Annotated in this window: 122 protein-coding genes, 7 tRNA genes, 7 pseudogenes and 2 riboswitches (2 of these 138 running past the window's edge); of the genes and pseudogenes, 105 read left to right on the top strand and 31 right to left on the bottom strand. The window is 45.3% G+C overall.

The window, feature by feature from the left end; all coding sequences use genetic code 11:
* The 3 genes from gabD to gdh all read left to right on the top strand — a co-directional run.
* Window positions 1-1228 carry the 3' portion of a succinate-semialdehyde dehydrogenase gene (gene gabD / locus MJQ52_RS09510; RefSeq protein WP_003156319.1) on the top strand. It extends 161 nt beyond the left edge of the window, so 1228 of the gene's 1389 nt are visible here — the last part of the coding sequence; the start codon falls outside the window, past its left edge; it ends in the stop codon at window positions 1226-1228.
* Between the two features lie 154 nt (window positions 1229-1382).
* A complete protein-coding gene (locus MJQ52_RS09505) occupies window positions 1383-2246 on the top strand; it encodes a RhaT/GlcU family sugar-proton symporter (protein WP_003156317.1) in 864 nt (287 codons plus the stop codon).
* A gap of 20 nt (window positions 2247-2266) precedes the next feature.
* A complete protein-coding gene (gdh, locus tag MJQ52_RS09500) occupies window positions 2267-3052 on the top strand; it encodes a glucose 1-dehydrogenase (RefSeq protein ID WP_070081367.1) in 786 nt (261 codons plus the stop codon).
* Between the two features lie 45 nt (window positions 3053-3097).
* Here gdh and MJQ52_RS09495 read toward each other — a convergent pair whose 3' ends face one another.
* From MJQ52_RS09495 to MJQ52_RS09485, 3 genes are read right to left on the bottom strand one after another with little or no spacing between them, the layout of a single operon-like run.
* On the bottom strand, window positions 3098-3709 hold the full coding sequence (locus MJQ52_RS09495) for a YcnI family copper-binding membrane protein (RefSeq protein WP_043866834.1): 612 nt from the start codon (window positions 3707-3709) through the stop codon (window positions 3098-3100).
* A 12-nt stretch (window positions 3710-3721) separates the two neighbouring features.
* On the bottom strand, window positions 3722-5350 hold the full coding sequence (locus MJQ52_RS09490) for a copper resistance CopC/CopD family protein (RefSeq protein ID WP_094247239.1): 1629 nt from the start codon (window positions 5348-5350) through the stop codon (window positions 3722-3724).
* 32 nt (window positions 5351-5382) lie between these two features.
* Window positions 5383-5955 (bottom strand): DeoR family transcriptional regulator, encoded by a 573-nt coding sequence (locus MJQ52_RS09485; protein ID WP_070081369.1) that lies wholly within the window; start codon window positions 5953-5955, stop codon window positions 5383-5385.
* Window positions 5956-6131: 176 nt separating this feature from the next.
* On the opposite strand from MJQ52_RS09485, the gene MJQ52_RS09480 reads away from it, so the two are divergent.
* The 5 genes from MJQ52_RS09480 to MJQ52_RS09460 all read left to right on the top strand — a co-directional run bounded on the left by MJQ52_RS09480 (window position 6132) and on the right by MJQ52_RS09460 (window position 10133).
* Window positions 6132-6473 (top strand): hypothetical protein, encoded by a 342-nt coding sequence (locus MJQ52_RS09480; protein ID WP_003156306.1) that lies wholly within the window; start codon window positions 6132-6134, stop codon window positions 6471-6473.
* 175 nt (window positions 6474-6648) lie between these two features.
* Complete coding sequence (locus MJQ52_RS09475) at window positions 6649-8088, top strand: PTS mannitol transporter subunit IICB (protein WP_014720723.1); 1440 nt, start codon at window positions 6649-6651, stop codon at window positions 8086-8088.
* A gap of 25 nt (window positions 8089-8113) precedes the next feature.
* On the top strand, window positions 8114-8545 hold the full coding sequence (locus tag MJQ52_RS09470; protein ID WP_012116817.1) for a PTS sugar transporter subunit IIA: 432 nt from the start codon (window positions 8114-8116) through the stop codon (window positions 8543-8545).
* Window position 8546: 1 nt separating this feature from the next.
* Window positions 8547-9668: a mannitol-1-phosphate 5-dehydrogenase gene (locus tag MJQ52_RS09465; protein ID WP_434181925.1), complete on the top strand. Its 1122-nt coding sequence runs from the start codon at window positions 8547-8549 to the stop codon at window positions 9666-9668.
* Between the two features lie 69 nt (window positions 9669-9737).
* Window positions 9738-10133, top strand: coding sequence for a 3-hydroxyacyl-ACP dehydratase FabZ family protein (locus MJQ52_RS09460; protein ID WP_094247236.1), 396 nt, complete (start codon window positions 9738-9740; stop codon window positions 10131-10133).
* A gap of 38 nt (window positions 10134-10171) precedes the next feature.
* Here the strand turns inward: MJQ52_RS09460 and MJQ52_RS09455 are convergent, their stop codons facing one another.
* A complete protein-coding gene (locus tag MJQ52_RS09455) occupies window positions 10172-10336 on the bottom strand; it encodes a hypothetical protein (RefSeq protein ID WP_003156294.1) in 165 nt (54 codons plus the stop codon).
* Window positions 10337-10463: 127 nt separating this feature from the next.
* On the opposite strand from MJQ52_RS09455, the gene MJQ52_RS09450 reads away from it, so the two are divergent.
* The 9 genes from MJQ52_RS09450 to MJQ52_RS09410 all read left to right on the top strand — a co-directional run bounded on the left by MJQ52_RS09450 (window position 10464) and on the right by MJQ52_RS09410 (window position 17874).
* Complete coding sequence (locus tag MJQ52_RS09450; protein ID WP_003156292.1) at window positions 10464-11213, top strand: Cof-type HAD-IIB family hydrolase; 750 nt, start codon at window positions 10464-10466, stop codon at window positions 11211-11213.
* Between the two features lie 205 nt (window positions 11214-11418).
* A complete protein-coding gene (locus MJQ52_RS09445; protein WP_094247235.1) occupies window positions 11419-12183 on the top strand; it encodes a 5-oxoprolinase subunit PxpA in 765 nt (254 codons plus the stop codon).
* A gap of 22 nt (window positions 12184-12205) precedes the next feature.
* Window positions 12206-13420, top strand: a complete 1215-nt coding sequence (locus MJQ52_RS09440; RefSeq protein ID WP_044053272.1) for an NRAMP family divalent metal transporter — start codon at window positions 12206-12208, stop codon at window positions 13418-13420.
* A gap of 4 nt (window positions 13421-13424) precedes the next feature.
* Window positions 13425-14219 carry a putative hydro-lyase gene (locus MJQ52_RS09435; RefSeq protein WP_094247234.1) on the top strand — a complete coding sequence of 265 codons (795 nt, stop codon included), beginning with the start codon at window positions 13425-13427 and terminating at the stop codon, window positions 14217-14219.
* Window positions 14220-14248: 29 nt separating this feature from the next.
* The gene (pxpB, locus tag MJQ52_RS09430; protein WP_094247233.1) at window positions 14249-14980 is read left to right on the top strand and encodes a 5-oxoprolinase subunit PxpB; all 732 of its coding nucleotides are present in this window, start codon (window positions 14249-14251) and stop codon (window positions 14978-14980) included.
* Between the two features lie 2 nt (window positions 14981-14982).
* Entirely contained in the window at window positions 14983-15990 is a 1008-nt protein-coding gene (locus MJQ52_RS09425; protein ID WP_094247900.1) for a biotin-dependent carboxyltransferase family protein, read from the top strand.
* 17 nt (window positions 15991-16007) lie between these two features.
* Window positions 16008-16757 (top strand): IclR family transcriptional regulator, encoded by a 750-nt coding sequence (locus MJQ52_RS09420; RefSeq protein ID WP_003156285.1) that lies wholly within the window; start codon window positions 16008-16010, stop codon window positions 16755-16757.
* Window positions 16758-16821: 64 nt separating this feature from the next.
* Window positions 16822-17463, top strand: a complete 642-nt coding sequence (locus MJQ52_RS09415; protein ID WP_063174372.1) for a GDSL-type esterase/lipase family protein — start codon at window positions 16822-16824, stop codon at window positions 17461-17463.
* A 195-nt stretch (window positions 17464-17658) separates the two neighbouring features.
* Window positions 17659-17874, top strand: coding sequence for a YczI family protein (locus tag MJQ52_RS09410; protein ID WP_369719110.1), 216 nt, complete (start codon window positions 17659-17661; stop codon window positions 17872-17874).
* Here MJQ52_RS09410 and MJQ52_RS09405 read toward each other — a convergent pair.
* Complete coding sequence (locus MJQ52_RS09405; RefSeq protein WP_017419255.1) at window positions 17845-18165, bottom strand: antibiotic biosynthesis monooxygenase family protein; 321 nt, start codon at window positions 18163-18165, stop codon at window positions 17845-17847. The genes MJQ52_RS09410 and MJQ52_RS09405 overlap by 30 nt on opposite strands.
* A gap of 156 nt (window positions 18166-18321) precedes the next feature.
* Between MJQ52_RS09405 and MJQ52_RS09400 the strand changes: the two genes are divergently transcribed.
* The 9 genes from MJQ52_RS09400 (at window position 18322) to MJQ52_RS09360 (ending at window position 29442) form a co-directional block, all read left to right on the top strand.
* Window positions 18322-20325, top strand: a complete 2004-nt coding sequence (locus MJQ52_RS09400) for a penicillin-binding transpeptidase domain-containing protein (RefSeq protein ID WP_434181924.1) — start codon at window positions 18322-18324, stop codon at window positions 20323-20325.
* Window positions 20326-20438: 113 nt separating this feature from the next.
* Entirely contained in the window at window positions 20439-21341 is a 903-nt protein-coding gene (locus MJQ52_RS09395) for an aldo/keto reductase (protein WP_017419253.1), read from the top strand.
* 299 nt (window positions 21342-21640) lie between these two features.
* Entirely contained in the window at window positions 21641-23725 is a 2085-nt protein-coding gene (locus tag MJQ52_RS09390; RefSeq protein ID WP_065180962.1) for a BglG family transcription antiterminator, read from the top strand.
* Between the two features lie 221 nt (window positions 23726-23946).
* A complete protein-coding gene (locus tag MJQ52_RS09385; RefSeq protein ID WP_025853751.1) occupies window positions 23947-25461 on the top strand; it encodes a class I adenylate-forming enzyme family protein in 1515 nt (504 codons plus the stop codon).
* A 157-nt stretch (window positions 25462-25618) separates the two neighbouring features.
* On the top strand, window positions 25619-26479 hold the full coding sequence (locus MJQ52_RS09380; RefSeq protein ID WP_094247229.1) for an SDR family oxidoreductase: 861 nt from the start codon (window positions 25619-25621) through the stop codon (window positions 26477-26479).
* Window positions 26480-26491: 12 nt separating this feature from the next.
* Window positions 26492-26995, top strand: coding sequence for a D-lyxose/D-mannose family sugar isomerase (locus MJQ52_RS09375; RefSeq protein ID WP_014304360.1), 504 nt, complete (start codon window positions 26492-26494; stop codon window positions 26993-26995).
* Window positions 26996-27081: 86 nt separating this feature from the next.
* Window positions 27082-27705 (top strand): GNAT family N-acetyltransferase, encoded by a 624-nt coding sequence (locus tag MJQ52_RS09370; RefSeq protein WP_014304361.1) that lies wholly within the window; start codon window positions 27082-27084, stop codon window positions 27703-27705.
* A 6-nt stretch (window positions 27706-27711) separates the two neighbouring features.
* Window positions 27712-28134, top strand: a complete 423-nt coding sequence (locus MJQ52_RS09365; RefSeq protein ID WP_003156270.1) for a pyridoxamine 5'-phosphate oxidase family protein — start codon at window positions 27712-27714, stop codon at window positions 28132-28134.
* A 498-nt stretch (window positions 28135-28632) separates the two neighbouring features.
* On the top strand, window positions 28633-29442 hold the full coding sequence (locus MJQ52_RS09360; protein WP_014304362.1) for a lipid II flippase Amj family protein: 810 nt from the start codon (window positions 28633-28635) through the stop codon (window positions 29440-29442).
* 37 nt (window positions 29443-29479) lie between these two features.
* On the opposite strand, the gene MJQ52_RS09355 is transcribed toward MJQ52_RS09360, so the two are convergent.
* On the bottom strand, window positions 29480-29770 hold the full coding sequence (locus MJQ52_RS09355; RefSeq protein ID WP_003156265.1) for a DUF3817 domain-containing protein: 291 nt from the start codon (window positions 29768-29770) through the stop codon (window positions 29480-29482).
* Between the two features lie 176 nt (window positions 29771-29946).
* Between MJQ52_RS09355 and MJQ52_RS09350 the strand changes: the two genes are divergently transcribed.
* The 10 genes from MJQ52_RS09350 (at window position 29947) to MJQ52_RS09305 (ending at window position 44398) form a co-directional block, all read left to right on the top strand.
* Complete coding sequence (locus MJQ52_RS09350) at window positions 29947-30381, top strand: Lrp/AsnC family transcriptional regulator (RefSeq protein ID WP_003156263.1); 435 nt, start codon at window positions 29947-29949, stop codon at window positions 30379-30381.
* A 63-nt stretch (window positions 30382-30444) separates the two neighbouring features.
* On the top strand, window positions 30445-32631 hold the full coding sequence (locus MJQ52_RS09345; RefSeq protein WP_106080143.1) for a DNA topoisomerase III: 2187 nt from the start codon (window positions 30445-30447) through the stop codon (window positions 32629-32631).
* Between the two features lie 232 nt (window positions 32632-32863).
* Entirely contained in the window at window positions 32864-33949 is a 1086-nt protein-coding gene (locus MJQ52_RS09340) for a lipoprotein YdaJ (protein ID WP_172614458.1), read from the top strand.
* Window positions 33930-34778: a diguanylate cyclase domain-containing protein gene (locus tag MJQ52_RS09335; RefSeq protein WP_191073267.1), complete on the top strand. Its 849-nt coding sequence runs from the start codon at window positions 33930-33932 to the stop codon at window positions 34776-34778. The genes MJQ52_RS09340 and MJQ52_RS09335 overlap by 20 nt, the downstream gene beginning before the upstream one ends.
* Entirely contained in the window at window positions 34768-36495 is a 1728-nt protein-coding gene (locus tag MJQ52_RS09330; RefSeq protein WP_191073268.1) for a DUF2334 domain-containing protein, read from the top strand. Before MJQ52_RS09335 ends, MJQ52_RS09330 begins: the two co-directional genes overlap by 11 nt.
* Window positions 36488-37750: a glycosyltransferase family 2 protein gene (locus MJQ52_RS09325; protein WP_061861165.1), complete on the top strand. Its 1263-nt coding sequence runs from the start codon at window positions 36488-36490 to the stop codon at window positions 37748-37750. Before MJQ52_RS09330 ends, MJQ52_RS09325 begins: the two co-directional genes overlap by 8 nt.
* A gap of 5 nt (window positions 37751-37755) precedes the next feature.
* The gene (locus MJQ52_RS09320; protein ID WP_182069760.1) at window positions 37756-39861 is read left to right on the top strand and encodes a cellulose biosynthesis cyclic di-GMP-binding regulatory protein BcsB; all 2106 of its coding nucleotides are present in this window, start codon (window positions 37756-37758) and stop codon (window positions 39859-39861) included.
* A gap of 134 nt (window positions 39862-39995) precedes the next feature.
* Window positions 39996-40142: riboswitch (cyclic di-AMP (ydaO/yuaA leader) on the top strand.
* Window positions 40143-40298: 156 nt separating this feature from the next.
* Window positions 40299-42119, top strand: a complete 1821-nt coding sequence (locus MJQ52_RS09315) for an APC family permease (RefSeq protein WP_014304368.1) — start codon at window positions 40299-40301, stop codon at window positions 42117-42119.
* A 53-nt stretch (window positions 42120-42172) separates the two neighbouring features.
* On the top strand, window positions 42173-42619 hold the full coding sequence (locus MJQ52_RS09310; RefSeq protein ID WP_077721821.1) for an NUDIX hydrolase: 447 nt from the start codon (window positions 42173-42175) through the stop codon (window positions 42617-42619).
* 57 nt (window positions 42620-42676) lie between these two features.
* Window positions 42677-44398 carry a pyruvate oxidase gene (locus tag MJQ52_RS09305; protein ID WP_039252713.1) on the top strand — a complete coding sequence of 574 codons (1722 nt, stop codon included), beginning with the start codon at window positions 42677-42679 and terminating at the stop codon, window positions 44396-44398.
* Window positions 44399-44523: 125 nt separating this feature from the next.
* Here the strand turns inward: MJQ52_RS09305 and MJQ52_RS09300 are convergent, their stop codons facing one another.
* On the bottom strand, window positions 44524-44961 hold the full coding sequence (locus MJQ52_RS09300) for a GNAT family N-acetyltransferase (protein WP_094247226.1): 438 nt from the start codon (window positions 44959-44961) through the stop codon (window positions 44524-44526).
* A 133-nt stretch (window positions 44962-45094) separates the two neighbouring features.
* Here MJQ52_RS09300 and MJQ52_RS09295 point away from each other — a divergent pair.
* From MJQ52_RS09295 to MJQ52_RS09270, 6 genes and pseudogenes are all read left to right on the top strand, one after another.
* Window positions 45095-45210: pseudogene (locus MJQ52_RS09295) on the top strand (hypothetical protein); the annotation flags it as partial.
* Between the two features lie 447 nt (window positions 45211-45657).
* Window positions 45658-45913, top strand: a pseudogene (locus MJQ52_RS09290) (peptidoglycan-binding domain-containing protein); the annotation flags it as partial.
* Window positions 45914-46337: 424 nt separating this feature from the next.
* Window positions 46338-47105 (top strand): YiiX/YebB-like N1pC/P60 family cysteine hydrolase, encoded by a 768-nt coding sequence (locus MJQ52_RS09285; protein WP_094247898.1) that lies wholly within the window; start codon window positions 46338-46340, stop codon window positions 47103-47105.
* A 62-nt stretch (window positions 47106-47167) separates the two neighbouring features.
* Window positions 47168-48301: a hypothetical protein gene (locus MJQ52_RS09280; RefSeq protein WP_094247224.1), complete on the top strand. Its 1134-nt coding sequence runs from the start codon at window positions 47168-47170 to the stop codon at window positions 48299-48301.
* Window positions 48302-48322: 21 nt separating this feature from the next.
* Window positions 48323-48515, top strand: a pseudogene (locus tag MJQ52_RS09275) (DUF2651 family protein); the annotation flags it as partial.
* Window positions 48501-48686 carry a hypothetical protein gene (locus tag MJQ52_RS09270; protein WP_063174387.1) on the top strand — a complete coding sequence of 62 codons (186 nt, stop codon included), beginning with the start codon at window positions 48501-48503 and terminating at the stop codon, window positions 48684-48686. The pseudogene MJQ52_RS09275 and the gene MJQ52_RS09270, both read left to right, overlap by 15 nt.
* 656 nt (window positions 48687-49342) lie before the next feature.
* On the opposite strand, the gene MJQ52_RS09265 is transcribed toward MJQ52_RS09270, so the two are convergent.
* The 5 genes from MJQ52_RS09265 to MJQ52_RS09245 form a co-directional block, all read right to left on the bottom strand.
* Window positions 49343-49573 carry a hypothetical protein gene (locus tag MJQ52_RS09265; RefSeq protein WP_044053284.1) on the bottom strand — a complete coding sequence of 77 codons (231 nt, stop codon included), beginning with the start codon at window positions 49571-49573 and terminating at the stop codon, window positions 49343-49345.
* A 380-nt stretch (window positions 49574-49953) separates the two neighbouring features.
* Window positions 49954-50511: a hypothetical protein gene (locus MJQ52_RS09260; protein ID WP_434181923.1), complete on the bottom strand. Its 558-nt coding sequence runs from the start codon at window positions 50509-50511 to the stop codon at window positions 49954-49956.
* 96 nt (window positions 50512-50607) lie between these two features.
* On the bottom strand, window positions 50608-51315 hold the full coding sequence (locus tag MJQ52_RS09255) for a hypothetical protein (RefSeq protein ID WP_434181922.1): 708 nt from the start codon (window positions 51313-51315) through the stop codon (window positions 50608-50610).
* A gap of 88 nt (window positions 51316-51403) precedes the next feature.
* Entirely contained in the window at window positions 51404-51670 is a 267-nt protein-coding gene (locus tag MJQ52_RS09250) for a hypothetical protein (protein ID WP_014416946.1), read from the bottom strand.
* A gap of 105 nt (window positions 51671-51775) precedes the next feature.
* On the bottom strand, window positions 51776-53053 hold the full coding sequence (locus tag MJQ52_RS09245; protein WP_088056325.1) for an Nramp family divalent metal transporter: 1278 nt from the start codon (window positions 53051-53053) through the stop codon (window positions 51776-51778).
* Window positions 53054-53709: 656 nt separating this feature from the next.
* On the opposite strand from MJQ52_RS09245, the gene MJQ52_RS09240 reads away from it, so the two are divergent.
* Entirely contained in the window at window positions 53710-54063 is a 354-nt protein-coding gene (locus tag MJQ52_RS09240) for a hypothetical protein (RefSeq protein ID WP_007410203.1), read from the top strand.
* A gap of 58 nt (window positions 54064-54121) precedes the next feature.
* On the opposite strand, the pseudogene MJQ52_RS09235 reads toward MJQ52_RS09240, so the two are convergent.
* From MJQ52_RS09235 to MJQ52_RS09225, 3 genes and pseudogenes are all read right to left on the bottom strand, one after another.
* Window positions 54122-54337: pseudogene (locus tag MJQ52_RS09235) on the bottom strand (DUF2188 domain-containing protein); the annotation flags it as partial.
* 57 nt (window positions 54338-54394) lie between these two features.
* On the bottom strand, window positions 54395-54802 hold the full coding sequence (locus MJQ52_RS09230; protein ID WP_014720748.1) for a DUF5360 family protein: 408 nt from the start codon (window positions 54800-54802) through the stop codon (window positions 54395-54397).
* The gene (locus MJQ52_RS09225; protein WP_017419236.1) at window positions 54799-55164 is read right to left on the bottom strand and encodes a DMT family transporter; all 366 of its coding nucleotides are present in this window, start codon (window positions 55162-55164) and stop codon (window positions 54799-54801) included. Before MJQ52_RS09225 ends, MJQ52_RS09230 begins: the two co-directional genes overlap by 4 nt.
* 166 nt (window positions 55165-55330) lie before the next feature.
* Between MJQ52_RS09225 and MJQ52_RS09220 the strand changes: the two genes are divergently transcribed.
* The 4 genes from MJQ52_RS09220 (at window position 55331) to MJQ52_RS09205 (ending at window position 57437) form a co-directional block, all read left to right on the top strand.
* Window positions 55331-56137 (top strand): EcsC family protein, encoded by an 807-nt coding sequence (locus tag MJQ52_RS09220; RefSeq protein ID WP_022552624.1) that lies wholly within the window; start codon window positions 55331-55333, stop codon window positions 56135-56137.
* Between the two features lie 100 nt (window positions 56138-56237).
* Complete coding sequence (gsiB, locus tag MJQ52_RS09215) at window positions 56238-56609, top strand: glucose starvation-inducible protein GsiB (protein WP_012116853.1); 372 nt, start codon at window positions 56238-56240, stop codon at window positions 56607-56609.
* A 133-nt stretch (window positions 56610-56742) separates the two neighbouring features.
* On the top strand, window positions 56743-57084 hold the full coding sequence (locus MJQ52_RS09210; protein WP_025649973.1) for a cupin domain-containing protein: 342 nt from the start codon (window positions 56743-56745) through the stop codon (window positions 57082-57084).
* Window positions 57078-57437 (top strand): DUF4937 domain-containing protein, encoded by a 360-nt coding sequence (locus MJQ52_RS09205; RefSeq protein WP_021495086.1) that lies wholly within the window; start codon window positions 57078-57080, stop codon window positions 57435-57437. The genes MJQ52_RS09210 and MJQ52_RS09205 overlap by 7 nt, the downstream gene beginning before the upstream one ends.
* Before the next feature lie 36 nt (window positions 57438-57473).
* On the opposite strand, the gene MJQ52_RS09200 is transcribed toward MJQ52_RS09205, so the two are convergent.
* Window positions 57474-58295, bottom strand: coding sequence for a manganese catalase family protein (locus tag MJQ52_RS09200; protein WP_014416954.1), 822 nt, complete (start codon window positions 58293-58295; stop codon window positions 57474-57476).
* Between the two features lie 83 nt (window positions 58296-58378).
* Window positions 58379-59431: a TRAP transporter substrate-binding protein gene (locus MJQ52_RS09195; RefSeq protein ID WP_017419232.1), complete on the bottom strand. Its 1053-nt coding sequence runs from the start codon at window positions 59429-59431 to the stop codon at window positions 58379-58381.
* Between the two features lie 80 nt (window positions 59432-59511).
* Between MJQ52_RS09195 and MJQ52_RS09190 the strand changes: the two genes are divergently transcribed.
* The 8 genes from MJQ52_RS09190 (at window position 59512) to MJQ52_RS09155 (ending at window position 67858) form a co-directional block, all read left to right on the top strand.
* On the top strand, window positions 59512-61134 hold the full coding sequence (locus MJQ52_RS09190; protein ID WP_014416956.1) for an ATP-binding protein: 1623 nt from the start codon (window positions 59512-59514) through the stop codon (window positions 61132-61134).
* Window positions 61109-61780, top strand: coding sequence for a response regulator (locus MJQ52_RS09185; protein WP_003156219.1), 672 nt, complete (start codon window positions 61109-61111; stop codon window positions 61778-61780). Before MJQ52_RS09190 ends, MJQ52_RS09185 begins: the two co-directional genes overlap by 26 nt.
* A 108-nt stretch (window positions 61781-61888) precedes the next feature.
* Window positions 61889-63145: a C4-dicarboxylate transporter DctP gene (dctP, locus tag MJQ52_RS09180; protein WP_012116859.1), complete on the top strand. Its 1257-nt coding sequence runs from the start codon at window positions 61889-61891 to the stop codon at window positions 63143-63145.
* Between the two features lie 185 nt (window positions 63146-63330).
* The gene (locus tag MJQ52_RS09175) at window positions 63331-64380 is read left to right on the top strand and encodes an AI-2E family transporter (RefSeq protein WP_058906577.1); all 1050 of its coding nucleotides are present in this window, start codon (window positions 63331-63333) and stop codon (window positions 64378-64380) included.
* Window positions 64381-64481: 101 nt separating this feature from the next.
* Window positions 64482-65408, top strand: a complete 927-nt coding sequence (locus tag MJQ52_RS09170) for an ABC transporter ATP-binding protein (protein ID WP_094247222.1) — start codon at window positions 64482-64484, stop codon at window positions 65406-65408.
* Window positions 65401-66168, top strand: a complete 768-nt coding sequence (locus MJQ52_RS09165; RefSeq protein WP_007410217.1) for an ABC transporter permease — start codon at window positions 65401-65403, stop codon at window positions 66166-66168. The genes MJQ52_RS09170 and MJQ52_RS09165 overlap by 8 nt, the downstream gene beginning before the upstream one ends.
* Before the next feature lie 94 nt (window positions 66169-66262).
* On the top strand, window positions 66263-66598 hold the full coding sequence (locus MJQ52_RS09160; RefSeq protein WP_003156210.1) for a hypothetical protein: 336 nt from the start codon (window positions 66263-66265) through the stop codon (window positions 66596-66598).
* A gap of 114 nt (window positions 66599-66712) precedes the next feature.
* The gene (locus MJQ52_RS09155) at window positions 66713-67858 is read left to right on the top strand and encodes an acyl-CoA dehydrogenase family protein (RefSeq protein ID WP_094247221.1); all 1146 of its coding nucleotides are present in this window, start codon (window positions 66713-66715) and stop codon (window positions 67856-67858) included.
* A 26-nt stretch (window positions 67859-67884) separates the two neighbouring features.
* Here MJQ52_RS09155 and fbpB read toward each other — a convergent pair whose 3' ends face one another.
* Together fbpB and MJQ52_RS09145 are read right to left on the bottom strand one after the other, a co-directional pair.
* The gene (fbpB, locus tag MJQ52_RS09150; RefSeq protein WP_003156206.1) at window positions 67885-68031 is read right to left on the bottom strand and encodes a Fur-regulated basic protein FbpB; all 147 of its coding nucleotides are present in this window, start codon (window positions 68029-68031) and stop codon (window positions 67885-67887) included.
* On the bottom strand, window positions 68018-68197 hold the full coding sequence (locus tag MJQ52_RS09145; RefSeq protein WP_003156203.1) for a Fur-regulated basic protein FbpA: 180 nt from the start codon (window positions 68195-68197) through the stop codon (window positions 68018-68020). Before MJQ52_RS09145 ends, fbpB begins: the two co-directional genes overlap by 14 nt.
* 213 nt (window positions 68198-68410) lie before the next feature.
* Here MJQ52_RS09145 and MJQ52_RS09140 point away from each other — a divergent pair, with 213 nt between their 5' ends.
* Complete coding sequence (locus tag MJQ52_RS09140; RefSeq protein ID WP_025853732.1) at window positions 68411-69304, top strand: cation diffusion facilitator family transporter; 894 nt, start codon at window positions 68411-68413, stop codon at window positions 69302-69304.
* Here the strand turns inward: MJQ52_RS09140 and MJQ52_RS09135 are convergent.
* The gene (locus MJQ52_RS09135) at window positions 69301-69618 is read right to left on the bottom strand and encodes a thioredoxin family protein (RefSeq protein ID WP_003156200.1); all 318 of its coding nucleotides are present in this window, start codon (window positions 69616-69618) and stop codon (window positions 69301-69303) included. The genes MJQ52_RS09140 and MJQ52_RS09135 overlap by 4 nt on opposite strands.
* A 153-nt stretch (window positions 69619-69771) precedes the next feature.
* Between MJQ52_RS09135 and MJQ52_RS09130 the strand changes: the two genes are divergently transcribed.
* The 5 genes from MJQ52_RS09130 to MJQ52_RS09110 all read left to right on the top strand — a co-directional run bounded on the left by MJQ52_RS09130 (window position 69772) and on the right by MJQ52_RS09110 (window position 76170).
* Window positions 69772-70857: a D-alanine--D-alanine ligase gene (locus tag MJQ52_RS09130; protein WP_025853731.1), complete on the top strand. Its 1086-nt coding sequence runs from the start codon at window positions 69772-69774 to the stop codon at window positions 70855-70857.
* A gap of 76 nt (window positions 70858-70933) precedes the next feature.
* Window positions 70934-72304, top strand: coding sequence for a UDP-N-acetylmuramoyl-tripeptide--D-alanyl-D-alanine ligase (locus tag MJQ52_RS09125; RefSeq protein WP_025853730.1), 1371 nt, complete (start codon window positions 70934-70936; stop codon window positions 72302-72304).
* A gap of 330 nt (window positions 72305-72634) precedes the next feature.
* On the top strand, window positions 72635-74119 hold the full coding sequence (gene cshA / locus MJQ52_RS09120) for a degradosome RNA helicase CshA (RefSeq protein WP_025853729.1): 1485 nt from the start codon (window positions 72635-72637) through the stop codon (window positions 74117-74119).
* A gap of 115 nt (window positions 74120-74234) precedes the next feature.
* Window positions 74235-74714, top strand: a complete 480-nt coding sequence (locus MJQ52_RS09115) for a PH domain-containing protein (RefSeq protein ID WP_003156195.1) — start codon at window positions 74235-74237, stop codon at window positions 74712-74714.
* A complete protein-coding gene (locus tag MJQ52_RS09110; protein ID WP_094247219.1) occupies window positions 74704-76170 on the top strand; it encodes a PH domain-containing protein in 1467 nt (488 codons plus the stop codon). Before MJQ52_RS09115 ends, MJQ52_RS09110 begins: the two co-directional genes overlap by 11 nt.
* Here the strand turns inward: MJQ52_RS09110 and MJQ52_RS09105 are convergent.
* Window positions 76167-76766 carry a rhomboid family intramembrane serine protease gene (locus tag MJQ52_RS09105; RefSeq protein ID WP_003156193.1) on the bottom strand — a complete coding sequence of 200 codons (600 nt, stop codon included), beginning with the start codon at window positions 76764-76766 and terminating at the stop codon, window positions 76167-76169. The two genes, MJQ52_RS09110 and MJQ52_RS09105, sit on opposite strands and share 4 nt — an antisense overlap.
* A 92-nt stretch (window positions 76767-76858) precedes the next feature.
* On the opposite strand from MJQ52_RS09105, the gene acpS reads away from it, so the two are divergent.
* From acpS to MJQ52_RS09035, 14 genes are all read left to right on the top strand, one after another.
* Window positions 76859-77224, top strand: a complete 366-nt coding sequence (gene acpS, locus MJQ52_RS09100) for a holo-ACP synthase (protein WP_070081400.1) — start codon at window positions 76859-76861, stop codon at window positions 77222-77224.
* A 164-nt stretch (window positions 77225-77388) separates the two neighbouring features.
* The gene (locus MJQ52_RS09095) at window positions 77389-78396 is read left to right on the top strand and encodes a LolA family protein (protein ID WP_003156191.1); all 1008 of its coding nucleotides are present in this window, start codon (window positions 77389-77391) and stop codon (window positions 78394-78396) included.
* Between the two features lie 116 nt (window positions 78397-78512).
* Entirely contained in the window at window positions 78513-79682 is a 1170-nt protein-coding gene (alr, locus tag MJQ52_RS09090; RefSeq protein ID WP_077721837.1) for an alanine racemase, read from the top strand.
* 119 nt (window positions 79683-79801) lie between these two features.
* Window positions 79802-80083 (top strand): type II toxin-antitoxin system antitoxin EndoAI, encoded by a 282-nt coding sequence (endB, locus tag MJQ52_RS09085; protein ID WP_003156188.1) that lies wholly within the window; start codon window positions 79802-79804, stop codon window positions 80081-80083.
* A 5-nt stretch (window positions 80084-80088) separates the two neighbouring features.
* On the top strand, window positions 80089-80439 hold the full coding sequence (gene ndoA / locus MJQ52_RS09080; protein WP_003156187.1) for a type II toxin-antitoxin system endoribonuclease NdoA: 351 nt from the start codon (window positions 80089-80091) through the stop codon (window positions 80437-80439).
* A gap of 117 nt (window positions 80440-80556) precedes the next feature.
* Entirely contained in the window at window positions 80557-81378 is an 822-nt protein-coding gene (locus MJQ52_RS09075; protein ID WP_003156182.1) for an STAS domain-containing protein, read from the top strand.
* 4 nt (window positions 81379-81382) lie between these two features.
* Window positions 81383-81748 (top strand): RsbT antagonist protein RsbS, encoded by a 366-nt coding sequence (rsbS, locus tag MJQ52_RS09070; protein WP_003156180.1) that lies wholly within the window; start codon window positions 81383-81385, stop codon window positions 81746-81748.
* Between the two features lie 2 nt (window positions 81749-81750).
* Window positions 81751-82152, top strand: coding sequence for an anti-sigma regulatory factor (locus MJQ52_RS09065; RefSeq protein ID WP_003156178.1), 402 nt, complete (start codon window positions 81751-81753; stop codon window positions 82150-82152).
* 11 nt (window positions 82153-82163) lie between these two features.
* On the top strand, window positions 82164-83171 hold the full coding sequence (locus tag MJQ52_RS09060; RefSeq protein WP_434181921.1) for a PP2C family protein-serine/threonine phosphatase: 1008 nt from the start codon (window positions 82164-82166) through the stop codon (window positions 83169-83171).
* A 63-nt stretch (window positions 83172-83234) separates the two neighbouring features.
* A complete protein-coding gene (rsbV, locus tag MJQ52_RS09055) occupies window positions 83235-83564 on the top strand; it encodes an anti-sigma factor antagonist RsbV (RefSeq protein ID WP_003156176.1) in 330 nt (109 codons plus the stop codon).
* Window positions 83561-84043, top strand: a complete 483-nt coding sequence (gene rsbW, locus MJQ52_RS09050) for an anti-sigma B factor RsbW (RefSeq protein WP_007609591.1) — start codon at window positions 83561-83563, stop codon at window positions 84041-84043. Before rsbV ends, rsbW begins: the two co-directional genes overlap by 4 nt.
* A complete protein-coding gene (gene sigB, locus MJQ52_RS09045; protein WP_003156171.1) occupies window positions 84009-84797 on the top strand; it encodes an RNA polymerase sigma factor SigB in 789 nt (262 codons plus the stop codon). Before rsbW ends, sigB begins: the two co-directional genes overlap by 35 nt.
* Entirely contained in the window at window positions 84797-85399 is a 603-nt protein-coding gene (locus MJQ52_RS09040) for a PP2C family serine/threonine-protein phosphatase (RefSeq protein ID WP_003156170.1), read from the top strand. The genes sigB and MJQ52_RS09040 overlap by 1 nt, the downstream gene beginning before the upstream one ends.
* A gap of 72 nt (window positions 85400-85471) precedes the next feature.
* Complete coding sequence (locus MJQ52_RS09035; RefSeq protein WP_094247218.1) at window positions 85472-87631, top strand: Tex family protein; 2160 nt, start codon at window positions 85472-85474, stop codon at window positions 87629-87631.
* A gap of 9 nt (window positions 87632-87640) precedes the next feature.
* Here the strand turns inward: MJQ52_RS09035 and cmpA are convergent, their stop codons facing one another.
* Window positions 87641-87754, bottom strand: coding sequence for a cortex morphogenetic protein CmpA (cmpA, locus tag MJQ52_RS09030; RefSeq protein ID WP_003156164.1), 114 nt, complete (start codon window positions 87752-87754; stop codon window positions 87641-87643).
* Window positions 87755-87853: 99 nt separating this feature from the next.
* Between cmpA and MJQ52_RS09025 the strand changes: the two genes are divergently transcribed.
* The 14 genes and pseudogenes from MJQ52_RS09025 (at window position 87854) to MJQ52_RS08960 (ending at window position 94005) form a co-directional block, all read left to right on the top strand.
* Window positions 87854-88303 (top strand): SprT family protein, encoded by a 450-nt coding sequence (locus MJQ52_RS09025; RefSeq protein WP_015416877.1) that lies wholly within the window; start codon window positions 87854-87856, stop codon window positions 88301-88303.
* Between the two features lie 135 nt (window positions 88304-88438).
* A tRNA-Asn gene (locus tag MJQ52_RS09020) sits at window positions 88439-88513 on the top strand.
* Window positions 88514-88517: 4 nt separating this feature from the next.
* A tRNA-Ser gene (locus MJQ52_RS09015) sits at window positions 88518-88608 on the top strand.
* Window positions 88609-88627: 19 nt separating this feature from the next.
* Window positions 88628-88702, top strand: a tRNA-Glu gene (locus tag MJQ52_RS09010).
* An 11-nt stretch (window positions 88703-88713) separates the two neighbouring features.
* Window positions 88714-88788 (top strand) — tRNA-Gln (locus tag MJQ52_RS09005).
* Between the two features lie 33 nt (window positions 88789-88821).
* Window positions 88822-88897: transfer RNA gene (locus tag MJQ52_RS09000), tRNA-Lys, on the top strand.
* An 8-nt stretch (window positions 88898-88905) separates the two neighbouring features.
* Window positions 88906-88987, top strand: a tRNA-Leu gene (locus MJQ52_RS08995).
* Between the two features lie 68 nt (window positions 88988-89055).
* Window positions 89056-89139: transfer RNA gene (locus MJQ52_RS08990), tRNA-Leu, on the top strand.
* Between the two features lie 172 nt (window positions 89140-89311).
* Window positions 89312-89398 (top strand): annotated as a pseudogene (locus MJQ52_RS08985) (hypothetical protein); the annotation flags it as partial.
* 213 nt (window positions 89399-89611) lie between these two features.
* On the top strand, window positions 89612-90136 hold the full coding sequence (locus MJQ52_RS08980; RefSeq protein WP_003156161.1) for an NAD(P)H-dependent oxidoreductase: 525 nt from the start codon (window positions 89612-89614) through the stop codon (window positions 90134-90136).
* Between the two features lie 376 nt (window positions 90137-90512).
* Window positions 90513-90652: pseudogene (locus MJQ52_RS08975) on the top strand (IS1595 family transposase); the annotation flags it as partial.
* Between the two features lie 115 nt (window positions 90653-90767).
* Window positions 90768-91562 (top strand): alpha/beta fold hydrolase, encoded by a 795-nt coding sequence (locus MJQ52_RS08970; protein ID WP_094247217.1) that lies wholly within the window; start codon window positions 90768-90770, stop codon window positions 91560-91562.
* Between the two features lie 634 nt (window positions 91563-92196).
* Window positions 92197-92563: pseudogene (locus tag MJQ52_RS08965) on the top strand (BCCT family transporter); the annotation flags it as partial.
* Window positions 92564-92601: 38 nt separating this feature from the next.
* Window positions 92602-94005 carry an MFS transporter gene (locus MJQ52_RS08960; protein WP_029974209.1) on the top strand — a complete coding sequence of 468 codons (1404 nt, stop codon included), beginning with the start codon at window positions 92602-92604 and terminating at the stop codon, window positions 94003-94005.
* A gap of 560 nt (window positions 94006-94565) precedes the next feature.
* Here the strand turns inward: MJQ52_RS08960 and MJQ52_RS08955 are convergent.
* Together MJQ52_RS08955 and MJQ52_RS08950 are read right to left on the bottom strand one after the other, a co-directional pair.
* Entirely contained in the window at window positions 94566-95513 is a 948-nt protein-coding gene (locus MJQ52_RS08955) for an alpha/beta hydrolase (RefSeq protein WP_094247215.1), read from the bottom strand.
* A gap of 90 nt (window positions 95514-95603) precedes the next feature.
* Window positions 95604-96023: an organic hydroperoxide resistance protein gene (locus MJQ52_RS08950; protein ID WP_070081408.1), complete on the bottom strand. Its 420-nt coding sequence runs from the start codon at window positions 96021-96023 to the stop codon at window positions 95604-95606.
* 341 nt (window positions 96024-96364) lie between these two features.
* On the opposite strand from MJQ52_RS08950, the gene MJQ52_RS08945 reads away from it, so the two are divergent.
* Complete coding sequence (locus MJQ52_RS08945; RefSeq protein ID WP_094247214.1) at window positions 96365-96802, top strand: MarR family winged helix-turn-helix transcriptional regulator; 438 nt, start codon at window positions 96365-96367, stop codon at window positions 96800-96802.
* 242 nt (window positions 96803-97044) lie between these two features.
* Complete coding sequence (locus MJQ52_RS08940) at window positions 97045-97131, top strand: cystatin-like fold lipoprotein (protein WP_229873608.1); 87 nt, start codon at window positions 97045-97047, stop codon at window positions 97129-97131.
* 161 nt (window positions 97132-97292) lie between these two features.
* Here MJQ52_RS08940 and MJQ52_RS08935 read toward each other — a convergent pair whose 3' ends face one another.
* On the bottom strand, window positions 97293-97736 hold the full coding sequence (locus MJQ52_RS08935) for an Rrf2 family transcriptional regulator (RefSeq protein WP_191073272.1): 444 nt from the start codon (window positions 97734-97736) through the stop codon (window positions 97293-97295).
* 198 nt (window positions 97737-97934) lie between these two features.
* On the opposite strand from MJQ52_RS08935, the gene MJQ52_RS08930 reads away from it, so the two are divergent.
* Together MJQ52_RS08930 and cspC are read left to right on the top strand one after the other, a co-directional pair.
* Window positions 97935-98573 carry an NAD(P)-dependent oxidoreductase gene (locus tag MJQ52_RS08930; protein ID WP_094247213.1) on the top strand — a complete coding sequence of 213 codons (639 nt, stop codon included), beginning with the start codon at window positions 97935-97937 and terminating at the stop codon, window positions 98571-98573.
* A 562-nt stretch (window positions 98574-99135) separates the two neighbouring features.
* On the top strand, window positions 99136-99339 hold the full coding sequence (gene cspC, locus MJQ52_RS08925; RefSeq protein ID WP_003156143.1) for a cold shock protein CspC: 204 nt from the start codon (window positions 99136-99138) through the stop codon (window positions 99337-99339).
* A gap of 601 nt (window positions 99340-99940) precedes the next feature.
* Here the strand turns inward: cspC and MJQ52_RS08920 are convergent.
* Window positions 99941-100402 carry a CarD family transcriptional regulator gene (locus MJQ52_RS08920; protein ID WP_060563139.1) on the bottom strand — a complete coding sequence of 154 codons (462 nt, stop codon included), beginning with the start codon at window positions 100400-100402 and terminating at the stop codon, window positions 99941-99943.
* A gap of 538 nt (window positions 100403-100940) precedes the next feature.
* Here MJQ52_RS08920 and MJQ52_RS08915 point away from each other — a divergent pair.
* A complete protein-coding gene (locus MJQ52_RS08915; protein WP_094247212.1) occupies window positions 100941-101621 on the top strand; it encodes an aspartate/glutamate racemase family protein in 681 nt (226 codons plus the stop codon).
* A gap of 106 nt (window positions 101622-101727) precedes the next feature.
* On the opposite strand, the gene MJQ52_RS08910 is transcribed toward MJQ52_RS08915, so the two are convergent.
* From MJQ52_RS08910 to cotR, 3 genes are all read right to left on the bottom strand, one after another.
* Window positions 101728-102297 (bottom strand): DUF2812 domain-containing protein, encoded by a 570-nt coding sequence (locus MJQ52_RS08910; protein ID WP_094247211.1) that lies wholly within the window; start codon window positions 102295-102297, stop codon window positions 101728-101730.
* Complete coding sequence (locus MJQ52_RS08905; RefSeq protein ID WP_014304415.1) at window positions 102284-102601, bottom strand: PadR family transcriptional regulator; 318 nt, start codon at window positions 102599-102601, stop codon at window positions 102284-102286. Before MJQ52_RS08905 ends, MJQ52_RS08910 begins: the two co-directional genes overlap by 14 nt.
* A gap of 250 nt (window positions 102602-102851) precedes the next feature.
* Window positions 102852-103820, bottom strand: a complete 969-nt coding sequence (gene cotR, locus MJQ52_RS08900; protein ID WP_094247210.1) for a sporulation hydrolase CotR — start codon at window positions 103818-103820, stop codon at window positions 102852-102854.
* Window positions 103821-104023: 203 nt separating this feature from the next.
* Here cotR and MJQ52_RS08895 point away from each other — a divergent pair, with 203 nt between their 5' ends.
* The 5 genes from MJQ52_RS08895 (at window position 104024) to MJQ52_RS08875 (ending at window position 107614) form a co-directional block, all read left to right on the top strand.
* Window positions 104024-104500, top strand: a complete 477-nt coding sequence (locus MJQ52_RS08895; protein ID WP_070082684.1) for a DinB family protein — start codon at window positions 104024-104026, stop codon at window positions 104498-104500.
* Window positions 104501-104535: 35 nt separating this feature from the next.
* On the top strand, window positions 104536-104901 hold the full coding sequence (locus MJQ52_RS08890; protein ID WP_094247209.1) for a cupin domain-containing protein: 366 nt from the start codon (window positions 104536-104538) through the stop codon (window positions 104899-104901).
* Between the two features lie 160 nt (window positions 104902-105061).
* Window positions 105062-105247, top strand: a complete 186-nt coding sequence (locus MJQ52_RS08885) for a hypothetical protein (RefSeq protein WP_094247208.1) — start codon at window positions 105062-105064, stop codon at window positions 105245-105247.
* 313 nt (window positions 105248-105560) lie between these two features.
* Window positions 105561-105887 carry a hypothetical protein gene (locus MJQ52_RS08880; RefSeq protein ID WP_014304424.1) on the top strand — a complete coding sequence of 109 codons (327 nt, stop codon included), beginning with the start codon at window positions 105561-105563 and terminating at the stop codon, window positions 105885-105887.
* Window positions 105888-106267: 380 nt separating this feature from the next.
* On the top strand, window positions 106268-107614 hold the full coding sequence (locus tag MJQ52_RS08875) for an FAD-binding oxidoreductase (protein WP_094247207.1): 1347 nt from the start codon (window positions 106268-106270) through the stop codon (window positions 107612-107614).
* Between the two features lie 77 nt (window positions 107615-107691).
* Here MJQ52_RS08875 and MJQ52_RS08870 read toward each other — a convergent pair whose 3' ends face one another.
* A complete protein-coding gene (locus tag MJQ52_RS08870; RefSeq protein WP_094247206.1) occupies window positions 107692-107991 on the bottom strand; it encodes a VOC family protein in 300 nt (99 codons plus the stop codon).
* 194 nt (window positions 107992-108185) lie between these two features.
* Between MJQ52_RS08870 and MJQ52_RS08865 the strand changes: the two genes are divergently transcribed.
* The 3 genes from MJQ52_RS08865 (at window position 108186) to MJQ52_RS08855 (ending at window position 111110) form a co-directional block, all read left to right on the top strand.
* A complete protein-coding gene (locus MJQ52_RS08865) occupies window positions 108186-109127 on the top strand; it encodes a cation diffusion facilitator family transporter (protein WP_063096246.1) in 942 nt (313 codons plus the stop codon).
* 63 nt (window positions 109128-109190) lie between these two features.
* Window positions 109191-110228: a flavin-containing monooxygenase gene (locus MJQ52_RS08860; RefSeq protein ID WP_094247205.1), complete on the top strand. Its 1038-nt coding sequence runs from the start codon at window positions 109191-109193 to the stop codon at window positions 110226-110228.
* A gap of 348 nt (window positions 110229-110576) precedes the next feature.
* Window positions 110577-111110 carry a cupin domain-containing protein gene (locus MJQ52_RS08855; RefSeq protein WP_070081417.1) on the top strand — a complete coding sequence of 178 codons (534 nt, stop codon included), beginning with the start codon at window positions 110577-110579 and terminating at the stop codon, window positions 111108-111110.
* Window positions 111111-111366: 256 nt separating this feature from the next.
* Here MJQ52_RS08855 and MJQ52_RS08850 read toward each other — a convergent pair whose 3' ends face one another.
* Window positions 111367-111894 (bottom strand): DinB family protein, encoded by a 528-nt coding sequence (locus MJQ52_RS08850; protein WP_223883524.1) that lies wholly within the window; start codon window positions 111892-111894, stop codon window positions 111367-111369.
* Between the two features lie 152 nt (window positions 111895-112046).
* On the opposite strand from MJQ52_RS08850, the gene MJQ52_RS08845 reads away from it, so the two are divergent.
* The 3 genes from MJQ52_RS08845 to MJQ52_RS08835 form a co-directional block, all read left to right on the top strand.
* On the top strand, window positions 112047-112535 hold the full coding sequence (locus tag MJQ52_RS08845) for a dihydrodipicolinate synthase family protein (RefSeq protein ID WP_330538422.1): 489 nt from the start codon (window positions 112047-112049) through the stop codon (window positions 112533-112535).
* 58 nt (window positions 112536-112593) lie between these two features.
* Complete coding sequence (locus MJQ52_RS08840) at window positions 112594-112974, top strand: hypothetical protein (protein WP_031378624.1); 381 nt, start codon at window positions 112594-112596, stop codon at window positions 112972-112974.
* Between the two features lie 87 nt (window positions 112975-113061).
* Window positions 113062-113165: riboswitch (TPP riboswitch) on the top strand.
* A gap of 77 nt (window positions 113166-113242) precedes the next feature.
* Window positions 113243-113327 carry the 5' end (the start) of a nucleoside 2-deoxyribosyltransferase gene (locus MJQ52_RS08835; protein WP_032866832.1) on the top strand. Its footprint extends 380 nt past the window's final position, so only the first 85 of its 465 coding nucleotides appear in the window; its start codon is at window positions 113243-113245; its stop codon lies off the right edge, out of view.

Raw genomic sequence — 113327 nt, 5'->3', positions numbered from 1 at the left:
AAAATGGTATGAGCTGATTGTTGAAAATAAAGAAGAACTTGCGGAATTAATTACGAAAGAAAACGGCAAACCGTATGAAGAAGCGGTCGGAGAAGTTTTATACGGCGCCGGTTATATTGAATGGTTCGCCGAAGAAGCAAAACGGATTTACGGCAGAACCGTACCTGCGCCGACAACGGGCAAACGGATTGTCGTCACCCGTCAGGCGGTCGGCCCGGTAGCCGCGATCACGCCGTGGAATTTCCCGAATGCGATGATTACAAGAAAAGCCGCGCCCGCTTTGGCGGCAGGCTGTACGTTCATCATCAAACCGGCGGAGGATACGCCGCTTTCCGCTTACGCCCTTGCGCGTCTCGCATATGAAGCGGGAATTCCGAAGGACGTGCTGCAAGTGGTGATCGGTGACGGAGCCGAAATCGGAAACGTCTTCACCAGCAGCCCGAAAATCCGTAAAATTACTTTTACCGGCTCAACGCCTGTCGGCAAAATCCTGATGAAAAACAGCGCCGACACCGTAAAACATATGTCAATGGAGCTTGGCGGACATGCGCCGCTGATCGTGGATGAAGACGCTGATCTTGATCTGGCGGTAGCCCAAACAATGGCCTCTAAATTCAGAAATGCCGGCCAAACCTGCGTCTGTGCGAACCGGCTGATCGTACACGAATCCGTGAAAGACGAGTTTGCGAAAAAACTGAGTGAAGAAGCTGCGAAACTCAAAGTCGGAAACGGTCTTGAAAAAGGCGTAAACGTCGGCCCTGTCATCAACAAAAAAGGCTTCGATAAAATCGTCGGCCAAATTAATGACGCCGTGGAAAAAGGTGCAGAAGTGCTGACGGGAGGAACGTATGACCAAAACGATGAAAAAGGATGCTATTTCGTGACGCCGACCGTGCTTTCAAATGTAGACACATCCATGAACATCATGCATGAAGAAACTTTCGGCCCGGTTGCGCCGATCGTTACGTTCTCAGATATTGATGAAGCGATCAAGCTTGCGAACGATACGCCGTTCGGGCTTGCGGCTTATTTCTTCACAGAAAACTACCGCCGCGGCATCTATATTTCTGAACAGCTTGAATACGGCATCATCGGCTGGAATGACGGCGGTCCGTCCGCGGTTCAAGCGCCGTTCGGAGGAATGAAAGAAAGCGGCATCGGCCGTGAAGGCGGTACGGAAGGCATTGAACCGTACCTGGAAACCAAATACATGTCTATCGGACTTTAATGAGCCGAAAAGAAAGCCCCGCTTCTAAGCGGGGCTGTTTTTATTGAGCGGTCTGCCGGTGAATATCGCCGGCAGGCTTTTTTGATCTTGCGGGAATAATCGGTTCGATTCCAGACAAAATAACAGCAAATACGATTGAAAGAAGGTCGCCATCATGGATATATTACTGGCTCTTCTCCCGGCTTTATTTTGGGGGAGCATCGTGTTATTTAACGTCAAATTAGGCGGCGGGCCTTACAGCCAGACGCTGGGAACGACAATCGGGGCGCTCATCGTTTCGTTTGTGCTGTATCTGTTTGTCCACCCGGTCCTGTCCGGGCGCATTTTTATTGTCGGCATCATCTCAGGGCTGTTTTGGTCGCTCGGCCAAAGCAATCAGCTTAAAAGCATACAGCTGATGGGCGTTTCAAAAACGATGCCGATATCAACGGGAATGCAGCTCGTCTCGACTTCTTTGTTCGGTGTGATCGTATTTAAAGAATGGTCAACCCCGATCGCGATTACGCTGGGTATTCTTGCCCTTATTTTTATCATCATCGGGATTGTGCTCACATCTTTAGAAGATAAAAAGGGGCGGGCGGACGGAGAACCGGGAAACTTAAAAAAAGGCATTGTTATCCTGCTGATCTCCACGCTCGGCTATTTGGTCTATGTCGTCGTCGCCCGGCTGTTCGGCGTATCCGGATGGTCAGCACTTCTGCCGCAGGCGATCGGGATGGTCATCGGCGGACTGCTCCTGACGTACAAGCATAAACCGTTTAATAAGTACGCCCTCAAGAACATTCTGCCGGGAATCATCTGGGCGCTCGGGAACATGTTTCTGTTCATCTCACAGCCGCGTGTCGGAGTTGCGACAAGTTTTTCCCTCTCTCAAATGGGGATCGTCATCAGCACGCTCGGCGGAATCTTCATTCTCCGTGAGAGCAAAACGAAGCGTCAGCTGGTCGCCATTGCCATCGGGATTATCCTGATCATTGTAGCAGCGGTATTCTTAGGCGTTGCGAAATCAAATTCATAACATATGCAGGAGGTTTGAACATGTACACGGATTTAAAAGGAAAAGTCGTTGCCATTACGGGAGCTTCATCAGGATTAGGAAAAGCGATGGCGATCCGTTTCGGACAGGAGCAGGCGAAAGTCGTCATTAACTACTATAGTAATGAAAAAGACGCCCAAACCGTTAAAGAAGAGATTCAAAAAGCGGGAGGCGAAGCGGTCATCGTTCAAGGAGACGTCACAAAAGAAGAAGATGTCAAAAACATCGTGCAGACTGCGGTGAAGGAATTCGGCACATTGGATGTCATGATCAATAACGCCGGCATGGAAAATCCGGTTCAGTCGCATGAAATGCCGCTCAAAGACTGGAACAAAGTCATCAATACCAATCTGACCGGCGCTTTCTTAGGAAGCCGCGAAGCCATTAAATATTACGTAGAGAATGATATTCAAGGAAACGTCATTAACATGTCAAGTGTACATGAAATGATTCCGTGGCCGCTGTTTGTTCACTACGCGGCGAGTAAAGGCGGTATCAAATTGATGACGGAAACGCTGGCGCTTGAGTACGCGCCGAAGCGCATCCGTGTTAACAATATCGGACCGGGAGCCATCAATACGCCGATTAACGCGGAAAAATTTGCGGATCCCGTTCAGAGAAAAGATGTGGAAAGCATGATTCCGATGGGATATATCGGTGAGCCGGAAGAAATCGCGGCTGTCGCCGTCTGGCTTGCTTCGAAGGAATCAAGCTATGTGACCGGCATTACGCTGTTTGCTGACGGGGGAATGACCAAATATCCGTCTTTCCAGGCAGGCCGCGGATAAGAAAAAAAGCGATCGCAGGCTCTTTAGAGCCGGATCGCTTTTTGCTTACGCGCGTTTTTTCTTTACAAGCGCCGCGATGGAAAGGATAATCGCCGCAGCTGACAGAACGATGGCCGCAATATCAAGCGCTGATACGCCGGATTTGCTTTCTTCGTTTGACTGTTCAGCTCCGTGCGCATCCGTCACGCTGGCCGATTTCGTGATTTTCGTAATCGAGTGAGGCGTGTCAGCTTTCTCATCCCCCGTCCATTCTACAATGCTGCCGTCTTTGTAATATTGGTAAGCGTCCCAAGCGGCATCTCCGCTCTTTTCAGGATTTTTCGCAACGAACGTGAACTGCTGGAATTGGCCGGGCTGAATGCCGCCGTCCTTTGCTTCCCAAGTGACGGAGACCGCTTTGTCATCATGTTTGGATACGGATGTTTTCCAGCCCGGAATCGGCTGATACTGCTGAAATTCAACGCCGGCGGGCATTTTCAGCACGACTTTCGTTGTCGGCTCATTCTTTTCCACAGGCACTTTCATCGTGTATGTTTCCCAAGAACCGGCCGCGGATTCCGCGGGTTTGACTGAGACGTGGGCGCTTGCTGCCGCCGTAAAACCGACGAGTGACAGGGTCACGGCGGATATGAATATTAAAGCCTTTTTTTTCAACATGAGATACACTCCTTAGTTTGTCGTTGAGAATATTTGGTTGATTTCATTAAAATCGTTTGTCAGCCCGTGGACTTTGATCTTCCAGTTTCCCTTTTCGGTGATGGACAGGTTGGCGGCTTCGAATGTGCCTTCCTTCGTTTTCTTCAAATCAAAGGTGCTTTCATGCTGTTTGCCGCTGAAGCCCGTCTGGTAAACAGTGACCGTAAATTGCTGAATGTCTTTTACTAAGCTGCCGTTATGATCGGTGACAATGACTTGAAATTCATTTTTACCCGGCTGGTTCGGCGTAATGTGCAAGGACAGGGTCTCCCCGTTTCCGATCGTTTCTGAGCCGTTAAAAGGCAATGGCGCAGGCGGCGGCGGGCTGGGCAGGCTTGTGAAGACGGCGGTTGTGAATAACACCGCAATGCCTAGTGCCCATTCGGCCTTTATCGTTGCGCTGATGCTCCTTTTTCTGCTGAACTTCGTCATCCATACGTGAACGGCGCCGAGCGCAAGCATGATGACAAACAGTCCGATTTTCAAAAGGAGCGTCTTGCCGTAAGCGGTGTGAAAGAGTGAATCGAACGAGCGGATAATGAAAAATCCGTTCAGCACTCCTGAAAATAACAGCACGCCGACAGAGGCGAACGCCCAAGGAGAAAACCGTCTGACCGTTTCCCAAGCGATGGTTTTATCGGGTTTTCTCCACTCTGATGAAAGAAGCAGCACAAGCGCAGCTATACCGCCCATCCATACAGACGCGGCCGATAAATGGAGAAAGTCCATCGCGATGCCGACCGCTTTTTCGTCGATAACGGCCGCATGCCCGGCGAATGCTTTTGCCAAAAGCGAAGCGAAGAAGAATAACAGCGGCGCCGTCCAGTACGCAAATGACCGGAATGCTTTGTTCTTCAGCATCGGGATCATGGACAGGGCGAGCAGGATAAATAAGCTGATCTGGATCATCCAGACGTACCCGCCTGCCGTTTTCAGAAGCGTTTCTTTTACATAGTCCGGCTGAAACGCGGCGCTCCAAGCGCCGCCCGCGTTTTCTTTCGTCTGGATCGGGAGCTGGCACACGAGCGCGAGCCCCGTTAAACATAAAGAAATCACGAGCAGCTTTACAGTTCGTTTTGCTTTTGATGAATCTTCATTATTTCTGTACCAAAACAGATGGAAAAAAGCCGTGCCGATAAACAGGGAGAGAGCGGTGTACAAAATACCGCGGTCGATTGCCGCTTCGGGATGAAGCGCCGCTTGCGATGATGTCTGCTCCTGAAGTTCACCACCGGCTTTTCCGATACTGAAAGGGATGACGCCGGATACCGGATGTCCGTCGGCCGATACCGCGTTCCATTCCGCTCTGTAAATATCATGCGGCAGATTTTTTTTCAATGCCGCGGTCATGATGCGGGCATCATTTTTTTGAATCACCGTTTTGCCCGCGTCAACCCGTTCGCCGGATGAATTATAGACCTTAATGGAGTGGAAGCCTTCTTCAATCTGTTCATTAAACTCAATTTCAATCTGCTTCGGCGCTTGTTTTAATTCGCTGTTCTCACCCGGATTTGAGTTTGTGATGTAGGCGTGGGCGAAGCTTGTTTTCGGAATCAAAACAAGGAACAGCAAAAAGATGAGCCAGCGTTTGTTCTGTCTCATGGATGATGACACCGCCTTCCGGTTGGTTGTTGTTATGTCTTGCTGCAGGTGCATCCCTTCTGCCTGTCGTGTAAGATGATGTCCGCCGCCTCGTCAAAGGTGCAAATGACCCCGCCGAATCCTTTTTGAAACCGTTCTGCGTAATCAAGCGTTGAGAAGGGAATCGCCTGAGGCCGGCAGCAGTGAAGGTCAATATCGGCATGGACTAAAAAGTATGCGGAAGCGGCCGTCAGTGTCGTCTGGAGAAGAAAATCCTTACAAATGACGTGGGACACTTCTTCCTTTTTATCCTCATACCGCAAAATCGCGCAATGAATGCAGCACATCTGCTCAACGGCTTGTGAAACGGTAATAAGCTGAACAGAATACGAATGCTGAATCGGCCGCAGGCAATAGCCGCATTGATTGGCGCTTTGTTCTGAAGCGGGAGGGAGCGTAATGCCGCCGGGTGTCCGGATAATCCGGTTTGCATCCGCCAGCTGATTGACGTCTCTGTACACGGTCATCTCGGAGACGCCGAATCTCTCGCTTATGTCAGAGATTTTCAGCGCGCCCTCTTCTTTCAGCCATTCAAGCAAGGTTTGCTGTCTGTGAATCGGAAGCAATTCTGCATCCTCCTTTTTATGCGAATGAGTGATGAACCTCCCTCTAAGAGTAGATGTTTTCACAAATGCACACAAGAGCCTGATGATAAAATATGTGAAAAAATGTTGAACAATCACAAATGTAAAACACGCAGTCGGACTCTGTTATAATAGAAGAGTTGAATGGAGGAATAAACATGAAAGAAACGACCTGCCCGAACTGCGGCAAGCCGATTACAGGCGACATGGTCAGATCATCGATGATCCCGTGCCAGTTTCAGTGCGGGCATTGCCATGTGAAATTGCGTGAATATAAAGTATCAGCCCCGATTATGGCTGCGGCTATTGCGATCACGGTGCTTTTGATTTATCTTGTGCAGATGGCCAGAACCGCCGTCATGCCGATGTTTCCGGCAGCGCGGTATGTGCCGGCCGCCATTTTCGCGCTCGTATGTGCGTATCCGGTGTTTATTGTCAGTGAGCGGCTCATTGCCAAGCTCGTCGTCACAAAAGGACACATTATATACAGAAAGCGGTAAGACACCTTTGATGAGGTGTCTTTTTTTTGTTAAGGATTTGTCACAGTCTCTGTGCCAAACTCCTCTTTACTTTTCATTGAATGGGGATTGTAAGCGTTTTATGATGAAGACACAGGGGAGAGAGAAACCCCGTGTCTTATTTATTTTCATCTGAAGGCAGGCAAACAGGGAGGGAATGAACATGCAGCAAGAACAGCAAGCTGGCATGAAAGTGAAGATACAGCGGTTCGGCAGTTATTTAAGCGGTATGATCATGCCGAATATCGGCGCATTTATCGCATGGGGAATTATCACCGCGCTGTTTATTCCGGCGGGATGGTTTCCCAATCCGCAGCTGAATACATTGGTAAGCCCGATGATTACGTATCTTCTGCCGCTTTTAATCGCATATACGGGCGGAAAAATGATCTATGATCACCGCGGGGGAGTCGTCGGAGCGACGGCCGCCATCGGAGTCATTGTCGGAGCGGACATTCCGATGTTCTTAGGGGCAATGATTATGGGGCCTTTGGGCGGTTATCTCATTAAACAATTAGATCGTGTGTTTAAAGATAAAGTCAGACAGGGTTTTGAAATGCTGATCAACAACTTCACGGCGGGAATTATCGGCGCGGTGCTGACGATTATCGCGTTTTATGCGATCGGCCCGGTCGTCCTGTCTCTTAACAAATTGCTGGCGGCGGGTGTGGAAGTCATTGTCCACGCGAATTTGCTGCCGATTGCAAGCGTTTTCGTAGAACCGGCGAAAGTCCTGTTCCTGAATAACGCGATCAACCACGGCATTTTAAGTCCGATCGGAATCGAGCAGGCCGCCAAAGCGGGTAAATCCATTCTGTTCTTAGTGGAAGCGAACCCCGGACCGGGACTCGGTATTTTACTGGCCTATATGTTCTTTGGGAAAGGCTCTTCAAGATCAACAGCTCCCGGAGCGGCGATCATTCATTTCTTCGGGGGGATTCATGAAATCTATTTCCCTTACATTTTAATGAAACCGATGCTGATCCTCGCGGCGATCGCCGGGGGAGCGAGCGGACTGCTTACATTCTCGATCTTTAACGCGGGTCTTGTCGCCGCATCATCTCCGGGAAGCATCATCGCCATTTTGGCGCTGACGCCGAAAGGAAGCTATCTCGGCGTGCTGGCGGGCGTCATTGTTGCCGCGGCCGTATCGTTTATCGTCTCGGCGCTTATTCTGAAATCGTCTAAAGCGGGCGAAGAAGATTTGACAGCCGCGGCGGAAAAAATGCAGGAAATGAAAGGCAGGAAAAGTGAAGCGGCGGCCGCATTGGCAGACAAAGAGGAAGAGCCGGAAAACAGCGCCGCTGATATTTCCGCTGACCAAGTCAGCCGCATTATCTTCGCATGTGACGCGGGTATGGGATCGAGCGCAATGGGCGCCTCCATTTTAAGAAACAAAGTGAAAAAAGCAGACCTGGATATTGATGTGACAAATACGTCGATCAATAATCTTCCGAATGACGCGGATATCGTCATTACGCATAAGGACCTGACTGACCGCGCGAAAGCGAAGCTGCCGCAGGCGGTGCACATTTCGGTTGATAATTTCTTAAACAGCCCGAAATACGATGAACTGATTGAAAAGCTTAAAAACTAATCAAACAGAAAGAGGGATCTTCATCATGGAAGTATTGGCTAAAGCGAACATCAAACTGAACCAGACAGTGAACTCAAAAGAGGATGCCATCCGCCTGGCGGGACAGACGTTGATTGATAACGGCTACGTGAAGAACGGCTATGTGGAAAAAATGTTCGAACGTGAAGAAACATCATCCACGTTTATGGGGAATTTCATCGCGATCCCGCACGGCACGGAAGATGCAAAGGATGAGGTGCTTCATTCAGGCATTTCCGTCATCCAGATTCCGGACGGTGTTGAATACGGTGAAGGCAATACGGCAAAGGTCGTTTTCGGTATCGCCGGAAAAAACAATGAACACTTAGACATCCTGTCAAACATCGCCATCATCTGCTCAGAGGAAGAAAACATCGAACGGCTGATCAGTGCAAAGACGGAAGAAGAACTGGCCGCTATTTTCAGCGAGGTGAACTGACATGATTGCCCTTCATTTCGGAGCGGGAAACATCGGGCGGGGCTTTATCGGCGCCCTGCTCCATCATTCCGGCTATGACGTAGTTTTCGCTGATGTGAATGAAACGATGGTCAGCCTTCTTAATGAAAAGAAGGAATATACCGTGGAGCTTGCCGACGGCGGCCGGCAGACCGAAATCATCGGCCCCGTTTCAGCCATCAACAGCGCGGTGCAAGAACAAGAGCTGTACGGGCTGATCAATGAAGCGGCGATCATTACGACGGCGGTGGGCCCGAACGTTCTCAGACTCATCGCCCCGTCCATCGCGGAAGGGCTGAAGCGCAGAACGTCCTCTGAGCCTCTCAATATCATTGCCTGTGAAAATATGATCGGCGGCAGCAGTTTTCTGAAAAAAGAAGTTTTCGGACATTTGACGGAAGCGGAGCGGGAACTCGTGAACCGGACGGTCGGCTTCCCGGATTCTGCGGTGGATCGGATTGTGCCGATTCAGCACCATGAAGATCCGCTGAAAGTATCCGTAGAACCGTTTTTTGAATGGGTCATAGACAGAACCGGCTTTGCCGGCGGCCAGCCGGTACTGGAAGGTGCGTTGTTTACGGATGATCTTACGCCTTTCATCGAGAGAAAGCTGTTTACCGTCAATACCGGCCATGCCGTTACGGCGTACGTCGGCTATCAGCGCGGATTAAAAACCGTCAAAGAGGCCATCGGCCATCCGGAAATCCGGCGTGTCGTGTACGATGCACTTTCAGAAACGGGCGAGTACTTGGTGAAAGCGTACGGCTTTAAGCAATCCGAACATGAGCAGTACATGAAAAAAATCATCGGCCGCTTTGAAAATGAATACATCACGGATGATGTGACAAGAGTCGCCAGATCACCGCTCAGAAAACTCGGAGCGAATGACAGATTAGTAGGGCCGGCCAAAAAAATAAAAGAACCGAACGCGCTGGCGGAAGGTATCGCCGCCGCCCTGCGCTTTGACTATCAGGATGATCCGGAAGCGGTTGAGCTGCAAAAGCTTATCACGGAAAAAGGCACGAGCGGCGTTCTTCAAGACATTTGCGGTATTCAGCCGCATGAACCGCTGCATGGCATCGTGCTCAGAAAGCTCAATCAATAAAAATGAACCCGCGTCGGGGGGACGCGGGTTTTTTCTTGCGTTATAATGAGAGGGAAGGGAGGCTGCGTGATGAATCAGAAGCTATTGCCCCATCGTTTTCCGTTTCTTTTGATTGACGGCACGACGAACAGTGAAGCCGGAAAATGGGCGGGTGCTTACAAAAACATCAGTGAAAATGACTGGTTTATAACTGAATCCCAAAGAGAGATGCCATTTTCGCTCGTCGTTGAAGCAATGGCCCAAACGGCGGCTTGCGCGGGAATTACCGGCGGTGACGGCCTCGGTCTCTTATCCGCGGTGAAGAAAGCGGAAAGGTTAGGTGCCGCTTTGTCGGGAGACCGTCTGGATCTTTTTTTTGAGGTCACGCGAATCAGACGCGGTTTTGTGTTCGGCCGGGCGAAAGCGTCCGTTGCCGGGAAGCCTGTGGCGGAAGCTGAGCTCAGCATATTTATCCAGCTATCGTAAAAAAAGCCGCCACTGGAGGCGGCTTTCGGACAAGCGTGTTATTTTGTATCATAATCTCTTTCACTTTGTGAATTGTCCCTCTGGTCATGTTTGTGTTTTTCGTCATTGGCGTTTTCCTTCAGCTCTTCCAGCGGAATCGGATCGGTTAAATCATGATGTTCAGGATTTTCATTCGGTTTGTTCTTTTGTTTTCTTTCTTTCATCCTCCATCACCTCAATATTTATTTTCCTCAACGCTCGCCCTGCCAAACGCAGGAAGCGGTTTTTTGTTCCTGTGGGTCATATGTATTAAAATAGAGACGACTACAATATAAAAAGTGAGGTACATATATGCCGATACAAAGAGAAGACGCAGATATTAAACTGATCGCGATTGATATGGACGGAACCCTGCTCAATGACGAGCAGCTCATCCCGGAGGAAAACCGGCGGGCGATCAAGGAAGCGGAGGCGAAAGGAATTCACGTCGTCATCAGCACAGGACGCACGCTGATGACCTGCCGCGAACTGGCTGAGTCTCTCGAGCTGTCATCCTTTTTAATCACGGCAAACGGCAGCGAAATCTGGGATTCCAACTTTGAGCTGGTTGAGCGCAAGCTTCTTCATACCGATCATATTCAAAAATTATGGGATCTGAGGAATAAGCACAACACGAATTTCTGGGCTTCTACCGTCGATAGAGTGTGGAGAGGGGAATTCCCGGAAACGATTACGGATCATCAGTGGCTCAAGTTCGGGTTCGAAATCGAGGATGACGAAGTGCGGAATGAGGTGCTGAAAGAGCTCAAAGAATACAAGGAGCTCGAAATCACAAACTCAAGTCCGATCAACATCGAAGTCAATGCCCTCGGTATCAACAAAGCGGCTGCGCTGGCGAAGGTATCGGAAAAACTCGGCTTCACGATGGAAAATGTGATGGCCATGGGTGACAGTCTGAATGACATTGCCATGATTGAAAAAGCGGGTGTCGGCGTCGCCATGGGGAACGCGCAGGACATCGTGAAAGAAACAGCTGACTGGGTGACTGATGTCAACACGGAAAACGGGGTCGCCAAAGCGATCCGCCACTGGGTGTTATAATAGAAAAAAGAGAGAGTCTCAGCATGAGGCTCTCTTTTTTTGTTTTGTCAGATTTGTGACTAGGTCTATGGTAGGTTTTCTGACAAAAGGATGTTCAAACCTGTCAGAATTAAATATAATGAAGAGAAATTCAACAATTCGGAATAATCGTTCCGAATATCGGAATGATAATAAAATAAAACGTTTACAATACAGGAGGGAGCTTATGTTTCAGATTGACATCAATTGTGATTTAGGAGAGAGTTTCGGTGCTTATAAAATCGGACTGGATGAAGAGATTTTGGATTATGTGACATCTGCAAACATCGCCTGCGGCTTTCATGCGGGTGATCCCAGCGTGATGCGCAAAACGGTTGCGCTTGCGGCGGAAAAAGGCGTGAAAATCGGCGCTCATCCGGGACTGTTTGATCTGCAGGGATTCGGGCGGAGGCAGATCGCGATTACGCCCGAGGAAGCGTATGATCTGACGCTGTATCAAATCGGCGCGCTGTCAGGGTTTTTAAAAGCGGAAGGTGTCGAGATGCAGCATGTGAAGCCGCACGGCGCTTTATATAATATGGCCGCCGTCAATCCCGGCCTGTCAGAAGCCATCGCTCAGGCGGTCTTTCATTTTGATCCCGGACTCGTTCTTTTCGGGCTTTCCGGAAGCGAGCTGATTAAAGCGGGAGATCGACTCGGACTGAGGACGGCAAGCGAAGTGTTTGCGGACCGCACCTATCAGGAAGACGGCACGCTGACGCCGCGTTCAGAGCCGGATGCGCTGATTCAGGATGACAAAAAAGCGGTCGGTCAAGTGATTCAAATGGTGAAAAACAGCACGGTGACATCACGTAAGGGACAAGCTGTAAACCTGAAAGCGGACACGGTCTGCATTCACGGAGACGGCGCCCACGCGCTGACATTCGCAAAAACAATCAAAAAAGAATTAAAAGCGGCAGACATTCAAATCAGTGCGCTTGCAAAAGACTGAGCAGCAGAGGGAGGAAGACAGCATGGAGCAAAAGAAAAAAACAGCCGGAAAGGCTTCCGGCAAATGGTCGCTTCTTTTAGGCGCGACATTTTTGATGGCGACATCATCAATCGGGCCCGGCTTTCTGACGCAAACGGCCACGTTTACCAATACATTGGCGGCAAGCTTCGGCTTTATCATTTTAATCTCTATTATTTTGGACATCTTCGCGCAAACCAATGTATGGCGGATTATCGCGGTTTCCGGAAAGCGCGGCCAAGAGATTGCCAATATGGTGCTTCCGGGCGCCGGTTATGCCATTGCTTTTCTGGTCGTGCTCGGCGGACTTGCGTTTAATATCGGAAACATCGGCGGCGCGGGTCTCGGTCTTCAAGTATTATTCGGAATCAAACCGGAGATCGGCGCTTTAATAAGCGCTGCGATTGCGGTTCTGATTTTCGTCATAAAGGAAGCCGGAAAAGTCATGGACCGTTTTATGCAGATCGCCGGAATCGTCATGATCGTATTGACGGTGTATGTTGCCGTAACGACGGCTCCGCCGGTCGGACACGCCGTTGTGAAAACTTTTATGCCTGATCATATCAGTGTGCTGGCAATCGTGACGCTTGTCGGCGGCACGGTCGGCGGATACATTACATTTGCCGGCGGCCACCGCTTGCTTGATTCAGGCATCCAAGGGAAGGAAGTCATTCCTCAGGTCACGAAAAGCTCCATCACGGGCGTCTTGATTACATCTATTATGCGGATTGCCCTGTTTCTCGCCGTGCTCGGCGTCGTTTCAAAGGGCCTGCGCATCGATCCTGATAATCCCGCGGCTTCTGTGTTCAAGCTTGCGGCGGGAAATGTCGGCTATAAAATTTTCGGCGTCATCATGTGGTCTGCCGCTATCACGTCTGTCATCGGCGCCGCCTATACATCGGTGTCATTCTTCAAATCGTTTTCGGCAAAAATCGAAAAGCACTCACATGGCGTAATTATCGGTTTTATCATTGTATCCACTCTTATTTTTGTCACGATCGGCCAGCCTGCCAAAATTCTGGTCGCGGTCGGTTCGCTTAACGGCTTAATTCTGCCGCTTGCATTAGCGATGATTCTGTTGGGCGCTTATAAGAAAAAAATCGTCGGCGATTACAAGCATCCGATCTGGCTCACGATTGCAGGGGCAATCGTAGTGGTTGTCATGGCGGTTATGGGCATCTATACATTATTCTCGCAAATGCCGCAGCTATGGAGCTGATGATATGAAAAACCATATGAGAGATACGAGTCCCGAAGAAGTCAGACAGCTTATCAGGAAAGGGCAGATGACCGGGCCGACGGCGGGGTTGGCCGCTTCTTACGCACAAGCCAATCTCGTCGTTTTGCAAAAGGATCTTGCCTTTGATTTTCTTTTATTCTGCCAGCGTAATCAAAAGCCTTGTCCGGTGCTTGATGTGACGGATGCGGGTTCACCTGTTCCGGCAATAGCGGCGCCGGGAGCTGATATCCGGACGGACTTTCCGAAATACAGGATTTATCGGCATGGCGTGCTTACTGAAGAGGTAACGGATATTACGCCGTATTGGAAGGATGATTATGTCGGGTTTTTGATCGGCTGCAGTTTTTCATTCGAGCAGGCCCTTATCAATCAGCACATTCCAATCAGGCACATTGATGAAGGCGTGAACGTTCCCATGTATAAAACAAATATTGACTGTGTTCCGGCGGGCTCGTTTTCAGGAAAGATGGTCGTCAGTATGAGACCGATTCCGGAAAGGCTTGCAGTCCGCGCGGCGCAGGTCACGTCACGTTTTCCCGCCGTGCACGGCGCCCCCGTCCGCATCGGAAATCCGCAAAGCATCGGCATCAGCGATTTGCATCAGCCGGATTTCGGAGATGCCGTAACGGTGCGGGAAGGTGAAGTTCCCGTATTCTGGGCCTGCGGCGTTACACCCCAGGCGGTGATCATGGAAGCAAAGCCTGATATCGTAATAACACATTCACCGGGGCATATGCTGATCACCGATATACGAAATGAATCGCTTGCTGTCCTGTAAGTGAGAAAGAATACAACGAGGTGATGACAATGATGCAGTATAGCGGAAATACAGCGCTTGATATACAGCCGTACGGTGATTCCGCCGTTATCATCCGCTTTGGCGGGCACATCAGCGAAGAGGTCAACAGCCGGGTGCATGCGGCGGCAGCCTGTATGGAAGAACGGCCGTTTCCGGGCTTCGTTGAATGTATTCCGGCATTCACAAGCTTAACGATCTTTTATGACGTGTATGCCGTCTCAAACATAAAAAAAGGCATCTCTCCTTTTGCCCTGGTCAAGAAAGAAGTGACAGAACGTCTCAGTCATATAATGACCGGCCGCAAAGAAGAGCGCCGGGTGATGGAAATCCCCGTTTGCTACGGCGGTGATTTCGGTCCCGATTTAGAAGAGGTGGCTGAGATGAACGATCTGACCCCGGAAGACGTCATCCGCATTCATACTGAAGGCGAATATCTCGTTTATATGCTCGGATTTGCGCCGGGATTTCCGTTTTTAGGAGGAATGTCTGAGCGGATCAGAGCGCCGAGAAAGGCGTCGCCAAGGCCGTCCATCCCGGCCGGTTCAGTAGGAATCGCGGGAATGCAGACCGGTGTGTATCCGATATCCACTCCCGGCGGCTGGCAGCTGATCGGCAGCACCCCGCTCCGGCTTTTCAGGCCGGAAGAACATCCGCCGAGTCTTTTGAGAGCGGGCGATACGGTGAAATTCGTCCGGATCACAGCAGAGGAGTACAGCCGCATCAAGGAGGGAGCCGAATGAGTATGAAAGTGGTAAAACCCGGTCTCTTGACGACGGTTCAGGACACGGGACGGACGGGATATCAGAAATACGGTGTATTGGGAAGCGGCGCAATGGATACGATCTCTCTGCGCATCGCCAATCTTCTTGCCGGAAATCAAGAAAAAGAGGCGGGGCTTGAAGTTACGCTCATGGGGCCAGGGCCTTCCTTTGAGTTCTCAGAACCCGCGGTTATTGCCGTTACGGGAGCTGATTTCGCCTTTCATATTAATGGGGAGCCCGCCCCTCTGTGGAAACCGGTTTTGATAAAGGAAAACAGCGTCGTCTCATTCGGGCCGTGCAAGATGGGGAGCCGCGCATATCTCGCCGTCGCGGGGGGATTTGACGTGCCCGCCGTCATGGAAAGCAAAAGCACGTATGTCAGAGCGGGGATCGGCGGCTTTTGCGGAAGAGCGCTGCAAAAAGATGATGAGCTGCCGCTCGGCCGTATGACGCCATGTTCGGAATCAATCGCGTACCGTCTGAGCGATTCTTTCGGACAGCATGGTTTCTCAGCGCCTGATTGGTCTGTCAGCAGCAGAGGGTTTCTGCCGCTGAAAAAAAATCCGGTCATACGAGTGCTTGAAGGCGCTCAATTTCACGCTTTTACAGAAGAAGCAAAATTACGTTTTTATCAAGAGTCATATACGGTCACGCCTCAATCCGACCGAATGGGCTACCGGCTGAAGGGCGCTCCGCTTGAATTGCGGGAGCCGCTGGAAATGGTATCTGAGGCCGTGACGTTCGGAACGGTGCAGGTGCCGCCGGACGGCAATCCGATTATTCTGCTGGCTGACAGACAGACGACGGGGGGCTATCCGCGGATGGCGCATATCATATCCGCCGATCTTCCTCTCGTCGCCCAAACGATGCCGGGGGAACATATTACGTTCCGGGCCGTTTCGCTGGAGGAAGCGGAAATGCTGCTTTTGGAGAAGGAACAGCAGCTGAAGGAGCTGAAAGCAAGGCTCAAAATGGAATGGGTGATCTGACAAAGGGGCTAAAGACCATGGAAAACAAAAACAAAACCGTCATCAAATCAATGGAACTGCTTCATTTGTTTCTGACTGAACCGAGCCTGAGCTTAAATGAGCTGGTTTCTCTATCGGAAATGCCGAAGACTTCGGTTCACCGGATGGCAAGCTCACTGGAAGAAACGGGATTTCTCACCCGGGCAGCGGACGGCCGTTATCAGCTTGGCCTGATCTTTTTACAATTCGGCCAGCTCGTCTCTGAACGTCTGGATATCAGGAAAATAGCCAAACCGATTATGGAAGAGCTGTGCAGCGAAGTGGATGAGGCCGTTCAGCTGATCATGAGGGACGGGGATGAAGCCATTTACGTCGAAAAAATTGAAGGCACCCAAACCGTCCGCCTGTATACGGCAATCGGCCGCCGGTCGCCGCTGTACGCGGGAGCGTGCGCCAGAAGCATTTTATCGTTTCTGCCGGAAGAGGAGATTGACACATACATTCAGAAGACAAAGCTTGCCGCAATCGCCTCAGGCACGATGACGGATCGGGCTGAACTGCTTCACTCCATTGAAAGATCCTTGCAATCAGGTTATACGATCAGCTATTCGGAATTAGAAGATTATACGGCGGCGATCGGGGCGCCGATTTTCAATCACGAAGGTAAGGTGGCTGCCGGAATCAGCATCGCCGGCTTCGAAGCCCGGTTTTCAGAGGACAGGCTGCCGTATTTAACCGAAAAGGTCAAAAACGCCGCACAGCATATTTCTGAGAAATTAGGTTATTGACCGAGCCAATTTTTCTTCACTCGCGTACATTACAATATCGATAGTAACGAGTGGAGGAAAGTAAATGGGACTTGTTTATACGGCGCTGGGGGATTCTTTGACGACGGGGAGGGGATCCGGACCGTTTTCCGCCGGTTTTGTCCAGCGGTTCGGGCGCATGATGGCAGAAGATTTACAGACAAAAACCGACGTATCCATCTTTGCCAAATCAGGCCTTGAGACTGGAGAAATTCTCGGGCTTATGTCCTTACCGTATATTCAGAGGCGGATTCAGGCTGCTGATATGATTACGATTACAGGCTGCGGCAACGATTTGATTGATTCGGTTCAGGCATATCAGCAAACATCGGATGCTTCGGTATTCACCAGCGTGTCCAGTCACTGCCATGAGAACTTTGAAAAGATGATAGCCAAGATTGCTGCCTTAAAAGGACCGCACCCGTCTCCTTATGAGATCCGCGTCTTCAATTTATACAATCCTTTCCCGGGCATCTCCATTGCAGAAAAATGGATATCCTCTTATAATGCGCACCTCAGCACGCTCGCATCGGCGCCGCACGTCAAAATTGCCGACGTCCACAGCGCTTTCAAAGGAAAAATGAATGAATATCTTTCTCATGACCGCGTACACCCCAACAGCAAGGGGTATGAAGTCATGGCATGCGTCCTGCGGGGGCTCGGATACGGAAGCCTCGCCCGCTCATAACCGCGCGCTCCTTTTCATGGGGAGCGCGCTTTTCGTGCTCCTTAAAACAAACTTAAAATTGTCCGACTTTCGTTCTATCCGCGCAAAAAGTACGCTAGAATAATGGGGGATAAAGACAGAAATAGAATTGTGTTCAAAAAATGATAACAGAAAGGATGGATTGCTTTGCTGCGCGCCTTAAAACTGTCACTCGCGATGCTAATTATTATACTTGCGGCCGCCGCATTTACGTATGCGGAACATACCTCTGTCATACAGCCGGTTATGCTCGTGTTTCTCGGTGCGGTCATGTTCATTCAGGGGCTGGAGGAAAAACGGAAAGAAAACGACGGTTCCGGGAAATTCAATATCTATACCGCCGTTTTTGTATGGTCGATCTCCTTAATCGGTTTTACGCTTCACGCGATCTGAGTCTGATAGATCCTCAAAATGCTCCACAACGGGAAATGGTGAATAAAAACGGTGCAGTAAGGCTTTCCATTCCTGATAATCCGGCGATCCGCGAAAGCCTTTTGTATGATCTTCCAATGTCTCCCATTCCACAAGCAGCAAATATTTATGCGTCTTTTCCATACATTTGGACAAGGAATGGGACAGATAACCTTTCATGCCCGCGATAATCGGCTCCGCCCGGCGGAATGCCTCTTCGAATTCCCCCTCAAGACCTTCTTTTACATACAGCATGGCTGCTTCTCTGATCATCTGAAATTCCCCCTTTTTTTAATAGATACATTGTATAAGAATATGGCCCGTGACGGCAGGAAAAACAAAAAAATTTTAAACACTATGAGAAAAAAATCCTTGCCAGCCTGATTTGGTTTAGGAGAAAATAACAGTTGGAAGGCAGGGGAATAGACAGTGAAAAAAGGGTTATACCTATTACTTTTACTCGCAGGAATCATAGGTTTGATCGGCTGCTCGAAAACGGAATCGGCCGAAGACAGAATGAAAGATTTCGTAAAAGACTGGAACGGCGGTCATTACGATAAGATGTACCAAAGCCTCACCCAGGATGAAAAGAAAAAACGATCCAAAAAGGATTTTGTAAAACGATATGAAACCATTTATGAACAAGCAGGGGTTAAAAATCTGAAAGTCACTGCCGAAAAACAGGACGAAGACGACAAGAAAAAAGATGACCTCCAGCACATCGATTATAAGGTCAGCATGGATACAAAAGCAGGGAAGGTCGCTTTTGAAAACACGGCCGTCCTGAAAAAAGAAAAAACAGACGATGGGGAATCATGGAACATCGACTGGAATCCTTCTTTTATTTTCAAACAGCTTTCCGATGACAAAACCGTGCAGATCGCAAATGAAGAACCGAAGCGCGGACAAATTTACGACAAAGACGGAAAAGGTCTCGCCGTGAATACTGAGGTGCCGGAAATCGGCATTATCCCTGGAAAACTCGGCAAGGATAAAGACAGCGTGATCAAAAAACTGTCTGAAAAACTGGACCTTTCTGAAGACGATATCAAAAGCAAACTGAACCAGGGCTGGGTAAAAGACGACTCCTATGTCCCGATTCAAAAAATCAGACCGGATGATGAAAGCAAGGTCAAAAGCCTGCTCGCACTAGACGGCGTGACGAAAACGAAGGTCAGCTCCCGCTACTATCCGTACGGCGAAAAAGCGGCCCATCTGACCGGCTATATTAAAACCATCACAGCGGAGCAGCTGAAAAAAGCGAAAGACGGCCAATACAGCGATACTTCCAAAATCGGCATCGCCGGCCTTGAAAATGTATATGAAGACAAGCTGCGCGGCACGACCGGCTGGAAAATTTACGTCCCGCAAACAGGTGAGGTCATTGCTGAAAAGAAAGCCGAAAGCGGGCGGGATATTCATGTAACGATTGACATGAAAACGCAGACGAAGCTGTATGATTCTATGAAAGACGACAGCGGAGCGGCAGTCGCCCTCGAACCGCAAACGGGAGAGACCCTCGCGCTCGTCAGCGCACCGTCTTATGACCCGAACGGCTTTATTTTCGGCTGGAGCGGCAAAGAATGGAAAAAGCTGAATGAAGATAAAAACAATCCGTTTTCAGCGAAATTCAACAAACTTTATGCGCCGGGATCAACGATTAAACCGATTGCCGCGGCAGTCGGCCTGACAAACGGCACATTGAAAGCGTCGGAAAAGAAAAAAATCACCGGTAAAGAGTGGCAGAAAGATTCGAGCTGGGGCGGTTACCATGTCACACGCGTATCAGAGCGCCTGAATGAAGTGGATCTCGAAAACGCGCTGATCACATCGGACAACATCTACTTTGCGCAAAATGCCATAGATGCCGGAGCGGACGCGTTTACAAAAGGATTAAAAACATTTGGCTTTGATGAAGAGATTCCGTACCAATTTCCGATTGAAAAGTCCTCAATCGCTAACGGCAAGCTTGATTCCGAGATCCTTCTCGGAGATACGGGCTACGGCCAGGGGCAGATGCTGATGTCTCCTCTGCACTTAGCGGCTGACTATACCGCATTTGTAACAGACGGAAATCTCGTCAAACCGACATTGATCAAAGACGGAGAAAAAACACCGCAAATCTGGCATAAGCAAGTGGTGTCGAAAGCCAATGCCGAAGAAATCACAAAAGGGCTGAGAGGCGTCGTTGAAGATCCGCGCGGCTCTGCATATCAGCCGGCCGTAAGCGGCATTACCGTAGCCGGAAAAACCGGCACAGCCGAGCTGAAAACGTCTAAAGAAGATAAAGACGGCAAAGAAAACGGCTGGTTTGTCGGTTACGATTATAAAAAGAAAGACCTCTTGATCGCGATGATGATTCAAGACGTCAAAAAACGCGGCGGAAGCCATTACGTCGTTGAAAAAGCGAAAAAGCAGTTTCAGAATCATTAAATGACGATTTTTGCGGGCTGAAAGGAAAATCGGCCGCCGAAGCAGAATGAAACAGCATGGGCAATTCCTGAAAACAGAGATACAAGAGGCTCTAAGAAAAAGGGGGATTTCACATGCAGCGCATTCAATTGGCTGAAGACCTGGAATTTTCAAGAGTGATACACGGGCTTTGGCGTCTGAACGAATGGAATGTTTCAGACGGAGAGCTGCTGAATCTGATTGAATGGTGTATCAGCCAAGGCATCACCACCTTCGACCATGCCGATATATACGGCGGTTATACGTGTGAAAAGCTGTTCGGCGGCGCTTTGTCCCTTTCGCCTTCAATAAGGGAGCGAATCGAAATCGTCACAAAATGCGGGATTGTCATTGAATCACCGGAGCGGCCCGGAAACAAGTCGCATCATTATAATACGTCGAAGTCTCACATCTTAGCGTCGGCGGAGCAGTCGCTTTTGAATCTGAATACGGATTATCTGGATGTGCTGCTCATTCACAGACCGGACCCGCTTATGGACCCGGAGGCTGTGGCTGAAGCGTTTCACGCGCTGAAAAGCTCGGGCAAGGTCAGATATTTCGGGGTATCGAACTTTAAAGCGCACCAGTACAGAATGCTCGAATCCTATTTGGATGATCCGCTCATCACAAACCAAATTGAAATCTCGGCGTACGAGCTGCAAAATATTCATGACGGCACGCTGGATTTCTGTCAGGAAAAACGCATTCCGCCGATGGCGTGGTCACCGCTTGCGGGCGGGAGCGTTTTTACAGGACAATCAGATAAGGACCTCCGAATCCGTGCCGCGCTTCGTTCCGTACAGGAAGAAATCGGCGCCGCTTCCATTGACGAAGTCATGTACGCATGGCTGTTCACCCACCCGGCAGACATCATGCCGATTGTCGGCAGCGGAAAAGAGAACCGCATTTCCGCCGCGGTGCGTGCATCCGCATACAAACTCAGCCATGATCAGTGGTTCCGGATTTATACCGGTGTCCAAGGCTGCGATATTCCATAAACAGAACAAACGCCCGGAAGGTATCTTCCGGGCGTTTGTTTATGTGGTGTGCAATGTCTAAAAACAAGTAAGGTCACTTTGAAGTATAGCCGTGCGGATCAAGAGTAACAAGCGTCATGGCATATTATCTGACACATTTTTCTTTTTCAATACTGTCACACGGCCCAGTGCCAAATTGCCATTTGAAAATGGTTGAATAATCATTGAAAGCGTTTTATATTATAATTTACACCACTTTCCCCGGCAGCACTCCCCATATGCCATACTTCTCACAACTAGAAAATCTGGAGGCGCGTTTCATGTATATGACAGCGAGAGAACAAAAATTAATGAAACATCTATTACTGCAGAACCGTTACGAGACAGTGCATGAACTGGCAGAAGCTTTACAAGTCAGCACAAGAACCGTTCACCGCGAGTTAAAAACAATCAAACCGATAATGGAATCATTCGGTCTGGCACTTGATAAACAGCCCGGCAAAGGACTGAAAGCGGTAGGAAACCCGGAGGACAAACAAAAACTCCTGTCAGACCTGTCCTATGAACAGCATGAATACAGCGCTGAGGAGCGGAAACTTTTAATTCTATGTTCTCTATTAGAGTCGCAAGAGCCGATCAAGCTCTACAGTCTGGCGAACGAATTGCAAGTGACAAACGCGACAATCAGTTATGATCTGGATGAGCTGGAGACTTGGATTGCGCCCTTCGGCTTGACGCTGATCCGAAAAAGGGGCTTCGGCATTCAGCTGACGGGGCCGGAAAATGCGAAACGGAAAATCGTCGGCAATCTCATCGTCAACCGGCTTGATATTCAGAGCTTTTTGGAAGCGGTTGAATTCAATATTAAAGGAAAACCTGACGATGCTGAAAAAATGTTCGGCGTCGTAAATAAAGCGGAACTTTTGAAAATGGACCGGCTCTTGATTCAGCTCAAGGAAAAAATCGCGATCGCCTTATCTGACAGCTCATACATGGCGCTTGCGGTTCATTTAACCTTTGCAATGGACCGGATCAGACTCGGAGAAACCATCACGATGGAGGCTTCGGAACTAAAAGCGCTGCAGCAGACGAAGGAGTACGGCTCTGCGCTGGAAATGGCAAAAGAGCTTGAAAAAGCGTTCGGCGTTTCAATTCCGGAAGCTGAGATCGGTTATATCACCATTCATTTGCGGAGCGCCAACCGCCAATACAAAACGGAATTCAAACCGGAAAACATTGAAGTTGAAACGGCCTTGCAAACGAAGCAGCTGATCGGCTTCATTTCTGAAAAAATCAAAATTGATCTGACGGAAAACGGTTCTTTATACGACGGTTTAATCGCCCATCTGGAGCCTGCGATCAACCGGGTGAAAGAAAATATCGACATGTACAACCCGATGACCGAGCAAATTAAACGCGACTACTTTCTGCTGTACATGGCCGTAGAAGAAGGAATGGAAAAATTCTTTCCGGGGCTTCTTTTCTCTGATGATGAGATCGCTTTCATCGTTCTTCACTTCGGCTCCGCTCTGGAAATCAAACGGGAAGAAGCGAAGATCAGGGCGCTGATCGTCTGTTCCAGCGGCATCGGGTCGTCCAAAATGCTCGCATCCAGACTGAAAAAGGAGCTTCCGGAAATCCGTTCCTTTGATATGTCTTCCCTCATCGAACTGAAGGACCGAGACATCACCGCGTATGACATGATCGTATCCACCGTTCCGATCCCGTATGGAAACATTGATTACGTCATGGTCAGTCCGCTTTTAAACGAAGAAGACGCTGATCAGGTGAAGCAGTACATCAAAAGAAAAATTCCGCTGATTCTTGACAAAAAAAGAAACGGTAAAAGAGAAGAGAAGCAGCCGGAGACGCCTGATATGCTGGAAGCGGCCGGCCGTATGGCACATTATGCGGCGGTTATCCAAAGCGTGCTGCGGAACTTTTCGGTCAAATCCATTGAGTCAAACACGGCGTACGAACTGTTTTTGAATCGTTTGTTTGCCATGCTTGAGCAAGAAGGATTTGTCCGTAATGCCAAACAAACTGCACAGCGCCTTGCAGAGCGTGAACGACAGGGCGGACTCGGCATTCCGGGAACGGCGATGGCGCTGTACCATCTCAAAAATGAAGAAATTGTCACGCCTTTTTTCAAAATTTATGATTTGACGGCTCCATGCAGTGTCAAAGGCATGGACGGAAATTCCCTGACCGTCGGCCGCGCTTTGGTGATGATGGCGCCGGCTGATATGCCCGCTGAAGGGTCGGAAATACTAAGTGCGGTCAGCTCGGCCATCATCGAGTCCGAAGACAGTATAAAAGCCTTCCAGACGGAGGATGAAGCCGATTTATACAAACGTTTAAACAAGCTGTTTTATCATTTCATTCAGGAGAAAGGACAGCGGTAAACAGAAAGCGCACACCTCATATGGGGTGTGTTTTTTTCTGCATGTATGAGGGTAAGGGGAAGGGAAGAAACTAAAAACATGGGACTATTGTATCATTCACGAATGGAATAGTTCTAAAACAAAATTGTTTTACAAGTTATATTTTTTGGTTTAAAATGGGTTGCGTGAGGAAGAAAATCTGACAGAGTTTTTTGTGATTTATGATTATGGGAGATGAAAATATGGAGACATTACAGCATATGATTCTGCATGACATTTCAAATAGCGAAGAGATCGAAGCTGTAAAAAGCGGTGCGCATACCCTGACCTACGCGGAATATCGAAAACGAATCAATCAGCTTGCACAAGCGCTTCTTGATAAAGGAATAAAAAAAGGCGACAGAGTGGCGATGCTTTGCAAAAACGGCCACGCGTCATCCATTGTCATGTTTGCGGCACTCGAAATCGGCGCGGTTGTTGTGCCGGTCAGCTGGCAATTAACACCTTACGAAATGAAAGGCATTTTAGCAGCCTGTGAACCGAAAGCTGTCTTTTTCGGCACTGAATTTAAAGAGATTATGGAAGAAGTGCTTCCTGCGCTGGTATCTTCTCTTAAACTGAAGGTCGAGACAGGAGCAGCTGCGGAGACAACGCCTGAGTTTGACGCTTTATTGACAGGCTCCGGTGATACACCGGATGTCGAAACGGTGTCTGAAAACGATACGGCATTGCTGATGTTTACCTCAGGTACAACCGGCAATCCGAAACGCTGCATGATCACTCACGGCGGCATATACAACTACGTAAACGCGACATTGGCTTACACGGGGAGAATGCAGCATGTCCGCTTCTTAGCATGCCATCCGAATTACCATACGAGCGCGATTATCTGCCAGATGGTCGGCACGATGAGCGGAACGACATTCATTATGACAGACAATCAGGACCCTGTGGAAAACTTGAAGCTCATCGAAAAAGAAAAAATTCAAACCATCATGGCGCTGCCAGTCTATTTCACATACCTGCTGAAAGCATGGGAAACGCACCAGACTGACATGTCTTCTATCGTTTATATGATGACAGGAGGCACAAAGGTGCCAAGCAGCCTGATCCAGCAGTATCTCGACATCGGCATCCCGCTCATGCACGGATACGGAAGCACGGAAGCGTGGGGCATCAGCTCTTGGAATCCGCAAATGGGAATGGATAAAGCCGCTTCCGCAGGTAAACCGATGGAAGAAGTGGACGTCCGCGTTGTAGATCCGGAAACAGGTGAAGTCCTTCCGCAAGGCTCAATTGGAGAAGTCGTTGTGACAAGTCCGTTTTTATTTAAAGGCTACGAAGGTAACGAAGAAGCGACACGAAAAGTGCTGAAAGACGGCTGGTTCCATACCGGCGATTCCGGCTATGTGGATGAAGACGGATTTATCTTTATCACCGGACGTTATAAAGATGTCATCATCTACGGCGGCGATAATATTTATCCTGACCAGATTGAAGAAGTCATTCAGCAAGTGCCGGGAATTCTCGAAACAGCGGTTGTCGGTATCCCTGATCCGCTTTACGGCGAAAAGCCGAAAGCGTTCATCGTGACAAACGGCAGAGAAGACCTGACAGAAGAAGAAGTGACCCGATTCCTGCAAGAACGTCTTGCTGCCTTTAAAATTCCGGACATTGAGTTCGTCAGCGAACTTCCGAAAAACAACCTTGGAAAAGTGAGAAAAGACGTGCTCCGCAAACAAGCGGTACGTTCATAATAGTGAACAAAAACCCGGCTGCCAGCCGGGTTTTTTTCTTGCGTTCCATGTGAAACATTTTTCTCCAAAACGTTTTGAACTGTCTCAATCATGTTTATCCGGAAGACAGCCGAGGTAGACAAGAAATATGACAACGAACCAGAAGGAGGAACTTGACATGGAAAACTATCCGAAGGAATTCCCGGCGGAATCACAAAACCGCCAGCCGGGCATTGAAAACGAAATGAATCCGGCGCCTGTTTACGAATACAAAGAATATAAAGGCGCTGACAAATTAAAAGGGAAAACCGCGCTCATTACAGGGGGCGACAGCGGTATCGGACGCGCCGTTGCGGTTGCTTACGCGAAGGAAGGCGCAAATGTCGCGATCGTCTATTTTGATGAACACGGTGATGCGGAAGATACAAAAAAACGAGTGGAAGAAGAAGGCGTAAAATGTCTGTTAATCCCCGGCGATGTCGGTGAGGAAGACTTTTGCAATGAATCCGTTGAAAAAACGGTTGAAGAATTCGGGCGTCTTGATATTCTCGTGAATAACGCCGCGGAACAGCATCCGAAAGAAAGCATTAAAGACATCACAAGCGAGCAGCTTCACAGAACCTTTAAGACAAACTTTTACTCACAATTTTATTTGACTAAAAAAGCAATTGATTACATGAAGCCGGGCAGCGCGATCATCAATACGACATCCATTAATCCTTACACAGGCAATCCGCAGCTGATTGACTACACGGCTACGAAAGGCGCGATTAACGGTTTTACGAGATCCATGGCGCAAGCGCTCGTCAGCGATGGTATCCGTGTCAACGCCGTGGCGCCGGGGCCGATCTGGACACCGCTTATTCCGGCGACATTCTCAGAAGAAACAGTCGCTTCCTTCGGTCAGGATACGCCGATGGGCCGGGCAGGCCAGCCTGTTGAGCATGTCGGATGCTATGTGCTCTTGGCCTCAGACGAATCCTCTTATATGACCGGACAGACGCTGCATGTCAACGGCGGCAGATTTGTGACCACATAAGGAGGCTGACCGATGACGATATCGAAACATGACGTGAATGCATACTATCAAAAAGCGGGAATCGTTCTGACTGATGATGAAGTCGAAGACATTCAAATCATGGATTACGGCTTAGGCAAGCTTGAGGAAACCGGGCTTCAGCTGTTTATTTACGTGAATACCGACCGCTACTGTTCGAAAGAATTGGTGCTCTTCCCGCGCCAGACGTGTCCGGAACACCGCCATCCGCCGGTCGGCGGCGAGAAGGGAAAACAAGAGACATTCCGCTGCCGCTGGGGGAAGGTGTATCTCTACGTGGAAGGCGAAAAGACAGAGAACCCAAGCGTCCTCCCGCCGGAAGAAGACAAGGAGTACTACACCGTCTGGCATGAGATTGTGCTTGAGCCGGGCGGACAATACACCATTCCGCCGGATACGAAGCATTGGTTTCAAGCGGGAGAAGAAGGGGCGGTCGTTACGGAAATGTCATCGACAAGCACGGATGATCACGATGTTTTCACCGATCCGCGCATTTAAGGATGAGGCTGCACGCCTCATCTTTTTTGTATGGAAAAAAATAAATTTACCTGTATAATGGCTAATAAAGGAAAGAAGGTGCGGTCGTGTTTTCCTGTCAAATCCGGGAACATCTGACGATCAGATTGCTTGCCAAAGAAGATACGGACGAATTGTATTCTGTTATGAAGCGAAATCAAAACCATCTCAGCGAATGGCTCAGCTGGGCGGAAGAACTGGCTGACATCGATACGTACCGCGATGTGATCATCCCCGAATGGCGCTATAAATACGCGGAAGAGAATGGGTTTGACGCCGGAATTTTTGTGAAAGGCCGGTTTTGCGGCATGATCAGCATCCATAATGTCGATACAGTCAATCAAAAAGCAGAGATCGGCTACTGGCTGGATCGAGAGCATGAAGGATTCGGCATTATCACCGCAAGCTGCCGGGCGGTCATCACCCATGCATTTCAGGACCTCGGGCTGAACCGCATCATGATCAGCGCGGCTGAAAAAAACACGAAAAGCAGGGCGGTGGCGGAACGGCTCGGATTTCAGAAAGAAGGACTGACGAGAGAAGGCATTTTCGTACAGGGCGCCTATCATGACACGGTGAACTACAGCATGCTGAAGCGGGAATGGAGCGAAGATCGGCAGAAGAGCACATTTCTTGGTTTAAATGTCTCCCCAATGTGGAAAAGTAACAGCGGAGACGTTAAAAAGGAGTGATTCTTCATGAATCAAAATGAAATCAAAGAAAAAGTGCTTGAAGTACTGGATCATCATAAAGTCGGTTCGCTTGCGACGGTAGAACAAGGCAAACCGCATTCACGCTACATGACATTTTTCCATGACGGCTTAACGATTTACACGCCGACGAGCAAAGACACTCATAAAGCGGAAGAAATTGAAAACAATCCGAATGTTCATATTCTGTTAGGGTATGACTGTGAAGGATTCGGTGACGCTTATGTGGAAGTGGCCGGAACCGCCAAACTGAACAACTCAGCAGATTTAAAAGAAAAGCTGTGGGATCCGAAACTGGAACGCTGGTTTGACGGAAAAGACGATCCGAACCTGGTGATTCTCGAAATTGAACCGAAGCAGATCAAGCTCATGAACGCGGGTGAAAAAACGCCGGCCGAGCTGGAACTTTAATAAATCATTTGATTATTCAGGGGCAATCTGTTATACTTAACTGCTAAGTGACAACATGCAAATAAAAAAGAAAGTAAACTTCTTTTTTCTGTTTTGATATAGAAGCTTCAGGCTTCAACGGACAGCTTGAAAAAAAGCTGAGCTTATTCTTTTCCTTCTGATATTCGCCCCTAACGAAGAGATGGAAAAAAGACTTTTTGTTTTACAATTCACACCGGCGCGGCTTCGGAGCCGCAGTGACGATTGAGAGGTAGGGCTTTCGTTGTCTTGTGTTCAAGAACTTCCATGGTGTTTACTTTCGAAGAATGATTCTGTCGGAACTGTTAATACGAATCACCCGCGGGCTAAGGCGGGCAACCATATATTATTTATTTGCGTAAGAAAAGAATAAGACAAAACCGCGCCGGACATCCGGGCGGTTTTTTTATGTAAACGGCCGAAACCTCGCCGCAGTCTGCAGAGTCTAATCAGTATGAAAAGATTTGGAGGAATCATACATTGCACGTTATTACTTCACAAGTACTGTTTATCTTCTGTTTTCTGCTGCTGATACATTCGATTGAAACGCTTGCCTATGCAACACGGCTTTCCGGCGCGAGAGTCGGATTTATCGCGTCCGCGCTGTCATTATTTAATGTCATGGTTATCGTGTCGCGCATGTCAAACATGGTTCAGCAGCCGTTTACCGGACATCTGATTGATGCCGCCGGATCAAACGCTCTGTCTGTTGTGGGCGCCCAGTTTCGATTTTTAATATTCGGCTCCACGGTCGGAACGATGCTCGGCATCTGTCTTTTGCCGACATTCGTCGCGTTATTCTCCAGGGCGATTATACACTTGGCGGACGGAGGAGGCTCCGTCATGCAGGTATTTAAAAAAGGATTTTCACTGAACGGGCTGAAGCATGCGCGTTCTTATATCAGACTGCCGTCAGTCTCCTATTTAAAGGGGCTTCAATTCCGAATGATCCCGAAACGCTTGTTTGTCATTAATATGGTCATTACGTCTATTTACACGATCGGTGTTCTGTCCGCTCTGTACGCCGGCCTTCTGGCGCCTGAGCACAGCACGACCGCCGTGATGGCATCAGGCTTAATCAACGGCGTTGCGACTATGCTGCTGGCCGTGTTTGTTGACCCGAAAGTCTCCGTACTGGCAGACGATGTGGCGAAGGGCAAGCGCAGCTACGTCTCCTTAAAATGGACCTCATTGACGATGGTCACATCAAGGGTCGCGGGCACGCTTCTCGCCCAGCTCGTATTCATCCCCGGCGCTTATTATATCGCCTGGGTGACGAAATGGATGTAACGCATGAAAAAAGCTCCTCTGCAGAAGAGGAGCTTTATTATTGATAATTTCTCAGGCCGCGATCATAAATAAAATTACCGAACGGAATAAAGGCCGCGATAAAACCGGCGGCTGACCATTTCACATGCCATTTGACAGTAAACGCCGCATACGCCAGCACCGCCAGATAAATGATAAACAAACCGCCGTGAATGGAACCGGCAATGGTGACGGCGAGCGGATGATGAGCCCAATACTTCAGCGGCATCGCGATAAACAGCAGCACCAAAAGCGACATTCCTTCAATAAACCCCATCGTGCGAAGTCTGCCGATCGGCGTGTGTAACATACAGCTCCCTCCTGTCGGACATCTTTTTTCCTCTATACTATAAGCAAAGGGCAGTCCTAATATGACCATTTCGCGTCTGTTCCTGAAAAAACCTTCATGATTTCAGCCTGTTGTTCTTGTCATTTTTCGGATTTCTCTTGATAATATAGCCAAAAGGGTAAGGAAGGACTACAGTCATGAAACTAGATAATGTGGATCTGAGCATCATTAAAGAGCTGCAGCGGGACAGCCGCCTGTCCATGCGGGAGCTGGGCAGAAAAATCAAATTGTCAGCCCCGTCCGTCACAGAGCGTGTCAGACAGCTTGAATCCTTCGGCGTTATTAAGCGCTATACATTGGACATTGATCAAAAAAAGATCGGGCTCCCCGTCTCCTGCATTGTCGAAGCGACGGTGAAAAACGGAAAATACGATCAATTCAAAACCTACATTCAATCCATTCCTAACATTGAATTTTGTTTTCGGGTCGCCGGGGCGGCGTGTTATATGCTGAAGATTAACGCGGACAGTCTGGAAACCATCGAACACTTCATCAACCGCACCTCTCCGTATGCCCAAACCGTGACCCACGTCATTTTCTCAGAAATTGACACAAAAAACGTCCTCGATTAGAGAGAGCGTGAGGAAGTCTGTTATAATAACAGGATGAGTGTGAAAGAAAGAGAAGTGAAAAGCATGTCAAAAACAGTTGTATTAGCTGAAAAACCTTCAGTCGGCCGGGACTTGGCCCGCGTTCTGAAATGTCATAAAAAAGGAAACGGATATCTTGAAGGCGACCGCTACATCGTCACATGGGCGCTCGGGCATCTGGTAACGCTCGCTGACCCTGAAGGATACGGCAAAGAATTTCAATCATGGCGGCTTGAGGATCTGCCGATTATTCCGGAGCCTTTAAAGCTCGTCGTCATTAAAAAAACAGGAAAACAGTTCAATGCGGTCAAAGCTCAGCTTGCCCGAAAAGACGTCAGCCAGATCGTAATCGCTACAGACGCAGGACGGGAAGGGGAACTTGTGGCCCGCTGGATTATCGAAAAGGCAAACGTCCGCAAACCGATTAAGCGGCTGTGGATTTCCTCTGTGACGGATAAGGCGATTAAAGAAGGATTTCAAAAGCTCCGCAGCGGCAAAGAGTACGAAAACCTGTATCATTCCGCCGTTGCCAGAGCGGAAGCGGATTGGATCGTCGGCATCAACGCGACCCGCGCCCTGACCACGAAATTTAACGCGCAGCTGTCATGCGGACGCGTCCAGACTCCGACACTGGCGATGATCGCCAAACGCGAAGCGGATATTCAGGCGTTCAAACCCGTTCCTTATTACGGTCTCCGCGCGGCGTCTGATCAGATGACGCTGACATGGCAGGATAAAAAAACAAAACAGACAAGAACGTTCGATCAGACGGTGACCGGCCGTTTGGCAAAAGACCTGCAAGGAAAGCCGGCAGTCATTTCAGAATTGAAAAAAACGGCGAAGAAAAGCTTCGCTCCCGGTCTTTACGACTTGACGGAATTGCAGCGGGACGCTCATAAGCGCTTCGGTTTCTCCGCAAAAGAGACGCTGTCCGTGCTTCAAAAGCTGTATGAACAGCATAAGCTTGTCACTTACCCGCGGACGGATTCCAGATTCCTTTCCGCAGACATCGTGCCGACTTTAAAAGACCGTTTAAACGGCATGGAAGTTAAGCCGTACGCCCAGTACGTCAATCAAATACTGAAGCGGGGCGTCAAAGCGCATAAAGGATTCGTCAATGATGCGAAAGTATCGGATCACCATGCCATCATTCCGACAGAGGAGCCGCTGATCCTTTCAAGCCTCAGCGACAAAGAACGAAAGCTTTACGATCTGATTGCCAAACGTTTTCTCGCCGTGTTAATGCCGGCGTTCGAATACGAAGAAACAAAGGTCACAGCCGATATCGGCGGCGAAACATTTACCGCAAAAGGGAAAACGGTTCAATCGCCTGGCTGGAAAGCCGTGTATGATATGTACGAGGATGACGACGATCATGAGGAAGACAAAGACCAGACGCTCCCGGATCTTCAGCAGGGTCAGCGCCTCACTGTCTCATCATTGAAAGAAACGAGCGGACAGACGAAACCGCCGGCGCGCTTTAATGAAGGCACGCTGTTATCCGCGATGGAGAACCCAAGCGCCTTTATGCAGGGAGAAGAGAAGAACCTTGTGAAAACATTGGGTGAAACCGGCGGACTCGGAACAGTCGCCACCCGCGCTGATATCATTGAAAAACTGTTCAACAGTTTCTTGATCGAGAAAAAAGAAAAAGATATTTTCATTACGTCAAAAGGGAAGCAGCTCTTACAGCTCGTCCCGGAAGATTTAAAATCGCCGGCCTTAACCGCTGAGTGGGAGCAAAAGCTCTCCGCCATCGCAGCGGGCAAACTGAAATCCGCCGTGTTCATTAAAGACATGAAAACATATGCGGGCAAAACGGTGAAGGAAATCAAAAACAGCAGCCAGACTTTCAGACATGACAACATTTCAGGCACCGCCTGCCCTGATTGCGGCAAAATGATGCTTAAAGTCAACGGCAAACGCGGCACGATGCTCGTATGTCAGGATCGTGAGTGCGGCAGCCGGAAAACGCTGGCAAGAAAAACAAACGCCCGCTGTCCGAACTGTCATAAGAAAATGGAGCTTCGCGGCCAGGGCGAAGGCCAAACCTTCGCATGTGTATGCGGCCACCGGGAGAAACTGTCCGTCTTTGAAAAGCGGAAGGCGAAAGATAAATCCGGACGCGCATCCAAGCGGGACATCAACTCTTATATGAAAAGCCAAAACAAAGAGGAGCCGATGAACAACGCGCTGGCAGAACAGCTGAAAAAACTCGGCCTGGATAAATAGATCAGAGAAAGGCAGCATTTGTAAAGAAATGCTGCCTTTTGTTGTGTTTTTTACTGTAATGGGAATACGATCCATGTGAAGAGGGAAAAGGTGAGAGGCGGCGCTTCCATTTAAAATTTTCCAATGTGAAAAAATGCTAGTATTCTTTTATCGTTTCCTTTATAGTAAAAATACTTTGTGAAAAAATAAGATATGGGTCTAAAAAAGGAATTGTAAAATAGGAGGATGGACTGTGAAGCAATTCGTTTTTCGTCTGATGATCCTTTTGATTTCGATCGTTCTGACGGCGGGGTGCGCGGAGGCCGGCACTGAAAAACAGGCGGCAGCCGAACCGTCCGGACCGCTTCAGCCCGCAGAGCATTTTATTTATCATAAATTGATGAACGGGCGGGGGATGATCCGGACGAACATATCCGGTGAGCCGGAATATTTATCTGAGTCTCTCGGACTATGGATGGCATTTTTGCTGAACAGGAAAGATGAACGGCAGTTTCAATCGCAATATCAGCTTCTCACCGATTCGTTTCTGACGAAAAACGGGCTCGTGTCGTGGAAGATTGACGGGAATAAAGCGAGCGGCACCAATGCCTTAATTGACGATTTCAGAATCATGAACTGTCTGAATGAGGCCGGAACCCTGTGGGGAAACAGTGAATACGGGAAAACAGCGGTGCAGATCGGGAAGGCGCTGGAAAAATACAATACGAATGACGGGTATTTTACGGATTATTATGATGCCGCTTCAAATGCCGCATCAAAGACCGTGACGTTGTCCTATGTTGACCCCGGCGCCTTACAGATGCTCAGAGAAAAGGGGATTATCGATGAGAAAACGGAAAACCGGAACCTTGATGTTCTCAATCTTGCGCCCCTGAAAAATGGTTTTCTGCCGAAATCATTCAATACCGAAACAAAGGAATACAAATATGACAGCGAAGTGAATGTCATCGACCAGCTGTACGCCGCCGTGAATCTGAAGCGGGGCGATGACAAGGCCGCCGCGCTGTCAAAATGGATCATAGAAGAATGGAAGTCGCGCGGACAGCTGTACGGACGATACAGCGCAGACACGAAGGAGCCGGCGGTTCAATACGAATCACCGTCCGTTTACGCCCTGGCCGTTCTTTTTTTAGCAGAACAAAAAGCTGATCCGGCTGTCATCAAGCCGCTTTATGAAAGAATGACTTCATTTGAAACACTGGACACGCTGAAACCTGATTACGGCGGCTATATGAGCGGGAGCGATACACATTCTTTCGATAACCTGCTGCCGCTTCTGGCTGAAAGGAAATTGTTTAATGAAAATATCATTCAATGAATCACAAAAACTGTGCAGCTACACAGCAGTTATGCTGGTGCTGCTGTCTTTTTTTATTTACTATGCGTCTCAGCAATCCGCAGGGCTTCTGATAACCTGCATCACATTGCTTGTTGCGGGAGCCGGCATATGGTTCGGGGCAATCTACGCGCTCGTCATCACCTTACTCGTCTTATTTGTTCTCGGCAGCCTGCTCCTGTGGTTTCAGACCGGGAGTTTTATGGCGTCTGCCGGTGCCGAAAGTCTGCAGGTGCTGGTCATTTGGGGGATTGCGCTGCTGCTCTTTTCTTACATAGCGGGAAGGATTCACGAGTTGGCGAAGGGGCTTGAGCGCTCAGTGAAACAGCTGCGTGAAGAGATTACGAGCTTTGTCGCCGTCGACAGGGTGACAGGCTTTGACAACCATCTGCGGATGAAGCTGGAGCTTTCTGAGGAAATCAAGCGGGCGGAACGCTACGGCAATTCCTTCGTCTTTTTGCTGCTGCACATGCATTATTTCAAGGAATTCAAATCCCTGTACGGAGAAAAAGAGACCGAGCGGCTGCTGGCGTTTATCAGCCGCCAAATCCGGTCAAGCGTTCGGGAAACAGACAAAAAATTCAGGCCGTCCGCCGAACGGTTCGGCATCGTGCTGACCCATACGCCTGAAGAAAACATGCCGGCCGTTCTGGCGAAGCTGAAAAAGGAATTGGATACGTACCGGCTGCAAAACGGTAAATACGTCTCCATCACCTTCCGTGTATGTTACTTGGCGTACCGAAAAGATTTACAAACGGCCGAGCAATTTTTAAACGAACTGGAAAACGAGATGATGATGAATGAACTCTAAATGGATACGTCTCTTACTCTCGGCGCTCTTCATGATTTCGGCGGTTTATGTTCCCCGTCCGGCGGAAGCAAAAGACAAAAAGGACGGCATTCTCATTATTTATACAAGCACGGACGGCAAAGAAACCGCTGAGGTCAAAATGCTTGATCTGACCGCGGGCCATTTCTCATCCGCCGTGACCGTGAAAAGCGACGGAGACATCACAGCCGCGGACCTCAAAAAGAATCGGCGCGTCATCTATTACGGCGTCACGAAAAAAAAGCTCAGCACATCATTTGTGTCACTGATCAGCAGCATGCCGCAGCAGCTTATCAGCATCGGCTATAACGCCGGACAGTTCCGCCAATTTGCGGGGTTGTCCCTGACAGAAAAAGAAACGGTATACCGCATTTACGGCAAAAAAGAAAAAACAGACATGCCGCTTGAAAAAGGGATGTCCGTGCTCGGCGTATCGGGAGTAAAAGGAAAGTCCCTTTATACATACCGGTCCGGTGACGGCAGCACCCGCCCTTTTATGTGGAAAACGGCGCGCTCTGACTATTATTTCGGTGTGACGAGCCTGTTAAATGATTCGTTTCTGACGGCGAAAGCGCTGCGCAGCGCATTCGGAGAATCACAGGGCGGCACCCTCCTTTACTTGCGGCTTGAAGACATCAGTCCGATGTCAGATGAAACATTGCTTTACGAAGCGGGCGCTTACCTGCATAAAAGACACATTCCGTTTATTCTGGCGGTCATTCCGGTCTATCTCAATCCGGAAAACGGAGAAAAAGTATACCTGGCGGACAAGCCGAAAATGGTAAGTGTCCTGAAAAAACTTCAGCAAATGGGCGGAAGCATCATTATTCACGGCTACACGCACGCTTACCGATACAGCGAAACGGGAGAAGGCTTTGAATTTTGGGATGCCAAAGCGGATCAGCCGATTACGTCAGAAAATGCGGATGATACTCCGGTCAAGCTTGAAAAGGAACAGGATTTTCCGAATGAAAAAGCGTACCGGGCGTATGTGAAGCCTTTTCGTGAAAAAGAAAACATCTACACGAGAACGAAGCTGGAGCAGGCGATTGACGATCTGACAGAGCTCGGCCTTTACCCGCTGTCATTCGAAGCGCCGCACTACACGATGTCTGAAGAAGGCTACAAAATCGCATCTTCTTATTTCTCCAGCATTTTCGGACAAGTGCAGCTCAGCGGCACGACGTGGAAAACCTCGGGCGCCCCTCCGTTCGTCTCAAAGCCTGCTATGCTGGACGGGATGACGCTGTACCCTGAAACAATCGGTTATGCCGATAACTCAAAGGAAAATCCGCTCGGAGATATGGAGAATCATATTTCGCAGATGATTGATTTCGGCGGCGGAACGGCGGGCGGTTTCTACCATCCGTATCTCGGCATGAAATACCTCCCCGAGCTCGTCAATCAGATGGAGCGGATTCCCGGCGGCGAGTGGCTCGATCTGAAGAAAACGAAGCAAACGGTAACGTCGGACAGCGTCAGGATCAAAACGGACGGAGACGGAACCATTCATGTGGAAAACAAGATTCATCCGGTAACGGCCTTTTTCAATCATCATCAGCAGACGCCTCTGGAAAAAGCGCTTTGGATTCTCTCCGGCGTGGTGTTATTGTTTATCATCATGTTCGCCTGCTACGTCCTTTATTTGCGCGCCACATTAAAAAAACGAATCTTTAAGGAGAGAAGAAGCCTTGAGTAACATTCTGTTTTTTATCTCATTAAGTTTAATATGGGTGATGCTTCTCTATCACATGTTTCTGATGCAGGGCGGATTCAGGCATTATATGACCTTCGAACGGAACATTCCGAAATGGCGCGCAAAGATGGGGGAGCTCCCGAAGGTCAGCGTGCTCATTCCCGCGCATAACGAGGAGGTCGTCATCAGGCAGACGCTGAAGGCGATGGTGAATCTGTATTATCCGAAAGACAGGCTTGAGATCATTGTCGTTAATGATAATTCCTCCGACCGGACGGGAGATATCGTCAATGAATTTTCCCGTCAGTATGACTTCATTAAAATGGTTATCACAAAGCCCCCTAACGCCGGAAAAGGAAAATCTTCGGCGCTGAACTCAGGGTTCGCGGAATCGAACGGAGACGTGATCTGCGTGTATGATGCGGACAATACGCCGGAAAAAATGGCGGTGTACTACCTGGTTCTCGGTCTGATGAATGATGAGAAAGCGGGAGCGGTTGTCGGGAAATTCCGTGTTATCAATGCGGCCAAAACGATCCTGACGAAGTTTATCAATATTGAAACCATCTGTTTTCAGTGGATGGCGCAGGGCGGCAGATGGAAATGGTTCAAAATCGCCACCATCCCGGGAACGAACTTCGCGATCAGGCGGAGCATTATCGAACAGCTCGGCGGCTGGGATGATAAGGCGCTGGCGGAGGATACCGAGCTGACCATCCGCGTGTATAATCTTGGCTATCATATCCGCTTTTTCCCGGCGGCTGTGACATGGGAGCAGGAGCCTGAGACATGGAAGGTCTGGTGGCGTCAGCGGACAAGATGGGCGCGCGGCAACCAGTACGTCGTTCTTAAGTTTTTATCCCAATTTTTCAAGCTGAAACGCAAGCGGATCATCTTCGATCTGTTTTATTTCTTTTTTACGTATTTTTTGTTTTTCTTCGGTGTGATCATGTCAAACACGATTTTTATCATCAATCTTTTTTACGACCTGCATCTGGCAGTCGGGTTTTTGGCGATGATTTTGTGGATACTGGCCTTTTTCCTGTTTATGACTGAGGTCATGATTACTTTGAGCATTGAAAAAACAGAAATGAACAAACAAAACTTCTTTATCGTATTTCTGATGTACTTTACATACTCCCAGGCTTGGATCGTGCTCGTCATCTGGTCATTATTCACAGAGATCAAGCACCGCTTGTTCAAGCAGGAAGTCAGGTGGTACAAAACGGAGCGATACAATCAAAATAAAAGCGGGTGACCTTTTTGAAAAAAGCGATCATATTGATAACCGGCCTTTTGCTATTGATGTATAACGGGCAGGCGGCCGCGGCCCGGGAGCTGAAAACGGACCGTTCCGCCCTCGGAACAAGCGCCGGCGCAAAAGAGCAGCAGGCGCTGACTGGCGATCTGATGACACTGTACGGGGCGAAAGACAGCTCAGAGCTGACCTATCAGATTCCTGCGGGAGCTTCGAATGCCGATCAGTCGCTTCTGATTGATTACGAGGCGTCAAACTTATTAATTGCCCCGTCTTCTTTAACCATCGCCATTGATGATGAACCCGTCAAATCCATAAAGCTTGACGGCAGCTCCAAGCGGAAAACGGTGAAGCTCAATCTCAGCAAAAGCCAATCCGCCCAAGGCTATCACAATATATCATTACGGTTTTACGGCGTATTAAAAGAGGGCGTCTGCGTCAGGCAGGATACGTCAGGCAACTGGATAAAAATTTATCCGGACAGCCGCCTTGTGCTTTCAGAAGCAAGCAAGTCAAAGGGAGCGGATCTCGGCCATTTCCCATATCCGTTTGCCCAATCAGGCAATACGGGTGAAGAAACCGATATTATCCTTCCTGACAAACCGACCTCTGCTGAAGCTGAAGCCGCAGTCAAAACAGAAGGATTTCTGAAAACGGCTGACAGCAGGCTGAAGGTATCCTATGTAAAAGAATCCGACGCCGGCAAAATCAGCAATCCGTCAATTGTCATCGGCGCTGATCAGCATTGGAACGGGAAAATAAAAGAGCTTTTAGATCGCGGGAACCTCAAAGCGGAAGACAACAAACTCCTTCTCGCTGAACGGGTTCTGACATCAGGGGACAAACGGCAGCCCGTCCTGTTTGTCACGGCGCACTCAGACAAAGCGCTGGCGGATAAAATCCGCGTCATCACAGACAGCGCTTATTCAAGCCAGCTGGGCGGAGATACTTTGACAATCGGCCGCCTTCAGCCCGCTGCGGAAAAAACAGGCAATAAACTGACATTAGAGGACTTCGGCGCGGGAAATGTAACGGTCGGATCAAACAAAACGGCGTCAGAGCACTTCTTTTACCCTGCGGCGGCCGCTGTTGATAAAGACGGTAAGGTTAAGCTTTCACTTACATTAAAAACGTCGGAATCGATCCGGACGAAGGCGGATTCAGCTAATGACGCCGAGAGAGCGGAGCTGAACGTCATGGTCAACGGACAGCCGAATGCGGTGCGTCTTGATGATCTCGGCAATCAAGATAAAGACGGCTTTTACCACGTCTCAATCCCGATTGATCCGAAGCTTTTGCGAAGCAGCAGGTACATTGATCTGCAATTTGTCACGTCAGGTTTGAAACATAACAACCCGTGTATCGACCGTGACGAAAATAAATGGGTCTATATTGATAAAAGCAGCATGCTGACGTATCCGGTAAGTGATGCGGCGCAGAAAGCGGATTTCGGGCAATGGCCGCTCCCGTTTGCGGGCGGCGTGAAAGAGAAAACAGTGATCGTCATCCCGGATGACGTAAACATACAGACACTGAAAGAACTTTCTCTGGTGGCGGATTCATTCGGAAACGGCTTTACCGTAAAGACGGCATCAGACATGAAGGAAGCGGATGCCAAAGGCCGGAATGTTGTATTTATCGGAAGTCTGCCGCAAATTCCGCTTTTGAAGTCAGACGCATCTAAGCTTCTCGTGCCGTCAGACCGCAGCGGCGCGTACGATGTTTCTTCGTTTCAGATGCTGAATGAGACAACGAAACAAGTCGCGTTTACCCAGGAATCACCTTGGGACTCCGGCCGAAGCATCGCTGTTTTTGCTCCGTTATCAGGCAGCGGCGCGTCTGTCACAAAAGAGCTGATCAGCTTTTTAGACAGCACAAGCGATGCCGCAACCGTCGTCAACGAAACGGCCGGCAAGCAGCTGTTTTCAAACCATCAGCAAATCAAATCCGACGACAGCAGTCCATCGCCTGATACGAAAAGCCGTTCCGCAGCACTGAACGTCACGTATATCGCTGTTTTCGCGGCGCTTATAATTATTGCGGCCGGTCTGATCTGGCTGACGGCAAGAAGGAAAAAAAGAAAAGCGGACAATGAAAAAAGTGAAGAGTAATGAAGGAAAAAGAGGCCGTTAACAGGCCTCTTTTTTTGTATTTTTATTTCCATTTTTGGCGGTGATTTTTTTATTTTTGAAACAGCATAAAAGCCCCTTTACAACTGAACGGGACGGGAGTATGATCTCTTTTATAATCTATATCGCTTAATCTGTAATCAGAGCGGGGGAACCAATTTGCGGCGCGTCATGCCGCTTGGGGTGAATCCTTTTTCAGGTAGGGCCAACTCTCATCAGCCCGAATCCGACAGCTAACCTCGTAAGCGTTCATGAGAGGAGATGAATGAAACCTGTGCTCGATTATGGCGCAGGGGCATCCGTTTGCCTCTGTGTCTTTTTGCTGTGCCGAAATATGGCATGCAATCGTTATTCAGAGACATCATAGCAGTAAGGGTTTGTAAATCAAACGGAAAATGAAAAAAAGGGGAAGACAAAAAATGTACCATTCAATCAAAAGATTTTTGATTGGGAAACCGCTGAAATCACAGGCGGCCGGAGAGCAGAAACTCACGAAACTCAAGGCGCTCGCCATGCTTTCTTCAGACGCGCTGTCATCAGTTGCTTACGGAACGGAACAGATTCTGATCATTTTGGCTGCGGTAAGCGCGGCCGCGTTTTGGTATTCCATTCCGATCGCAGCAGGTGTTCTCATTTTGCTGCTTGCTTTGATTCTGTCCTACAGACAGATTATTTACGCTTATCCGCAAGGCGGGGGCGCTTATATGGTGTCAAAAGAAAACCTTGGTGAGAAGCCGGGCCTGATTGCGGGCGGCTCATTGCTTGTTGATTATATTCTGACGGTGGCGGTAAGCATTTCTGCCGGAACTGATGCGATTACATCGGCATTTCCGGCTTTGCACCCGTATCATTTGCTCATTGCTGTTTTGCTTGTGATTCTGATTATGATTTTAAATTTGAGAGGACTGTCAGAGTCGGCATCCATTTTGGCGTATCCCGTCTATCTGTTTGTGGCGGCGCTTGTCCTTTTGATCGTCGTCGGACTGTTTAAGCTCATGACGGGGCAGGTTCATCCGGCCGAGCATACACCGATCGGCACACCCGTGGCGGGCATCACGCTGTTTTTGCTGCTGAAGGCCTTTTCATCCGGCTGCTCGGCACTGACCGGTGTGGAAGCCATTTCAAACGCGATCCCGGCCTTTAAAAATCCTCCGGCGAAAAACGCGGCCCGCACTTTGGCCATGATGGGGATTCTGCTGGCGATCTTATTTACGGGGATTACGGTGCTGGCGTACGGCTACGGCACGGGTCCGAAGCCTAACGAGACCGTTATTTCACAAATCGCAGCGGAAACTTTCGGACGGCATACGGTGTACTATTTCATTCAAGGCGTTACATCCCTGATTCTCGTGCTTGCGGCAAATACGGGCTTTTCCGCTTTTCCGCAGCTGGCGTTTAATTTAGCGCGCGATCAGTATATGCCGAGAATGTTTACGGTACGAGGCGACCGATTAGGATTTTCAAACGGAATCATCTTTCTCGGTATCGCGTCCATCTTGCTCATTCTTTTATTCGGCGGCCGCACGGAACATTTAATTCCGCTTTATGCCGTCGGCGTGTTCATTCCGTTTACGCTGTCGCAGACGGGAATGTGCATCAAGTGGATCAGGCAGAAGCCGAAGGGCTGGGCGGTAAAAATGCTGATCAACTCATGCGGCGCCGCCATTTCATTTATGGTGCTGTGTATTTTATTCGCGACGAAGTTCAATCTTGTCTGGCCGGTGCTGTTATTCATGCCTGCTGTCGTCATGCTGTTTTTCGTCATTAAAAATCACTACACCGCGGTCGGCGAACAGCTGCGGGTCGTTGATCAGCAGCCTGAGGAAATCAAGGGAACCGTCGTCATCGTGCCTGTCGCCGGTGTCACCACCGTCGTCCAAAAATCGATTCAGTATGCGAAATCATTATCGGATCAGGTCATTGCGGTTCATGTTTCCTTTGACAGAGAACACGAAAAAAAGATGGAAAAGCGCTGGGAAGAGCTTCATAACGGCGTCCGCCTCGTCACCCTGCATTCCTCATACCGCAGTCTGGTTCACCCGTTTGATAAGTTTTTGGAAACGGTCGAACAAAAAGCGAAAAAAGAACAGTTCTCCGTGATGGTGCTGTTTCCGCAATTTATTACGAAAAAACGCTGGCAGACCATCCTTCACAACCAATCAGCCTTCTTGCTCCGCGTCCGGCTGTTTTGGAAGAAGGACATCATTGTCGCCACCCTGCCGTATCATTTTAAAAAGTAACGGTAAAGACCGCAGGCTAAAATGCCGCGGTCTTTTTTGTAAAGGAGGACGACATGGCACAAGGCGCGTTTGTCATCATACAAAATGAGGAGCGGGACATATTGCTCGTAAAACGAAAAGACATTCCCTTATGGGATTTGCCCGGGGGCAGGATCGCAGAAGGTGAAATACCTGAAGCCGCAGCCGTCAGAGAGGCCTTCGAAGAAACCGGTTATAACGTGACCATCCTGCATAAAGCCGGTGAGTATGAAAGGCCGGCATTTGAAGATACACAGCACGTATTCATCGGAGCCATTACCGGAGGAACACCGCTGATGAACGGGCCGGAAACCGCCGCATTACGCTGGTTTTCCCCAAACCGGCTGCCGCTGTTCATGGTGCCGAACAGAAAACGGCAGATAAAAGACGGACTCAATGGGGCGGCAAATCGTAAGGCAGTCCTTAAAGACCTAAATTTGTTATCCATCCTTGATCTTCTGAGAAAAAAGCTGAGAGTATAGCCCGTGTTTCAACCCGTATGAAAACGGGGATGAATACAGGTAAAAGGAGGATGCAGTATGCCAAGTAAAACAGCAGGACACGTAATGACGGAGCTGCTTGAACAATGGGGAGTCGGTCATATATACGGCATTCCCGGAGACAGCATTAATGAATTTATCGAAGAACTGAGACATGAACGAAATAACCTGACATTCATCCAAACCCGGCACGAGGAAGTCGCAGCCCTGGCTGCCGCGGCTGAGGCAAAACTGACCGGACAGATCGGTGTCTGCCTTTCAATCGCAGGACCGGGGGCCGTTCATCTGCTGAACGGTTTATACGACGCCAAAGCGGACGGCGTTCCGGTGCTGGCGATTGCGGGACAGGTGGCTTCCGATGAAATCGGCCGTGACAGCTTTCAGGAAATCAAATTAGAGCAAATGTTTGAGGACGTGGCGGTATTCAACCAGCAAGTACATACGGCGGAAGCGCTGCCCGATCTTCTGAATCAGGCGATCCGCACGGCTTACAGCAAAAAAGGCGTTGCCGTTTTAACCGTTTCTGATGATTTATTCGCGCAAAAAATCAAACGGGAGCCGGTTTACACATCGCCGATATACCTCAAAGCCGATATAGAGCCGAAAAAAGAACATCTCGTCACATGCGCGCAATATATTAACAACGCAAAAAAACCGGTCATTCTCGCCGGCCAAGGGTTAAAATCGGCAAAAGAGGAGCTGCTCGCATTCGCCGATAAAGCGGCCGCCCCGATTGTCATTACCCTTCCGGCAAAAGGCGTCGTGCCTGACAGCCATCCACACTTTCTCGGGAATCTCGGGCAAATCGGCACAAAGCCCGCCTACGAAGCCATGGAGGAATGCGATCTGCTGATCATGCTCGGCACATCGTTCCCATACAGGGATTATCTCCCGGACGATACGCCTGCCATTCAGCTTGATTCGGATCCGGCGAAAATCGGCAAGCGCTATCCCGTCAATGCGGGAATCGTCAGTGATGCGGCTCTGGGGCTGAAAGAGCTGACGGAATACATTGAATATAAAGAAGACAGAAGATTTTTAGACGCCTGCACCGAGCACATGAAGCATTGGTGGAAGGAAATCGAGAAGGATGAAACCGAAGCGACTCATCCGCTCAAGCCGCAGCAGGTCATTGCCCGGCTTCAGGATGCCGCCGCAGAGGACGCCGTCCTGTCAGTGGATGTCGGAACGGTTACGGTGTGGATGGCCCGCCATTTTAAAATGAAGAAGCAGGACTTTATCGTCTCAAGCTGGCTCGCCACAATGGGATGCGGGCTTCCGGGAGCGATTGCCGCAAGCCTTGCCGAACCTGAGCGGCAGTCCATAGCCATTTGCGGAGACGGCGGATTTTCAATGGTGATGCAGGATCTGCCGACGGCTGTTAAATATAAACTGCCGATTACGGTTGTCATATTAAACAACGAAAATTTAGGCATGATTGAATATGAACAGCGGGTCAAAGGCAACATTGACTACGTCACCCAGCTGCAAAATATGGATTACGCCGCTTTTGCAAAAAGCTGCGGAGCAAAAGGCATCAAAGTGACGAAACACGAGGAATTGGCTCCCGCTTTTCATGAAGCGCTCAACTCAAATGAGCCGGTCGTCATCGACGCCGTCATCGGCGACGAGCCGCCGCTTCCGGGAAAAATCACTTACGGCCAAGCGAAGGGCTTCAGCAAATACATGCTGAAAAACTTCTTTGAAAACCAAAAAATCGAAATGCCGTCACTCAAGAAAAGCTTAAAACGGCTGTTTTAAAAAGCCGGCGCTTATAAAAAATAAACAGGCAGCATGCCTGTTTATTTTTATTTATTTACCCAGATAAGCCATAGTAAAAGCCCGGCTTTTTATTTTAGTTTTTTCTTCAATAAGGTCTTCCCGGGTTATATGGAATAGGTCAGCCAATTCCCAAGGGAGCCACCCATCTTTTTATAGAACTTTTGTGTACGGTAATTATCAGATGCAGTTATCCATGACATATGCGCATACCCGTTTTCTTTTGTAAAAGTTTCGCATCTTTTAAACAGTTCTTGGGCTGCTCCTGTGCCTCTTGCTTTTTCTGCCACGAATAAATCATTCATTATTGTTATTTTATCTGCTTTCGTCGTACTAAAACTAAAATATAATGTTGCAAAGCCAATAAGTTCCCCATCTTGTTCAGCAACGAATTGAATACCCCTGTTCTTCTCAAATAACATTTCAATCAAATGATGTATCTTTTCAATCGGTGGCTTAGGTCTTTTATAAAAATCCACGATATATAAATACATTAAATCGGTCAATTGTTTTACATCATAGTGTTCTGCGCTTCTGATTATCAAATGTTTCCCTCCTCACTCTTTTTTTAATTTTTGTTATACAAAACTTACACAAACATTCTAAATTATTCAATACTTTAAATTGGTTTTGAACCGGTTTGTTGCCTAAGAAAAAATAAGAAGGCGGAATCATGCTCATGAAGCGCTTAACTCAAATGAGCCGGCCATCATCGACGCGGTCATCGGCGACGAGCCGCCGCTTCCGGGAAAAATCACTACGGCTAAGCAAAAGGCTTCAGCCAGTATTCGCTGTCTGCCTTGATTTATTGAGAAGATTAGTTCTTATCAGTTTTACTGACCTCTTCCATGGTAAGGAAGAGGTCAGCAGTTCGAGCCCGCTTGGACACAGGAAGTCTATCATATTCAAATTTGCTGAAACGGTAACAGAGATCATAAAATCTGCAGCTAGCGAGCGATGGCTGATAAAAAAAGCTTTTGAAGGGCCAGGACAGTTCCTGCCAAACGTGGTTCGCACATTAGCGCCGTCAGCCCCCCTGATCAGCAAAAACAGGAAAAAGGACCGGTGACGACGTCCACTGTCAAAAAAGGTGGAATATTATCGTCATTGCATAGGAGTCAGGCGTAAGCATGGCAACCCTGCAAAGCTTGAATGGCATCAAGGATCCGAACCTGATCAAAGTTGGCCAAGTATTAAAGCTGACTGGCTCGTCCAGCTCTCCATTCGGTAAAAAGACATCATCTTACACGCTGCCGCCAGACATTTTTAAAGTGACAAAGCCCCTTAACTAAGGGAACGTCCGTAAAGCAAATTCAATCGGCGTTAGCGGCTCTCTATTATTATCCGGACAAAGGGGCAAAGAACAACAGAATAGACGGCTATTACGGACCGAAGAAAGCAAATGCAGTCAAACGGTTCCAGTCCATGTATGGCCTATCTGATAACGGCATTTACAGGCCAAAAACGAAAGAAAAAATGTTGCCTCTTCTGAAATAAATGAAACAACCCTTTAATAAGGCTGTACCACAATTCTATATATTTCATAAAAATAAAGAAGTATATAGAATTGCGGTTCGCATTAATGGTAGAATATGTTTGTTAAGAAAGATATTTTGAATGCTTGTGAATTTATGTAAAATTTGAAGGTTAACCTTACGAAGAAATAGTGAAACAACACATTTCCTGGTAAACATTGTTTAAAGCCCAAATCCTATAGTTCAGTTGGCACTACATGTCCCGATTTTGTATGACATTATACACTCAATAGAAATGATTAAAATATCCCAAATAATTCAAAAAAGGTGTTTACAACCTTATTTACATCCTATATCTTAGAATAGAAGGAAAAATTATTCAATAGTAGGGGGATACTGATGTGAAAAAGATTAAATTTTTACTTACCACCATGTTCTCTACAACTATGTTGATTTCCGGTTTAGGATTGGGATTTGGGAAAAGTGTACATGCTGAAGGATTTCCGCAACTTACTAATGAAAAAGTCCAAACGGAAATACAGGAAATGAAAGATGCCGGCATGACAAGTGAGGAAGTACAGAAATTCTATGAAATGAGTAAAGAAGAGTATGCGTATGTACAAGAACATGCAGAAGACTTGTATAAGGATTCCCAAAAAGAAATCAAAGAATTGAAAGCCTCTGGTCAAATTGATGAAGTTCTTCCTAAATACAAGGAGCCTGAATATCAGCCCAAGAACCAAATTGCAGCAAAAGCGTTAGGTACAAAAGGTGATGTTCTTACAAGCTATGAAATTAATTCTGGAAGTTGGTCTATTGGTGTAGGACATGCTGCGATTGTTTCAACTAACAAATCAAAAACAGTTGAAGCATGGGCGAAAAGCTGGAGCCCTATAAACCAAGATGGAGTTCGCAGATATAATAATAACTGGGGAAGTAAAAAGAAAGTTTATGGTCTATGGGTTAAAGGATCGAATAACAATAAGTATATAAACGCTGCAAAATATGCGGAAAAGCAAGCAAATAATAAAAAGAAATATAATTTCAACTTTTTGAATAAAAAGACAACTGCTAAATTTTATTGTTCTCAATTAGCTTGGCGTTCTTGGAAAAACCAAGGTATTGATATTGACAATGTCAAATGGGACACCGTTGTAACACCAATGGAGCTTGTAAAATCCAATAACACAACAATCTTTTATCATAAGGGTTAAACAAATTGACAAAAACAATCGGTGATGCACCGGTTGTTTTGTCATTTCAAAGGGAGGAAAATATGAATAGACTTAAGACCCTGTTTATTTTCATTTGCATACTGATAGTCACAACCTCTTGCGGTCTCATCCCAACTGGGAATGAAAAAGAGGAAAGAAGCAGCAATAAAAAGACTGTATTAAAGGATATTGACAATGCAAAATTTATTGTTGGTTTTTCTAACACTTTAGATAGGGGAAGTGAGATTGGGGTTTACGGTGAAGATGGTACTAAAATGGATAGCTTGGAATTGAAAGATGGTATAAATTTCACGATGTCTTCATATAACAAAAACGATACGTTCTTCTCATCAAATAGAAGCAATAATCACTTGATGATAGACAATAAAACCGGAAAAATAAACAAAATAAATGAAAAGAGTTTGTCAAAAACAACTGAGGATGAAGGTGCTTTCTTTATAAATAGTTCTGACGGTTATATCATCCATGACATTAACGTTGGATATACAGACAAAGGGCTGGAAAGTGAACTGGTATATTGGAAGGGAAACAGCCGAAAAAACAAGAAACAAATAAAGCTTGACGGAGAACTTGGATCAGCAATCGTCGCCAAAAATAAAATTTATGTCATTTCAAGTGGTGAAGAAAGTATGTCCATCCTTTCAATTAACCCAGAGACAAAAAAGCAAGAGAACAAGGCATCCATACCGAATAAAGGGATATACTTCATGGATGAAAAGGATGCATTCCAAGCTCTAGATGAAAATACATTTGTACTGGCAGTTAATGATAACGTGAATGAGAAAGAGAATTCTAAGCTCATATTAATAGACAGAGAGACTCTTAAGGTAAAAAAAGAAGTCGAGATGGAGAAAGGGTTTCATCCTGCAAAATTGAAAATATTAAAAGATAGCATCTTAGCTGTTTCTTTTGATGGGAAGATGCAGGTGTTTGATAAAAAAATGGTTAAGAAAAAATCTTTTGATTTTTATGCTGGGGATGATAACAAATTAATGAATGATGTTCAATTCAATGACAAAGAGATGTATGTTTTACTCAAAAACTTTGATATCCAGCGTGATAACAAGCTTGGAGATATCACGTCTTATGATTTGAAATCAGGCAAAAAGGTAAAAACAATCCCGCTAAAAGCAAAAAAAGAGTGGGAAATTGCACGTTTTGAAATTTTAAAATAAGTTGAAGGTGTTTATATTAGCATGCCATTGAGTCCTGTTTATATTATTCTCATCATTTTTCCGGCAGTTTCTTTTCTGTTGGGGATTTTAGGGTATCTCATCTTCAAAAAAGTATGGATTATGGCTGTTGTATTCGTTGTCATTGACATTTATGTTTATTGTAATAGGTGCCGAGCCGACATTTTTCAGGTGGATGGCTATGATGACGGGGAGCTATTTATCTCCGGTTTATCGGGAAGCATTAAGTATCGCCCGTGGGTTGGATGAGGAAAAAGTGAAAAGAATTATCGGAGTGATCTTTCATAACTTAGGCTTAGTTTATTTAAGAGGGGAAAGTTTGAGTGCCGCTGAAGAGAATTTTAAAAAGGCAATAGACGCTACTTAGAAGAGAAGCGCCTTTGGTCTGATTTCGCAGAGCTGACTGAAAAATTAGGTGACTTTCATTTTGAAAAGAGAAACTATGCAGAGGGAAGAACCTTTTTAAAGAAAACTATACATGCCCAAACACAAATCTTTAAGGTTACGGAGGCTATAATCAGCTCCGCTTTAATCGGTATTCTTTTTACTGGATTATTAAGTGTAACAAATGTTTATACTGCTGAAATGAGTGTTTCTGGAACTTTCCACATCGCTGAAAAAGCTATAAATATTTAAAGTGTTCTCCAATTTTTGACCTCCACCTTTTAAGACTGGGGGATTTCTTTTTCTAATCCAGTAATCAACATACGCAGCCTCATAAGGTTCTTAAGCGTTACTTGTATTGCGTTCACTTTTCCGTTTTACTGTGATGATTTCTTGAACGATGCATGCATGAGAAAAACGCCGTCCATTTTTAAGCCTTTCTTCAATAATTCAAGGAAAAACAAAGGAGCTATCGAGAAGATCTCGACAGCTTGATAAACAGGCAGCATGCCTGTTTATTTTTTTGTTTGTTGAGCGACTTGGCTTGCATATAGCCGTCCTAAACGAAAACGGAGATTGTGAAAAGCCGCAGCTGGCGAGCGATGGCTGATCAAAAACTCGTGATGGATCAGCGCGGTTTCATCTGAAGAACAGCCAGAGAGCGGTCACAACAGCGATCATAAAGTAATCTCCATCATTCAGTTTAGTTCCATTTTTGATAAACACATGTGCCGTCCGGTTCGTCTTTGTCCCTTTCGGAGTTTTAAGCGCAATGTTCTTCCCTATATTGTAATAAACAACTTTAAACAAATAATATGCCAGCGAACAGAATAAAAAGAGCAACATGAACTTGCCAATAAACAATATCATGTTTCATTACTCCTTTTTGCCGTTTTTTCGTTTTAATATATGACGGAAAAGTCAGGATGTTATATAAAAGGAGAAGTATTTTACCGAGGCTGGTGTTAAACATTAATGAACGGTTCGCCGCAACATCCCCAGATCCGGAACAATTTCAAAACGAAAGAGAAGCCCGGGGATTATTAAAAAACAGCCCCTAATGTGTCCGCTTTTTTTTGAAAACTTGATCCAAGATGAACATAAAGAGAGTGAATAAGAAGGACACCGTAATCATATCTATCAGAAATATATTAGGAGTATCTTTTATTAATAGCAGCCATACCACCTGCAAAACTAAAGAAATAGAAAAATAAGATATATATGTCATAATCCTCATATTTGTTACCCCCTTAGCCTAATTTCTCTTTTGTGATCTTATCCAAATTAGTAAAAAGGATATCCAATCCCGAAAATAAGAAAGTGATGAACAATGAAAGAAGAATTTCTCCACCTTGAAATATAGATATGTTCTCAATGATATGATTGGAAACGTATTGGATTGAGAAGTAAACAGCAGCCCATGCAAAAATGAATTCAAGGATATAGGCTGACCAAGCAGGTAATGTAAAAACATGAGTCATTCCTTTTACAATTGCCGTAAGGATTAGCATATAAACTAAAGCTAAGATACTGACGACGACAGAAAATATGTATAAGTCTGAAAGTGAACCATATATGATGTAATCTCCGAAAAAATGATGTATTGTTACAGCTGCAAAACAAATAATCAGGCTGGGGACAGTCACAGCGAAGAACAGAGAGAATCCAATAAGTACGATGAATGCTGCATGAGCTAAGCGGTTTGGCGGTGTATCCACGATCTCTTTTTTTAATAGAATCATAAAAATAAGAGATGAAATCACAAGGCAGCATAAGAAAGTGAGCAAAACAGTAAAAAAGACAGTCATGTGACATCTCCAATGAAAAAGTGCTATTAGAGTGAATCTAACAGCACTTTGCATTTACTTCATACGTATTTTCCTGACGATCATTTATGAATGATTTTAAAATGCTTTCATTGCTAAAGTTGTCAAATGAGCGAGGTTTTTAGCCTGACTGTCAGAAAGTCCGGACTTTTTAAGTGAAAGATAAAGATTCTTTTCCACGTCAGTCCAGCTTAAGGCGACATACTCGTTCAGCATTTTCTTTAAAACCGGTTCTATGTGTTGATTGAAAACGGATTCGAGTTCATTTCTTATTTTCTTTCCTGCTAATTTTTCAACAAGATTGAATAATTTTGTTTTATTTTTCAGCACTTCTCTGATTACATCTTTGACTGGTTTTGACACAGATGCATCGCTTTGTGCTTTAAGTCCGTAGGAAAATTGCGTATCAGTCTGATAAAAAAATGATTTGGTCGTTCCAGTGGCATTGGCAGTATTATTATGATTTTCTTTAGCTAAGGATGCGGGGACAAAAGTAGTAGTTACAAGGGCTAAAGATGCGGCAAACAGAATGCCTTTAGCTGCGTGTCTAATGGGAAATCCTCCTTTAGAAATGTAGTGTAGAGAGAAATGAAAGACTATGTATTTAGGCGGGACCTGTATGATCCGCTTTGAACATTTTTCCCTCTCAGATACCATTCTATCAATAGGTATTTTTTGGGTAAATAGGATTTTAATACGATATTTTTCTCGCAATTCAAAATCTTCTTTAGCAGGATTTATTTTAGCTGCAGTTTCGTGAAATAGAACATGGGCTGGAGCCTGCATGTACAGGCTGTTTGAGGCGGAATCACATTATCGGAGCGGTTTTTATCATTTAGGCTTAGGTAAAAAAATAAACAGGCAGCATGCCTGTTTATTTTCGTTTGCGTGAAAGAGCGAAGAAAAACGGGAAGGCGGAGCCGGCCAATAACGTACCGAATAAAAACATGCCCCCGATGAACACATGATAGTTCACCCCGCCGATCCAAAGCCCCGTGATTAAGGAAACGATGCTTAATGCGATCATCAAAAAGCCGGGAATCAGACGTTTCTTACCCGTTGTCCGATAAGCAAAAAGAGAACAGAAGATGCCGATGACAATCGGCACAATCCACAGATAAAAAAGGATAAATACTGACATAAGCAAAACTCCGATTTTTCTTCTATCATACCAAAAACGCCCGGAAAAAGATACGAACGGCACCCGGCGCCAAAAGAAAAACCGGCCGCTATGGCCGGTTTTTTTCTAACGGAAGGAATCGTAGATCACAAACAGATTAAGCGCGATCACCAAAACCGCAATCAGCCAGGCGAGAGCCGTCACCCATTTTCGGTTCGTCAGGGCGCCCATCAGGCGTTTGTTGCTTGTAAACATAATCAGCGGCACGAGCGCAAAGGCGATGCCGAATGAAAGAACGACCTGGCTCCATACGAGCGCTTCTGTGGCGTTGACCCCCGAGATAATGATGATCATCGGCGGAATGATGGTAATGAAACGCCGCAAATAAAGCGGGATACGGTAACGGATGAAGCCCTGCATGATAATATCGCCTGACAATGTGCCGACAGAAGAGCTTGAAAGCCCTGCGGCCAGCAGCCCGATCCCGAAGAGAATGGCTGAAGCCGGCCCGATATAGTGGCCGAATTGCTGATAAGCCACGTCTAAATCTTCTACATACAGCCCGTTCTTGAAGAAAAGCGCGGCAGCGACGATGAGCATGCTTGCGTTAATCGCCCCGGCGATCACCATCGCGATGAGAATGTCAATCGTCTCGAATCTAAAAATCTTTTTCCGCTCACTATCCGTTTTTCCGACGACACGGCGCTGTGTCAGTGCGGAATGTAAGTAAATGGCATGCGGCATCACGGTTGCGCCGAGTATCCCGGTTGCCAGGAGCACACTGTCCATTCCGTCAATTTTCGGGATAAACAGCCCTTCGAGAACGGAGGCGGCGTCAGGTTTGGCAAAGAAGGTTTGCAGAGCGAAGGCGATCACCACGACAAACAGAAGTCCGGCGATGCCCGCTTCCAGCGCCCGGTAACCCCTGCGCTGCAGCTCTAAAATCGCGAATGATCCGATCGCCGCGATAATGGCCGCTTCAACCATCGGTATGCCGAACAGCAGGTTGAGCCCGAGCGCCGCCCCGATAAATTCTGCCAGATCAGTTGCCATAATTACCAGTTCACCCTGTATCCACAGCCCGGCGGATACCCATTTCGGGTACCGGTCTCTGGCGATTTCCGGAAGGTTTTTACCCGTGGCAATGCCGAGCTTCGCGGAAAGAACTTGAATTAAAAAAGCCATCAAGTTTGAAAAGAGGATGACCCACAGCAGCATATACCCATATTTCGAACCAGCTGAGATATTCGTAGCGAAGTTTCCCGGATCAATGTAGGCAATCGCCGCGATAAAGGCGGGGCCTAAAAAAGGCAGAAGCCGCTTGAATCCCTTGCTTTTGCCGTCAAGTGCATCCTGCACGGCTTTTGATTGCAGTGATTGTGCTGAGATGTCTTTGCTCATTATGTCTCACCTAAATTCCGATAGATTTTTAGCTAAATAACAAAAAGTTTCCTAGATGCAAATTATTTTATCTACATCATAAATCCGCTATTATGAGATGTCAAGTTCTTTATGTTCAATAAACCGGTACATTGATGCCCTGTTTTATCTATGATATGTATCCCGCCGAAGAAAGGTCCGAAAATGAAAACGGCATCGTTCCGGGAAAGAAGCGATGCCGTTCGCAAAGCGTGTTTCCGCGTCCGATCATGCGCGGATGCGTGGAGCGTTCTTTTAAAAAGGTGAAAAGAGGACACTTGCCCATATAACTTCACAACTTTCTGTCCGCCCAACTGATCCTGAGAAAAAGACGCTGTATTTCCTCCGTTTTCCCGGGTAAATAGAATAATAATGTTTCTTTCCATTGGAAGATAAAACCTTTCTGTACCATTCAAATGACCTCCGGAAAAACTCCGGCCGCTCTGAATAAACGTTTGAATCAACGATATATCAGTGATTCCAGTCCAATAAACCGCTGTTATCTATCAATTAAAGAATCGGCATGGCCACTTGCGAAGAAAAGAAGTTGGAGCATTAGACTTATTTCAGTCTCCCGGGCAAAAAAGTATAATAACGTCAGGAAAGCTTTCCAGCCATATGATAAAAGAGGGGGAATTTTCCTGGTACGTCGTTTGTCGATCATTTCTTTAGCCATGATTTTTGCTGTTTCTTTATTCGCTTTTGGCGGCTCTGCATCAGCAGCAGCTTTCAAACCTAAAGCTGAACCGGACGTTTCCATTTTAGCCAGCGGGGGTACAGTCGGTATTTACGGTGCTAATATGCGCTCATGCTCTAAGGTCAGCTGTTCAACGATCACAACATTCTCAAGCGGTAAAAAAATTACAGGTTCTTGGGTAACCGGAGAATATGTTCAAGGCCACTACACTAATTCTAATAAATGGCTGAAAGTCACGTATGCAGGAGCGACAGGCTACGTTTCAGTCACCACACTATCTTATTATTACGGTTTATAATCAGAAAAACCCCGTTCTCTTGAGAGCGGGGTTTTTCCTTTATTCCGATTCAATTTCCGCGTTTCGTTTCATCATCGTGTTTCATCAGCTGATCGATTTCTTCCTTAGAAGCGTTTTTTTTCCACTCTTTCGCCTGACTTGTCGCAATGGGAATGGCCCGTCCTTCTTCATAACCCTCATCTATCATCGCATTCGCGATTTCGATCGCTTTTTTCTTCACAGGTTCCTCGAGATTCTTCAATGATTGCGGATAATCCTTCATAGACCAAGGCATGTCTATCACTCCTTTATGAAAAGTGTTTCCCGCCTGAAGAAAAAGAAAACCGCCTCATCAAAAAGAATGACAGCTATTTTTATGAGAGACCAGCAATTTCCGAATAAAATATAAAGGATAAAGAAGCAAGTACAGATTGAATGCCCACCACATAAGATCAAAATCACCGATAAATACCCAAAAGGCAATCGCTTGCAGGCCTGAACAAAAGGTCAGCACAAGTGATATTAATGCGAAAGGGCGCCATAACGCATGTTTCCGTTTATAAAGAAACAAGCTGTACAGCCCGGTTATCGAAATGAAAATATCTAAGGGAAAGAATGACCAGTTCCAGGCCATTATCATGGCATTATCATAATCTTTAAACACCATGTTTTTTGGAATCCACTCAAAAAAAGTAACAATCCAATAAACGATAAATCCAATATCTGTAATGAGGAAGAGAACCTTTAACCCTTTCATCATCTGTTTCTGTCCGTATGAACGCTGATGCCGTTTGATGACGTTTCACTTTCAGAAATAAAGTTTAAGGAAACGACACCGATGATGATCAGAAGAACAGAGACGGCTTTTATGACAGAGAACTGTTCATGAAAGAAAAAAATTCCGATCATGGAAATCAGCACGATCCCCATTCCCGACCAGACCGCATACGCGATGGAGACACTTATATATTTCAAAGTCAAAGTAAGAAAACAAAGGCTGCCGATATAAAACAATAATAATAAAATACTTGGGACAAGTTTTGTAAATCCATTTGATAATTTCATGCTGACCGTACCCAATACTTCAAAAATGATCGCTAAACTTAAATAAATCCATTGCATTCAGCATTCTCCTTCAATCGTATTATTCAGAATTATACAATATATAGAATTTGAAGGAAATTAAACAATGAAATGTTTTCCGGATAAAAAATCCGGCCGGGTGTAAAAAGAAAACGCCATAAAGGTATACTATGAACAAAGAAATCAGAAAGGACGTGCAGGACGGGTGACAGAAGAGCGGACAGACCTGGAAAGACAACTGAGAGACATTCAAAAATGGGAAAAGGCGCAGCAGAGGGTGATGTTCTGGCAAACATTCACCCGCTTGCCGTTTCAGCTTTTGGACAAGCTGACACCGCAATTTATTCAGAGGAAAATCGGACTCATTCTCGATGAAACGGGAACGTTTATTCAGTCAGGCGGACAGTACCTTACATCAGAAAAGCGCATCATGAAAAAGTTTCAAAAACGGCTGCCGCACGGTACATGTCAAACGCTTCACGACATCCGCAATGCGCCGCTTGCCGTCATGGACGAAATCGCAGAAGGCATAGCGCGTACAAGCGTAAAGGCCGCGACGGTGCAGGGAGCCGCAACGGGAGTCGGCGGTGTATTCACGCTGGCGGCAGACATTCCGGCGATGCTCGGCCTGTCCTTAAAGACGCTGCAAGATATCGCGGTTGCTTACGGCTTTGATCCGAAAGACAAAAAAGAACGCGTGTTTATCGTCAAATTGCTTCAGCTTGCATCCAGTGACGTCATCGGAAAAAAAGCGATCCTGCAAGATTTACGGCAATATGATCAAAACGACCGCGCCTATCAGCGCGTCGCCTCGCAAATCCAAGGCTGGCGGGAAGTCGTTTACAGCTACCGCGATACGTTCGCCGCGAAAAAACTGCTGCAAATGGTTCCGGCCGCAGGCATCATCTTCGGCGCGTCCGCCAACCGTTCAGCTTTAGAAAGCATCGCGGAAACAGGCATCATGCTTTATAAAAAACGCCGGATTCTAAAACGCATGAAGGATACAGAATAATAAAAAACCACCCGAAAACACATTCAATGTGTTTTCTTTGTTTAGCAGTTCTGAAATCGGGAAACCAACAACCAACACCAATTAAAGGAGGAATTCAAAAATGGCACAAGATAATAACAAAATGAGCAGAGAAGAAGCAGGTAAAAAAGGCGGAGAAGCGACAAGCAATAACCATGACAAAGAATTCTATCAGGAAATTGGTCAAAAAGGCGGAGAAGCCACAAGCAAAAATCACGACAAAGAATTCTATCAGGAAATCGGTGAAAAAGGCGGAGAAGCCACTAGCAAAAATCACGACAAAGAATTCTATCAGGAAATCGGTGAAAAAGGCGGAGAAGCCACTAGCAATAACCATGACAAGGAATTCTATCAAGAAATCGGCCAAAAAGGCGGAGAAGCCACAAGCAAAAATCATGACAAAGATTTTTATAAAGAAATCGGCCAAAAAGGCGGAAACAGACGAAGCAGCTAATAAAAGCATAAAGGCAGAGAACCTGCAGATCAAAAGCGATCCGGCGCATCAGCTGGATCGCTTTTTATTTTGGGAAAATCTTGATCTGAGCCGCCGTTGCGATACAATTAAATGAAAAAGGGGTTTTTCACTCGTGTCTGACATGCTGAATTTGCTCGCTATCGCCAATAAAGTCAAAGAAAAACACGACAATTTTTCAATCGCGGAGATCAATGACCACTGTGTGCGCCTCGCAGTGTTTACGGGAGAATATGACTGGCACCATCACCCTGACTCAGATGAATGGTTCATCGTTCTGGAAGGGGAGCTGCTGATTGATTTTAAGGACAAAGAAACCGCAGTGCTCAAAGCAAATGACAGCCTGCTCATCCCGAAAGGCACGATTCACCGCACCCGCTCTTACGTCAGAACCGTGAATCTCTGTGTCGAGCATGCGCATGCGAAAACAGTCATCACAGAGGGACTGCCATGCTGATCAAAAAGATTGTATGTGAAACAGACGCCGCAAACGCTGAAGCATTTGCGCAAGCACAGTCAAGGTGGGGAGCATTATCATGTGTAAATGGCTTCGTCAAACAGGCCGGCGGCTGGCGGAAAAACGCAGACGGCCTGTTCATTGCAGAGATCATCAGCGTTTGGGAGAACAGACAAGCCTATGATGATTTTATGGAGAACGAACATGACCGCATATACGAAGAAAACGAGCAGAAGGCTGCGATTCTTTCAATAGAAGTGATGCTGTACGAAGAGGATGAACCTGTCATTTATAAGCTGTTACATCATCCGGACATCCGATACGAACCGGACTGGACGGTTCTGAAGGCATAATGAAAGCCCAAAACAGTTTGTTTTGGGCTTGTGTCTTTACTCGCGTCCGGGAAGCGTGTTATGGACATACGGCGGGACGGGGTCCAGCTTAGCTATTTCGCCGTGCGCTTTCGGTTCCTTTTCGTATTCAAATGGTTCTCCGTCCGGCGCTGTTTCCTTCAGCCAATTTTGTTCAGCGCTTTCTGCTCCATCTGAGAAATGAATAAGCTTATGGGAGAATGATTGTTTTTCCAGCGCCTTCGGGAATGTGGAAGGAACGATCGGACCTTCCTGTTCTTCTAATTCTTTAATGGCCGCAAGCCATTGGTTTTGATGCATGGTATCGCGGGCCAATAAAAAGCTGAGCATATCTTTCACGCCTTTATCATCGGTCATTTCATACAGGCGTGCGACTTGAAGCCTTCCTTGTGATTCGGCGTTCAGATTGGCGCGGAAGTCTGCCAGAAGGTTTCCGCTTGCGACGATATAGCCTGCGCTCCACGGAACGCCCGTGCTGCTCTCCGGCATTGCGCCGAGTCCTGAGACAATGGCATGATGCGGATTCATCCCGCCTAAAATGGACCCGATGACCGGATCATCAGCCGCTTTTTCCTGCTCTGCCAGCGGGGCGTCTTCTAACAGTCTCGCAATCATCGTCGCGATCATTTCGACATGGCCGATTTCTTCCGTCGCGGTATCCATCAGAAGATCCTTATATTTTTCATTGCCCCGTGTATTCCATCCTTGGAACAAATATTGCATGGCGACGGATATTTCCCCGTATTGTCCCCCTAAAATTTCCTGCATCTTTTTTGCGAACAGCGGGTCAGGACGATCCGGTTTAGCCGGATGCTGCAGTTTTTTCGTATGTGTAAACATGTCTCCATCTCCTTTTTTGATCTGTCCCTATTTACTTCCCCGGCGGGAAAAGGGATGAAACGGAGATGGGCGTATTGGTCCTGCTAAGGCTCGCGGCGCAAGGATAACAAATCCTGCACAAGCCCGCGGCCGATCACCTGTTCATATTGTCCGTAAATCGGGTCGAGGCGTTTCATCCATGTGTTCTTTTCCGCTTTGCTCAGCACATGAATATGAATGGATGAATTCTTCTTTATCTCTTCAAGCTGGTCTTTATTCATTTTCTCAGCGGAGGCTTCGTTCCATTCCGTCGTTTCTCTCATCGCCTCCGTTAAGATGGTTTTCGTTTTTTCTGTCTGCGAATTCCAGAAATGCTCGTCGGTCATCACGGCATAACCGAGGTACCCGTGATTGCTGATTGTCAAATAATCTTGAACATTATAAAATTTTTTAGAATAGATATTTGAAATCGTATTTTCTTCTCCGTCTACGAGATTGCTTTCCAAGAGCTGAAACGTGGAATTAAAGGAATCCTGCCGCGGGTGCGCGCCGAGCAGACGGTACTGGTCTTCGATCACGCTGCTCGGCATGATCCTGAGCGCCTGTCCTTTCAAATCGTCCGGAGTGAAGATCGGCCCTTTATTTGACGTGAGCTGCTTAAACCCGTTCGTCCAGTACGCCAGTCCTTTCAAATGATGCTTTTCTAATGAAGCGAACAGGCGTGTGCCGATTTTGCCGTTGAGGCCTTCTTGCACGGCTTTATAGTTTGTAAACGCGTACGGCAGATCCAAAACACCCCATTCGGGAGACAGTGATCCGAGCTTTGAGGTGGAGGGAGCGATGAATTGCACGTCCCCGTTTTGGAGGGCGTTTATTTCTTCATTATCTGAATAGAGGCTCCCGTTTGGAAACACCTCTACTTTAATGGTGCCGCCGGACTTTTGATAGACAAGGTCCGCAAACTTATTCGCCGCCCGCCCTTTAGGCGTGTTCTCAGCAACGACATGGCTGAATTTGAAAACGATTTGATCTTTCAGGCCTTCCTGTTCGTCATCATAATACGGTTCTTCCGTTGAGAAACGATCATGAAAGCCGATGAATAAAGCGGTTCCGATACCGAGTACCATCAGGCTGAGACAAGTCAGCAAGCTTTTCATCGAAAACCCCCTCCGCCATTTTCTATAACAAGCATAATCGGGCGGGCCGTTTTCGTAAAGAGACGGAAAGGAAGAGGCCAATGACGAAAAAAAAGCTCACCATCCGCTGGAAAATCACCATACTTTCGTATATCGTCGTGCTTTTTACCTTTTTGATCGTCGGCATCGTGCTGATCGGCAATATTCAGCATACAGAGGAGCGCGAGCTGAAAAAACGGCTGATGAATACCGCGCGGACGGTATCTGAGATGACCGATGTCAAACGCGCCCTAGAGCAGAAAAAACAAAGGGAAGACGTGCGCCATGCGGTCGAAGAAATAAGGATCATCAATGAAGCGGACTACATCGTCGTTATGGATATGGATCATATTCGCTATTCACATCCCGTCAGCACAATGATCGGAAAGCGTTCAAGGGGTGAGGACGAAGCCGCGGCGTTCGCCGAGCACATTTATTTTTCCGAAGCAAAGGGAGAGATCGGCACCGCCGTCCGCGCTTTTTATCCCATCAAAGACCGGGATTTGAATCAGATCGGCGTCGTTCTGGCCGGTAAAACGCTGCCCGGATTCGGTGAAATTCTTCTTCAGCTGAAACATGAAATACTGTTTATCGTTCTGCTGGCGCTCGGGTTCGGACTGGCCGGCTCCTTTTTGCTGGCCCGCCACATCAAAAAACAAATGTTTTGGCTGGAGCCCCATGAGATCGTGAGAATGTATGAGGAACGGACCGCTACGTTTCATTCGATGAATGAGGGCGTCATCGCGATCGATAATCAGCATCACATCACCATTTTTAATGAAAAAGCGAAGCAGATATTCAATGTCAGACAAGAGACCGATGGCAGGCTGATCTGGGACGTGTTAAAAGATTCGCGGCTCCCTGAGATCGTCGAGCGGAACCGAGCCGTATATAATGAAGAAATCCAAGTCAGCGGAAAGGTGATCATGAGCAGCAGAATTCCGATCGTCATGAAAAAGAAGGTCATCGGAGCCGTCGCCATTTTTCAGGACAGGACGGAAGCGGCGAAAATGGCGGAAGAACTGACCGGCGTGAAAAATTTTGTCGATGCGCTCAGAGTCCAAAATCATGAACATATGAACAAGCTTCACACCATCGCGGGACTGATTCAGCTCGGAAAATCAGAAAAAGCGCTCCAACTTGCTTTTAAGGAATCATCAGAACAAGAAAGCGTCACCGATTTTCTTCATCAGGCCATTCAGAATGACGCTGCGGCGGGGCTGCTGTTAAGCAAAATCAAAAGAGGAAAAGAGCTTGGCATTTCTGTGAAAATTGATGAAAACAGCAGTTTCTCGGCATTTCCGGAGCATGTCGACCAGCATGACATCGTCGTCCTGCTCGGCAATTTAATTGAAAATGCGTTCGGCGCATTCGAAACAGCGGACACGGAGGACAAACATATTGACATCAGTATCGAGCAAAATGATGAAGTGCTTGCTATATTAATAGAAGACAACGGAAGCGGGATTTCCGATCAGCACATCCCGCGCCTTTATGACAAAGGGTTTACCGTCAATAAAACGGGAGGAACGGGATACGGCTTGTACCTCGTCAAACAAATCGTCGACAAAGGGATGGGCGTTATTGAAGTCGACACACGGCAGGGACAGGGAACGGCATTTTCTATTTTATTTCCGATGAAGGGGGAGGAATCATTCGATGGACATCAAGGTGCTGCTTATTGAAGATGATCCGATGGTGCAGGAGGTGAATAAAGAGTTTATCACCGGTGTTTCGGGGTTCAGCGTCATCGCCACAGCCGCTGACGGAGACGAGGGAATCAGGCTTATTAAAGATCTGCGGCCCGGGCTCGTGGTATTAGACGTATATATGCCGAAAAAAGACGGAATTAAAACGCTCCAGGAAATCAGAAAACAAAAGCTCGAAGTGGACGTCATCATCGTCTCGGCCGCAAAAGACAAAGAAACAATCCAGCTTATGCTGCAAAACGGTGCGGCCGACTATATTTTGAAGCCGTTTAAGCTGGAGCGGATGAGACAGGCGCTCGAAAACTATAAACAATATAAACGGAAAATTGAAGAGCATGACACCATGTCGCAAGAGCAGCTTGACATGCTGCTTAAAATTCCGCAAAATCCGTCCCGGGATCTGCCGAAGGGGTTAAATCATTTTACGATGAATGAAATTTTGACCTATATGAAACAGCAGACGGAGCCGCTTTCAGCCGAAGAAGCCGCCAAAGCGCTCGGAATCGCCAGGGTGACGGCGCGGCGTTATCTTGATTTTCTTGAGAAAGACGGCCAGATTAAGCTCGACATTCAATACGGGGGAGTGGGCCGGCCGGTTAACCGCTACAAATTCGTCCGCTAGCCGAGACCAAAAAGACCAAAATGTCCGTTATGATCATAAGCTTCCCCTCTTTGTTTGAAAACGCTATCATTTTCATATAGACGCAGCGAGAGGCAAGGGGGAGTAGGGATGAAAATTTTCAAAAATCTTACGGTGCAGGTCATCACGGCGGTTATCATCGGCGTCATTGTCGGACTCGTATGGCCTGAGGCCGGGAAGCAGATGAAGCCGCTCGGCGATACATTTATCAATGCGGTAAAAATGATTATCGCACCGATCATATTCCTGACGATCGTGCTTGGCATCGCCAAGATGGGAGACATGAAAAAAGTCGGCAAAGTCGGGGGAAAAGCATTTATTTATTTTGAAGTCGTGACCACCATCGCCCTTATTATCGGACTTCTGGTCGTCAATATCATGAAACCCGGTGAGGGGCTTGATTACAGCAAGCTTGAAAAAGGGGATGTCTCCCAGTACACGCAAAACGGGGGACAGGGGATTGACTGGATTGAATTTATCACTCACATCGTTCCGTCAAATATGGTTGACGCTTTCGCAAAAGGCGACATTCTTCAGGTCTTATTCTTTTCTGTTTTATTCGGTGTCGGCCTGGCGGCGCTCGGTGAAAGAGGCAAAAGCATTATTGATTTCTTCGATAAACTGTCGCACGTTTTTTTCAAAATCATCGGCTACATCATGCGCGCGGCGCCGATCGGCGCATTCGGGGCCATGGCCTATACGATCGGGCACTTCGGCCTTGATTCCATCAAGCCGCTGGCGAGTCTGATGCTGTCTGTATACGTTACGATGTTCCTGTTTGTATTTGTCGCTTTGAATATCATTTGCAAACTATTCGGTTTCAGCTTGTGGAACTATCTCCGTTTTATTAAAGATGAACTGCTCATCGTTCTCGGCACAAGCTCTTCTGAGTCCGTCCTTCCGCGGATGATGGATAAAATGGAGCGCTACGGCTGTTCCAAATCGGTTGTCGGCCTTGTCATTCCGACGGGATATTCTTTTAACCTGGACGGCACCTCGATTTATCTGTCCATGGCGACGGTTTTTCTGGCGCAGGTGTTCGGTGTTGACCTTACCATCGGCCAGCAGGTTACGATCATTCTCGTGCTGATGCTGACATCAAAAGGCGCGGCGGGCGTAACCGGAAGCGGATTTATCGTGCTCGCCTCCACTTTATCGGCGCTTCAGGTTATTCCGCTGGAGGGGCTGGCGCTGCTCCTCGGCGTCGACCGCTTTATGAGTGAAGGAAGGGCGATCGTCAACCTGATTGGAAACGGAATCGCCACCATCATCGTAGCCAAGAGCGAAAATGAGTTTGACGAAGCGAAAAGCACACAGGCCGTAAAAGAAATGAAAACGGCGGTATAAAAGGAAAGGAACGGCATGCATCGGGCATGCCGTTCTTTTTTTCGGCTGCCATGAGTAAAAAAGATAAATTTGTTTAAATTTATTAGGAGGTGGACAAAGACCTTAGCGTCATTTTGTTATATAATTTACAATTAGAGAGTGAAAGATGAAATCTAAGGGCTTTTTGTCCTAGCAGGAGTGTATAAATGGCGGCTATTTTTAAATTTTTTCAGCATCCGGGTGTCAGACGTTTTTCGGTTTTTCTTGTTTTGACTGGGGTGTTAGTTGTATTCCGAAGTATGATTAATTTGATTTTGCTTACGTTTATTTTTACTTTTCTGATGGATCGGCTGGAGACTGTCATCCGGCACGTGTTGAACCATTTTTTCCGGATCAGCCAGAGGGTGGTCATCACCATTTTATATATTGCGCTGGCTGTCGGGGCGACTGTCGGAGGCTTTGTCTTTTACCCGATTGTTGCCAAGCAGATTGAACAGCTGATTAAGCAGATCAAGCACATCGCGTATCATCCCGATGTCATTCCGTTTTATGATGAGATATCGAGCGTGTTCGGCGATATCAATATCGGTTCCTATGTAAAAGAAGGTTTTAATGTACTGTATACATACTTGGCCGATATCAGCACTTTCGGTTTGCAGGTCGTGATGTCACTGATTCTCAGCATGTTTTTCCTGTTCGAGAAAAAGCGGCTCACGGAGTTTATGAAAAAATTTCAGCACAGCAAGCTGTCTGTTTTTTACTACGAACTTGCTTATTTCGGCAGCAAATTTGCGAGAACATTCGGCAAAGTGCTTGAAGCCCAATTTATTATCGCGCTGGTGAACTGTATCCTCACCTTGATCGCATTGGCGATTCTGCATTTTCCGCAGCTGTTCGGCCTGTCCATCATGGTCTTTTTCCTCGGGCTCATTCCCGTTGCGGGTGTGGTGATTTCGCTCATTCCGCTCAGCATCATCGCTTATACGACGGGCGGTGCAGCGTATGTCATCTACATCGTGCTGGTCATTTTCGTCATCCATGCGATTGAGACGTACTTCCTTAATCCGAAACTGATGTCAGCGAAAACGGAACTGCCGATCTTTTTTACCTTTACGGTTCTGATTTTCTCAGAACATTTCTTCGGCATTTGGGGCTTGATTATCGGAATTCCGATTTTTGTGTTCCTGCTTGATATTCTGGATGTCGTCAATAATGAGGACAAGGAAAAAAACGGACCGGCTCCTGATAAGACATAACGTCGGCTCCGGCTCTTCACGAATATATGACTAATGTTATAATGCAGACAGTGCCTATGTACGGGCACTGTTTATTTTTTGTGAAAAAGGAGGAAGGCTGTATGACTGAGCCGATTTTACATATTGAAGGCCTTGACAAAACAATAGGCAAAAAGCACATTTTAAAAAACATCAGCATGGATGTCAGGCAGGGCGAGATCATCGGTTTGCTCGGTCCGAACGGGTCGGGAAAAACCACACTTATCCGAATCATCGTCGGCCTTTTAAAGAAAAACAGCGGCACGATTACAATTAACGGCTTTCAGCACGATGCTGATTTCGAAAAAGCGCTTGAATCCGTCGGAGCGATCGTGGAAAATCCTGAATTCTACCCGTACCTGACGGGGTGGGAAAATCTGAAGCACTTTGCCAACATGCACAAAAACATCAAAGAGGACAGGCTTCAGGAAGTCATCGAGCGGGTCGGGCTCAGAAATGCCGTTCATGACAAAGTTAAAACGTATTCCCTTGGCATGCGTCAGCGTCTCGGGATTGCACAGGCCATTCTTCACCGTCCGAATCTGCTCATTTTAGATGAACCGACAAACGGGCTTGATCCCGGCGGAATGAAGGATTTCCGCGATCACTTAAAGGAACTCGCGGAGCTTGAAGGGACGAGCATCCTTTTTGCGACGCATTTATTGCGTGAAGTGGAGGACCTTTGCGACCGTGTCATCATCATTCAAAAAGGTGAGATCAAAACAGAGGTTGTTCTGCGCGGCGCTGCGGAAAAAGAAGAAAAAGCCATCCTCGACATTCAGCCGGCTGACGAAGCATTCGAATGGCTGTCCCAGCAGCAATTCGTTCCGGAGAAAAACGGCGGGAGCATTACCGTCACCGTAGCGAAGAAGGACATCCCGGCATTAAACCGTGCGCTCGTCGGACAAGACTTTCTCGTGTATTCCATCATGCCGTATGCGGAATCGCTGGAGGATGAATTCATGAAAGTGACGACGGCGCTTCAAGAGGAGGGGGAGACGAATGTTTAAATTGACAGCGAATGAGCATATGAAACTCTTTAACCGAAAAGTCTCATTAGTGGCGCTGATTCTGATGGCTGTTCTCCAATTTATTATGGCGCTTGTCATTAAACGGCTTGTCATCAGTTCCGGAACGGATGAGAATTTCATCGGCTATATGGCGTACGCCCCCGGGCTGAATATTCTGCTTGAGGCATTAACAATCGTGATCGCGGCAACGATCATTTCCGCTGAATTTGATAAGAAAACGATCAAATTTTTGTTAATCCGTCCGGTAAAGCGGGAGCGGATTTTTGTATCTAAACTCATTACCGTATTTTTGGTCAGCTTGTACCTGTACGCGGCGTACTATATTCTGTCTCTGCTGTTCGGCATGGCTTTCTTCGGAGTGTCGGTGACATCTGAATCAGGGACGCTTCTGATGAACACCCTGAAAGTAATCGGCACGAACTGGGTCGAGGCGTTTGCGATGGCATGCTTTGGCTTGTTGTGTTCTTCTGTATTCCGAAACAGCGCAACGGCCGTCATTTTGTCATTTATCGTGCTGTACGGCGCAAAATCACTCGTGACGATTATGTCGCTCTTCCAAAACAAATGGGGAAGTTTTCTGCTGTTCGCAAATACTGACCTGACGCAATATATGAGCGGGGCGAAACCGCTGTTTGCGGGAATGACGCCGTTATTTTCCGCAGGCATTATCATTATCCATATCGTATTCTTTTTAGCCGTCGCTTGGTGGAGCTTTTGCAAACGAGATGTTCGGGTATAAAGTAAAGGAATGACATTTTTGTGAAAAAGATCACGATAAATCAATAATTTATGCTATTTTGATTTATAATAAAGGTAATGACGGAGGTGCTCACTTGAGAAATTTTATTACCGCATTACCGATTGTGTTATTGCTTGGTTTTTCCTTTGTGTCATTCATGTTTCAATTCGAACATCTTGTTTATTTCAGGCTTGCGCTGGGTTTGTTTTCTACAGTGGGGCTGTTTCTCTTATATAAAATGAAGACGGGATTCCGTTATTTCATCATCTACCTGTATGCAAGCTGGATCGTGCTTGCGGCGGTTACCGCGTTTGAAGAGCCGATTTTTTCAAGCTTTTTCTTTGGCGGGCTTGTGATGACGATGGGTTATCTCACATATATGCTGATTTATCTCGGGCTCAAGCAGGACCGCGGCCCGGAAGCAGTCTGAACGCGCTATTCTATGGAATAGCGCGTTTTTTTGTACAGCCTTACAGTTGCGAAACGAGACTTGAATCTCTATAATACTTATTAACTTTATCGGAATTATAATGGGGGGATTCCAGTGTCTTTATGGATACAGAATGAACGGCAGCGGGAATGGATGGAAAAAATCGGCCTGCTTGCAGACGAATTTCAAAAAACAGCCGCGCTTGATGATGAGGCGGGCCGTTTTCCCGCGGAGAAAATTCAAAGACTGCGCGACGCGGGATATACGGCGTTAACGGTACCTGAGGCATTCGGCGGTGCAGGCATTTCCGTTTATGAGATGGTGCTGTTTCAGGAACGGCTGGCGCGGGGAGACGCGGCCGTCGCTCTCGGAATCGGCTGGCATTTATCCGTCATGGGTGAGCTCGGAGAAGGAAACAGCTGGGATGAAGATGTCTTTTCATTTATCACAAAAGAGGTGAAAAAGGGAGCCGTCCTGAACAGGGCAGCGACGGAACGGCAGACAGGCAGTCCGACGAGGGGAGGAAGACCCGGCACCTCCGCTGTCAAAAAAGACGGAAAATGGGTGCTGAACGGCCGAAAAACCTTTACAACCCTTTCGCTGACTTTGGATTATATGCTTGTGACGGCATGGATTGAAGAAAAACAAACGACCGGTGTTTTTCTCATTCATAAAGATCAGGCAGGCGTTTCAGTCGAAGAAACATGGGATATGATTGCCATGAAGGCGACCGGAAGCCATGATCTCCTTTTAGATCATGTCACGGTCAGTGACGAGCGGCTTGTGGAGCTTATCAGCGGGCCGAGAGCGGCGAAAGTGAATGGCTGGCTGCTTCACATTCCCGCCGCTTATCTGGGCATCGCTCAAGCGGCAAGGGACTATGCCGTCCGGTTTGCATCCGAATATTCGCCGAACAGCCTGAACGGACCGATTAAAGACGTGCCGGCCGTTCAGCAGCGTGTCGGGGAAATGGAGCTTGAATTGTTAAAAGCGAGACAGTTTCTCTTCACGGCGGCGCAAATGTATGATGACCCGAAACGCCGCCCTTTCATCAAAAGCGAGCTCGGTGCGGCAAAACATATTGTGACAAATGCCGTCCTTTCTGTTGTTGACAAAGCAATGAGAATCACCGGCGCAAAAAGCCTGGAGCGAAATAATCCGCTTCAGCGGTATTATCGGGATGCCCGGGCCGGCCTTCACAATCCGCCGATGGACGATGCGGTCATCGGCAAATTAGCGGCGGAAGCCTTTGAGCAATAAAAAAAAGAGCCTGAAAAAGGCTCTTTTTATGTATGGCTGTTGTGCCGGAGCAGTTTTTGATGCTTGCGGTCAATTCTGTCATAGATCACATTCATTAGCTTCTGATTATTCATAATGGCCGCCTTGTTTTCTTTTATCAGCTGTTCGTATGTTTTTATTTTACGTTTCGCCATGAGCCCGCACCTTCCTTACATATTTGTATTCGCTTTCTAATTCTCCGAGCGATAATTCATATAAATGCCGTTCCGACTTTTTGTATATTCCGTTATTGATCAGCAAATGGATCAGATGTTTTTTTCGTCCTTCAACTGATGATCTGAGCTGAGGAGAAGACCTCATGATTACCCTCCTAATCAAATGATATTGATAATCATTATCAGTTAATGAAAGTATACAATGGACATATTCATATGTAAAGGAAAAATACCGCCAATTTTTCGACAAAAAGTTTCCCGGGGAATAATGCTGTCGAATATTGCATTTGGTCAGATCAAAGCTGCTATTTTTCCGCTTTTCCATCCATACTATGAATGAGAATGGAGGAGTCCTTACATGAATGATCAAACGGCAAACTTAAAACGGGGCGAAAAAGGCGCGATTCTTAATATCGCCGCGTACCTCATCCTTGCCGCCGTCAAACTGGTGATCGGTCTTATTTATCATTCCGAAGCGCTCAGAGCGGACGGGTTAAATAATGCCACGGATATTGTCGCATCACTGGCTGTGCTGATCGGGCTCCGGATTTCCCAGCGCCCCGCGGACAGTGATCATGCCTACGGACATTATCGGGCTGAAACAATTTCTTCATTAATTGCGTCTTTTATTATGATGGCGGTCGGTATTGAAGTGCTGATCGGAGGAGCAAAGGTGATTGTCAGCGGAACGGAGGCCGAGCCGAGCTTCATTGCGGCATGGACGGCGCTCGGAAGCGCGATTGTCATGTACGGCATGTATGTATATAACAGCCGTCTTGCGGATCGGGTTAAAAGTTCTGCGCTTCATGCGGCGGCGAAAGACAGCCGTTCTGACGCCTATGTCAGTATTGGGGCGTTTATAGGCGTCTTAACGGCCCGGCTTCATCTGCCGTGGATTGATCCGGTCATTGCTTTTCTGATCGGAATCATCATCTGTAAGACGGCATGGGACATCTTCAAAGATGCTTCCCACTCATTAACGGACGGGTTTGATCTGAAAGATTTGGAGCCGTATAAACACACAGTGAAAGAAATAAAAGAGGTCAGCAGGCTGAAGGATGTGAAAGCAAGGTATTTGGGGAGCACGGTTCATGTGGAAATGGTCATTACGGTAGATCCGGGACTGTCTGTGAAAGAAGGCCATGAAGTAGCCGATGAAGTCGAATATGCAATAAAACATGAACATGATGTGACTCATGTCCATGTTCATGTAGAGCCTGAAGTCATAAACAAAGATCGTGAAACGAATTAAATATGCTGTGATAAAAACTCTGTGACTTCTTCGGGCGTTTTCGCGTTTGCGCTGTGAAGATGCGCTTTCTTTTCGCCGTTTTTAAAGATCAGAAGGCTCGGTATGCCCATTACCTGATATTTGTCGGCAAGCTCAGGGAGCTCGTCTCTGTTCAGCTCATACCAATCATTTTGATTATATTCTTCCAAAATATCGCCGATGAACATATTCATGCGCGTGCAGTCAGGGCACCAGTCAGCGAAAAATTTCACGATGATTTCCTTGTCGGATTGAATAAGTTCATTAAATTGTTCTGTTGTACTGATTTTTTTCATATGACACATCTCCTTTTCCATGCCATTTTAATATAAAATAAAAAGGAATTACATACAAATGCTTTCATATTCAGAATGCCCAAAAATAATTAGATCATTTTCTGAGGAAAGTGATAAGATAGTAAAGATGAATTGTTGTGGGGGGAATATCCATTGAAAACAAGTCTAGGATTGGTGTACGGCGGAAAGTCAGCCGAACACAATGTATCGCTGCAGACAGCATTAGCTGTAACAAAAGCGCTTAATACTGAGAAGTTTGATATACATCCGATTTACATCACTGAAAAAGGAGAATGGCAAAGAGGCCCGCTGCTGACTGAGCCGGTGTCCAACGTGAAAATGCTTCAGCTGGAACAAAACGGTGAAAGTTTCGCTCTATCAGCATTGAACCGGGAAATGTTTCCAGAAGCGTCGCCTGACGAAAAGGCGCCGATCGATGTCGTATTTCCGCTTCTCCACGGACCGAACGGTGAAGACGGCACGATTCAGGGTCTGCTGGAATTGCTGAACGTTCCTTATGTCGGCAACGGCGTGCTTGCATCATCAGCCGGCATGGATAAAGTCATCATGAAGCATTTGTTTGCTCAAGCGGGGCTTCCGCAGGCGAAGTACGCCGCTTTTTTAAAAAAGGACTGGAAACAGACGCCGGACAGCTGCTTACAGCAGGTTGAAGAGGAGCTGGGATATCCGTGCTTCGTCAAACCGGCGAACCTCGGGTCAAGCGTCGGAATCAGCAAATGCCGAAACCGTGAAGAGCTTGAAAAAGCCTTCGAACTGGCTTTTGAGTATGACCGGAAAATTGTGGTGGAAGAAGGAATCGCCGGCAGAGAAATCGAAATCGGCGTGCTCGGAAATGACGAACCGAAATGCTCCGCCGTCGGTGAAATCGCGCCGAAAACCGACTTTTACGATTACAAAGCGAAATATGAAGACGGCGACACGGATTTAATGATTCCCGCGCAAGTGACGAATGAACAATATGCGGTAATCAGCGAGATGGCGATTAAAGCCTTCAAAGCGATTGACGGATCAGGCCTTGTCCGCGCCGATTTCTTCCTGACCAATGACGGTCAAGTGCTCATTAACGAAGTGAACACAATGCCGGGCTTTACGCCATTCAGCATGTTCCCGCTGCTTTGGAAAGAAGCAGGCGTAGATTACAGTGATCTGATCGAACAGCTGGTTGAGCTGGCAAAAGAACGCCATGCCGAAAAACAGCTGATTAAACATACATTTTAATGAAGACGGACACTGCCTGAAGGGGCAGTGTCTTTTCCCGTAACAGACAACATTTTCAGAAAGCGAGGTGCCACCTTTGATAAAGCGAACTGTAAAACGAATCGCCGACATGGTCAAAGGCACACTGACAAATCCTGTATTTGAACAAACAATGATTGAGGGCGCCGCAACCGATACGCGGACTTTGGAAAAAAATCAGCTGTTCATTCCTTTAAAAGGCGAGCATTTTAACGGCCACACTTTTGTGCCGCAAGCATTCGAAAAAGGCGTTTCCGCGGTGTTGTGGGACCGCTCTGAACCGAATCCGCCGGAAGAGCGTGCTGTCATCCTTGTCGATGACACGCTGGAGGCGCTGCAGACATTGGCGAAAGCTTATTTGAAAGAACTCGGCACACGGGTCATCGGGGTGACCGGGAGCAACGGAAAAACGACAACGAAAGACATGCTTCACGCCGTTCTCGGCACTCAGTACCGCGTTCACAAAACCGCCGGCAATTTCAACAACCATATCGGCCTGCCGCTGACCGTGCTTGCCATGCCTGAAGATACAGAAATCGCCGTTTTAGAAATGGGAATGAGCGCGAGAGGCGAAATTGATTTTCTGAGCCGTCTTGCTGAACCGGAAGCTGCCGTCATTACCAATATCGGCGAATCCCACATGCAGGATTTAGGCTCAAGAGAAGGAATTGCGGAGGCGAAACTTGAAATTATAAACGGACTTCGGGAAGACGGCGTTCTGTTTTATTTCGGGGATGAGCCGCTGCTCCGCGAAAAGGCGTACACTTGCCGGACAACGACATACGGCGCAGGCGCTGACAATGATCTCCGTCTGAAAGAAATAAAACAGGCGGAAGAAGGCACGTACTTCAATATCGACGGGATCGAACGTTCTTTCTTTATTCCGGTTCTCGGCAGACATAATGTGATGAATGCCATGGCCGCATACGCCGCCGGCATCTATTTCGGCATTACGCCGGAAAATGCCGCTCTGGGACTGAGCCGCCTGAAGGTGACGGGGATGAGATTGGAACTGGTTAAAACGGACAACGGCATCTCGATCGTAAACGACGCGTATAATGCGAGCCCGACGTCAATGAAAGCGGCGGTCGAATTAATCGAAACGATGAAAGGCTATCGGAAGAAAATGCTCGTGCTCGGTGATATGCTTGAACTCGGTGATGAAGAAAAAGCATTCCACGAAGAATGCGGAGCTGCGATCAATCCGGCGGAAATCGACCATGTATTTACTTACGGCACACTCGGCGCATTCATCGCTGACGGAGCGCGCCGGCATTTTGAAGAAGGGCGCGTCAGCCATTATCTTGACAAAAAAGAACTGCTTTGCGCCATACAGGAAAAGACCGCTTCCGGCGATCTCCTTCTGTTTAAAGCATCAAGAGGTATGAAGCTCGAAGAAATCGTTAAAGATTTATTAGAGAAGAACTGAAAAAATACCGATCAGCATCATAAAAATATACAAAAATGAAGAAACTAATTCAGGGTGAAATAATTCTGTCCGTATGAAAAAGAAAGGCCGCCGGCTGGGAAATCCCGTCCGGCGCGGGGTCCGGCCTCGTTCGCGGGAAGAATCCGGTCAGGCCGCTTCCGGCCGCCTGACCATCTCGCCTTATTGAAAAACACATAGTGTAATGGTAAGATTAAACGTAAAGTAATTCGGGCTTTGTATACGTATGATCCTGTCCTTTGGATGAAAGGGCAGTTTTTAGTGGTAAATCACGACATTACTGAAACAGCAATCAGAAGGAGTTTGAATAATTTGACTATAACGTTTCAAGATTTCCAATTAAGTTCTGATCTCATGAAATCAATCAATCGTATGGGATTTGAAGAAGCAACACCGATTCAGGCACAAACGATTCCGCTCGGACTTTTAAATAAAGATGTCATCGGACAAGCGCAAACAGGTACAGGTAAAACAGCTGCGTTCGGTATACCCCTTGTTGAAAAAATGAACCCCGAGTCTCCTAATATTCAAGCAATCGTAATCGCGCCAACCCGTGAATTAGCCATTCAAGTATCTGAAGAGTTATATAAAATCGGACAAGATAAGCGTGCGAAAGTGCTGCCTATTTACGGCGGTCAGGATATCGGACGTCAGATCCGCGCATTGAAGAAAAACCCGCATATCATCGTAGGTACGCCGGGGCGTCTTCTTGACCATATCAACCGCCGCACGATCCGTTTAAACAACGTGAACACGGTTGTCATGGACGAGGCTGATGAAATGCTGAACATGGGATTCATTGATGATATTGAATCCATTCTCTCAAACGTGCCGAGCGACCACCAAACGCTCTTATTCTCAGCAACAATGCCTGCGCCGATCAAACGGATCGCAGAGCGTTTCATGACTGAGCCGGAACACGTAAAAGTAAAAGCGAAAGAAATGACTGTGTCCAACATTCAGCAGTTCTACTTGGAAGTGCAGGAGCGCAAAAAATTCGATACGCTGACTCGTCTTCTTGACATTCAGTCTCCGGAACTTGCGATCGTATTCGGCCGTACAAAACGCCGTGTTGACGAATTGACGGAAGCGCTGAACCTTCGCGGATATGCGGCTGAAGGAATTCACGGCGACTTAACGCAGGCGAAGCGTATGGTAGCGCTCCGCAAGTTTAAAGAAGGTGCGATCGAAGTGCTTGTAGCGACTGACGTTGCTGCCCGCGGACTTGATATCTCAGGTGTTACCCACGTTTACAACTTTGACGTGCCTCAAGATCCTGAAAGTTACGTTCACCGTATCGGAAGAACGGGACGCGCAGGAAAAACGGGTATGGCGATGACGTTTATCACACCGCGTGAGAAAAACATGCTTCGCGCGATCGAACAAACGACAAAACGCAAAATGGACCGCATGAAAGAGCCGACGCTTGACGAAGCATTAGAAGGTCAGCAGCAGGTGACGGTTGACCGTCTGCGTACGGCGATCAGCGACAACAACCTGAACTTCTACATGACGGCAGCTGCGGAATTGTTAGAAGATCATGATGCAGTGACAGTTGTGGCTGCAGCCATTAAAATGGCGACAAAAGAGCCGGACAGCACGCCTGTACGCCTCACTGATGAAGCGCCGATGGTCAGCAAACGCTATAAAAACCAGCGTACTTCTAAGCGCAGAGACGGCCAAGGCGGCGGCTACCGCGGCGGCAAAGGGAAAAACAACAACCGTTCTTCCTACGATAAAAAACGCTCAAGCGACCGCCGTTCTTCAGGTGACAGACGCCAGAAAAAATCATACTAAAACACAGGAAGCGGACCCTTTTACGGGGTCCGCTTTTTTTGATATGCCGGAAAGTGAATCTTTTTTGCAAATCAGCCGTATTTGTATGTATGATAAAAAATGGGAGGTAGGTATGTTGAGAGCACAGCCAAAAAATCGAATCAGTCCAAGCGGCTTAAAAGTCTGGCGTCTTCAGGAAATCATCCTGTCCGCCTTCTGTCTTCTGGCCGTTATAGCAGCAGCTGTTTTAAGCCATTTCTTCCATTGGCCGTATTGGATCACCGGAGTCCTCGGCATCATTTGGGTCATCGGTTCAGTGATATCCGTCTATGCCATACCGAAAATCAGGCACAGGATCTGGCGCTATGAGGTCCATGAAAATGAAATTGATATTCAATCCGGCATTTTTATAGTCAAACGGGTCATTGTGCCGATGGTGAGGGTGCAGCACGTAGATACTTCACAAGGCCCGCTCCTCAGAAGGTACCGCCTGGCCTCAGTCAAAATCTCCACGGCGGCAACCGTTCATTCCATTCCGGCGCTTGATATGGAGGAAGCTGACCGGCTGAGGGATTCCATTTCCCGTCTGGCAAGGGTGACGGAAGATGATGTCTGAGCCGAAACGTCTGCACCCGGCGGCCGTGATTTTGAACTTATTCCATATTATTATCGAAACCATTAAAAACATTATTCTGCCATTTTTTCTCGTCTATATTGTTAATTCCAACCACTTCATCCGCTTTTACGGAGGCATTGCGCTCGCTGTCCTGCTTATCTGGCTGATTACGGCAAGTGTGATCGAGTGGAGAAAATTTACATACCGGATTGAGGACGGAGAATTCAGAATTGAAGAAGGCTTGTTTTTTACGAAAAAGAGATACATCTCCATTGACCGGATTCAATCAATGAATACGAGTGCCGGCATCGTTCAGCAGCTTTTTAAGCTTGTTAAGCTTCAAATCGAAACGGCCGGCGACGGGAAAAACGCCGAGGCTGTCTTATCCGCCATTACTGTGGAAGAGGCGGAACGGATCAGAGCGGCTGTTTTTCAGCAAAAAGCGGAGCAAGAAGAACGAGGGGAGACCGCAGCGGAGCAGGAGCCGATGCGCGGGGAAGATGTGCAATCCGTTTACCGCCTGTCTGTAGGTGAGCTGCTTATGGCCGCCTCAACATCCGGGGGGATCGGTGTCATCATCTCAGCGGTATTCGCCCTCTTTTCTCAGCTTGATGAAGTACTTCCGATGGACTGGCTCTACGACAGGTTTTCTTTTCTCAAGCATGCGAGCATCGGCATATACGCCGTGATCATTTTCATAGGATTGTTCATCGCCTGGCTGTTAAGCATCGCCGGTATGATGATCAAGCATGCCAACTTTAAGATAGAAAAAAAGGAACACGAATTGGTCATTACGAGAGGAATTATTGAAAAACATCAAGTGACCATCCCGCTCCGTAAAATCCAAGCCATTAAAATTAAAGAAAATGTGATCAGGCAGTTATTCGGATACGCGACGGTTGCGATTGTCAGCGCCGGGAGTGCGGGGAATGAGAAAGAAGGAGCTCAGACGATTCTGTTTCCGATCATCCGCAAATCAAAGCTCGGTGTGATGCTGAACGGTTTCACACCGGATTACGTACTGGAAGAAAATCGGAATCATTTGCCGAAAAGGGCGCTGCGCCGGTATTTATTCCGCTCCGTTATCTTCTCGGTTTTCGTGATCATTCCGCTTTGTATTCTGTTTAAACCGTGGGGATATGCATCGCTCCTTGTGCTTCCCGTCGAACTGGTGCTGGGCTACGCCTCATTTAAGAGCGCGTCATGGTGCTTAAACGGCGGCCGGCTGCAGCTCACCACACGGCTGCTCGGGAAGACGACCACGATTATGCTGAGAAGAAGAATGCAGATGTTTGAAGTCAGCCGCTCCTTTCTGCAAAAAAGAAGGCGGCTCGCATCTGTGGCTACCGCAGTGAAATCAGCTCACCACATGGAGCATGTCATGCTGAAGGATGTCAGCGAGGAAGATGCCGAACGCATCGGGCGCTGGTATTCATATGAAAAAGCGGACGGTTAATACCGCCGCTTTTTTTGCTGCACGCATAAAAAGGAAAGCAAAAATCCGCCTGCCAGTCCGAACAAATGCGCCATAATGTTAATATTAGAATTGATAAACGTCGACAGTACCGCGATGATAAGCAGGGTCATAATCATTTTCGACTGATCCCGGCCGATCAGCTCCTTTCGGAAAACAGTCAGAAACACATACACGCCGAAAAGTCCGAAGATCGCGCCGGATGCGCCGACATGCACATAATCAAGCGGTTCGGCAAGATACGTGCCGATATTGCCGATAATGCCCGATGCGATGTACACAATCAGAAAACGGACTTTTCCGAGCATCTGCTCCAGCGGGGGCGCGAATAAAAAGAGAGACATGGAGTTAAACAAAAGGTGAGTGAAATTCGCATGTAAAAACATCGGTGTCACCAGCCGCCACCATTCTCCCGAGGAAACGCCGTAATTATAGCCGGTCACTGCATCTGACCACATCATGACGGAATGAAGCGGCATACTGAAAAACAGCCACAAGAACGCCTGCAGCGCCAAGATACAGCTGACGGCCGGATAACGTCTGATAAAAGTCTGGAAATTTTCCGTACGTATAAACATCGCAAGCCCCTTTGCATCTGATTTGTTACATATATAGTAACACGTTTATGACATAAACCGTTTTTTAGTACGGACTTTTAGGAGGAATTCACATGATTTTCGGAATCGGAATCGACATCGTTGAACTGCACAGAATTGAAAACATGATCAGCCGGCAGGCGAGGTTTCCGCAAAGAATATTGACGGAGGCTGAATACGCCCGTTTTACATTGCTGTCGGATAAAAGGAAAATTGAATTTCTCGCGGGAAGATTTGCGGCAAAAGAAGCCTTTTCGAAAGCATACGGCACAGGTATCGGCAAAGAGCTCAGCTTTCAGGATATTGAAACCGGAAACGACACGGCGGGCAAGCCGGTGCTGACCTGCGCCAAGCTGGACGGCGCGGCGGTTCACGTCTCCATTACCCATACAAAAGAATACGCCGCGGCACAGGTCGTGATTGAAAGGTTGTCACGCTAGTCTGCATATTAGCCGAAACCCCTTCATATATTTGATAGTGCATTAAGGGAGACAAGTTGTTTGAGGCTTTTATGGTACGCGTCCGTCCGTTCAGGGCGTACCGTTAAAGTCAAACAAGCGATTTCTTCCCTTTACATCAATTGAGAAGAAGGGGTTGAAAAAAGGTGAGAAAAAGCTTTGTTTTGCTTTTAACGGGACTGCTTGCCGTCCTTATTCTTTCGGCCTGCGGCCAAAAATCACAGGAAGATATCGTGAACGGTTTAGATAAGAAGGCGAAAGAATACACCTCGTACAAAGCGAAAGCCAAAATGACCATTCAGACGGGGAGTGATCCGCAAGTATACAATGTGGAAATCTGGCATAAAAAACCTTCCCTGTACCGGGTCTATCTGGAAAATCCGAAAAAAGACCAAAACCAAGTCATTTTACGGAACGCCAACGGAGTCTTTGTCCTTACGCCGTCTTTAAATAAGAGCTTCAGGTTCCAAAGCGATTGGCCGAATAACAGCAGCCAAGTATATTTGTTTGAGTCACTTGTAAAGGACGTGCAGCATGACAAAGACGCCGTCTATTCCGCCAAAGATAAAAAGTACACGTTTGAAACAAAAACAAACTATCAGCACAACAAAATGCTGCCGACTCAGGAAATCACTTTCAACAAAAAGGACATGAGCCCGTCGCTCGTCAAAGTGATGGATACAGACCGGAAAGTGATGGTAAAAGTCGAATTCAAAAGCTTTGAATTCAACAAGCCGTTTGATAAAGACTCTTTTGACGAGAAGAAAAATATGACGCTTTCCCAGATGGACGTCGCCACAAGCGCCAAGCCGTCTGATTCATTTGCGGTCAAAACACCGCTTCAAGTGCCGGCCGGCGTCAAAAAGCTTGAAGAGAAAGATATTTCAACGGCGGACGGCAAACGAATCGTCATGACTTACGGCGGAGAAAAATCCTTCACCCTTATTCAAGAAAAAGCCCATATCGCAAAAGCCGCCTCTGCCGTCACGCTGAAAGGCGAACCGGTTAATCTCGGCTTCACGGTGGCCGCATTATCTGATACGTCTTTAACGTGGACATATGACGGAGTCGATTATCTTCTGTCATCACAGGATCTGACAAAAGATGAAATGGTGGCCGCCGCCAAAAGCATGCAGGGACAGTCGTCAAAATAATGTCAAAAAAGAGGCCGCCGCTGTCGGTCTCTTTTTTGATTCCATTTCACTTTGCAGAATAATTTTAGTATGATAATAACAATATGAATTGAAAATAATGCTAGGAAGTGTATCGAATGAACACAGCATCCTTTTACAGAGAAACGTGGGCGGAAATCAACCTGTCCGCGATTAAAGAAAATGTCACGCATATGAAAAAACACATCGGGCAAAACGTCCATCTCATGGCGGTTGTAAAGGCGAACGCTTACGGCCACGGAGATTTGGAAGTTGGGAAAGCCGCGCTTGAAGCGGGTGCCTCTTGTCTTGCCGTAGCCATACTGGATGAAGCGATTTCATTGAGAAAACGGGGCATTACAGCGCCGATTCTCGTGCTTGGCGCCGTGCCGCCCGAATATGTACAAGCAGCTGCCGAGTATGACGTAACACTCACGGGGTATTCTGTTGAATGGCTTCAGGAAGCTGCGCGCCACCTCGGAGGTGCCACATTGCCGTTTCATCTGAAAGTCGACACCGGCATGAACAGACTCGGAGTCAAAACGGAGGAAGAAATCCAAAGCGTGTTAAAAATCCTCAGCCAAAATCCCGGTTTAGTCTGTAAAGGCGTATTCACCCATTTTGCTACCGCGGATGAGAAAAACAGAGATTATTTCCTCTTCCAGTTTGACCGCTTTAAAACATTGATCGCTCCGCTCCCTTTAAAAGAATTGATGGTGCACTGCGCGAACAGCGCCGCCGGACTTCGCCTTAAAAAAGGCTTCTTTAACGCGGTTCGTTTCGGCATTAGTATGTACGGGCTTCGTCCTTCTGCTGACATCCAAAGCGAAATTCCGTTTCAATTAAAGCCGGCTTTTGCGCTGCACTCTGTGTTATCCCATGTGAAAAAGATCCGCAAAGGGGAAAGCGTCAGCTACGGCGCAACATATACGGCAGAGAAGGATCAATGGATTGGAACGGTTCCCATCGGCTATGCAGACGGGTGGCTCCGCAAGCTGAGCGGCACGTCTGTGCTGATCGGCGGCAAACGGATGAACATCGCGGGAAGAATCTGCATGGATCAATTGATGGTCGAATTAGATCACTCTTATCCGCCGGGCACCAAAGTCACCCTGATCGGCAGCCAGAAGGAAGAAACGATCACGATGGATGAAATCGCAGGGCGGCTTGAGACGATTAATTACGAGGTCCCTTGTACCATTAGTTCCCGCGTTCCCCGTATGTTTTTGGAAAATGAGAGTATAATGGAAGTAAGAAATCCTTTACTGCAAGATAATACAAACAAGTAGCCGTCATCCGGAAAAAGAGAATTTATAAAACAGCTTTGCTTGACGTTTGAATAATGGTATCATTATGTCTGGATGGATGAATTGGTCGTATCCGTAAGTTTGGTGGAGGTGTATGTTTTTTGTCTGAATCCAGCGCAAGAACCGAAATGAAAATCAGCTTGCCCGAAAACTTAGTAGCTGAATTGGATGGTGTAGCGATGCGGGAGAAACGAAGCAGAAACGAACTGATATCACAAGCAGTGAGAGCGTATGTCAGCGAACGGACAACTCGCCATAACCGTGATTTGATGAGACGCGGGTATATGGAAATGGCGAAAATCAACTTGAATATCTCTTCTGAGGCTCACTATGCTGAGTGCGAAGCAGAAACGACCGTTGAGCGCTTAGTCAGCGGAGGATAATCATTTTGATTGTAAAGCGCGGCGATGTTTATTTTGCTGATTTATCTCCTGTTGTTGGCTCAGAGCAAGGCGGCGTACGCCCGGTTTTAGTGATCCAGAATGATATCGGAAATCGCTTTAGCCCGACTGCTATTGTTGCAGCCATAACAGCCCAAATACAGAAAGCGAAATTACCAACCCACGTCGAAATTGATGCAAAACGCTACGGTTTTGAAAGAGATTCCGTTATTTTGCTGGAGCAAATTCGGACGATTGACAAGCAAAGATTAACGGATAAAATAACTCATCTGGATGATGAAATGATGGATAAGGTTGATGAAGCCCTGCAAATCAGTTTGGCACTCATTGATTTTTAGTCATATTTTGGTTGCTCATATAGAGCAACTTTTTTTGTTTTCGAAAAACATAAGCGCTATAATAAAGAGATAATCAAACAAAATTTGTTGTTTTGTGTCGGGAGGTCAGTGAAACCCATGTCGAATCAGAAAGTGTATCAGTTCATTATTGATCAGCATGATGAACTGCTTGATACTTGGACAGCCAAACTAAAAGAAGTAGGCAATCAGGAAGACTATCAGCTTACGAATCACATATGTGAAAATATTTGTAAAGACTATATAGACATTCTTTTATTATCGACAAAAAATGACGAGGCTACGGAAGAGCAGATCAGTGAACTCGCACTGCGCGCCGTTCAGCTCGGCCTGTCACTGAAACTTCTTTCAGCCACCCTGTCAGAGTTTTGGAAACTGCTTTACGAAACGATGGTCGACCTTAATATGGCCGATCAGGACAGAGCAGATTTGATTTTGGAAATAGACAGCTTTTTTAATCCGATCAACACGGAAATCTTAAATCAGTATTCTATCTCCTGGGAAAAAACGGTTACTTTGCAAAAAATCGCGCTTCAGGAATTGTCGGCTCCGCTGATCCCGGTATTTGAGCATGTAACGGTCATGCCGCTTGTCGGGACGATTGATACAGAGCGTGCAAAGCATATTATGGAAAATCTGTTAAACGGCGTCGTAAAGCACCGTTCACAGGTTGTATTAATTGATATCACGGGCGTGCCGGTCGTTGATACGATGGTGGCGCACCATATTATTCAGGCATCAGAAGCGGTGCGGCTTGTCGGCGCGAAATGTCTGCTCGTCGGAATCCGTCCGGAAATCGCGCAGACGATCGTTAATCTGGGAATTGATTTGTCGCAGGTTATTACGAAGAATACCCTTCAAAAAGGAATTCAAACAGCGCTTGAAATGACAAATCGAAAAATCGTTTCATTGGGGGAATAACATTGTGAGACATCCAAAAATCCCGATCCTGAAACTGTATAACTGCTTATTGGTATCCATCCAATGGGAGCTTGACGACCAGACAGCTTTGCATTTTCAAGAAGATCTGCTGAACAAAATATATGAAACCGGCGCAAACGGGGTCGTCATTGACCTGACATCCGTTGACATGATCGATTCATTTATCGCGAAAGTGCTCGGCGATGTCATCACCATGTCTAAATTGATGGGTGCAAAGGTCGTATTGACGGGAATTCAGCCGGCTGTGGCGGTCACATTGATTGAACTCGGAATCTCACTTGAGGAAATCGAAACGGCGCTCGATTTAGAGCAAGGGCTTGAGACATTGAAGCGGGAATTGGGGGAATAGCGATGAACGACCAATCCTGTGTGAAAATCATGACAGAATGGGATATCGTAGCCGCCAGACAGCTTGGCCGCAACGTTGCGAAGGAATTAGGCTTCGGCACGGTGGACCAGGCCAGAATCACGACGGCAATCTCAGAATTGGCCAGAAACATTTACTTATATGCAGGCAAGGGCCAGGTCAGCATAGAACAAGTAAACGACAGAGGGAAAAAAGGCCTTAAAATTATAGCAGAAGACAAAGGACCCGGAATCCCCGACATCCGTAAAGTGATGGAAGACGGCTTTTCAACGTCAGGCGGACTGGGAGCGGGACTTCCGGGCGTCAAAAGGCTGATGGACGAATTCAGCCTGCAATCTGTTGCAGAGGAAGGAACAGAGATTCAAGCCGTAAAATGGCTTCGGTAGGAGGTTAGAACGTGTATTTCAGGGAGGTTATAGAGCAGCGGTATCATCAGCTGCTTAGCCGATATATAGCCGAATTAACAGAAACATCTTTATATCAAGCCCAAAAATTCAGCCGAAAAACGATTGAACATCAGGTTCCTCCGGAGGAGATCATCAGCATCCACCGAAAAGTGGTAAAGGAACTGTATCCGGATCTGCCGGAAGATGTTTTTCATTCGCTGGATTTTTTAATAGAAGTCATGATTGGCTACGGGATGGCTTATCAGGAACACCAAAGTCTGCGAGATATCCAGCAGGAGCTTCGTTCAGAAATTGAAATTGCCGCAAATGTTCAGCAGACGCTGCTGGGCACAAAAATTCCTGAAGAAGAAGAACTGGATATCGGGGCGATCAGCGTCCCCGCCAAGCAAATGAGCGGGGACTATTATCACTTTGTCAAAGACAAGGAATCGATTAACATCGCGATAGCCGATGTCATCGGAAAAGGAATACCCGCCGCATTGTGCATGTCGATGATCAAGTATGCCATGGACTCTCTTCCGGAGATCGGCATTCACCCCTCCCAAGTGCTGAAAAATCTTAACCGCGTTGTAGAACAGAACGTGGACTCAAGCATGTTTATCACCATGTTTTACGCAAACTACAATACGAAAAATCACCAATTTACATATGCTTCTGCGGGGCATGAACCGGGCTTCTACTACTCTGAAAAAGAAAAAAAGTTTTATGATCTGGAGGCAAAAGGATTGGTGCTGGGAATTTCCCAGGATTTTGATTACAGCCAATATGAACAGCACATGGACGAAGGAGACATGATCGTTCTTTTTTCTGACGGCGTCACCGAATGCCGCACCGAAAACGGTTTCTTAGAACGCAGCGACATTCAGCGCATGCTGGAAGAACATATGGACTGCTCCGCGCAGGATATGGTCAAAAATATTTACGACAGCCTGCTGAGACTTCAGGACTTTCAGCTTCATGACGATTTTACGTTAATTGTTTTGAAAAGAAAGGTTTAAAAAAACAGCAGCACGGGTAAAAAGCCATTAGCACGAGTAAGGATAACTTTCAGAGGTGATACGATGAATTTAACGGTAGATATGAAGGAGAATCTTTCAGATATACAAATCAATATCGCTGGAGAAATCGATGTATACTCAGCTCCGGTGGTTCGTGAAAAGCTGATGCCCCTGGCAAACGAGGGGAAGGACATGAGAATCTGCTTAAAAGATGTAAATTATATGGACAGTACGGGTTTAGGCGTTTTTGTAGGCGTGTTTAAAACGGTGAGCAAGGAAGGCGGCTCTCTGAAGCTTGAGAATCTTTCCGACCGGCTCGTCCGTCTGTTTGAAATTACGGGGCTTAAGGACATCATCGACATTTCGGCAAAGTCAGAAGGTGGCGTGCAATGAGTACATCAGTTGATTATATAGAGATGAAAATTCCGGCCGAACCGGAATATGTAGGAATCGTCAGGCTTACGTTATCAGGGGTCGCAAGCAGAATGGGCTATACCTATGATGACATTGAAGATTTAAAAATCGCTGTCAGCGAAGCTTGTACAAACGCTGTCCAGCATGCATACAACGATGAAAATAAGGGAGAAGTATCCGTGCGGTTCGGTGTGTTTGAGGATCGGCTGGAGGTCATTGTCGCCGATCAGGGAGACAGCTTTGATTTTGATCAGAAGCAGCAGGATCTCGGGCCGTACACACCTTCGCACACAGTCGATCAATTGTCAGAAGGAGGGCTCGGTCTGTATTTAATGGAAACGCTCATGGATGAAGTCAAAGTTCAAAGCAACTCTGGCGTAACCGTGGCGATGACAAAGTATTTAAATGGGGAGCGAGTTGATCATGGCACAACCATCAAAAACTACGAAACTAACTAAAGATGAAGTTGATCGGCTCATACGCGACTTTCAAACACATGATAATAAAGAAGCCCAGGAAACACTCGTCGAGGTGTATACCAATCTCGTCGAAATGCTGGCAAAGAAATATTCAAAAGGAAAAAGCTTTCACGAAGACCTCCGCCAGGTCGGGATGATCGGACTTCTCGGAGCCATTAAACGGTATGATCCCGAGGTCGGCAAATCCTTTGAAGCATTTGCGATTCCGACCATCATCGGCGAGATCAAACGCTTCCTCAGGGATAAAACATGGAGCGTACACGTCCCGAGACGGATTAAAGAACTCGGGCCGCGCATTAAAATGGCGGTGGATCAGCTGACGACAGAGACGCAGCGGTCGCCGAAAGTCGAAGAAATCGCAGCCTTTCTCGATGTGTCAGAAGAGGAAGTGCTTGAAACGATGGAGATGGGAAAAAGCTATCAGGCGCTTTCTGTCGATCACAGCATCGAAGCGGATGCGGACGGAAGCACCGTCACGATTTTAGATATCGTCGGGTCGCAGGAGGAAGGATACGAACGCGTCAACCAGCAGATGATGATCAAAAGCGTGCTTCATGTGCTGTCCGACCGCGAAAAACAGATTATCGATCTAACATTTGTGCAAAATAAAAGCCAAAAAGAAACAGGGGACATTCTCGGAATATCTCAAATGCACGTCTCGCGCCTGCAGCGGAAAGCGGTGAAAAAACTGAGAGAGGCCTTGATTGGAGATCCCTCCATGGAGCTAATGTAATGATTCAGGTTGAAGAAAATGAACATGTTCAAACTCTTGTATACCAATTAAATAAAGAAGGCAAGTCCATATGCGGCGACAGCTTTTTTATGAAGGCGAATGAAGAAGAATTAGTTTGCGCGGTAGCGGACGGTCTCGGCAGCGGATCTCTTGCCAATGAATCCTCGTCAGCCATTAAAGACATCGTGGAAACGTATGCGGATGAGGATGTGGAAAGCATCATTGAGCGCTGCAATCAAGCGATGAAAAACAAAAGAGGGGCGACTGCCTCCATCTTAAAAATCAATTTCATCAAAAGGGAATTGACATACTGCTCGATCGGCAACGTCCGTTTCTTCCTGCACTCCCCATCAGGCGAAGTTTTTCATCCGCTGCCGATTTCGGGTTACCTCTCAGGCAAACCGCAAAGATACAAAACGTATACGTCATCATACGAAAAAGGGGCGACATTCATCATCTACACGGATGGGCTTGAGGTTCCGCATATCCGCACCTGCTTAAAGCAGGGACACTCAATAGAAGAAATATCAAAATCACTTCATCCGTACACAACATCCAGACGTGATGATTTGACCTATATTCTCGGGCAGCTTTTATCGTAAGGCTGCTTTTTTTATGTTCCGCCGTTTTTTGATACACTAGAGAAAGAAAGAAGAGATGGAGGCTTTTGTGATATGGAAACGTTAGCCCTTTTGAAAAAACAAATTGCTGAAGAAACAGCGTTATCCCAAAAACATGTCGAAAGTGTCATCCGCCTGCTGGAAGACGGCAATACCGTCCCGTTTATTGCGCGGTACCGAAAAGAGCAGACCGGCTCAATGGACGAGGTGCAGATTCAGGCAATCTCCGAGCGGTGGCAATACATACAAAACCTGACGCAGCGGAAAGAAGAAGTCATCAGATTGATCTCCGAGCAGGACAAGCTGACAGACGGGCTGAAGCAAAAAATCGAGCAAGCGGTCAAGCTTCAGGAAGTCGAGGATTTATACCGCCCCTTCAAACAAAAACGGAAAACAAAAGCCACCGTCGCCAAAAGCAAAGGCCTTGAACCGCTTGCGGACTATATTCTTTCTCTCCCGAAAGAAAACCGCCTTCACGACGTCGCTGATCAATATATCAGTGCAGAAAAAGAAGTCGCTTCAAGAGAGGAAGCCATTGAAGGCGCGAAGCACATCATAGCCGAACAAATCTCGGATGATCCTCATTTCAGAAAGTGGATCCGCCAGGAAACGTATAAAAAAGGAATTCTCACTTCCGCGGCAGGCAAGTCAGCCGCAGATGACGAGAAAAACGTCTATGAAATGTACTACGAGTACGAAGAGCCGATCCAAAAGGTCGTTCCTCACAGAGTGCTTGCGATGAACCGCGGTGAAAAAGAAGGCATTTTAAAGGTTGCGATCGAACCGCCCGCCAATCAGATAAAAGCTTATTTAGAAAAGCAAATCATCAAACACCGTGAAACACCTGTGAAAGAAACGCTGAAAGAAGCCATTGAGGACAGTTATAAACGCCTGATCCAGCCGGCTATTGAACGCGATATCCGCAAAGAGCTGTCAGAAAAAGCAGACGCGCAGGCGATCCATATTTTCGCTGAAAACCTGCGTAAGCTCCTGCTGCAGCCGCCGATGAAGGGAAAAGTCGTGCTCGGCGTCGATCCGGCCTTCCGTACGGGGTGCAAACTTGCAGTCGTTGATGAGACGGGAAAAGTGCTGAAAATCGACGTCATTTACCCGCACGCTCCCGTCAAAAAGACAGCGGAAGCCCGGAAAAAAATCAAAGAATTGCTGGACCGGTACGAAGTCGAGGTTGTGGCGATCGGAAACGGCACGGCATCACGGGAGACAGAGCAATTCGTCGTTGATGTGCTGAAAGAAACAGAGCGGGACATTTATTATGTCATCGTCAATGAGGCCGGAGCAAGCGTGTATTCCGCGTCAGAAATCGCCCGTGAGGAATTTCCGGATTTTCAGGTCGAAGAGCGCAGCGCCGTCTCCATCGCGCGGAGATTGCAGGATCCGCTGGCCGAGCTTGTGAAAATTGATCCTAAATCTGTCGGTGTCGGGCAATACCAGCATGATGTCAGCCAAAAGCATTTAAACGAATCTCTCCGTTTTGTCGTAGAGACCGTCGTCAACCAAGTCGGGGTGAATGTCAATACAGCATCAGCCGCGCTGCTTCAATATGTAGCCGGGTTATCCAAAACCGTTGCCGGCAATATCGTTAAAAAAAGGGAAGAGCTCGGAAAATTTACAAACCGCAAAGAGCTGAAAGAAATCCCGCGTCTCGGCGCAAAAACATATGAACAGTGCATCGGCTTTTTGAGAGTGCCCGGAGGACGGGAGCCGCTCGACCGCACCGGGATACACCCGGAAAGCTATAAAGAGACAAAGGCGCTGCTCAAAAAACTGCAGCTCACTGCGGATCAGATCGGAAGCGCGGACGCCAAAGAGAAAATAAGCGCATTGCCGCTGTCTGAAACGGCTGAAGAGCTCGGTATAGGGGAGATTACGCTTGCGGATATTTGCGGGCAGCTGACAAGGCCGGAGCGAGACCCTCGTGACGAAGTGCCGAAGCCTTTGCTGAAAAAAGACGTTCTGCAGCTTGAGGATTTAAAGGAAGGAATGGAATTGCAGGGCACCGTCCGCAACGTTGTGGACTTCGGCGCTTTCGTTGATATCGGCGTCAAGCAGGACGGGCTTGTGCACATCTCAAAACTGAGCAATCAATTCGTCAAACATCCTCTCGACGTCGTATCGGTCGGAGACATCGTCACCGTATGGGTCGAAGGGGTGGACGTGCAAAAAGGCAGAGTGTCGCTGTCTATGGTAAAATAAAAGCACTGCTTACGAGCAGTGTTTTTTTCTGTAGAAATACCAGCACTGGTTCAGCAGTTTGATTTGGTAATTGTCCTTTTCTAAAAACGCTTTTTGCATTTGTTTCATCAGCCAATTCGGCATGGCTCATTCCTCCTCAGCTTTTAGTTAGAGGTCGGTTTTAACACATTGTATGCGAACGGTGAATTGTCCCGTTCAATGTTTTTAAAGCGGGGTGCACATATGGATAACGAACAACTTCAAAAGCTGACGGAAGACATCTCTGCACAGGATTTCGGAAAGCCGTTCCGTCACCGGGCCTTTTTCAATGACCGGCTGAAAACGACAGGCGGCCGCTACATGCTGTCTTCCCATAACATCGAATTAAACCGCAAATATCTGCTCGAACACGGACGGAGCGAGCTGATAGGCATCATCAAGCACGAGCTGTGCCATTACCATCTTCATCTTGAGGGAAAAGGGTACAAGCACAGAGACAAAGACTTCAGAGACCTGCTTCAGAAAGTCGGAGCGCCAAGATTCTGCACGCCGCTGCAAACCAAAAAGACACAAAAGAAAACATATATGTATAGATGCGAGGCTTGCGGCCAACAGTATATAAAGAAGCGGGCAATGAACCCGGAAAGATATGCCTGCGGAAAATGCAGAGGGAAAATCAAAAGAATTTTTTAAAAAGGCTTGACTCATCTCAATGATCTGTGTTAAATTATAAAAGTCGTTGAGAGACAACGATACTTTCTCAAAAAAATAAATGTTGCTTATTGACACAATATGTCGCATCATTTATAATGAAGAAAGTCTGATTATTCCACAGTAGCTCAGTGGTAGAGCTATCGGCTGTTAACCGATCGGTCGCAGGTTCGAATCCTGCCTGTGGAGCCATTATGGAGAAGTACTCAAGTGGCTGAAGAGGCGCCCCTGCTAAGGGTGTAGGTCGCGTAAGCGGCGCGAGGGTTCAAATCCCTCCTTCTCCGCCAGATAAGTTCTCAACCAGACGGCCCGTTGGTCAAGCGGTTAAGACACCGCCCTTTCACGGCGGTAACACGGGTTCGAATCCCGTACGGGTCACCATTTACCTTCGTTGGGCTATAGCCAAGCGGTAAGGCAACGGACTTTGACTCCGTCATGCGTTGGTTCGAATCCAGCTAGCCCAGCCATTTTATTTAAAAATTTTGAATCACTTTTAGAGCGAGCCATTAGCTCAGTTGGTAGAGCATCTGACTTTTAATCAGAGGGTCGAAGGTTCGAGTCCTTCATGGCTCACCACTTGTCACGCGGGTGTGGCGGAATTGGCAGACGCGCTAGACTTAGGATCTAGTGTCTTACGACGTGGGGGTTCGAGTCCCTTCACCCGCACTTTCTTTTCAAAGTGCTGATCATCATCACTAGCTTATATGCTTAGTGGAAAGACAGCTTCATAGCACGCGGTCGTGGCGGAATGGCAGACGCGCTAGGTTGAGGGCCTAGTGGGTGAATAACCCGTGGAGGTTCAAGTCCTCTCGGCCGCATCCCAATGATACCAAGGGTTTAACTACCTTTGGTATTTTTTGTGCTTATTTTTAAATGATCTACTATCCACAAACTGCCCACTTACCTGGAGTAAGTCATCTACAGTTTACGTCGCGCAAAATATTTTCATCATTATAGGTAGTTACTAATGCCTCAAACTCCAATTTGCAAAAGGCAGAGAAAGTATTGCTAAGCATGGAGGAAAACAAAGAGGACTTGTTATATTATCAGCTATTAGAATTTAGACACGAGATAATAGGGTAGGGGCATAAAGGTACTGAAAAGGCTTAATCTTTTTTAAAAGGTTAAGTCTTTTTTTGGCTATAAATGTAATCTGTGCCCAATTATTTGCCCTGAATTCACGAAAAAGGATAAAATAGGTGTAAATAAAGTTGCTATTTTAAAATTAGATTCAATTCATTATCGCAAAAGCAATAATAACTAATCGGCGAAGAAAGGATAATCAGTCAAATGAAAACATTAGTTATCGTTATACACCCTAATTTGGAAACGTCTGTTGTCAACAAAACCTGGATGAATCGTTTAAAGCAAGAGAATGACATTACGGTTCATGACCTGTACGGTGAATACCCTAATTTTATCATTGATGTAGAAAAAGAGCAGCAGCTCCTGTTAGATCATGAGCGCATCGTTTTTCAGTTCCCAATGTATTGGTACAGCAGTCCCGCGTTACTCAAACAATGGGAAGATGATGTGTTAACACATGGCTGGGCTTATGGAACTGGAGGTACTAAATTGCATGGAAAAGAACTACTCTTAGCTATCTCCTTAGGCGCACAGGAATCTGATTATCAAGCAGGCGGAGAATATAATATCACGATCAGCGAGCTTATCAGACCGTTTCAAATCACTGCTAACTATATAGGAATGCGTTTTCTTCCTGCCTTTGCACAATATGGGACACTTCACCTTTCAAAAGAAGATGTTAAGAACAGTGCGGAGAAATTGGTTGACTATCTTAAAGCTGAGCATTGATCCGGTATTCGCGAGGGAAGCTGAAATAAACTAATTACAGCAGGGCGATGAGTAGATATTTCTTGTTGAAATGTAGATTTCCTTGGTCTCTAATAGGTGCCCAGTTTGTGCTCAGAATTCATGAAAAATGATGAAAATAAGTATAAATAAAATAAACAGATGCTTTGAATAAAAGCTTTTGAAACTTTTGATAGGTTTTTACTAGGTTGAGGGCCCAGCGGGTGAATAACCCGTGAAGGTTCAAGTCCTCTCGGCCGCATCTCAATGATACCAAGGGTAATAGAGAGATCCTTGGTATTTTTTTGTGCTTATTTTTAAATGATCTACTGCCCACAAACTGCCCACTTACCTAAAGTTCAAAGTGATCAAAATACTCAAAGTATCTGGACAATACTTTGCTTGGTTCTTATTTGTCGATAGTCGCAGTAACGAAAGCACTAAACAACACATTAAACAGATTCTTTTGATATGACGGACACATATGACAGTTTGCGATTGTCGAAATTCAATGTATAACCCTTGTTCAACTTACCAAGTTCAGTTAAAAGTTTGTTAAAATTGTGATAAATGTAAGAAAGGATTAAATGTTCATACCGAAACATTGGGATTAAAGGGAAGGGGAAACAAATACATGTCGATTTACCATAAAGTAATTGGAGATGGATATCCGATCGTTATGTTGCATGGTTGGACACTTGACCATCAGGTGATGTTAAATGCAATGGAACCGTTATTCGAGAAACGAAGCGGTTGGAAGAGAATATACATAGACTTACCGGGTATGGGACATTCTAAGCCACAACCGTCTATTCAGAACTCTGATGATGTTTTAGAAGCGATATTGCGTCTTTTGGACGAGATTATTCCTGATCAACAGTTTATTGTTTGCGGTAATTCATATGGAGGGTACATTGCCAGAGGTATCGTTCGTTCACGTAAGGAAACAGTTCGTGGATTACTGCTGATGGCACCATTAACTATACCCGAATTCGATGAAAGGGTAGTACCGCAGAAGACTGTTCTAAAAAGAGACAGCGACTTGATATCACATTTGTCTTCAGAGGAGGCGGATGAATTTTGCTCTATGGGGATTGTGCAAGGTAAAACTGAATGGGAGAGGTTTCGGGATGAAATTTTACTTCCATCTAAACAAACAAATTATGAATTCGTAAACAACATTCGTCAAAATGGATATGGGTTTACCTTCGATATTTCATCTAAACTTGAGTATCCCACGCTAATTATCACAGGGCGTCAGGACAATGTAGTCGGATACCATGATGCGTGGCGGCTACTCGAAGATTACCCAAGGGCAACTTTTGCAGTGCTTGATATGGCTGGTCACAACCTGCAAATCGAACAAACCGATGTATTTAATTCAGTGGTTCACAACTGGTTAAACAGACTTGAGTCGGAAAATTTTTGATTGGTATAACTTTCTATAAGTGTGAGTTTACTGTTACAATCCCAATTAATTAAACAATAATTAAGATAAAGAATATTGGGATTTCCTATAATGTTTAGCGATTATTGGTATTTACTGTCATTGAGGGTAATTTAATCATTGATCAAAAATAAAACCATTATTTCATACCCGGTGCTACTTATTTCTGTTGTAGTCTGCATACTGATTAATAGGTAAGAAAAGTCGAAAAGGTATACGAAATTCGTCATACAAATTAAAGTTTTGAATGAAAGAGCAGGATTACTCCTGCTCTTTTTCTTTCTAATTGGGCTAGATTAAACGCAGACGGTTATTCCTTGGGAAAAACAAAAAAAATTTCTCTATCCATTGACTAGCTTGGCTTTAGCCGGGTTTCTATCACCCTGTTGGGCTTGTCAGATTTTAAAAAGGTATGCTACGTTTATAGTGTTTTGTTTCACCTGATTGTGGGGTAATAAAGATAGAATCAGTAAATAATTCTTAGGAACGACCTCAATCTTATAATAAACATATTGGAAGACGTAATGGAAGATCTAAAATTAAGGTTTAGGATACTTTGAAGGAATAAAAGTTTTTTTTCGATTGTGATCATATTCACAATAGAGCTGTATGAAGGGGAATCATTTCTCCAAATAGTCTGCAGAAAATACCGACCACAGCCCAAGGATATCTCACTAACCGCTTTGGCTGGTATTATCTGTTGGCTGTTTCTCTTTTTGTTGCTTCTTGTATTATTTTTAGCCCAATCGGCAAAAATAAGTTAAGGAAACCAGCGAAAACACTTAATTTCATCCTTCTTTTCTGGTTTACAATGTTATTTGGCGCTGATATGGATATTAGTCTAGTCTTTTAAGGTACAGTTGAACCAATCAGCCACTATGCCGTTAGCTCTCCATCAGGTGAAACAGAAACCCCCGGACTTTTAGAGAAGCATTACGCTATACATTCTGGGACTGCATGCTCGGACCGTTTACGTGCTTGTATAATGTGGATTTGATAATTAAGGAGTCGATATTATTAAATGAAGTTTAACAAGAAAAAAATTAACGTTGTAGACATTCAAAAAGCGAAGAAAAGCGTGTTTGCTACAGGGATAGGAAACGCGATGGAATGGTTTGATTTTGCTTTATATTCTTATTTGGCAGTTATTATTAGTAAAAACTTTTTCAGTCCAGTTCAAAACGATGAATTAAAGTTAATATTTACTTTTGCTACATTTGCAATTGCCTTCTTACTTAGACCGGTAGGCGGAATTATTTTTGGTAAAATGGGTGATAAATTTGGTCGGAAAATAGTATTAACAATTACTATTTTAATGATGGCTTTATCTACTTTAATAATTGGTGTGCTTCCTACCTATGATCAGATTGGTGTATGGGCCCCTATATTATTACTCTTTGCCCGTATTCTGCAAGGCTTTTCTGTGGGTGGAGAGTACGCTGGGGCAATGGTATATATCGCAGAATCTTCTCCAGATAATAAACGTATAAGGTTAGGCAGCGGTTTAGAAATCGGAACATTATCTGGTTATATAGTAGCTTCTGTTTTAGTTACAGTACTTTTCTGGACTTTATCTGATGTTCAAATGAATAGTTGGGGATGGAGAATTCCTTTCTTCTTAAGTATTCCAATAGGATTATTTGGTTTATATTTGAGAAGTCATTTAGATGAATCACCAATCTTTGAAAGTGACCTCTCTGAAAACCAAGAACAACAACCAGGTTTATTAGAAGTCATTAAAACATATAAAAAAGATATCTTTTTATGTATCGTATTTGTGGCATTTTTCAATATAACCAATTACCTATTGTTAGGTTATATGCCGTCTTATTTAGATGAGAACCTTGGTATAAGTGATAATATAAGTACACCGGTTACAGCAATTGTATTGATTATTATGGTACCGTTCGCTTTAACTTTTGGTAAACTGGGAGATAAATTAGGAAATAAAAAAGTTATAACAATTGGATTAGTATTAGGAATTGTATTTTCGATTATCTCTTTCCAATTTCTTAATATGGGGAATATAACTTTCTTATTTATAGGACTTTTAATGTTAGGTATTGTATTATCTGTATACGAAGGTACTATGCCAGGATCTTTACCTACGTTGTTCCATACTGACATTAGATATCGTACATTATCCTGGACATTCAACTTATCAGTTTCTATTTTTGGCGGAACAACACCTTTAGTTGCTTCTTGGTTAACCCATGTGACAAGAAACAATTTGGCGCCGGGTTTCTATTTATTGGCAGTCAGTTTAATTGGCTTAATAGTTGTGTTAACCTTATTTAAAGATACTTCAGGTAAATCTTTAAAAGGTTCTTACCCAACAGTTGCTTCTAAAGCTGAGTTTCAAGAAGCTGTTGAAAATCCAAAAGATTCACTGTGGTGGAAAATGGAACAAACAGAAAAGGAATGAAAAAAACATCCATTTAATTGACCGACTACTCGAAATACAGACTCAGAATAAGCTGGGATTATCCGAGCAGCAATGACTGCAGCTCTTTTATATTCTGGAGGGCTTACTGCTTTGCAAATGCAGCGTTGCTATTCTCGATCGTCATTATTTTATTGGTTGTGTCCTAATAATAAAACATTGACGCAAGAACGAAGAGAAATTAAAAGGTCCGGGCAATACAGCAAAATAAGAAGCTTTGTTATGCCAGTTCTTCTCCCGAAGGAGAGCTGGCTTTTTATTTTCTATATGGGGTCCAAAGCAGAAAACGAGAACTTGTACGCTAACTAATCAACAAAGGTTTTTTGGATATGAAGAGGGTGAAGTGGTGAAAAAATGGAGTTTGTTGTGGAGTTAGCTTTTCAATTAGGGGGACATCTCAACAACAAAATAATAACCAGCCCGATTAAAAAGCTCATCAAAAGTTCCATTATTCCAATATACGATCCACTCAATTATTTGAGTGGATCTGTTTGTTTTTTATTTATTTGCAGCAGTCTCTATGTGACGAAACAATAAATGGATTAAAACCCTTTACGCAGCCAGGTTGCGGCGAGATCAATTGCTCCGCGCGCAGCTTCAGTTTTAGCTAAGGCGTTGAGCATCACGAAATCGTGAATGATACCTTGGAAACGTACGGCGGTGACCGGAACACCAGCTTCACGAAGTTTATTGGCATATGCTTCTCCCTCGTCACGAAGTACATCAGCTTCAGCTGTGATAATCAATGCAGGTGGAAGCCCTTGAAGCTGCTCAGCAGTTGCACGCAGAGGTGATGCTGTAATCTCAGCACGCTCATTCGAATTGGTTGTGTACTGATCCCAAAACCACATCATCGCATCCTTGCGCAAAAAGTATCCCGTAGCAAACTGCTGATAGGATTCCGTATCGAAAGAAGCGTCTGTTACCGGATAGAAAAGTAATTGTTGCCGGATATTCAAGTCACCTCGTGCTTTGGCCATTAGCGTGACAGCAGCAGTCATATTGCCTCCAACACTATCACCTGCAATTGTTAGACTCTCGGGAATCATGCCGTTCTCACGGCCATTTTCAGCTGCCCACTTCACTACTGCATAGATTTCTTCAATGGCTGTCGGATATTTTGCTTCTGGAGATAAGGTGTAATTTGGAAAGACAATAGCAGCTTGTGCTCCGACTGCTAGCTCACGGATGAGCCGATCATGTGTATGCTCATTACCAAATACCCAGCCGGCCCCATGAATGTACACGATGACAGGAAGGTGCGCAGGTGCATTCTGCGGGCGCATTATTCTTACTGATACCTGTCCGCTCGGTCCTCCTGAAATCATAACATCTTCAATATCAACTGGCAGTTTATCAATTGGGGCAGATTGAACCTCATCTACAGCTTCTCGTCCTTTCTCAGGTCCAAGGTCGAATAGATAGGGTGGGTTCGCGGTTGCTTCTGCAAATTCTTGAGCTGCTTTTTCTAATTGTACTTTCTTTAACATCAATCTCACTCCTTATTTGAAGGTTGGTCACCTATATGTTTTAATCAAAATTTTTTATTCCATTACCTATTGATCTTGGCAACTTTCGTCTTATATTGCTGTTGTAATGATTTGTACATCAATATTTCCGCGAGTAGCTTTAGAATATGGACATACTTGATGAGCTGCATGTGTTAATTCTTCCGCTTGCTCTTGAGATACCCCTTGAATTTCCACCTCCAGAACAACTCCGATTTTATAACCATTATCACTTTCATCTTTTAATAAACTTACTTTACCGGTAACAGCTGATTCGATTTTTAATCGTTGTCTCTGGGCTGCTAAATGAAGAGCACTGTCATAACAAGCTGAATAGCCTGCCGCAAATAATTGTTCTGGATTTGTAGCCGTGGATACTTGATTTCGTTTTGGCATAGCTAAATCCAAATCAATAATAAGATCATTAGATGTTACATGACCTTCTCTTCCGCCTTTTGTTGTAGCTTCTGCTGTAAAATATACTGTCATCATCAAACACTCCTATAAATTAAATTTAACACAATTGAATTTTAATCAATATAACAAACGTTGTCAATTAAATTTTTGAAAATTAAATTGTTCTCAATTTAAATTCGCAATTAAAATCCTCTAAATGATTGATTAGACTAAAATAAAGAACAGTTTTCGGCAGTTTAAAGTTAGTGTACATAATAACCACATTGAGAAAATAGGAGATCATATTATTGGTGATAGATTCTTTCTGATTTTGCATAAGTTATGATTAATTAAATTGTTAGTCATTCAATTTTACTTAATGTAATTCTTATGCTATTATGTGTAGTAATGAATATAAATATTGTGAGGGATTTAACATGAAGAATGATAAATTACTGTTAAGTAATCATCTATGTTTTGCGATTTATGCAGCTTCCCGTGAAATGATAAAGTTATACCATCCTCTCTTAAAAGAATTAGGAATTACGTATCCACAGTATTTGGTTCTTCTTGTTTTATGGGAGAAGGAAAAAATATCTGTTAAAGGTTTAGGCGAAGAATTATATCTGGACTCCGGAACATTAACTCCAGTTTTAAAACGACTTGAGGAGCGAGGTCTTATTATAAGAGAGCGTTCAAAAGAGGATGAACGAAGTGTAATTATTACGTTAACAACTGAAGGGAATGAGTTTAAAGAAAAAGTCACAATGATCCCTAATGCAGTATTTGATAGAACCGGTTGTAATGAAGAAGAAATTAAAAGTTATAACAAGGAAATTCGTAATTTACTTCACATGCTGACAACTGAGCAATAGTTTTATGAATATAGATCGTGGGCCAAGCGGGTGAATAACCTGCGGAGGTTCAAGTCCTCTCGGCCGATCCCTATGATACCAAGGGTTTTGACACCTTTGGTATTTTTTGTTTATAGACTTACTATAGTAGGTCGTATGATTTGTCAGTCACCTTCATCCTTCTGCTGACTGCGGGCAGCGGTAGTAAATAGGATAATGCAATTAATGAAGTGATTAAGCAGGAGGAGAAAGTCAGAAAAGAAATGCGAGCAGATTCTGATGAGTACAAGAGAGATAACGCCATAATTCGTGTATATGATGACGGGCAGTATATTCAGCTTGCGTTTTAGCAGCCGGAAGAAAGTTCTCACAAGCTTACTGCTTAAAAATCCATTTTTTTTTTATCAAAAAATCAATATCAATTCGGGGCTGGATTCAATATGATCCAGTCCCTTTTTGTTTTATTGATTTTTCTTATCCCCAGTCTGATAAAAGATTTTCTGTGAATCATTTAACAATTATCGGCCGATTTTTCTTTTTCGATAATATCCTTTACCACATCCTCAATTGTTATATGTCCAAGAGCTTTTTCCAAGGCAGATTGGGCGAGTTCAAATATTGGACCAATTGTACTTTGAATGTTCCGGCCTACAGGACATTGAGGATTGGGATTTTCATGTATACTAAACAATTCTTTATCTTGAACAACATTAACTGCTCTATAAACATCAAGTAAGGTGATTTCAGTTAAATCCTTCGCTAATTCAGCTCCTGCAATACCTGGCCGTACATTTACTAAACCTGCTTTTTTCAGCATCCCCATAATTTTTCTTATTAAGGCGGGATTTGTATTTACACTTCCAGCTAAAAATTCAGAAGTGCTAATTCCGTCTTCATTTATTTCAATAAGAGCCAATATATGAATTCCTACAGCAAAACGGTTGCTAATAGACATGATTTCTTCACCATCCTAATTACTTTACACTCTTTATAGTACACTTGTAACTGAATGTATTACAAGTTTATTTCACTCTAATATGCTCAATTAACAAGATGATAAAAGTATTGACAAATAAATAAGGTGTAACTAAAATTATTACATGTAATCAATTTGGTTACATTTAAAATTTTGAATGATTAGGAGGACTTTAAATTGAAAATTGGAATCATTGGTGCAACCGGAAAAGCTGGAAGTCTTATCTTGAAAGAAGCAGTAAGCAGGGGACATGAAGTAACTGCAATTGTAAGAGATGCTGCAAAACTTAAAGAGGAAAAGATTTCAATCGTTGAAAAAAATATAATTGATCTTACATCGGATGATCTAAAAAAGTTAGATGTAGTAGTTAATGCCTTCGGAGCTCCATTAGGAGAAGAACAGGCACATATAGACGCTGGCCGGGCATTAATTAGGGTATTAAAAGGAATGGGGACAAGAGCCGTAATTGTAGGCGGAGCAGGGAGTCTTTATGTAGACGAAAATAAAACTGTCAGTGTAATGGATACACCTGATTTCCCGGAGATTTTTATTCCAACAGCTAAAGGGCAAGGTCGTAACTTGCAAGAGCTAAAGGAAACTTCTGATATGAACTGGACATTTATCAGTCCTTCAGCGGTATTTGACCCAGACGGGAAAAGAACTGGGTTTTATCAGTCAGGAAAAGATCATCTTCTGGTGAATTCGAAAGGCGAAAGTTATATCAGCTATGCAGACTATGCAATTGCAGTATTGGATGAAATAGAAAATCCAAAACATATAAATGAACGCTTTACAGTTGTGGGAGAAGCTGAATAAGTTATTGAGTAAGAAACAAAGGGTGCCATTAGCGTCATCGCTAATGGCATTTTCCTTTTAAGAATGTACGGAGACATTGAAAACTTTGCAATCAGAGTAGCTGATTATTTTTATGAAAAAGGGGATTTATCATGTTCCAATGAATATTATCGAACTGATGACAGAGCAGGTGCTTAGTGAGTTGGATCAAAAAAATACGTATAAATAGCTCTGACTAAAACCTTTGCGGGTTAGTTAGAGCTTTTGTAAACCCACTCGTTTTCATGAGTGGGCTTTTTAAAAATACACCTCTCAACATGATATTTATTATTAAGTACGGTAAGGGGTCCGTCAAAACTTCTAAATTACAAATGAAGGTTCTCACTAAAAAACCTGCCGCACGTTTAACAAATAAAACATGAATGAACATATTATTAATTTGCAGTTATTTCCGTTTCGTGCTATGATAAAGGAGAATTATTTTTGTTCGTGTAAAGGATAGTATGAATATCGACTTTTCGTCTTGATGATACTTTGGGCAAGGATAGTAATACAATGTGTAATACACTAGGAGGCAACAAAAATGGAACAAGGTACAGTTAAATGGTTTAATGCAGAAAAAGGTTTTGGATTTATCGAACGTGAAAATGGAGACGATGTATTCGTACACTTTTCTGCAATCCAAAGTGACGGATTCAAATCTTTAGACGAAGGTCAAAAAGTAACGTTTGACGTTGAGCAAGGTGCTCGTGGAGCTCAAGCTGCTAACGTTCAAAAAACTGCTTAATCTTCAATCGTTTATACAAACAGGCTCTTTATATAGGGCCTGTTTTTTTATGTTCTCTGTATCATACTGAATAAAAAACCCTACTCAACGTTCGAGTAGGGACAGATGCTACAAGGTAAGAAAAAGGTTTAAAACCTCAAAGGATTGTTTACAGTATAACATACCGGATTGACGATATGTGGAATATATATAAATGATTTGTTTTTATGTTCTCAAGGTAACTGTATGTTATTCTTTGTTACATTTCGCATATCTCTTCTATGAAAAGAAGATAAACAACTGCTATTCACTGTCGCAAGAGATGTAAGAAATTCTTAAAGATAAAGAGGGGAGTGGTTGTTTTTTCTTCCGGAAATAATCACTTAGACCTAAAACAATGAAAGCCCTGCCTCTCTTCCATCCTTACGGCTCCTTGTCCGTGCCAGTGTGAATCAGGATTACAAAAATCAAGTGACTATTTCATCGAGAATTCAAGTGTTCGTTGAAGAAAAAATAAAACAGATTAGATTGAGGAGTAATAAAAGCGGTTAATGTTTAAAAAGTAAGTTGAAGAAGTTGAACGTCTAATCGTAATATTCTGAAAAGTTATCTATCATTAACCTTAACAGAAACTTTTTATTTGTTTTTCAGTGATTCCTTTAATGACTTCCAGTTCACTAATCAAAAATTCATATGCATTATCCAACATTTTTTTTTCGCTTGAATTAAGTGCTTTTTCTTTCTTCATTCGCATTAAATCACGTACAACTTCAGCACCTTCTTGTATTTCACCCGTTTTTATTTTGTTCGTGTTTACTATATACCTTTGCTTCCACGGCAGTAACCTATCTGATTCTCCATGCTGAAAAATGTGTATAATGTGTTTTAATGCACGTATATCAGTAACTGGCCGTATATTTGAACTCGATATTTTACGCGTTGGAATCATAACTGTCATATTACTGATTGACATTCTTATGACATAATACTGTTGTTTTTCCTCTAAGAATTGTTTTTCTTCTATGGCTTCAATCGTACCTGCTCCGTGCATTGGATAAACAATGTTATCGCCAATTTGAAACATATAATCCACCTCCATATATGGGAACTTAACTTAAGGTTACCATATATGAAGTGAGATATCAAATTTTCAATAATAACATGATCGTTTATTTGTGTCAATAACTTTTTTAAAAAAACAACATCAAAACAAGAGGGAACCTTTGGGATTCCTAAAAAAGGAAGGTCAATTGGTCGGGGTATATCTTGGAATCTCGACTAATTAACAGAGATCAGTTTTTCGTTGAAAATGAGTTATTAAATATCCTTTAGGAGTTCATGCCTTGACATCAATGACACGTTTACTAATCTATATGGGCACAATTTAATCACCGATTTTTAACCATCATTCATGAAAACATAGTAATGAAAACAAGCTTTCATAACCTTAGTGTATCTGCCATTCTTCTGCGTGCGGCGGAATTAGATATGATAATTCGATTAATGAAATGATAAAATAGGAGAAGAAAGCCAGAAAAGAAATGAGTGCAGATTCAGATGAGAAACACAATAATAATTCATCATGATCGTATTCGTACACATTTTTACAGAGGAGGACAATTATGATTGGAATACTGGCAGGTATGGGGCCAAAATCTACTGGGCCATTTGTAGATAAAGTCGTAGACGAGTGCCAAAAAATATATGGAGCAATACATGACATGGATTTTCCTCATATGATGATTTATTCCTGTCCGACACCTTTCTACATGAATAAACCTCTCAATCATACGGACATGGAAAATGCAATTATTAAGGGTGCTGTAAAGCTTGAAAAAACGGGTGTTGATTTTATTGCCATCCCATGTAACACCGCACATCTCTATTTTAATCAAATAAAAAAATCGATTTCAGTCCCTTTACTAAACATGATTGATGAAACCATAAAAAAAATATCTAAAGGCTCAAAAAAAGCAGCTCTTTTAGCCACCGTTCCTACGGTTCAATCCGGAATATTTCAAGAAGCGTTAAACAGAGAAGGTTATGATTTTTTACATCAAGATAGTTGGCAAATCTATGTCAATCAAATAATAGAAAAGATTAAACAAGGTCAAATCGATGAGGCTAGTACACTATATGATGAATTACACCGTGAATTAGCAGAAAAGGTTGATACGGTTATCATTGCATGTACGGATTTAAATATGGTTACGGATCAAAAAAGAAGCGGGCTTACCTTTGTTGATTCATCAGCCTGTCTCGCTCAAGCCATTGTAAATAAGTATGTATCATTAACAAAATAAGTCATCTGATTTATCAGCAAATTCAGGGCGCTTTTTTTCCTTTAAAGCGCCCGGATTCGGCAGATACATGATCCTCAATTACTTCTTTGAATGGAACTTCCCCGCGTTATTGTTCTTTTAACATTGAATACTTTCGATAAGCTTTATAGAAACTGCAGCCAAATAGAACAGCCATAAGGGCGGGAAGCGACCTCAAAAGGGCAAATGGAGTTTCAAATAAAAATGCCTTCCAAAACATTGCGCCTTCCATACTCCACAGACCTTCAGCTAAATACAAACCTGAATTCGTGTAAATCATATTACAATAAAACAAGCACAGTAACCCAAAACAAGATGAAAAACTCATTAGTCTTTTATAATAATTACTCTTTGACTGGCGATCCGAGAAGATTTCATTTTGATCATCATCTTCTTTTTGCCAATATCGAGCTCCAAGCCCCCAAGGGCCATTTATATAACTCCAGCCGAAGTCTTCATAGATCTCTTTGTAATCTTTAAATTTTTTCTTTGATAAATAATCTTGATAATCCAGTCTCATCACATATTTTTTGTCGGTTTTTTCGAAAGTGTATATTCCTAATCCGCTGATATTTGTACAGCGATAGCCTTTTTGTAATTGCTCGTTCAGCCATTGCTCCTCTTTTTCAATATCAAAAAACATCTTAAATTTCTTCATTCGATTCACTTCCTTCGTGCAGGGATAAAATATGCAGTAACCTGTTTTGTTCCATCTTCAAAATGGCGCTTCCTTCCGCAGTTATCTTATAGACTTTTCTCCGGCCTGATTCTCCAACAGGCTCAATCCAGCCATGCTTATTCAAGTTTTCAATCGCGCCGTATAATGTGCCGGCCGCTAAAATAACAGTTCCGTTACTCATCTTTTCGATCTTCTGCATGGCGGCATAGCCATGAAGCGGCTCACGCAGAGCTAATAAAATATAATGCATGGTTTCAGACAGCGGTAATAATTTATGTTTCATATCCTCATCCTCTATTCAGTTCGACTATATAGTTAAACTTAATACAGTACAACTGAATAGTCAATGGCCTTTTCAAAATTTGTAAAAGGAACTTGAAAATCAAATCTAAAAGTCGCTTTCTTTACGTAATGGGAAGCGACTTCTGGGGCAGTTCTATTCAATAAATGGCCCGATTGAACGCATTAAAAATACCAAGGGTTTGAGTCCCTTGGTATTTTTTGTTCATTGTATGATGATGTAAACTTCTTGCTTATTTAGCGCTGTCGTTCCAGTTTTTCTCTATAAATGTATTCGCAGGCTGTAAGTTGGTTTTGTTCGCAATTTCAATGACAGCGGGAACCACGGAAGGGTCTGTTTTGGAGAAGTTAGGAATCCGCGGATCTAACCGGAAAAAGCGATCTCCCAGCAGATTCGCGCTGACCATGGTTTCATAGTAGCCATTTCCGCCGGAGATCATCTGAAGAAATGGCAGTAAAGGTTCATTAGGCGACCTGTCCAAAAGGACTCCCCAATTTGGAGGAAGGTTCTTCAGATTTTCGGGACGTATGTTATCCGCACTTACCATTCCCCATCCCCTCGTATCTCTTCTTAATCGAGTCGGGGCTTCACCTGTCCCGATGGATAGCGCCGCAATTTGATCCAATGGCACGTTGGCTTTACCAACCGCAAACGCGATACTGGCCGTACTGGGGTTCGTTGCCACTACATATCCGTCCACGTAGTTTTGATAGGCGCGCTGTGTCGCGGGAGCACCGCTGCTCCGCAGTATGACATCACTCACTTTCTCATTTAAATAGGGAGAGCCGGGAAAGTTGTGAAATAATACGGGCGTCCAACGATCCAGTGCCGGGGAGTATAATTTGAATGAAGGGACAACAATTCGTTTTCTTACATCTTTAAGACGAAGGCCTGGCGGGAAAAAGTTTCGTACCGCTTTAATAAAACCGGAATATGGTAATTGCTGATTGAAAACAGGTCCGCCCGGCCGGGAAGTGCTGAATGCGGGCAGGATTTCATCCTCAAAATACTGAAGTGTTTCCCTCGGAGATCTTCCGCTTGCTAATGCCAGGGCAGTAAATGAACCGATTGAATTTCCCGCAAATACATGGGTTCGGCTTATTAATGCCGGATTTTCTTCAGCCAGTCTGTTCAATAGTTGTAAACTTAAAGCACCTAATGTACCGCCCCCGTCAAAGGTCATGATCCGATATTTTGCCAAAGCTGATTTCTCCTTTCTGATGCAAACTATCATTCAGTATATGTTCAGCCAGAGTCTATTGTATGGATGAATGAATATCTTCTTATCTTAAAAATGGTTTGATTATCAATCCAGCGAGTCGGGAAAGGATATGTTTTTTATTTGAAGAGGTTTTTTCCGTGAAGAAGGAGAATTATTATTTAAAAATAAAAGGGGGAAAATACTTGAATACAATTGACCTTATTGTTTTACATTTTGAAGAGGTAAGACGGCGAAGCATCAAGTTATGGACAGCTGTACCTGAGGAAAAAATGGACTGGCGCCCGGATTCCGAAGCAATGTCGTGCAAGGAAATGATAAGACATGTATTAGAAGCGGAATTTCTTTATCATCACATTTTACTAAAACAAATGAATGAGTCTTCAGAGGAATCCGAAAACCCGTATGAATCAAAAACGTTTACCACAGTAACCGAAGAATTAGAATTCGCAAAACCGTATCGGGCCGAGTTTTTGTCATTCATCAAATCGTTAAACGAAACAGATTTAACAAATATAAAGATTGACAGGTCTGATGTTGGATATATTCGCGAACTGGGAGACATGTTATTAAGAATCGCTTACCATGAGTCTGTACATACGGGTCAGCTTTTAGACTACCTCAGAACTGCTGAGGTTGACAGGCCTTTAATTTGGGACTAGTAAAATGATTGAGTTTTACACGGGAAGGGGAAAGAATGGAATATAAACCGATTAATTTCCAAGAGAAATTATCTGCATTCCAAGATCAATGGTCTCCAAAGGTAATCGCTGAAATGAATGATTATCAATTTAAACTTGTTAAAGTACAAGGGGATTTTGTTTGGCATAAGCATGACGAAACAGATGAAGTCTTTATTGTTATTAAGGGACATTTAATCATTGAATTTCGTGATGGAGAAGTAAAATTAAATGAAGGTGAAATGTTTGTCATTCCGAAAAATGTTGAACATAAACCTTATGCAGAATCAGAGTGTAACATTTTGCTTGTAGAACCTAAAGGTGTTGTGAATACCGGGCAGGAAATAACTGATCAAACAGCTGAAAATGATGTCTGGGTCTAGCCTGTAACAAAAAACGATCAAAACTCCGAAAGACCGAATGACATTAGAGACAATGATCAGGAAAACCAATTAAGAATGATTTAAGGTTAAATATTGAAAAATTTTGTTGATATTATAATACATTGTTTGGAAATGTAATCTTTTATAAGGAGTTTTCTAATTGCGTTGGAGTAAATGGTTCAATATTTTTTGCATAACAGCACTGGGATCAATATATGGCTATAAATTGTTTACTAATCAAGAAGTTAGTACGGCTCGTGTAAGCATAGCTGCTGCTATTATCTTGTGGAACATTGTCGGACTTTTTAGCAAAGAACCAGTAAAACAAACACAGCAAGCAAACTAAAAGTCAAAAAACACTTTCCAATCGTTCAATAAAAAGTTGGTACAGAAGGATGCTGCAGCGTGCAGCATCCTTTTTATCATTTTTACAAAAAAACCAAGGGTTTAACCCCTTGGTTTTTTCGTAGTCTCCCTTTTTACGCTGCTTAAGATAATCGTCAAAATCATTCAAGTTTCATGCAGGCATCCAGATTCTGTTGCAATGATAAATGAAAATTGCCCTAAAAATGTGCCGGTTCATCAAAATACCAGTCCAAGCTGCAGTTCTTTCTTTACATAGTATGTAGAGATTAAAAAACGAGAGAAGGAGTGGCGTAATGTATTATAACGAAGGTGACGATCAACAGTACGTCCAGAAGAAAAAGCCATACAACGAGGCCTGTGACCTTGGCCATGATTTTGATATGGCGGACGACGATGCAAGAGCGGAAGCGGCAAGAGAAGCAGAAGCGAGAGCCAGAGCGGAAGAAGCCATAGCAAGAGCGGAAGAAGCAAGAGCCAGAGCGGCAGAAGCAGCAAAAGCAGCAGCTGAAGCAAAGGTAGAAGCGGCAAAATTAGCAGCCAAAGCAAAAGCGAAATGTAAAAAACGTCATAAGAAAGAGAAAAAACATGATTGCAAACGTAAGCACAAGAAGAAAAAATAAGAGCTTTTCATCATGTAAAAGATAAGATTCAATGTGTATTGATTTTATCCGTACAGGGGTGCAAAAACGATAAAGAAAAAGATTCTTGTCGGGGGATCAAACAGAAAGATTGCTCAGCAGAACCACGCATGGCAGGGCAAACATAATGTTCTATGGACTTCCATAGTTTGGTCGGGATATCACGCCAATAAATGTAAGTGCCTATCATGGCAGGAGAGACAAGAGTTTCGGCAGCTTGCCGCTCTTGTCTTTTTTTTTGTTTTTTTCTCATCTTCGCGTATATGTATCTATTTTTAAGTTTGCAGAACATCTGTCTAAGAATTTGTCCTATTCCTACATATACTGGTATCGGAATCAAATGCTTATTGGGAGTGAAATAGATGGGATCAGCACAGTTAACGGGACGTGTCATCTTCAAAGGGGACCCCGGCTATACAGAGGCGGTTAAGAATTGGAACCCTTATGTTGATGTCTGTCCGCTTGTCTTTGTTTTTGCGCAAAATTCATACGATGTAAGTAATGCTATTAAATGGGCTCGTGAGAAGAATGTGCCTTTGCGTGTCAGAAGCGGCCGCCATGCTCTGGATAAAAATCTTTCCACGGTAAGTGATGGGATTGTTATTGATGTGAGTGACATGAATAACGTTTTCTTAGATGAAAAAAACGCGGTGGCAACCGTTCAAACCGGCATTCACGTCGGCCCGCTTGTAAAAGGTTTAGCTCGGGAAGGTTTTATGGCCCCGTTCGGAGACAGTCCAACCGTCGGAATCGGAGGAATCACGATGGGAGGCGGATTTGGAGTGCTTTCACGATCGATCGGCCTGATAAGTGATAACCTTCTCGCGCTGAAAATGGTAGATGCCAAAGGCAGGATCATTCAAGCAAATCATTCCCGCAATGAAGATTTACTGTGGGCTTCCAGAGGCGGCGGAGGAGGCAATTTCGGATATAACACCCAATATACGTTCAAAGTTCACCGTGCCCCTAAAACCGCAACCGTCTTTAATATTATTTGGCCGTGGGAACAGTTAGAAACGGTATTCAAAGCGTGGCAAAAATGGGCGCCGTTTACAGACGAACGATTAGGATGCTACCTTGAGATTTACAGCAAAGTAAATGGTTTGTGCCATGCGGAAGGATTGTTCCTCGGGTCAAAACCGGAGCTGATTCAATTATTAAAACCTTTATTAAATGCCGGAACGCCGGCACAAACAGTAATCAAAACACTATACTATCCGGATTGTATAGATTTCTTAGATCCTGACGAACCGATTCCCGGCAGGTCTGATCAGAGTGTTAAATTCTCCTCGGCGTGGGCGCTCAATCTTTGGCCGGAAGAACCTATTGCAGTAATGAGACAATTTTTAGAAAAAGCGACTGGGACAGAAACCAATTTCTTTTTTATCAATTGGGGCGGCGCGATAAGCAGAGTTCCAAGCAGTGAAACAGCCTTCTATTGGCGCCGTCCATTATTTTATACGGAATGGACGGCCAGTTGGGAAAATAAATCACAAGAAGCTTCGAATCTTGCATCAGTTGAAAGAGTGCGTCAGCTGATGAAACCATATGTAACAGGTTCATATGTGAATGTTCCGGATCAAAATATCGAGAACTTCGGAAAAGCATATTATGGCTCAAACTTTGCAAGGCTTCAAAGAATAAAGGCGAAATACGATCCCGAAAATGTATTCCGTTTTCCGCAAAGCATCCCGCCATCGTATAAATAGGTTGATCGTTGTGGGAAACAAAATAAAAAACACACCAGAACATTCAGGTGTGTTTTTATTGTTGCTGTAAAATTTGGTTATTCACTTGCATCCCAGTGCGGGTTCCAAACGATTTCCCACAAGTGCCCGTCGGGGTCTTGGAAGTGAACGGCGTATCCGCCACAAAAAGTATCATGAGCGGGATCAGTTATCGTAACGTTTGATTCATGTGCGATGTTTTTGCGGTCCCAAAGGGCAAGTTTCAGTCCCGTTTGCAAGTCGTTCAAATCTGTACCGGCTGTTCCTTCTGTAGGCAGAGCCAAGCCATCCCGATAGAAGTGCAGCGATTTTTCTAAATTGTCTGCGCCTAAAGTAATTACTGTAATCCGCGGCTTCATAGCAATGCAACCTCCCAAGCTAAGCTAATGATAAGAAACATTTTCATTGAAAATATTTTGACATTTCAGTAAAGAACCTATATATTCATATATGAGCACATAATCATATAAGGTTATTTTTGTGTCCGTGTTAGAATGCTTCATAGCAGAAAAGAAATAATAAATACAGTGTATTAGATAAGGAGGAGATTTTTATGGGTCACAATCACAATCACGCTGGCGGATCCAATAAGAAGGTTTTATTGATCTCTTTTATCATGATTACAGGTTATATGATAATAGAAGCGATAGGCGGATTTTTAACCAATAGTTTAGCGCTTTTGTCAGATGCAGGCCATATGCTGAGTGATTCAATCTCTTTAATGGTTGCTCTGATTGCTTTTAAATTGGCCGAAAAAAAGGCAAGTCATCATAAGACATTCGGCTACAAACGATTTGAGATTCTTGCAGCTGTGATCAACGGTGTTGCATTAATATTGATTTCCCTTTATATCATTTATGAAGCAATCAAACGTTTCTCTCATCCGCCGGAGGTAGCAACAACCGGCATGCTGACGATTAGTATCATCGGGTTAGCTGTGAATATATTGGTCGCTTGGATTATGCTGAACGGCGGAGATACAAAGAATAACCTGAACATTAGAGGGGCTTACTTACATGTGATAAGTGACATGCTCGGATCTGTAGGTGCCATACTGGCTGCGATCCTTATCATCTTCTTCGGGTGGAGCTGGGCAGATCCAGTGGCCAGTGTCATTGTGGCTATTCTTGTGCTGAGAAGCGGTTACCATGTGACGAAAGACTCCATTCACGTATTAATGGAAGGAACTCCGGAAAATATCGATGTCACTGACATCATTCATACAATTGAAGAGACAGAAGGAATTCAAAGTATTCATGATTTGCACATATGGTCTATCACAAGCGGATTGAATGCTCTTTCCTGCCACGCTGTTGTTAACGATCAGCTGACCATTTCTGAAAGTGAAAGTATTTTACGCAAAATTGAACATGAACTTGGAGATAAAGGCATTACACATGTAACCATTCAAATGGAAACAGCTGCGCATAATCACGACAATACGATTCTTTGTCAGGCCCAAACTGAGAATCCGCGTGACCATCATCATCATTAAAGGAGGAGATAGGGACTCACTTTGTCTGCTGACAATTAAGATAAAACCGGAGGGGGGATTCATATGTACGACACGATAGTAATCGGAGCCGGTCAGGCAGGAATCTCAGTAGGATATTATCTAAGGAAGTCGAAACAAAAGTTTATCATTTTAGATAAAAGTCATGAAGTGGGGGAAAGCTGGAAAAACCGGTATGACTCATTGGTTTTATTTACTTCTCGAATGTACAGCTCTTTGCCGGGAATGCATCTTGAAGGAGACAAGCATGGACTCCCTTCAAAAAATGAAATTGCTGCTTATCTGAAAAAATATGTTGAAAGATTTGAAATCCCGATCCAATTACGGACAGAAGTAATAAGTGTCCAAAAATTAAACAACTATTTCTTAATAAAAACAAACCGGGAAGAATATCAAACGAAGAATCTTGTGATGGCCGCAGGTCCTTTTCATACCCCTAACATCCCATCAATATCAAAGGATGTAGCCGGTCATATTCATCAATTACATTCTTCACAATATAAACATTCAAAACAACTGGCGCCTGGGGATGTACTAGTAGTCGGCGGCGGGAATAGCGGGGCTCAGATAGCTGTTGAATTATCCAAAGAAAGAGTTACATATTTGGCTTGCAGTAATAAACCGGTTTATTTCCCTTTATGGATTGGAAAAAGAAGCATTTTTTGGTGGTTTGATAAATTAGGAGTTTTACATGCAAGTCATACATCAATATTAGGCAAGTTCATTCAAAAGAAAGGCGACCCCATATTTGGGTATGAATTAAAACATGCAATAAGACAGAAGAAGATCATCTTAAAACAAAGAGTCATAGCCGGAAAGCAGAATGAAATCATTTTTAAAGACTCATCTTCAATAGAAGTAAACAATGTTATTTGGGCAACTGGTTTTAAGAATCCGCTTTGGTGGATGAAAATAGAAGGTGTTTTGGATAAGGAAGGCCGAATTATACATCACCGGGGTGTTTCAACTGCGGAGGGATTGTACTTTATTGGTTTGCCTTGGCAGCATAGGCGAGGTTCAGCGCTGCTTCAAGGTGTAGGAAATGATGCTGAATACATTGTAAAACAAATGAACGGTGGATAGACTGAGGAGAGCAGTAACTTACGGGTTTACTGCTCTTTTTTGTGTTGAATACGTCCAGTTATGTGACTGTGGCTGTTTTAATCGGCTTGTGGAACAGAAAACACAATATCTCTTGGTTGTCGGACTGGTGAGTGCATACCCCGGGCAGGTTCAAGTTTCTCGGCTGCAACAGTATTACCCAAGAGTTACAGGCCTTTGGTATTTTTTATGCAAACGGGTTTTGTGGCCAAAACGATTCTGCTAACTTCAGTCTTTTAGGCTGAACAAGGGAATTCCTTAGTGTGGCACACTCTCATTACAAAACGCATAGGATAATATCACAAAAATTTAAAATTGCGGGGATGAAAAATGTATTATATACCTTTTTCGCATCAATGTTATTATTGTGTGAATGTGCCGATGTATAGCGATGGAAGATCTGTTTATTGGACTGTTCCAAATAACTATGATCCTTCATACGAAGATAGAAACCTTCTCTTGAAAGATTATGGACCAAAACCATTTGTCGTGAATATCAATAAAGCCGCAAAACAAAACAATACGTTCCGTACGGCCCTATGGACAGGAAAGCATTTTCAAATTACTTTGATGAGTCTTGGCATTGGAGAAGATATCGGTTTGGAGATCCATCCTAACGTAGATCAATTCTTACGGATTGAGCAAGGCCGAGGGCTAGTTAAAATGGGCAAGAGTAAAGATCATTTAAGTTTCCGAAGAAATGTCTATGATGATTATGCCATTGTTGTCCCTGCCGGCACGTGGCACAATGTGATTAATACGGGTAATACGCCGTTAAAACTATATTCAATTTACGCTCCTCCCAACCATCCGTTTGGTACAGTTCATGTGACAAAGGCCGATGCAGCGGCTGCGGAAGATTAGTATAGGATTCCAGAGGACTTTGCTGCTGCAAAGACTATAAAAAAATCGTATTGGGACAGCATGATCAAATATAGCGATTGAATGGCTGAAACACAAAATATTAACGTTTCAGCTTGTCATAGTGCAGTTGATGCGATGCTTTATTCCACAACTACTCAACAGCAAATGTGGTTTTTTGTCTGACCATTTTAATTGATTGGCAGTCAGTGAAAATGAATTTGTAATAAATTTATCCTTGCTCCTCCTATAAGCGGCTTTAACAGCCAGGTTTCTGTTTCTCTTCAAACCATTTGCGAAGCTGATGAATATGAGCTTGATGATATCTATTATGGTCTGCCATATGCCATATTCCCCATTGAATGGTTGCTTGTTTTTCTGCTTCATAATCTACTGTATGATTCAGCTGATCGTCAGTTAACTGATAACAAACAGACTTAAACATGCTGAATACTTCTTCATAATCAGTGAGAATTTGTTTTAATGAAACACCGGAAATGAAAGGGATCTTATTGTTCTGATCTAACATTGGTCCATACTTCTCTTCAAGCTGCTTTGGTATCGGTTCACCCTTTATTCTAAATATCCAGTTGAGATCAACATATGCTAAGTGTCTTATTAGCTGAGCTGTACTATTGTATGTTTGATTTGGTCCTTTATAATCGATCTCTTGCTGTGACATGTCTGACACAATGGATATTAAGCGGCAGTAATTTTCATTAACGGCAGAATACAGCATTCCCACAAGATGATCCATGTGCGTTTCACCTTTTAAATCTAAAATCATAAAACCCCGCCTCATTAGTACAATTTTTATATTTAGTTTGCCTTATTACTCTTATTTGTCAAGCAATCCAGAGAATGAATCGCTATAGGATGAAGCAATGAAGCAGGCTCTCTTTGCCTGTCTTTTTTGTGTGTCAGCCTTTACATCTGAACATGTTGGGTTATCTGAAACTGTCCTTTTTAAATGTCAGACAGTGTTATATGATACTCTGCAGATATTCAAGAATAGTACTTGGAGGTCACTCTCATGCAAATTTTATTGCTATCCCTACGCCTTTTCATGAAGATGAACGTTTATATTCAGCAGGATTTGATCCTAATGTCGAACATTTGAAAAACAGCGGTATCCATTCGTTACTCATATGCGGCACGACTGGTGAACAGCATTCACTCAGCATGGATGAGCGCCTTCAGATCATTGAGTATGTTAATCAGCGAAAATTTGAAGATGTTGAACTGAAGTTCGGGGTTTCAGCCGTAAGAACCAGTGATGCCGTCAAACTGATGAAACACATCGAGAAAACCAATATTGATTCTGTACGGATTGGTTTTCCGCCTTATATAAGACCGACACAGCAGCAAGCCGTTTATTACATTATTCATTCATCAATTGACTTCATATTATTTCATTTGATAACATAAAATGGTTATCGTGATTGAAAAAAAGATACCCGTTTTTATAAAAAAAGGAGTCATAACGTTGCTGAAAAGGTTTTTTCTTGTTTTTCTTACGCTGATGATGTCTATATTTGCTGTATTCGCGGCTGCTGAAGAGTCTCCCGGCGATCGTGTCATTTCTTTTGACGAGCCTATGATTTTATTGATCTCACTCGGAATCATCTTATGTTTGTTCATTCCGCCATTCGTCATGTCCTTTTTTGGCAGCTTGGTTGTAAGAATCATATCCGGAGTCTATCAATGTTTTATCGTCCTCACGTTTGCGGGGCTCATTCCGATTGGATTTCTGATTCCCAATGGCTTTTTGACAATTCTTGCTGCCGTTCTGGGGACTTTGGTCAGTTCAGCGAGTGTTGCCGTGACCTTATTCGTTGGCAGGAAAAAAGAGGCCGGAAGGTTTTAAAACTAGTGGGTAAGCTGCAATATTGAAGGGAAAGTCATTGTTTGACTATTTATATGGAATAGCATAGAATTAAAGTAAATATTTATAAAAAGTCACTAGGGGAGCTTTAATAGCTGAGAAGAGACAATACGTCCTGACCCTTTGAACCTGATTTGGTTAATACCAGCGTAGGGAAGTGAAAAATTAGAGAGATTCTTTATCTTATCTATATTTAAGCCACTTTCCATAGAGGAAAGTGGCTTTATTTATTTTGAAAGGGTGATATGAAGTGGCGACTAAAAAAGTTTTTCTGGCAGGGCCTTTTAAAAGTTTAGTAGATGAGAAAACTGGATTGATGAGTGCGTATGAGAGGG

It is taken from the genome of Bacillus sp. jun7 (assembly GCF_051034795.1).
GTDB classification, from domain to species: domain Bacteria; phylum Bacillota; class Bacilli; order Bacillales; family Bacillaceae; genus Bacillus; species Bacillus velezensis.
This window is presented reverse-complemented; position numbering and strand designations above follow the sequence as displayed.

Coding starts and splice junctions, on each gene's coding strand:
- MJQ52_RS09505 (WP_003156317.1), top strand. CDS start 1,383: ATGGATATATTACTGGCTCTTCTCCCGGCTTTATTTTGGGGGAGCATC.
- gdh (WP_070081367.1), top strand. CDS start 2,267: ATGTACACGGATTTAAAAGGAAAAGTCGTTGCCATTACGGGAGCTTCA.
- MJQ52_RS09495 (WP_043866834.1), bottom strand. CDS start 3,709: ATGTTGAAAAAAAAGGCTTTAATATTCATATCCGCCGTGACCCTGTCA.
- MJQ52_RS09490 (WP_094247239.1), bottom strand. CDS start 5,350: ATGAGACAGAACAAACGCTGGCTCATCTTTTTGCTGTTCCTTGTTTTG.
- MJQ52_RS09480 (WP_003156306.1), top strand. CDS start 6,132: ATGAAAGAAACGACCTGCCCGAACTGCGGCAAGCCGATTACAGGCGAC.
- MJQ52_RS09475 (WP_014720723.1), top strand. CDS start 6,649: ATGAACATGCAGCAAGAACAGCAAGCTGGCATGAAAGTGAAGATACAG.
- MJQ52_RS09470 (WP_012116817.1), top strand. CDS start 8,114: ATGGAAGTATTGGCTAAAGCGAACATCAAACTGAACCAGACAGTGAAC.
- MJQ52_RS09465 (WP_434181925.1), top strand. CDS start 8,547: ATGATTGCCCTTCATTTCGGAGCGGGAAACATCGGGCGGGGCTTTATC.
- MJQ52_RS09460 (WP_094247236.1), top strand. CDS start 9,738: ATGAATCAGAAGCTATTGCCCCATCGTTTTCCGTTTCTTTTGATTGAC.
- MJQ52_RS09455 (WP_003156294.1), bottom strand. CDS start 10,336: ATGAAAGAAAGAAAACAAAAGAACAAACCGAATGAAAATCCTGAACAT.
- MJQ52_RS09450 (WP_003156292.1), top strand. CDS start 10,464: ATGCCGATACAAAGAGAAGACGCAGATATTAAACTGATCGCGATTGAT.
- MJQ52_RS09445 (WP_094247235.1), top strand. CDS start 11,419: ATGTTTCAGATTGACATCAATTGTGATTTAGGAGAGAGTTTCGGTGCT.
- MJQ52_RS09440 (WP_044053272.1), top strand. CDS start 12,206: ATGGAGCAAAAGAAAAAAACAGCCGGAAAGGCTTCCGGCAAATGGTCG.
- MJQ52_RS09435 (WP_094247234.1), top strand. CDS start 13,425: ATGAAAAACCATATGAGAGATACGAGTCCCGAAGAAGTCAGACAGCTT.
- pxpB (WP_094247233.1), top strand. CDS start 14,249: ATGATGCAGTATAGCGGAAATACAGCGCTTGATATACAGCCGTACGGT.
- MJQ52_RS09425 (WP_094247900.1), top strand. CDS start 14,983: ATGAAAGTGGTAAAACCCGGTCTCTTGACGACGGTTCAGGACACGGGA.
- MJQ52_RS09420 (WP_003156285.1), top strand. CDS start 16,008: ATGGAAAACAAAAACAAAACCGTCATCAAATCAATGGAACTGCTTCAT.
- MJQ52_RS09415 (WP_063174372.1), top strand. CDS start 16,822: ATGGGACTTGTTTATACGGCGCTGGGGGATTCTTTGACGACGGGGAGG.
- MJQ52_RS09410 (WP_369719110.1), top strand. CDS start 17,659: ATGCTAATTATTATACTTGCGGCCGCCGCATTTACGTATGCGGAACAT.
- MJQ52_RS09405 (WP_017419255.1), bottom strand. CDS start 18,165: ATGATCAGAGAAGCAGCCATGCTGTATGTAAAAGAAGGTCTTGAGGGG.
- MJQ52_RS09395 (WP_017419253.1), top strand. CDS start 20,439: ATGCAGCGCATTCAATTGGCTGAAGACCTGGAATTTTCAAGAGTGATA.
- MJQ52_RS09390 (WP_065180962.1), top strand. CDS start 21,641: ATGTATATGACAGCGAGAGAACAAAAATTAATGAAACATCTATTACTG.
- MJQ52_RS09385 (WP_025853751.1), top strand. CDS start 23,947: ATGGAGACATTACAGCATATGATTCTGCATGACATTTCAAATAGCGAA.
- MJQ52_RS09380 (WP_094247229.1), top strand. CDS start 25,619: ATGGAAAACTATCCGAAGGAATTCCCGGCGGAATCACAAAACCGCCAG.
- MJQ52_RS09375 (WP_014304360.1), top strand. CDS start 26,492: ATGACGATATCGAAACATGACGTGAATGCATACTATCAAAAAGCGGGA.
- MJQ52_RS09365 (WP_003156270.1), top strand. CDS start 27,712: ATGAATCAAAATGAAATCAAAGAAAAAGTGCTTGAAGTACTGGATCAT.
- MJQ52_RS09355 (WP_003156265.1), bottom strand. CDS start 29,770: ATGTTACACACGCCGATCGGCAGACTTCGCACGATGGGGTTTATTGAA.
- MJQ52_RS09350 (WP_003156263.1), top strand. CDS start 29,947: ATGAAACTAGATAATGTGGATCTGAGCATCATTAAAGAGCTGCAGCGG.
- MJQ52_RS09345 (WP_106080143.1), top strand. CDS start 30,445: ATGTCAAAAACAGTTGTATTAGCTGAAAAACCTTCAGTCGGCCGGGAC.
- MJQ52_RS09335 (WP_191073267.1), top strand. CDS start 33,930: ATGAAAATATCATTCAATGAATCACAAAAACTGTGCAGCTACACAGCA.
- MJQ52_RS09330 (WP_191073268.1), top strand. CDS start 34,768: ATGAACTCTAAATGGATACGTCTCTTACTCTCGGCGCTCTTCATGATT.
- MJQ52_RS09315 (WP_014304368.1), top strand. CDS start 40,299: ATGTACCATTCAATCAAAAGATTTTTGATTGGGAAACCGCTGAAATCA.
- MJQ52_RS09310 (WP_077721821.1), top strand. CDS start 42,173: ATGGCACAAGGCGCGTTTGTCATCATACAAAATGAGGAGCGGGACATA.
- MJQ52_RS09305 (WP_039252713.1), top strand. CDS start 42,677: ATGCCAAGTAAAACAGCAGGACACGTAATGACGGAGCTGCTTGAACAA.
- MJQ52_RS09285 (WP_094247898.1), top strand. CDS start 46,338: ATGTTGATTTCCGGTTTAGGATTGGGATTTGGGAAAAGTGTACATGCT.
- MJQ52_RS09280 (WP_094247224.1), top strand. CDS start 47,168: ATGAATAGACTTAAGACCCTGTTTATTTTCATTTGCATACTGATAGTC.
- MJQ52_RS09270 (WP_063174387.1), top strand. CDS start 48,501: ATGATGACGGGGAGCTATTTATCTCCGGTTTATCGGGAAGCATTAAGT.
- MJQ52_RS09265 (WP_044053284.1), bottom strand. CDS start 49,573: ATGATATTGTTTATTGGCAAGTTCATGTTGCTCTTTTTATTCTGTTCG.
- MJQ52_RS09260 (WP_434181923.1), bottom strand. CDS start 50,511: ATGACTGTCTTTTTTACTGTTTTGCTCACTTTCTTATGCTGCCTTGTG.
- MJQ52_RS09255 (WP_434181922.1), bottom strand. CDS start 51,315: ATGCAGGCTCCAGCCCATGTTCTATTTCACGAAACTGCAGCTAAAATA.
- MJQ52_RS09250 (WP_014416946.1), bottom strand. CDS start 51,670: ATGTCAGTATTTATCCTTTTTTATCTGTGGATTGTGCCGATTGTCATC.
- MJQ52_RS09230 (WP_014720748.1), bottom strand. CDS start 54,802: ATGATGAAAGGGTTAAAGGTTCTCTTCCTCATTACAGATATTGGATTT.
- MJQ52_RS09225 (WP_017419236.1), bottom strand. CDS start 55,164: ATGCAATGGATTTATTTAAGTTTAGCGATCATTTTTGAAGTATTGGGT.
- gsiB (WP_012116853.1), top strand. CDS start 56,238: ATGGCACAAGATAATAACAAAATGAGCAGAGAAGAAGCAGGTAAAAAA.
- MJQ52_RS09205 (WP_021495086.1), top strand. CDS start 57,078: ATGCTGATCAAAAAGATTGTATGTGAAACAGACGCCGCAAACGCTGAA.
- MJQ52_RS09200 (WP_014416954.1), bottom strand. CDS start 58,295: ATGTTTACACATACGAAAAAACTGCAGCATCCGGCTAAACCGGATCGT.
- MJQ52_RS09195 (WP_017419232.1), bottom strand. CDS start 59,431: ATGAAAAGCTTGCTGACTTGTCTCAGCCTGATGGTACTCGGTATCGGA.
- MJQ52_RS09190 (WP_014416956.1), top strand. CDS start 59,512: ATGACGAAAAAAAAGCTCACCATCCGCTGGAAAATCACCATACTTTCG.
- MJQ52_RS09185 (WP_003156219.1), top strand. CDS start 61,109: ATGGACATCAAGGTGCTGCTTATTGAAGATGATCCGATGGTGCAGGAG.
- dctP (WP_012116859.1), top strand. CDS start 61,889: ATGAAAATTTTCAAAAATCTTACGGTGCAGGTCATCACGGCGGTTATC.
- MJQ52_RS09175 (WP_058906577.1), top strand. CDS start 63,331: ATGGCGGCTATTTTTAAATTTTTTCAGCATCCGGGTGTCAGACGTTTT.
- MJQ52_RS09170 (WP_094247222.1), top strand. CDS start 64,482: ATGACTGAGCCGATTTTACATATTGAAGGCCTTGACAAAACAATAGGC.
- MJQ52_RS09165 (WP_007410217.1), top strand. CDS start 65,401: ATGTTTAAATTGACAGCGAATGAGCATATGAAACTCTTTAACCGAAAA.
- fbpB (WP_003156206.1), bottom strand. CDS start 68,031: ATGGCGAAACGTAAAATAAAAACATACGAACAGCTGATAAAAGAAAAC.
- MJQ52_RS09145 (WP_003156203.1), bottom strand. CDS start 68,197: ATGAGGTCTTCTCCTCAGCTCAGATCATCAGTTGAAGGACGAAAAAAA.
- MJQ52_RS09140 (WP_025853732.1), top strand. CDS start 68,411: ATGAATGATCAAACGGCAAACTTAAAACGGGGCGAAAAAGGCGCGATT.
- MJQ52_RS09135 (WP_003156200.1), bottom strand. CDS start 69,618: ATGAAAAAAATCAGTACAACAGAACAATTTAATGAACTTATTCAATCC.
- MJQ52_RS09110 (WP_094247219.1), top strand. CDS start 74,704: ATGATGTCTGAGCCGAAACGTCTGCACCCGGCGGCCGTGATTTTGAAC.
- MJQ52_RS09105 (WP_003156193.1), bottom strand. CDS start 76,766: ATGTTTATACGTACGGAAAATTTCCAGACTTTTATCAGACGTTATCCG.
- acpS (WP_070081400.1), top strand. CDS start 76,859: ATGATTTTCGGAATCGGAATCGACATCGTTGAACTGCACAGAATTGAA.
- alr (WP_077721837.1), top strand. CDS start 78,513: ATGAACACAGCATCCTTTTACAGAGAAACGTGGGCGGAAATCAACCTG.
- MJQ52_RS09075 (WP_003156182.1), top strand. CDS start 80,557: ATGTCGAATCAGAAAGTGTATCAGTTCATTATTGATCAGCATGATGAA.
- MJQ52_RS09065 (WP_003156178.1), top strand. CDS start 81,751: ATGAACGACCAATCCTGTGTGAAAATCATGACAGAATGGGATATCGTA.
- rsbV (WP_003156176.1), top strand. CDS start 83,235: ATGAATTTAACGGTAGATATGAAGGAGAATCTTTCAGATATACAAATC.
- rsbW (WP_007609591.1), top strand. CDS start 83,561: ATGAGTACATCAGTTGATTATATAGAGATGAAAATTCCGGCCGAACCG.
- sigB (WP_003156171.1), top strand. CDS start 84,009: ATGGCACAACCATCAAAAACTACGAAACTAACTAAAGATGAAGTTGAT.
- MJQ52_RS09040 (WP_003156170.1), top strand. CDS start 84,797: ATGATTCAGGTTGAAGAAAATGAACATGTTCAAACTCTTGTATACCAA.
- MJQ52_RS09035 (WP_094247218.1), top strand. CDS start 85,472: ATGGAAACGTTAGCCCTTTTGAAAAAACAAATTGCTGAAGAAACAGCG.
- cmpA (WP_003156164.1), bottom strand. CDS start 87,754: ATGCCGAATTGGCTGATGAAACAAATGCAAAAAGCGTTTTTAGAAAAG.
- MJQ52_RS09025 (WP_015416877.1), top strand. CDS start 87,854: ATGGATAACGAACAACTTCAAAAGCTGACGGAAGACATCTCTGCACAG.
- MJQ52_RS08980 (WP_003156161.1), top strand. CDS start 89,612: ATGAAAACATTAGTTATCGTTATACACCCTAATTTGGAAACGTCTGTT.
- MJQ52_RS08970 (WP_094247217.1), top strand. CDS start 90,768: ATGTCGATTTACCATAAAGTAATTGGAGATGGATATCCGATCGTTATG.
- MJQ52_RS08960 (WP_029974209.1), top strand. CDS start 92,602: ATGAAGTTTAACAAGAAAAAAATTAACGTTGTAGACATTCAAAAAGCG.
- MJQ52_RS08955 (WP_094247215.1), bottom strand. CDS start 95,513: ATGTTAAAGAAAGTACAATTAGAAAAAGCAGCTCAAGAATTTGCAGAA.
- MJQ52_RS08950 (WP_070081408.1), bottom strand. CDS start 96,023: ATGATGACAGTATATTTTACAGCAGAAGCTACAACAAAAGGCGGAAGA.
- MJQ52_RS08945 (WP_094247214.1), top strand. CDS start 96,365: ATGAAGAATGATAAATTACTGTTAAGTAATCATCTATGTTTTGCGATT.
- MJQ52_RS08940 (WP_229873608.1), top strand. CDS start 97,045: ATGCGAGCAGATTCTGATGAGTACAAGAGAGATAACGCCATAATTCGT.
- MJQ52_RS08935 (WP_191073272.1), bottom strand. CDS start 97,736: ATGTCTATTAGCAACCGTTTTGCTGTAGGAATTCATATATTGGCTCTT.
- cspC (WP_003156143.1), top strand. CDS start 99,136: ATGGAACAAGGTACAGTTAAATGGTTTAATGCAGAAAAAGGTTTTGGA.
- MJQ52_RS08920 (WP_060563139.1), bottom strand. CDS start 100,402: ATGTTTCAAATTGGCGATAACATTGTTTATCCAATGCACGGAGCAGGT.
- MJQ52_RS08915 (WP_094247212.1), top strand. CDS start 100,941: ATGATTGGAATACTGGCAGGTATGGGGCCAAAATCTACTGGGCCATTT.
- MJQ52_RS08910 (WP_094247211.1), bottom strand. CDS start 102,297: ATGAAGAAATTTAAGATGTTTTTTGATATTGAAAAAGAGGAGCAATGG.
- MJQ52_RS08905 (WP_014304415.1), bottom strand. CDS start 102,601: ATGAAACATAAATTATTACCGCTGTCTGAAACCATGCATTATATTTTA.
- MJQ52_RS08890 (WP_094247209.1), top strand. CDS start 104,536: ATGGAATATAAACCGATTAATTTCCAAGAGAAATTATCTGCATTCCAA.
- MJQ52_RS08880 (WP_014304424.1), top strand. CDS start 105,561: ATGTATTATAACGAAGGTGACGATCAACAGTACGTCCAGAAGAAAAAG.
- MJQ52_RS08875 (WP_094247207.1), top strand. CDS start 106,268: ATGGGATCAGCACAGTTAACGGGACGTGTCATCTTCAAAGGGGACCCC.
- MJQ52_RS08870 (WP_094247206.1), bottom strand. CDS start 107,991: ATGAAGCCGCGGATTACAGTAATTACTTTAGGCGCAGACAATTTAGAA.
- MJQ52_RS08865 (WP_063096246.1), top strand. CDS start 108,186: ATGGGTCACAATCACAATCACGCTGGCGGATCCAATAAGAAGGTTTTA.
- MJQ52_RS08860 (WP_094247205.1), top strand. CDS start 109,191: ATGTACGACACGATAGTAATCGGAGCCGGTCAGGCAGGAATCTCAGTA.
- MJQ52_RS08855 (WP_070081417.1), top strand. CDS start 110,577: ATGTATTATATACCTTTTTCGCATCAATGTTATTATTGTGTGAATGTG.
- MJQ52_RS08850 (WP_223883524.1), bottom strand. CDS start 111,894: ATGATTTTAGATTTAAAAGGTGAAACGCACATGGATCATCTTGTGGGA.
- MJQ52_RS08845 (WP_330538422.1), top strand. CDS start 112,047: ATGTTGGGTTATCTGAAACTGTCCTTTTTAAATGTCAGACAGTGTTAT.